The 115,343-nt window shown below is 69.4% G+C and carries 100 protein-coding genes, 2 tRNA genes, 3 rRNA genes and 3 pseudogenes (2 of these 108 cut by a window edge); 75 read left to right on the top strand and 33 right to left on the bottom strand.

Features of this window, described 5'->3' with window-relative positions:
• The 4 genes from L2Z93_RS10150 to L2Z93_RS10135 form a co-directional block, all read left to right on the top strand.
• Nucleotides 1-1,185, top strand: the 3' portion of a protein-coding gene (locus L2Z93_RS10150) for a DUF2339 domain-containing protein (protein ID WP_090585856.1). 720 nt of this gene lie to the left of the window's left edge; the window shows 1,185 of its 1,905 coding nt (coding positions 721-1,905); its start codon lies off the left edge, out of view; it ends in the stop codon at nt 1,183-1,185.
• A gap of 14 nt (nt 1,186-1,199) precedes the next feature.
• On the top strand, nt 1,200-1,718 hold the full coding sequence (locus L2Z93_RS10145; RefSeq protein ID WP_090585852.1) for a hypothetical protein: 519 nt from the start codon (nt 1,200-1,202) through the stop codon (nt 1,716-1,718).
• Nucleotides 1,719-1,811: 93 nt separating this feature from the next.
• Nucleotides 1,812-2,975: an ATP-binding protein gene (locus tag L2Z93_RS10140; protein WP_090585849.1), complete on the top strand. Its 1,164-nt coding sequence runs from the start codon at nt 1,812-1,814 to the stop codon at nt 2,973-2,975.
• An 89-nt stretch (nt 2,976-3,064) separates the two neighbouring features.
• Nucleotides 3,065-3,439: a hypothetical protein gene (locus tag L2Z93_RS10135; protein WP_090585845.1), complete on the top strand. Its 375-nt coding sequence runs from the start codon at nt 3,065-3,067 to the stop codon at nt 3,437-3,439.
• 9 nt (nt 3,440-3,448) lie between these two features.
• Here L2Z93_RS10135 and L2Z93_RS10130 read toward each other — a convergent pair whose 3' ends face one another.
• Nucleotides 3,449-4,942: a glutamate-cysteine ligase family protein gene (locus tag L2Z93_RS10130; RefSeq protein WP_090585843.1), complete on the bottom strand. Its 1,494-nt coding sequence runs from the start codon at nt 4,940-4,942 to the stop codon at nt 3,449-3,451.
• 208 nt (nt 4,943-5,150) lie between these two features.
• Between L2Z93_RS10130 and L2Z93_RS10125 the strand changes: the two genes are divergently transcribed.
• Nucleotides 5,151-5,573 carry a hypothetical protein gene (locus L2Z93_RS10125; protein WP_090585840.1) on the top strand — a complete coding sequence of 141 codons (423 nt, stop codon included), beginning with the start codon at nt 5,151-5,153 and terminating at the stop codon, nt 5,571-5,573.
• Between the two features lie 24 nt (nt 5,574-5,597).
• On the opposite strand, the gene L2Z93_RS10120 is transcribed toward L2Z93_RS10125, so the two are convergent.
• Nucleotides 5,598-5,674: transfer RNA gene (locus tag L2Z93_RS10120), tRNA-Leu, on the bottom strand.
• 186 nt (nt 5,675-5,860) lie between these two features.
• Here L2Z93_RS10120 and L2Z93_RS10115 point away from each other — a divergent pair.
• The 3 genes from L2Z93_RS10115 to L2Z93_RS10105 all read left to right on the top strand — a co-directional run bounded on the left by L2Z93_RS10115 (nt 5,861) and on the right by L2Z93_RS10105 (nt 9,242).
• Entirely contained in the window at nt 5,861-6,496 is a 636-nt protein-coding gene (locus L2Z93_RS10115; protein WP_090585937.1) for a two-component system response regulator PdtaR, read from the top strand.
• A gap of 9 nt (nt 6,497-6,505) precedes the next feature.
• Nucleotides 6,506-7,798 (top strand): sensor histidine kinase, encoded by a 1,293-nt coding sequence (locus L2Z93_RS10110; protein ID WP_090585838.1) that lies wholly within the window; start codon nt 6,506-6,508, stop codon nt 7,796-7,798.
• Between the two features lie 115 nt (nt 7,799-7,913).
• Nucleotides 7,914-9,242, top strand: a complete 1,329-nt coding sequence (locus L2Z93_RS10105) for an ABC transporter substrate-binding protein (RefSeq protein WP_090585835.1) — start codon at nt 7,914-7,916, stop codon at nt 9,240-9,242.
• A gap of 37 nt (nt 9,243-9,279) precedes the next feature.
• Here the strand turns inward: L2Z93_RS10105 and L2Z93_RS10100 are convergent, their stop codons facing one another.
• From L2Z93_RS10100 to L2Z93_RS10085, 4 genes are read right to left on the bottom strand one after another with little or no spacing between them, the layout of a single operon-like run.
• Complete coding sequence (locus L2Z93_RS10100; RefSeq protein ID WP_090585831.1) at nt 9,280-10,035, bottom strand: ABC transporter ATP-binding protein; 756 nt, start codon at nt 10,033-10,035, stop codon at nt 9,280-9,282.
• The gene (locus L2Z93_RS10095) at nt 10,032-11,087 is read right to left on the bottom strand and encodes an ABC transporter ATP-binding protein (protein ID WP_090585829.1); all 1,056 of its coding nucleotides are present in this window, start codon (nt 11,085-11,087) and stop codon (nt 10,032-10,034) included. Before L2Z93_RS10095 ends, L2Z93_RS10100 begins: the two co-directional genes overlap by 4 nt.
• Nucleotides 11,080-12,069, bottom strand: a complete 990-nt coding sequence (locus L2Z93_RS10090) for a branched-chain amino acid ABC transporter permease (RefSeq protein ID WP_090585826.1) — start codon at nt 12,067-12,069, stop codon at nt 11,080-11,082. Before L2Z93_RS10090 ends, L2Z93_RS10095 begins: the two co-directional genes overlap by 8 nt.
• A gap of 4 nt (nt 12,070-12,073) precedes the next feature.
• Nucleotides 12,074-13,354, bottom strand: coding sequence for a branched-chain amino acid ABC transporter permease (locus tag L2Z93_RS10085; protein ID WP_090585823.1), 1,281 nt, complete (start codon nt 13,352-13,354; stop codon nt 12,074-12,076).
• Nucleotides 13,355-13,543: 189 nt separating this feature from the next.
• Between L2Z93_RS10085 and polA the strand changes: the two genes are divergently transcribed.
• The 5 genes from polA (at nt 13,544) to L2Z93_RS10060 (ending at nt 20,338) form a co-directional block, all read left to right on the top strand.
• Entirely contained in the window at nt 13,544-16,207 is a 2,664-nt protein-coding gene (gene polA / locus L2Z93_RS10080) for a DNA polymerase I (protein ID WP_090585821.1), read from the top strand.
• Between the two features lie 25 nt (nt 16,208-16,232).
• The gene (locus L2Z93_RS10075; RefSeq protein ID WP_090585818.1) at nt 16,233-17,495 is read left to right on the top strand and encodes a threonine/serine exporter family protein; all 1,263 of its coding nucleotides are present in this window, start codon (nt 16,233-16,235) and stop codon (nt 17,493-17,495) included.
• Nucleotides 17,492-18,295, top strand: a complete 804-nt coding sequence (locus L2Z93_RS10070; RefSeq protein WP_090585814.1) for an acyl-CoA thioesterase — start codon at nt 17,492-17,494, stop codon at nt 18,293-18,295. Before L2Z93_RS10075 ends, L2Z93_RS10070 begins: the two co-directional genes overlap by 4 nt.
• A gap of 21 nt (nt 18,296-18,316) precedes the next feature.
• Nucleotides 18,317-19,288: a lysophospholipid acyltransferase family protein gene (locus L2Z93_RS10065; RefSeq protein WP_090585811.1), complete on the top strand. Its 972-nt coding sequence runs from the start codon at nt 18,317-18,319 to the stop codon at nt 19,286-19,288.
• Nucleotides 19,289-19,435: 147 nt separating this feature from the next.
• Nucleotides 19,436-20,338 carry an endonuclease domain-containing protein gene (locus L2Z93_RS10060; RefSeq protein WP_193438936.1) on the top strand — a complete coding sequence of 301 codons (903 nt, stop codon included), beginning with the start codon at nt 19,436-19,438 and terminating at the stop codon, nt 20,336-20,338.
• A 277-nt stretch (nt 20,339-20,615) separates the two neighbouring features.
• Here L2Z93_RS10060 and L2Z93_RS10055 read toward each other — a convergent pair whose 3' ends face one another.
• Nucleotides 20,616-21,506: an esterase/lipase family protein gene (locus tag L2Z93_RS10055; protein ID WP_090585808.1), complete on the bottom strand. Its 891-nt coding sequence runs from the start codon at nt 21,504-21,506 to the stop codon at nt 20,616-20,618.
• 280 nt (nt 21,507-21,786) lie between these two features.
• On the opposite strand from L2Z93_RS10055, the gene rpsA reads away from it, so the two are divergent.
• The 5 genes and pseudogenes from rpsA (at nt 21,787) to L2Z93_RS10030 (ending at nt 26,288) form a co-directional block, all read left to right on the top strand.
• Nucleotides 21,787-23,223 carry a 30S ribosomal protein S1 gene (gene rpsA / locus L2Z93_RS10050; protein WP_090585803.1) on the top strand — a complete coding sequence of 479 codons (1,437 nt, stop codon included), beginning with the start codon at nt 21,787-21,789 and terminating at the stop codon, nt 23,221-23,223.
• Between the two features lie 125 nt (nt 23,224-23,348).
• Nucleotides 23,349-24,572, top strand: coding sequence for a zinc metallochaperone AztD (gene aztD, locus L2Z93_RS10045; RefSeq protein WP_090585933.1), 1,224 nt, complete (start codon nt 23,349-23,351; stop codon nt 24,570-24,572).
• A 30-nt stretch (nt 24,573-24,602) separates the two neighbouring features.
• Nucleotides 24,603-25,514, top strand: a pseudogene (gene coaE, locus L2Z93_RS10040) (dephospho-CoA kinase); the annotation flags it as partial.
• Between the two features lie 21 nt (nt 25,515-25,535).
• On the top strand, nt 25,536-25,790 hold the full coding sequence (locus tag L2Z93_RS10035; protein WP_090585799.1) for a DUF7161 family protein: 255 nt from the start codon (nt 25,536-25,538) through the stop codon (nt 25,788-25,790).
• A 9-nt stretch (nt 25,791-25,799) separates the two neighbouring features.
• On the top strand, nt 25,800-26,288 hold the full coding sequence (locus L2Z93_RS10030; RefSeq protein ID WP_090585796.1) for a PPOX class F420-dependent oxidoreductase: 489 nt from the start codon (nt 25,800-25,802) through the stop codon (nt 26,286-26,288).
• 25 nt (nt 26,289-26,313) lie between these two features.
• Here the strand turns inward: L2Z93_RS10030 and L2Z93_RS10025 are convergent, their stop codons facing one another.
• Nucleotides 26,314-26,940, bottom strand: a complete 627-nt coding sequence (locus tag L2Z93_RS10025) for a hypothetical protein (protein WP_164886107.1) — start codon at nt 26,938-26,940, stop codon at nt 26,314-26,316.
• Between the two features lie 61 nt (nt 26,941-27,001).
• Nucleotides 27,002-27,514 (bottom strand): ribonuclease FAU-1 family protein, encoded by a 513-nt coding sequence (locus L2Z93_RS10020; protein WP_090585793.1) that lies wholly within the window; start codon nt 27,512-27,514, stop codon nt 27,002-27,004.
• A 111-nt stretch (nt 27,515-27,625) separates the two neighbouring features.
• Here L2Z93_RS10020 and L2Z93_RS10015 point away from each other — a divergent pair, with 111 nt between their 5' ends.
• Nucleotides 27,626-27,925, top strand: coding sequence for a DUF732 domain-containing protein (locus L2Z93_RS10015; protein WP_234786003.1), 300 nt, complete (start codon nt 27,626-27,628; stop codon nt 27,923-27,925).
• 217 nt (nt 27,926-28,142) lie between these two features.
• On the opposite strand, the gene L2Z93_RS10010 is transcribed toward L2Z93_RS10015, so the two are convergent.
• The gene (locus L2Z93_RS10010; RefSeq protein WP_090585789.1) at nt 28,143-28,613 is read right to left on the bottom strand and encodes a DIP1984 family protein; all 471 of its coding nucleotides are present in this window, start codon (nt 28,611-28,613) and stop codon (nt 28,143-28,145) included.
• A gap of 179 nt (nt 28,614-28,792) precedes the next feature.
• Between L2Z93_RS10010 and uvrB the strand changes: the two genes are divergently transcribed.
• The 3 genes from uvrB to L2Z93_RS09995 all read left to right on the top strand — a co-directional run bounded on the left by uvrB (nt 28,793) and on the right by L2Z93_RS09995 (nt 32,577).
• Nucleotides 28,793-30,949 (top strand): excinuclease ABC subunit UvrB, encoded by a 2,157-nt coding sequence (uvrB, locus tag L2Z93_RS10005; RefSeq protein ID WP_090585786.1) that lies wholly within the window; start codon nt 28,793-28,795, stop codon nt 30,947-30,949.
• Between the two features lie 48 nt (nt 30,950-30,997).
• Nucleotides 30,998-32,392 carry an MFS transporter gene (locus L2Z93_RS10000; RefSeq protein ID WP_090585783.1) on the top strand — a complete coding sequence of 465 codons (1,395 nt, stop codon included), beginning with the start codon at nt 30,998-31,000 and terminating at the stop codon, nt 32,390-32,392.
• 111 nt (nt 32,393-32,503) lie between these two features.
• Nucleotides 32,504-32,577, top strand: a tRNA-Cys gene (locus L2Z93_RS09995).
• A 66-nt stretch (nt 32,578-32,643) separates the two neighbouring features.
• Here the strand turns inward: L2Z93_RS09995 and L2Z93_RS09990 are convergent.
• From L2Z93_RS09990 to L2Z93_RS09945, 10 genes are all read right to left on the bottom strand, one after another.
• The gene (locus L2Z93_RS09990; protein ID WP_090585780.1) at nt 32,644-33,636 is read right to left on the bottom strand and encodes a LacI family DNA-binding transcriptional regulator; all 993 of its coding nucleotides are present in this window, start codon (nt 33,634-33,636) and stop codon (nt 32,644-32,646) included.
• Between the two features lie 22 nt (nt 33,637-33,658).
• Entirely contained in the window at nt 33,659-35,590 is a 1,932-nt protein-coding gene (locus L2Z93_RS09985; protein ID WP_234786002.1) for an alpha-amylase family protein, read from the bottom strand.
• Between the two features lie 4 nt (nt 35,591-35,594).
• On the bottom strand, nt 35,595-36,113 hold the full coding sequence (locus tag L2Z93_RS09980; protein ID WP_164886108.1) for a universal stress protein: 519 nt from the start codon (nt 36,111-36,113) through the stop codon (nt 35,595-35,597).
• A gap of 16 nt (nt 36,114-36,129) precedes the next feature.
• Nucleotides 36,130-37,515, bottom strand: a complete 1,386-nt coding sequence (locus L2Z93_RS09975) for an MFS transporter (RefSeq protein WP_090585774.1) — start codon at nt 37,513-37,515, stop codon at nt 36,130-36,132.
• The gene (locus tag L2Z93_RS09970) at nt 37,515-37,991 is read right to left on the bottom strand and encodes an SRPBCC family protein (protein WP_202971910.1); all 477 of its coding nucleotides are present in this window, start codon (nt 37,989-37,991) and stop codon (nt 37,515-37,517) included. The genes L2Z93_RS09975 and L2Z93_RS09970 overlap by 1 nt, the downstream gene beginning before the upstream one ends.
• A 122-nt stretch (nt 37,992-38,113) precedes the next feature.
• The gene (locus L2Z93_RS09965) at nt 38,114-39,667 is read right to left on the bottom strand and encodes a tripartite tricarboxylate transporter permease (RefSeq protein WP_090585755.1); all 1,554 of its coding nucleotides are present in this window, start codon (nt 39,665-39,667) and stop codon (nt 38,114-38,116) included.
• Nucleotides 39,667-40,182 carry a tripartite tricarboxylate transporter TctB family protein gene (locus tag L2Z93_RS09960; RefSeq protein ID WP_090585753.1) on the bottom strand — a complete coding sequence of 172 codons (516 nt, stop codon included), beginning with the start codon at nt 40,180-40,182 and terminating at the stop codon, nt 39,667-39,669. The genes L2Z93_RS09965 and L2Z93_RS09960 overlap by 1 nt, the downstream gene beginning before the upstream one ends.
• A gap of 114 nt (nt 40,183-40,296) precedes the next feature.
• Entirely contained in the window at nt 40,297-41,301 is a 1,005-nt protein-coding gene (locus L2Z93_RS09955; protein WP_090585751.1) for a Bug family tripartite tricarboxylate transporter substrate binding protein, read from the bottom strand.
• A gap of 83 nt (nt 41,302-41,384) precedes the next feature.
• A complete protein-coding gene (locus L2Z93_RS09950; RefSeq protein ID WP_090585749.1) occupies nt 41,385-42,758 on the bottom strand; it encodes an APC family permease in 1,374 nt (457 codons plus the stop codon).
• A 24-nt stretch (nt 42,759-42,782) separates the two neighbouring features.
• A complete protein-coding gene (locus L2Z93_RS09945; protein WP_090585746.1) occupies nt 42,783-44,396 on the bottom strand; it encodes an amidohydrolase in 1,614 nt (537 codons plus the stop codon).
• Nucleotides 44,397-44,548: 152 nt separating this feature from the next.
• Between L2Z93_RS09945 and L2Z93_RS09940 the strand changes: the two genes are divergently transcribed.
• Nucleotides 44,549-44,968, top strand: a complete 420-nt coding sequence (locus L2Z93_RS09940) for an organic hydroperoxide resistance protein (RefSeq protein WP_090585744.1) — start codon at nt 44,549-44,551, stop codon at nt 44,966-44,968.
• 6 nt (nt 44,969-44,974) lie between these two features.
• Here L2Z93_RS09940 and L2Z93_RS09935 read toward each other — a convergent pair whose 3' ends face one another.
• Nucleotides 44,975-45,244 carry a YdeI/OmpD-associated family protein gene (locus L2Z93_RS09935; RefSeq protein ID WP_090585741.1) on the bottom strand — a complete coding sequence of 90 codons (270 nt, stop codon included), beginning with the start codon at nt 45,242-45,244 and terminating at the stop codon, nt 44,975-44,977.
• 47 nt (nt 45,245-45,291) lie between these two features.
• Between L2Z93_RS09935 and L2Z93_RS09930 the strand changes: the two genes are divergently transcribed.
• Nucleotides 45,292-46,002 carry a dienelactone hydrolase family protein gene (locus L2Z93_RS09930; RefSeq protein ID WP_162561858.1) on the top strand — a complete coding sequence of 237 codons (711 nt, stop codon included), beginning with the start codon at nt 45,292-45,294 and terminating at the stop codon, nt 46,000-46,002.
• A gap of 33 nt (nt 46,003-46,035) precedes the next feature.
• Here the strand turns inward: L2Z93_RS09930 and L2Z93_RS09925 are convergent, their stop codons facing one another.
• Nucleotides 46,036-46,416 (bottom strand): phage holin family protein, encoded by a 381-nt coding sequence (locus L2Z93_RS09925; RefSeq protein WP_090585736.1) that lies wholly within the window; start codon nt 46,414-46,416, stop codon nt 46,036-46,038.
• 142 nt (nt 46,417-46,558) lie between these two features.
• Between L2Z93_RS09925 and L2Z93_RS09920 the strand changes: the two genes are divergently transcribed.
• Nucleotides 46,559-47,005 carry a universal stress protein gene (locus L2Z93_RS09920; RefSeq protein ID WP_090585734.1) on the top strand — a complete coding sequence of 149 codons (447 nt, stop codon included), beginning with the start codon at nt 46,559-46,561 and terminating at the stop codon, nt 47,003-47,005.
• A gap of 84 nt (nt 47,006-47,089) precedes the next feature.
• Here the strand turns inward: L2Z93_RS09920 and L2Z93_RS09915 are convergent, their stop codons facing one another.
• Nucleotides 47,090-47,767 carry an MBL fold metallo-hydrolase gene (locus L2Z93_RS09915; protein ID WP_090585731.1) on the bottom strand — a complete coding sequence of 226 codons (678 nt, stop codon included), beginning with the start codon at nt 47,765-47,767 and terminating at the stop codon, nt 47,090-47,092.
• 138 nt (nt 47,768-47,905) lie between these two features.
• Here L2Z93_RS09915 and uvrA point away from each other — a divergent pair, with 138 nt between their 5' ends.
• The gene (gene uvrA, locus L2Z93_RS09910) at nt 47,906-50,899 is read left to right on the top strand and encodes an excinuclease ABC subunit UvrA (RefSeq protein WP_090585729.1); all 2,994 of its coding nucleotides are present in this window, start codon (nt 47,906-47,908) and stop codon (nt 50,897-50,899) included.
• A 420-nt stretch (nt 50,900-51,319) separates the two neighbouring features.
• Here uvrA and L2Z93_RS09905 read toward each other — a convergent pair whose 3' ends face one another.
• The 3 genes from L2Z93_RS09905 to L2Z93_RS09895 all read right to left on the bottom strand — a co-directional run bounded on the left by L2Z93_RS09905 (nt 51,320) and on the right by L2Z93_RS09895 (nt 56,516).
• The gene (locus tag L2Z93_RS09905; protein ID WP_090585771.1) at nt 51,320-52,717 is read right to left on the bottom strand and encodes an alpha/beta hydrolase; all 1,398 of its coding nucleotides are present in this window, start codon (nt 52,715-52,717) and stop codon (nt 51,320-51,322) included.
• 133 nt (nt 52,718-52,850) lie between these two features.
• Nucleotides 52,851-56,108, bottom strand: coding sequence for a bifunctional lysylphosphatidylglycerol synthetase/lysine--tRNA ligase LysX (gene lysX / locus L2Z93_RS09900; RefSeq protein WP_090585726.1), 3,258 nt, complete (start codon nt 56,106-56,108; stop codon nt 52,851-52,853).
• Nucleotides 56,109-56,165: 57 nt separating this feature from the next.
• Nucleotides 56,166-56,516, bottom strand: coding sequence for a hypothetical protein (locus L2Z93_RS09895; protein WP_090585723.1), 351 nt, complete (start codon nt 56,514-56,516; stop codon nt 56,166-56,168).
• A 113-nt stretch (nt 56,517-56,629) separates the two neighbouring features.
• On the opposite strand from L2Z93_RS09895, the gene L2Z93_RS09890 reads away from it, so the two are divergent.
• Genes L2Z93_RS09890 through L2Z93_RS09870 form a run of 5 tightly spaced genes read left to right on the top strand, consistent with a single transcriptional unit; the run spans nt 56,630 to nt 62,374 of the window.
• Entirely contained in the window at nt 56,630-57,112 is a 483-nt protein-coding gene (locus tag L2Z93_RS09890) for a lipoprotein LpqH (protein WP_090585721.1), read from the top strand.
• Between the two features lie 57 nt (nt 57,113-57,169).
• A complete protein-coding gene (locus tag L2Z93_RS09885) occupies nt 57,170-58,786 on the top strand; it encodes a hypothetical protein (RefSeq protein WP_090585718.1) in 1,617 nt (538 codons plus the stop codon).
• Nucleotides 58,768-59,973 (top strand): CHAT domain-containing protein, encoded by a 1,206-nt coding sequence (locus tag L2Z93_RS09880; protein ID WP_162561857.1) that lies wholly within the window; start codon nt 58,768-58,770, stop codon nt 59,971-59,973. Before L2Z93_RS09885 ends, L2Z93_RS09880 begins: the two co-directional genes overlap by 19 nt.
• Before the next feature lie 26 nt (nt 59,974-59,999).
• On the top strand, nt 60,000-61,292 hold the full coding sequence (locus L2Z93_RS09875) for a hypothetical protein (protein ID WP_090585766.1): 1,293 nt from the start codon (nt 60,000-60,002) through the stop codon (nt 61,290-61,292).
• Nucleotides 61,289-62,374 (top strand): hypothetical protein, encoded by a 1,086-nt coding sequence (locus tag L2Z93_RS09870; RefSeq protein ID WP_090585716.1) that lies wholly within the window; start codon nt 61,289-61,291, stop codon nt 62,372-62,374. The genes L2Z93_RS09875 and L2Z93_RS09870 overlap by 4 nt, the downstream gene beginning before the upstream one ends.
• 18 nt (nt 62,375-62,392) lie before the next feature.
• Here the strand turns inward: L2Z93_RS09870 and L2Z93_RS09865 are convergent, their stop codons facing one another.
• Nucleotides 62,393-62,731, bottom strand: coding sequence for a DUF1844 domain-containing protein (locus L2Z93_RS09865; RefSeq protein ID WP_090585713.1), 339 nt, complete (start codon nt 62,729-62,731; stop codon nt 62,393-62,395).
• 308 nt (nt 62,732-63,039) lie between these two features.
• On the opposite strand from L2Z93_RS09865, the gene infC reads away from it, so the two are divergent.
• From infC to argH, 16 genes are all read left to right on the top strand, one after another.
• Nucleotides 63,040-63,627 carry a translation initiation factor IF-3 gene (infC, locus tag L2Z93_RS09860; RefSeq protein ID WP_090585711.1) on the top strand — a complete coding sequence of 196 codons (588 nt, stop codon included), beginning with the start codon at nt 63,040-63,042 and terminating at the stop codon, nt 63,625-63,627.
• A gap of 43 nt (nt 63,628-63,670) precedes the next feature.
• On the top strand, nt 63,671-63,865 hold the full coding sequence (gene rpmI, locus L2Z93_RS09855; RefSeq protein WP_090585708.1) for a 50S ribosomal protein L35: 195 nt from the start codon (nt 63,671-63,673) through the stop codon (nt 63,863-63,865).
• Nucleotides 63,866-63,924: 59 nt separating this feature from the next.
• Complete coding sequence (gene rplT, locus L2Z93_RS09850) at nt 63,925-64,314, top strand: 50S ribosomal protein L20 (protein WP_090585706.1); 390 nt, start codon at nt 63,925-63,927, stop codon at nt 64,312-64,314.
• 2 nt (nt 64,315-64,316) lie between these two features.
• Nucleotides 64,317-65,099, top strand: coding sequence for a TrmH family RNA methyltransferase (locus L2Z93_RS09845; protein ID WP_234786001.1), 783 nt, complete (start codon nt 64,317-64,319; stop codon nt 65,097-65,099).
• A 148-nt stretch (nt 65,100-65,247) separates the two neighbouring features.
• Nucleotides 65,248-66,135, top strand: coding sequence for an adenylate/guanylate cyclase domain-containing protein (locus tag L2Z93_RS09840; protein WP_370745794.1), 888 nt, complete (start codon nt 65,248-65,250; stop codon nt 66,133-66,135).
• Nucleotides 66,136-66,230: 95 nt separating this feature from the next.
• Complete coding sequence (locus tag L2Z93_RS09835; RefSeq protein ID WP_234785999.1) at nt 66,231-68,720, top strand: arylsulfatase; 2,490 nt, start codon at nt 66,231-66,233, stop codon at nt 68,718-68,720.
• 116 nt (nt 68,721-68,836) lie between these two features.
• Nucleotides 68,837-69,895 carry a phenylalanine--tRNA ligase subunit alpha gene (pheS, locus tag L2Z93_RS09830; protein WP_090585698.1) on the top strand — a complete coding sequence of 353 codons (1,059 nt, stop codon included), beginning with the start codon at nt 68,837-68,839 and terminating at the stop codon, nt 69,893-69,895.
• Nucleotides 69,895-72,393, top strand: a complete 2,499-nt coding sequence (gene pheT / locus L2Z93_RS09825; RefSeq protein WP_090585696.1) for a phenylalanine--tRNA ligase subunit beta — start codon at nt 69,895-69,897, stop codon at nt 72,391-72,393. The genes pheS and pheT overlap by 1 nt, the downstream gene beginning before the upstream one ends.
• Nucleotides 72,394-72,438: 45 nt before the next feature.
• Complete coding sequence (gene argC / locus L2Z93_RS09820; RefSeq protein ID WP_090585694.1) at nt 72,439-73,473, top strand: N-acetyl-gamma-glutamyl-phosphate reductase; 1,035 nt, start codon at nt 72,439-72,441, stop codon at nt 73,471-73,473.
• A complete protein-coding gene (argJ, locus tag L2Z93_RS09815) occupies nt 73,470-74,705 on the top strand; it encodes a bifunctional glutamate N-acetyltransferase/amino-acid acetyltransferase ArgJ (protein ID WP_090585692.1) in 1,236 nt (411 codons plus the stop codon). Before argC ends, argJ begins: the two co-directional genes overlap by 4 nt.
• Nucleotides 74,706-74,754: 49 nt before the next feature.
• The gene (gene argB / locus L2Z93_RS09810) at nt 74,755-75,645 is read left to right on the top strand and encodes an acetylglutamate kinase (protein ID WP_090585689.1); all 891 of its coding nucleotides are present in this window, start codon (nt 74,755-74,757) and stop codon (nt 75,643-75,645) included.
• On the top strand, nt 75,642-76,835 hold the full coding sequence (locus L2Z93_RS09805; protein ID WP_090585686.1) for an acetylornithine transaminase: 1,194 nt from the start codon (nt 75,642-75,644) through the stop codon (nt 76,833-76,835). The genes argB and L2Z93_RS09805 overlap by 4 nt, the downstream gene beginning before the upstream one ends.
• Entirely contained in the window at nt 76,832-77,758 is a 927-nt protein-coding gene (gene argF, locus L2Z93_RS09800; protein WP_090585683.1) for an ornithine carbamoyltransferase, read from the top strand. Before L2Z93_RS09805 ends, argF begins: the two co-directional genes overlap by 4 nt.
• Nucleotides 77,755-78,261 (top strand): arginine repressor, encoded by a 507-nt coding sequence (locus L2Z93_RS09795; RefSeq protein WP_090585680.1) that lies wholly within the window; start codon nt 77,755-77,757, stop codon nt 78,259-78,261. Before argF ends, L2Z93_RS09795 begins: the two co-directional genes overlap by 4 nt.
• Before the next feature lie 63 nt (nt 78,262-78,324).
• Nucleotides 78,325-79,527, top strand: a complete 1,203-nt coding sequence (locus L2Z93_RS09790) for an argininosuccinate synthase (RefSeq protein ID WP_090585678.1) — start codon at nt 78,325-78,327, stop codon at nt 79,525-79,527.
• Nucleotides 79,524-80,942 (top strand): argininosuccinate lyase, encoded by a 1,419-nt coding sequence (gene argH, locus L2Z93_RS09785; protein WP_090585675.1) that lies wholly within the window; start codon nt 79,524-79,526, stop codon nt 80,940-80,942. Before L2Z93_RS09790 ends, argH begins: the two co-directional genes overlap by 4 nt.
• A gap of 247 nt (nt 80,943-81,189) precedes the next feature.
• On the opposite strand, the gene L2Z93_RS09780 is transcribed toward argH, so the two are convergent.
• Nucleotides 81,190-81,576, bottom strand: coding sequence for a DUF2237 family protein (locus tag L2Z93_RS09780; RefSeq protein ID WP_090585673.1), 387 nt, complete (start codon nt 81,574-81,576; stop codon nt 81,190-81,192).
• A gap of 9 nt (nt 81,577-81,585) precedes the next feature.
• Here L2Z93_RS09780 and L2Z93_RS09775 point away from each other — a divergent pair, with 9 nt between their 5' ends.
• Together L2Z93_RS09775 and L2Z93_RS09770 are read left to right on the top strand one after the other, a co-directional pair.
• Nucleotides 81,586-81,930 (top strand): type II toxin-antitoxin system VapB family antitoxin, encoded by a 345-nt coding sequence (locus tag L2Z93_RS09775; RefSeq protein ID WP_234785998.1) that lies wholly within the window; start codon nt 81,586-81,588, stop codon nt 81,928-81,930.
• On the top strand, nt 81,927-82,340 hold the full coding sequence (locus L2Z93_RS09770) for a PIN domain-containing protein (RefSeq protein ID WP_090585671.1): 414 nt from the start codon (nt 81,927-81,929) through the stop codon (nt 82,338-82,340). Before L2Z93_RS09775 ends, L2Z93_RS09770 begins: the two co-directional genes overlap by 4 nt.
• Before the next feature lie 223 nt (nt 82,341-82,563).
• On the opposite strand, the gene L2Z93_RS09765 is transcribed toward L2Z93_RS09770, so the two are convergent.
• A complete protein-coding gene (locus L2Z93_RS09765) occupies nt 82,564-84,366 on the bottom strand; it encodes an ABC-F family ATP-binding cassette domain-containing protein (RefSeq protein WP_090585669.1) in 1,803 nt (600 codons plus the stop codon).
• 78 nt (nt 84,367-84,444) lie between these two features.
• On the opposite strand from L2Z93_RS09765, the gene L2Z93_RS09760 reads away from it, so the two are divergent.
• The 3 genes from L2Z93_RS09760 to L2Z93_RS09750 all read left to right on the top strand — a co-directional run bounded on the left by L2Z93_RS09760 (nt 84,445) and on the right by L2Z93_RS09750 (nt 88,186).
• A complete protein-coding gene (locus tag L2Z93_RS09760) occupies nt 84,445-87,435 on the top strand; it encodes an acyl-CoA synthetase (protein WP_090585667.1) in 2,991 nt (996 codons plus the stop codon).
• A gap of 79 nt (nt 87,436-87,514) precedes the next feature.
• On the top strand, nt 87,515-87,985 hold the full coding sequence (locus L2Z93_RS09755; RefSeq protein ID WP_090585664.1) for a hypothetical protein: 471 nt from the start codon (nt 87,515-87,517) through the stop codon (nt 87,983-87,985).
• A complete protein-coding gene (locus L2Z93_RS09750; RefSeq protein WP_090585662.1) occupies nt 87,986-88,186 on the top strand; it encodes a Trm112 family protein in 201 nt (66 codons plus the stop codon). It abuts the gene before it with no gap.
• Here the strand turns inward: L2Z93_RS09750 and L2Z93_RS09745 are convergent.
• The 3 genes and pseudogenes from L2Z93_RS09745 to L2Z93_RS09735 form a co-directional block, all read right to left on the bottom strand.
• Nucleotides 88,173-88,778, bottom strand: coding sequence for a TetR/AcrR family transcriptional regulator (locus L2Z93_RS09745; RefSeq protein WP_234785997.1), 606 nt, complete (start codon nt 88,776-88,778; stop codon nt 88,173-88,175). The two genes, L2Z93_RS09750 and L2Z93_RS09745, sit on opposite strands and share 14 nt — an antisense overlap.
• A gap of 26 nt (nt 88,779-88,804) precedes the next feature.
• Nucleotides 88,805-89,218: pseudogene (locus L2Z93_RS09740) on the bottom strand (ABC-2 transporter permease); the annotation flags it as partial.
• Nucleotides 89,152-89,856 (bottom strand): ABC transporter ATP-binding protein, encoded by a 705-nt coding sequence (locus L2Z93_RS09735; RefSeq protein WP_370745796.1) that lies wholly within the window; start codon nt 89,854-89,856, stop codon nt 89,152-89,154. The gene L2Z93_RS09735 and the pseudogene L2Z93_RS09740, both read right to left, overlap by 67 nt.
• On the opposite strand from L2Z93_RS09735, the gene L2Z93_RS09730 reads away from it, so the two are divergent.
• The 17 genes and pseudogenes from L2Z93_RS09730 (at nt 89,786) to xerD (ending at nt 109,488) form a co-directional block, all read left to right on the top strand.
• Nucleotides 89,786-90,400: a DNA-3-methyladenine glycosylase gene (locus tag L2Z93_RS09730; protein ID WP_090585757.1), complete on the top strand. Its 615-nt coding sequence runs from the start codon at nt 89,786-89,788 to the stop codon at nt 90,398-90,400. The two genes, L2Z93_RS09735 and L2Z93_RS09730, sit on opposite strands and share 71 nt — an antisense overlap.
• A 17-nt stretch (nt 90,401-90,417) precedes the next feature.
• A complete protein-coding gene (tyrS, locus tag L2Z93_RS09725; RefSeq protein WP_090585658.1) occupies nt 90,418-91,695 on the top strand; it encodes a tyrosine--tRNA ligase in 1,278 nt (425 codons plus the stop codon).
• A gap of 393 nt (nt 91,696-92,088) precedes the next feature.
• Nucleotides 92,089-93,607 (top strand): 16S ribosomal RNA (locus L2Z93_RS09720).
• A 448-nt stretch (nt 93,608-94,055) separates the two neighbouring features.
• A 23S ribosomal RNA gene (locus L2Z93_RS09715) occupies nt 94,056-97,174 on the top strand.
• A gap of 233 nt (nt 97,175-97,407) precedes the next feature.
• Nucleotides 97,408-97,520, top strand: a 5S ribosomal RNA gene (rrf, locus tag L2Z93_RS09710).
• The 16S, 23S and 5S rRNA genes sit together here, the layout of an rRNA operon.
• Before the next feature lie 220 nt (nt 97,521-97,740).
• The gene (locus L2Z93_RS09705) at nt 97,741-98,565 is read left to right on the top strand and encodes a tetratricopeptide repeat protein (RefSeq protein WP_090592102.1); all 825 of its coding nucleotides are present in this window, start codon (nt 97,741-97,743) and stop codon (nt 98,563-98,565) included.
• Between the two features lie 8 nt (nt 98,566-98,573).
• Complete coding sequence (locus L2Z93_RS09700; RefSeq protein ID WP_090592098.1) at nt 98,574-99,575, top strand: HAD-IIA family hydrolase; 1,002 nt, start codon at nt 98,574-98,576, stop codon at nt 99,573-99,575.
• 15 nt (nt 99,576-99,590) lie between these two features.
• Nucleotides 99,591-100,088 carry a hypothetical protein gene (locus tag L2Z93_RS09695; RefSeq protein WP_090592095.1) on the top strand — a complete coding sequence of 166 codons (498 nt, stop codon included), beginning with the start codon at nt 99,591-99,593 and terminating at the stop codon, nt 100,086-100,088.
• A gap of 75 nt (nt 100,089-100,163) precedes the next feature.
• Nucleotides 100,164-100,334, top strand: coding sequence for a hypothetical protein (locus tag L2Z93_RS09690; RefSeq protein ID WP_090592091.1), 171 nt, complete (start codon nt 100,164-100,166; stop codon nt 100,332-100,334).
• Nucleotides 100,335-100,339: 5 nt separating this feature from the next.
• The gene (locus tag L2Z93_RS09685) at nt 100,340-101,164 is read left to right on the top strand and encodes a TlyA family RNA methyltransferase (protein WP_090592087.1); all 825 of its coding nucleotides are present in this window, start codon (nt 100,340-100,342) and stop codon (nt 101,162-101,164) included.
• A 17-nt stretch (nt 101,165-101,181) separates the two neighbouring features.
• Complete coding sequence (locus L2Z93_RS09680) at nt 101,182-102,105, top strand: NAD kinase (RefSeq protein WP_090592083.1); 924 nt, start codon at nt 101,182-101,184, stop codon at nt 102,103-102,105.
• A 3-nt stretch (nt 102,106-102,108) separates the two neighbouring features.
• Nucleotides 102,109-103,851, top strand: coding sequence for a DNA repair protein RecN (gene recN, locus L2Z93_RS09675; RefSeq protein WP_090592078.1), 1,743 nt, complete (start codon nt 102,109-102,111; stop codon nt 103,849-103,851).
• A gap of 105 nt (nt 103,852-103,956) precedes the next feature.
• Nucleotides 103,957-105,141, top strand: a complete 1,185-nt coding sequence (gene steA, locus L2Z93_RS09670) for a putative cytokinetic ring protein SteA (RefSeq protein WP_090592075.1) — start codon at nt 103,957-103,959, stop codon at nt 105,139-105,141.
• A 9-nt stretch (nt 105,142-105,150) separates the two neighbouring features.
• A complete protein-coding gene (locus L2Z93_RS09665) occupies nt 105,151-106,092 on the top strand; it encodes a copper transporter (RefSeq protein WP_090592071.1) in 942 nt (313 codons plus the stop codon).
• A gap of 117 nt (nt 106,093-106,209) precedes the next feature.
• A pseudogene (locus L2Z93_RS09660) lies at nt 106,210-107,883 on the top strand (CTP synthase); the annotation flags it as partial.
• A gap of 31 nt (nt 107,884-107,914) precedes the next feature.
• Nucleotides 107,915-108,544 carry an NUDIX domain-containing protein gene (locus L2Z93_RS09655; RefSeq protein ID WP_090592068.1) on the top strand — a complete coding sequence of 210 codons (630 nt, stop codon included), beginning with the start codon at nt 107,915-107,917 and terminating at the stop codon, nt 108,542-108,544.
• The gene (gene xerD / locus L2Z93_RS09650) at nt 108,541-109,488 is read left to right on the top strand and encodes a site-specific tyrosine recombinase XerD (RefSeq protein ID WP_090592064.1); all 948 of its coding nucleotides are present in this window, start codon (nt 108,541-108,543) and stop codon (nt 109,486-109,488) included. The genes L2Z93_RS09655 and xerD overlap by 4 nt, the downstream gene beginning before the upstream one ends.
• Nucleotides 109,489-109,741: 253 nt before the next feature.
• Here the strand turns inward: xerD and L2Z93_RS09645 are convergent, their stop codons facing one another.
• The gene (locus L2Z93_RS09645) at nt 109,742-110,494 is read right to left on the bottom strand and encodes an O-methyltransferase (RefSeq protein ID WP_090592060.1); all 753 of its coding nucleotides are present in this window, start codon (nt 110,492-110,494) and stop codon (nt 109,742-109,744) included.
• A gap of 116 nt (nt 110,495-110,610) precedes the next feature.
• Here L2Z93_RS09645 and L2Z93_RS09640 point away from each other — a divergent pair, with 116 nt between their 5' ends.
• The 6 genes in view from L2Z93_RS09640 to der are tightly spaced (each overlapping or abutting the next) and all read left to right on the top strand, a layout consistent with a single transcriptional unit that may run on beyond the window.
• Nucleotides 110,611-111,465, top strand: a complete 855-nt coding sequence (locus L2Z93_RS09640) for a ParA family protein (RefSeq protein ID WP_193438967.1) — start codon at nt 110,611-110,613, stop codon at nt 111,463-111,465.
• Nucleotides 111,462-112,277, top strand: a complete 816-nt coding sequence (locus tag L2Z93_RS09635) for a segregation/condensation protein A (protein WP_090592053.1) — start codon at nt 111,462-111,464, stop codon at nt 112,275-112,277. Before L2Z93_RS09640 ends, L2Z93_RS09635 begins: the two co-directional genes overlap by 4 nt.
• Nucleotides 112,274-112,978 (top strand): SMC-Scp complex subunit ScpB, encoded by a 705-nt coding sequence (gene scpB, locus L2Z93_RS09630; RefSeq protein ID WP_090592050.1) that lies wholly within the window; start codon nt 112,274-112,276, stop codon nt 112,976-112,978. Before L2Z93_RS09635 ends, scpB begins: the two co-directional genes overlap by 4 nt.
• The gene (locus L2Z93_RS09625; RefSeq protein WP_090592041.1) at nt 112,975-113,721 is read left to right on the top strand and encodes a pseudouridine synthase; all 747 of its coding nucleotides are present in this window, start codon (nt 112,975-112,977) and stop codon (nt 113,719-113,721) included. Before scpB ends, L2Z93_RS09625 begins: the two co-directional genes overlap by 4 nt.
• Nucleotides 113,721-114,395: a (d)CMP kinase gene (gene cmk, locus L2Z93_RS09620; protein WP_090592037.1), complete on the top strand. Its 675-nt coding sequence runs from the start codon at nt 113,721-113,723 to the stop codon at nt 114,393-114,395. Before L2Z93_RS09625 ends, cmk begins: the two co-directional genes overlap by 1 nt.
• Nucleotides 114,392-115,343, top strand: partial view of a ribosome biogenesis GTPase Der gene (gene der / locus L2Z93_RS09615; RefSeq protein ID WP_090592034.1) — the 5' portion only. The gene runs 482 nt beyond the window's last position; the window shows 952 of its 1,434 coding nt (coding positions 1-952); it begins with the start codon at nt 114,392-114,394; its stop codon lies beyond the right edge, outside the window. Before cmk ends, der begins: the two co-directional genes overlap by 4 nt.

Raw genomic sequence — 115,343 nt, 5'->3', positions numbered from 1 at the left:
CCGCTGACCGTGCTGGCCCCGATCGTCACCGATGGTCTGGACCTGCGTCTGATCGGATTCATGCTGATCGCCTCGGCCGCCAGCCTGCCGTTCCAACTCGCCAAGAACTGGGGCTGGATCTTCGCGGCCCGCACCGTCGCGGTGACGCTGCCGCTGCTCGCCGGGCTGGCCGGCGTCCACCGCACCGCCGAGCATGCCTGGCTGATCGGCGGGGCCTGCGCGCTGGCCGCCGCGCTGGCGCTCGCCGGCGCCCTGCTGGTGCTGCCGACGGTCACCAACCGGGTGGCCATCGCGCTGTGGACCGTCGTCGGGACGCTGCCGGTGCTGGTCGCGCCGGCCGGAGTCGGCAGGACCGCCGCGGTGCTGATGCTGTTCGTCCTGGCCGTGACGCTGCTGACCATCGTGGCGCTGGCGCACCGGCTGCCCGGCGTGCCGGGCCCGGTCGCGACCATCTGGTCGGCGCTGGCCGCGGCCGCCATGATGATCGCCGCCGTCGTGCTGTTCGACGGACCGGTCCGCGTCGCGGTCATCCTCGCCCTGGCGCTGCTGGTCGCGCTGGCCGCCGAACGCGTGAGCTCCGCCCGCTGGATCTCGGTTGCCGTCGGCGCGTTCGGGTTCCTCGGCTACCTGGCCTACGTCCCGCCGGAGCACCTGGTCCGCGCCCACGAGCTCGACGGGGGACCGGCCACCGCCGTTCTGGTGTCCAGCGTGCTGCTGATCGGCTGCGTGGCCGTGCAACTGCTGGCCTACGCCCGCTCCGCCGCCGCAGCGACCGCGCCGGACGGCACGCGCGCCGACCTGCGCCCGTGGTTCGTCATGGGCGGCGCGGTGGTGCTGTACGCGGTGACGGCGTTCATGGTGGTGGCCGGGGTGCTGATCGGCGGGACCGAGGGCGGATTCCTGGCCGGACACGTGCTGGCCACCATCTGCTGGGTGATTGCGGCGGCGGTGCTGCTGGTGCTGGCCCTGCGGATCCGCGACGCCGGAACCCGCAATGCGCTGGTCACCGGTGGTATGACCCTCACCGCGGCGGCCATGGCCAAGCTGTTCCTGTTCGACCTGGGCACGCTCGACGGGATCTTCCGGGTGATCGTCTTCATCGTCGTCGGGCTGATTCTGCTGGCCATGGGCGCCGGTTACGCGCGGACGCTGGCCCAACAGGACTCCGAACGGGTGGACCGCTGAATTACTATGGTGGCGTGTCGCGACCTCCGGATCTCCTGCATCATCCCGTCGTCACCGCCGCGGTGGGGACCGGCGCCTACGCGTGGGACGGCGCGAACGCCGCGTACCGACTCGCGACCAAGGTCCCGATCTTCGGCTCCCAGCTGGACCGCAGCTCCAACGCGCTCTCGCAGCGCGGCGAGGAAGCCATGGCCGCCGGCATCAGCTCGATCCGGCCGATCGTCTCCAACATCCTGATCCAGGTGCTGCAGCAGACGATCGCCGAGATGGACCTGACCAAGGTCGTCCGCGACCAGATCGACGTCAACGCCATCGTCAGCAACGTCAATATCGACGCGATCATCGACCGGATCGACCTGGTCGGATTGGCCAACTCGGTGATCGACGGCGTCGACCTGCCCCGGATCATCCGGGATTCGACCATGTCGGTGACCACCGGCGCGCTCGACGGTGTGCGTTCCACCGGCCAGCGCGCGACCGGGGTGGTCAACCGGGTGCTCGGCCGCAACGCCGAGATTCCCGCCGACGCCTGAGCGCTTCCCAGCGCCGGTCGGCTGTCGGACCCTCGATTTATCGTTCTTTATACAAATAGGGGTTATCCCCGTGATGTGTAAAGAAGTGTAAACATGGTTCAGCAGCGCAGTCCCTACACGCCGGGCTCCCTGGCCCATCACCTCCCCGGCCGCGACGCCCAGCTCGAACGCGTCAACGTCCACCTGACCAACCTCAGCCTCTACCGGCAGCTCGACGGCCGCGTCCACGTGTTCGTCGGGCCCCGCGGCGTCGGCAAGACCAGTCTGCTGCGCGCGGTGCAGAGCGACGCGGACCGTCGCACCTTCACCACCGCGTGGGTGACCGGCGGCGACACCGCGTCGTTGGCCGTCGAACTGGCCAATGAGTTCGAGCGGATCTCCAAGAAGTGGACCAAGACCACCCGGCAGGCGTTGATCGCGACGCTCAAGACCGTCCGAATCACCTTCGGTGGCGCCTCGGTGCAGTTGGCCGGCTCCGCGGAGCGCGCCGCGAATCCGGGCGCGGCCCGACTGCTGCAGCAGGCGATGGTCACCGCCGGTCGCGGCGCCGTGGAAGCCGGCGCCGCCGGGCTGGTCGTGTTCGTCGACGAACTGCAATCCGCCGACCCGGTGGGCATCCGGGCGCTGGCCTACGCCTGGCAGCACATGCAGGCCGAGGCCGACGATCTGCCGGCGGCCGTCTTCGCCGCCGGGCTGGGACACACCCAGGACGTCGTCGCCAAGGCGGTGAGTTTCGGCGAGCGGTTCGAGTACGGGCAGCTGACCAACCTCGACGAACGCGCGGCGCGCGCCGCGCTGGCCGACCCGGCGCTGGCCGTCGGCGTCGCCTGGGAACCCGCCGCACTGGACCTGGTGCTGGCCGAGACCAAGGGCTATCCGCAGTTCATCCAGGAATTCGGCGACAAGATGTGGGAGGCGGCCGGATACCCCGGCCCCGGCGGTGTTTTAGCGACGGCGCATATCCCGGCCGCGATGACGCAATTCACCGTCGCGCGCAACGCCATGTTCCGATCCCGGTGGACTGCCGCCACCCCCGCCGAGCAGAAGCTGCTGATCGCGATGGCCGCCCTCGGCGAGGGCGACATCCGGCGCAAGGAGGTGGCCGACGCGATGGGCGTCGGCACCGCAGCGATCGGCATGGCCCGGCAGTCCCTGATGGACAAAGGGTTGATCGAGGCCGCGGCGCGCGGCCGGATGCGTTTCACCGCACCGGGATTCGGCGGTTTCATCCGGGAGTTCGTCGACACGGCGGACTGAGCCCGCGGGGCGGCGAGCCGAAAAATGCCACGCGCGCCGCCACGTCCCCAGTACCGTCGAAAATGAGACGGACCAGACAGGGGACCGCGGTGGCGAATTCGGACTGGCGAACCACACAGCTGATGGCGGCGACCCGCTGCGGACACGTCGAGGTCTTCGAACGCTTCGGCGACCTGCCCGGCCAGTACCACTCCACCCCGCTGCTGCGGCTGTTCGGCACCATGCTGCAGGAGAACGCGAAGACCGGCGAGACCCGGATCGTGCTCGCGGTGGCCGACGACCACGGCCGCGTCCGGGAACTGGTCCCCGGGGTGACCAAGAAGCGGTTTGTCGCCGTCATGTGGGACGGCGGCCCGATGGACCCCGATTCCGCGCTGCACCGACGGTTGGAGGCCTGGTCGGAGTGGGGAGTGGTGCCCGACGAGGACGACTGGGCGTCGTTGCGGCCGACCGGGCCCCGCTGAGGCTCGCCGCTAGGAGGCCGGGCCGGTCCACAGGTGCACCGGCAGATTGGCGTGCATCCGCTCGCAATACAGCCGCAGCATCTCGGCCAGCGCCTGCGGCCGGGACAATCCGCCGTCCTCCAGCGCCCGCACCGTCGACACCTGCCAGGACGCGCCGTTCTGGCCGGACTTCGCCCGGCCCTCGATGGCGCCGAGGAACTCGTCGCGCACCTCGGCGGCCACACCCCAGCGGATCAGCCCCTCATCGGCCATCGGCAACAGCACCCGCAAGGTCAACTCGTCGGCCGTCACCTCGCCGAGGCCGGGCCAGTACAGCCGGGCGTCGATGCCGTAGCGCGCCGCGGACAGGAAGTTCGCCTCGGCGGCGGCGAAGCTCATCTTGGTCCACAACGGCCGGTCCTCCTCGCTTAAGGTGCGCAGCAGGCCGTAGTAGAAGGCGGCGTTGGCCATGCTGTCGGTGACCGTCGGGCCCGCCGGCAGCACCCGGTTCTCCACCCGCAGGTGCGGCCGGGACACCCCGTCGGTCTCCACCACGTCGTACACCGGCCGGTTCCAGCGGTACACCGTGCCGTTGTGCAGCCGCAGTTCCGGCAGCCGGGGGATGCGCCCGGCGGCCAGCTCGACTTCCGGGTCCTCCTCGGACAGCTCGGGCAGCAGCGACGGGAAGTAGCGGACGTTCTCCTCGAACAGGTCGAAGATTGAGGTGATCCAGCGTTCGCCGAACCACACCCGGGGCCGAACCCCCTGCGACTTGAGCTCGTCGGGCCGGGTGTCGGTGGCCTGGGCGAACAACTCGACACGGGTCTCGGCCCACAACTGCCGGCCGAAGAAGAACGGGGAATTGGCGCCGAGCGCCAACTGGGGGCCGGCCAGCACCTGCGCGGCGTTCCAATTGTTCGCGAAATCACCGGGGGAGACCTGCAGGTGCAGCTGCATGCTGGTGCAGGCCGATTCCGGGGCGATGGTCGCGGCGTCGCAGCGCAGCCGCTCCGGCCCCTCGATGTCGATGACGATGTCCTCGCCGCGGGCGGTGAAGATCGAGTCGTTGAGCGCCTGATACCGCACCGAATCGCTCATCCAGTTGGTTTCCAGATGCTCGGGCATCAAGGTCGGCAGGATGCCGATCATCACGATGTGCGCGCCCGCCTTGTTCGCCTTGGTCTCGGCGGCGTTCAGGCTCGCCCGCACATCGTTGGCCAGGTCGAACGCGGCGTGGCCGGGCAGCGGCCGCGGCGGCACATTGAACTCGATGTTGTAGGCGCCCAGCTCGGTTTGATAGGCCGGATCGGCGATGGACGCCAGCACGTCGTCATTGCGCATCGCCGGCTGGTAGGTGTCGTCGACCAGATTGCATTCGATCTCCATGCCGGTCAGCGGCCGGCCGAACTCGAAGCTCGACGTCGACAGCATGGTCTCGAACACGTCCAGGCACTGCTGCACCTTGCGTCGGTACTCCTGCCGGTGCGCCCGGGTGAACTCGGTACGAGTTAGCTCTTCGCCCACACCTGTCGATGCAACCGGCTGGGCACGCGTCGCGCAACGTCTTCGGTGGAATTGCCCGCTTCGGCGCGTCATCGCCCGCGTCGGACGACTTCAACGGCCGTTCTCTCATACTGCAGTGCCGAATGTTTGATGATTCAACGCGCCGAGATGTGTCGAAATTGTTATCTTCGGCACCCGGGAGATTCCCGGCGCGAAATGTGGGGGAACCATGAACAAATTCATTGCGGCTGTTTCGGCCGCTGCGGCGGGAGCGGCCTTGGCGTTCGCCGGCGCCTCGGGGGTGGCCGTGGCCGACGACGGGCTGAGTGGCGCATACACGTTGACCTGGGACCTCAGCCAGGCTGCCCAGGTCAAGAACAAGGAAGTCCGGACCGACCAATGGACGGTCACGCCGTGCGGCGCCGGTTGTGCGGATGTGGCGATGGGCGGCGGGCAGACCGGTCAGATGCATTTGGTCAACGGGCGTTGGGAAATGTCGCGTGACATGACCTTGATGAACTGCAATGCCGGTGGCCCAGATGTCACGGTCTTCACTTCGCTAGACGCCGCCACACTCCAGGGATTTCAACGCAACACCAACCACTGCGCGAATGTGACATTCGAAGGCCCGGCGTCGCTGGCTCGGTCGTAGCGTCCAGGAAGTCCGACAGCTGCGTGGTGCCCCCGGTGAGACTCGAACTCACACTGGACGGGTTTTGAATCCGTTTCCTCTGCCAATTGGGATACGGGGGCCAGCGGGTTCACACCTTAGACGATGGTGCGTGGGCGGCTGAGCGGACCTCGCCGTCTCAGACGGGATCGGCGGTGATCTCGGTGAGACTCGAACTCACAGTGGACGGGTTGTCCGTTTGTTGTTCACGGGTGGGTAACTTGGGGTCTGCCTCGCTCATCACCGCGCGGCACGACAGAATGGACCCCATGACCGGCACCAGCACTGCCTCCGGCCCGACGGCCCACCGCGTCCTGATCGCCGAGGACGAGGCCCTGATCCGCCTGGACCTGGCCGAGATGCTGCGCGAAGAGGGTTACGACGTGGTCGGCGAGGCCGGCGACGGACAGGAAGCCGTCGAACTCGCCGAGCAGCTGCGCCCCGACCTGGTGATCATGGACGTGAAGATGCCCCGGCGCGACGGCCTGGACGCCGCCGCCGAGATCGCCGGGAAACGCATCGCCCCGATCGTCATGCTCACCGCGTTCAGCCAGCGTGACCTGGTGGAGCGCGCCCGGGAGGCCGGCGCGATGGCGTACCTGGTCAAGCCGTTCTCGATCAACGATCTGATCCCGGCCATCGAGGTCGCGGTCAGCCGGTTCCGGGAGATCACCGCGCTGGAGAGCGAGGTCGAGTCCCTCACCGACCGGCTGGAGACCCGCAAGCTCGTCGAGCGGGCCAAGGGGCTGCTGCAGTCCAAGCAGAAGATGACCGAACCCGAGGCCTTCAAGTGGATTCAGCGGGCCGCGATGGACCGACGCACCACCATGAAGCGGGTCGCCGAGGTCATCGTGGAGTCGCTCGACGACGGCGGGAAAACCACCTCCGCCGAAACGCCCGAGTAGCCGGGGTTCGTGGCGAGCCCGCGGTTCGGGTTCGGCGCCCTGCCCCGGTGGCGCGCGCCGGCGATCCTGCTGTTCACCGCGGTGCGGTCGTCGTCGGTGCTCGGGCATCACCTCATTCACCGGTTCCAGGCCGAGCGGTTTCAGGTGTTCCTGGCCGGCCACTTCGCCATGTGGTTCGGCGCGGGTGTGCTGCTGCCGCTGTGGGAGTACTTCGTGCTGGCCCCGTCGCGCTGGTTCCTGGTGCTGGCCGGGGTTTCGGCGGCGCACTCCGTTTTGCTGGTGCTGGCGATGGACCTGGTGCGCCGCGAACGCTACGAGCAATCCATCTCGCTGGTCTGCGTCGGCAACTGGGTCGGCGTGCTGGTAGTGGTGTACGTGTCACCGGCGCTGCTGCCGGTGATGGCGGTCATGGCGCTGCTGCCGGTCGCCTTCGCCGAAGCCTACGTCCGATGGCAACGCGGATTGCTGTTCGTCGGAATCACCGGGCTCTGTCTGCTGACGGCCGCCGTGCTGGCGCGTTTCGTGCGCCGCGAAGACGCCGCCCAGATCGGGAACCTGTGGGTGGAGACGGCGTTTGTGATCGCCGGACTGACCGTCGTTGGACTCAACCTGATGGTGGTCGTGTGGAATAACGCTGCGGCGCTGCGCACCTCGGAGACCTACCTCGCCGAACACGCCGTCGACCTGGCGGCTTCCCGGGCCCGGCTGGCCGCCGCGGCCGACGACGAACGCCGCCGCATCGAACGAGATCTGCACGACGGCGCCCAGCAGCACCTGGTCGCGCTGTCGATGCTGATTCAGCTGGCCCGCGACGCCGAGCCGGAGCGCGCCGACGCGTTGCTCGACGACGCCGCCGAACTGGTCGGCACCGCGGTGGTGGAGATCCGTCGGCTGGCCCAGGGCATCTACCCGCCGCAGCTGGTCAGCGGCGGGTTGGCCGGGGCGCTGCCGATCCTGGCCGCGCGGTCGGCGATCCCGGTCCGCCTGGACCTCGGCGACCTGGGGCGCCACCCGGCCCCGATGGAGGCGGCGCTGTACTTCTGCTGCAGTGAGGCGCTGCAGAACGCGGCCAAACACGGCCGCCCCGACACCGTCGCCACCGTGACGGCGAGCGTCGACGGCGACCGGCTGCGCTTGACGATCGCCGACGACGGGCCGGGGTTCGACCCCGAGACGCAGGGCCGCGGGCTGGCCAATATGCGGGACCGGATCTCGGCGCTCGGCGGGGACCTGCTCATCGACACCGCGCCGGGTGCGGGCGCCCGGGTTGTCGCCACGGTCAAACTGGGCGATCCGGATTAGGTCACAGAATGGTCACGACGGCCTTCTGCGCCGTCGGCTTGCGGCGCCAGCCGTTAGGTTCGACACTCGTACCTGCAGAAACTGCGATTTCTCCCATCCTCTGAGGAGCGTTTCTATGACGTATCGGACCCTTACCCGCGCGTTTGCCGTCAGCGGCATCGCCGCGCTCGCGTTCACGGCGTGTTCCTCCGGAGGTGAGAAGGACACCAGCGCCGCCGACACCGACACCAGCACCGAGGCCGCCGAGGTCGTCGTCACCGACTGCGAGCCCGATCAGGCCACCGCGGGCGCCACCCCGGACACCAGCCCGCTCAAGATCGGCACCCTGCTCCCCGAGACCGGGACGCTGTCCTTCCTCGGACCCCCGGAGATCGCCGGCGTGCAGATCGCCATCAACGAGATCAACGACGCCGGCGGCGTGCTGGCCCAACCGGTCGAACTGGCCACCGGCGACTCCGGTGACACCACCACCGACACCGCCAACACCACCGTCGACCGGCACCTGGCCGGCGGCGCGGACACCATCGTCGGCGCCGCCTCCTCCGCGGTGTCGCTGAAGGTCATCGACAAGATCGCCAGCGCGGGTGTGGTGATGTTCTCCCCGGCGAACACCTCCGACCAGTTCGTCTGCTACCCGGACAAGGGCATGTACTTCCGCACCGCCCCGACCGACGTGCTGCAGGCCCAGGCGCTGGCCCAGCTGATCACCGAGGACGGCGCCCAGCGGGTGGCGATCCTCGCCCTCAACGACCCGTACGGAACCGGCCTGGCCGCCAACGCCGTCGAGGACCTGCAGGCCGCGGGCATCGCCGAGGACCAGATCACCAAGATCATCTACGACCCGAACGCGCAGTCGTTCAACGCCGAGGTCGACCAGATCAAGGAGTTCAACCCCGACGCCGTCGCGGTGATCGGCTTCGAAGAGACCGCCAAGATCGTCACCCGCATGCACGAGGTGGGCATCGGCCCGTCGGACGGCATGCTGGTCTACGGCACCGACGGCAACATGGGCAACGCGCTCGGCAAGGGCGTGGCCAAGGGCCTGCTGGCGGGTATGAAGGGCACCACCCCGCTGACCGACGTCGGCCCGGAGTTCGAAGGCCGACTGCTGGCCCAGGACCCGAAGCTGGTGGACTTCAACTACGCCGGTGAGGCCTTCGACGCCGTCGTCATCACCGCGCTGGCCGCCGAGCAGGCCAAGTCCACCGCCGGTGTCGACATCGCCGCCAACATCAACTCGGTCACGCGCGACGGGGTGGAGTGCACCAGCTTCGCGCAGTGCCGGGACCTGATCGGCGAGGGCAAGGACATCGACTACAACGGTGTCACCGGCGCGTTGACCTTCGGGCCGGCCGGGGAGCCGTCCGTCGGCTCCTACGGCAGCCTCGAGTTCGACGCGGACAACAACCTGAACACCGTGGACTACATCGTCGTCGAAAGCTAGACCGCAGAGACACGCGCCGGGCAGCCGGGGGAGAGGGCTACTTCTTCTCCCGGCTGCCCGCCAGCGTTCCCAGGTACAGCTCGATCACCTTCGGGTCCTTCATCAGGTTGGCCCCGGTGTCGGTGTAGGCGTTGGCGCCCTGGTCCAGCACGTAGCCGCGGTCGCAGATCTGCAGGCAGCGCCGCGCGTTCTGCTCGACCATGATCACCGAGACACCGGTGGCGTTGATCTGCTTGCAGCGGATGAACACCTCGTCCTGGAACATCGGCGACAACCCCGCCGACGGTTCGTCGAGCAGCAGCACCGACGGCTCCATCATCAGCGCCCGGCCCATGGCCACCATCTGCCGCTCACCGCCGGATAGCGCGCCGGCCTTGACCTTTCGGCGTTCGGCCAGCAGCGGGAACAGTCCGGCGACGAAGTCGAAGCGGTCCCGGAACGCCGTCGGGCGCAGGTAGGCGCCCATTTCCAGGTTCTCCTCGATGGTCAGCGACGGGAACACATTGTTGGTCTGCGGCACGTACCCCACGCCCTTGGTGACCAGCACGTGCGCGGGGGCGGAGGTGATGTCCTCGCCGCGCAGCCGGACCGAGCCGCTGCGCACCGGGATCAGCCCGAACAGCGTCTTGAGCAGGGTGGACTTGCCCGCCCCGTTGGGGCCGATGATCCCGACGATCTCGCCGTCGCGCAGGAAGAAGTCGCAGCCGCGCAGGATGTCGACCTCGGGGATGTAGCCGGCGATCAGCTGGTCGGCGCGCAGCAGGGCGTCGGCGGGTTCGGGCTGTGCGGTCATCGCGCTTCTCCGTCGGACAGGTCGCCGCCGGACTCGATGGTCTCCACCACCGCGGCCTCGATCTCCTCGGCCAGTTCGGCGGTGGCGCCGACGGGATTGCCGTGCTCGTCGAACTCCAGCGCCAGATCGTGGTGGCTGCCCAGGTAGGCGTCGACGACGGCCTCGTTGTCACCCAGTCGCTCCGGCGGTGATTCGGCGATCACCGAGCCCTGGGCCATCACCACCACCCAGTCGCTGACGTCGCGGATGACGTCCATGTCGTGTTCGACGAACACCACCGTCATGCCTTGGTCGCGAAGGGATTTCACGTGCCCCAGCAGGCTTTCGGTGAGCGCCGGGTTCACCCCCGCCATCGGCTCGTCGAGCATCACCACGGTGGGGTCGGTCATCAGCGCCCGCGCCATCTCCAGCAGTTTGCGCTGCCCGCCGGACAGCGACCCGGCCATGTCGTCGGCCTTGGCGTCAAGTTTGAACCGGGCCAGCATCTCTCGGGCCCGCTCGGTGATCTCCGCCTCCTGCGTGCGCCAGCGGAACGTCAGCAGCGCGGCGCCGATGTGCTCGCCGACCTGGTGCGGCGCGCCGAGTTTGAGGTTGTCCAGCACCGTCATCTTCGCCAGCGCCTTGGTCAGCTGGAAGGTGCGCACCACACCCTTTCGGGCCACCTGGTGCGGGCGCAGCCTGCTCATGTCCTGGCCGTTGTAGGTCCAGGAGCCGGTGTCGCACCGGTCGAATCCGGTCAGCAGGTTGAAGAAGGTGGTTTTGCCGGCGCCGTTCGGCCCGATCAGACCGGTGATGGAGCCGCGCTGGATCTCCAGATGCGCGACGTCGACGGCCTTCAGGCCGCCGAACGAGCGGGAGATGTTGTCCACCACGATGATCGGGTCCGGTTTGGGACTGCCCGGTTCGGCGAGTGCGCGAGGAACGAGCGCAGGAGCGACGAGGCCGGGCTCATCGGGACTGCCCGGTTCGGCGAGTGCGCGAGGAACGAGCGCAGGAGCGACGAGGCCGGGCTCATCGGGACTGCCCGGTTCGGCGAGTGGGCGCTCAGCCATCGAGGGACACCTCCCTTCTTCGGCCCATGATGCCCTGTGGTCGGAACACCATCAGCGCCATGATCAGGATGCCGAGCAGCACGTAACGCGTCGCGCCGACCTGCGCGTCGGTCAGCGGCAGCAGCGGGTCCGGGCCGGCGATCGCCTGCCGCATCAACGCGTCGGGGATGGCCAGCAGGAACCAGAACAGCATCGCTCCGACCACCGGGCCGAGCACGGTGGCGGCGCCACCGAGCAGCAGTGCGCCGAACGCGTAGAAGGTCTGCGAGGTGGAGTAGAAGTCCGGGTGGATGGACTTGGTCTGCAGCGCGTTGAAGATACCGCCCATGCCGCCGATCACCCCGCCCAGCACCAGCGCCTGCAGCTTGTAGACGAACACGTTCTTGCCGAGCGAGCGCGCGGCGTCCTCGTCCTCCCGGACCGCTTTGAGCACCCGGCCCCACGGGCTGCGGGTCAGCAGGAAGACGAACACGCACAGCACCGCGACCAGGGTCCAGCCGACCAGCATCGCCCACACGTCGTCGCCGACGAACTTCATGCCGAGGAAGGAGTACTGCTTGCTGGAGTCGAACGGGCTGTAGGTGGTGAACGGCCCGGCGAAGCCGTACAGGCCGTTGGTGGAGCCGGTGACCGAGTCGGCGGCGGTGGACCGGAAGATCAGTCGCAGCACCTCGGCGGCGGCGATGGTGGCGATGGCCAGGTAGTCCGCGCGTAATCGCAGGGTGGGGATGCCAAGCACCACCGCAAGCAGTCCGGCAGCGGCCAGCCCGACCAGGATGCCGACCCACAGCGGCTGCCGGTAGGTGACGGTCATGATGCCGACGCCGTAGCCGCCGAGCAGGGCGAACCCGATCTGGCCGAAGTTCAGCAGCCCGGTGTAGCCGAAGTGCAGGTTCAGCCCGATGGCCAGCAACGCGTAGAAGATGGCCGACGGGCCGATCAGCTGGGCGAAGGCGATTTGCAGCGCGCTCACGATGTCCACGGACTCACCCGACCCTTTCCCGGGAGCCGAGGATGCCCTGCGGCCGGACGATCAGGATGAAGATCAGGATCAGCAGGCCGCCGACGTACTTGAGGTCGGGATTGATGAACAGGGTGGACAGCTGCACCAGCAGGCCGACGATGACGCAGCCGATCAGCGCGCCGTAGGCGGTGCCCAGCCCGCCGAGGGTGATCCCGGCGAACATCAGCAGCAGCAGTTTGAAGCCCATTTCCCACTGCACCCGGCCGCCGAGTTCGGAGACCGCGAGCAGGATGCCGCCGAGCGCGGCCAGCCCGCCGCCCAGACACCAGACGTAGGTGATGACCCGTTCGACGTTGATGCCGGAACTGGAGGCGAGGTCCTTGTTGTCGGCGACGGCGCGCATCGCCTTGCCGATCCGGGTCTTCTGCAGCATCACCGCCAGCGCGATCAGCACCACCAGGCTGATCGCGATGACGATCAAGTTGATGTCGGTGATGGCGAGCGGGCCCCACGTGCGCTGCGCGCTCGGCGAGTACCCGGGCAGCGCTTCGGTGCGGTCGCCGAACAGCATCAGGATCAGGTAGCGCAGCGCGATGGCCAACCCGATCGACACCACCAGCGCCGGGATCAGCCCGACCCGGCGTTTTCGCAGTGGACGCCACAGCCCCGCGTTGTTCAGCCACCCGACCCCGACCCCCGCCACGATGGCCAGCAGCGCGGCGGCCGCCAGCGGCAGCCCGAATGTCGCGTTCAGGATCCAGGTGAACACCGCGCCGAGCGTGACCAGCTCGCCGTGGGCGAAGTTGGTCAGCCCGGTGACGCCGAAGATCATGCTCAGTCCCACCCCGGCGACCGCGATGACCAGGCCGAACCGCAGGCCGTCGATGGCCAGCCGGATCACCCGCTCATAGAGCGGGACGCTGGTGGTGGTGCGGACCTCGCCGAAGGTGAAGACGACGGTGTTGGTGCGCCCGGCGGTGACCGTGCGGGTCACCGAGGACTGCACGCTGACCCCGTCGGGCAGGGTGTCCGGGTCCACCTCGAAGACGTGGGGGCCGACCGGCACCTCGAACCGCCAGCGTCCGGAGTCATCGGAGGTGGTGGAGCCGACCTCGGCGCCGTCGGGGTCACTGGCCCGCACGGTGGCGCCGGCGACCGGTGTGCCGGCGTTGACCAGCCGCCCGGAAACCGTCGCGGTGTCGCCGTCGTCGGCCGACGCGGGCCCGGCGACGAGCAGCGTCAGGAACAGCGCCGCGAACAGCAGGAGCGCCGCATGGAGCCTGCGGCGTGTTCCTGAATCCACGACAAACCCCCTGCTTTGTTTCCCGGGGACTGTAAACGCTGCGGCGGCCCCCCGCAGCCCGGACACCCCGATACGGCGCGGAAACCGTCCGGCCCGACCCGCCTCGCGCGGCGCCCCGGTCGGTGACAGAGCCGCTGAGTAGGGTGGACCCCCGTGAGCCCCGCACCCGCCGCAGAAAAGCCCACCCTGATGCTGCTGGACGGCAACTCGCTGGCGTTTCGGGCGTTTTTCGCGCTGCCGGCGGAGAACTTCAAGACCCGCAGCGGCCTGACCACCAACGCGGTCTACGGCTTCACCGCCATGCTGATCAACCTGCTGCGCGACGAGAAGCCCAGCCACGTGGCCGCCGCGTTCGACGTGTCCCGGCAGACCTTCCGCAAGGAGCGGTACCCGGAATACAAAGAAGGCCGCTCGGCCACCCCGGACGAGTTCCGCGGTCAGATCGACATCACCAAGGAGGTGCTCGGCGCGCTCGGCATCACGGTGCTGGCCGAGCCGGGGTACGAGGCCGACGACATCATCGCGACGCTGGCCACCCAGGCGCAGAACGAGGGCTACCGGGTGCTGGTGGTCACCGGCGACCGGGACTCGTTGCAGCTGGTCACCGACGATGTCACCGTGCTGTACCCGGTCAAGGGCGTCAGCGAGCTGACCCGCTACACCCCCGAGGCGGTGGCCGCCAAGTACGGGCTGACCCCGGCGCAGTACCCGGACTTCGCCGCGCTGCGTGGCGACCCCAGCGACAACCTGCCCGGCATCCCGGGGGTGGGGGAGAAGACCGCCACCAAGTGGATCACCGAGTACGGGTCGCTGCAGGGCCTGGTCGACCGGGTCGACACCGTCAAGGGCAAGGTCGGGGACTCGCTGCGCGCCAACTTGAGTTCCGTTGTGCTCAACCGGGAACTCACCGAGCTGGTCCGCGATGTGCCGCTGGCGCAGACCCCGGACACCCTGGCGATGGTCCCGTGGGACCGCGACCAGATCCACCGGCTGTTCGACGACCTGGAGTTCCGGGTGCTGCGCGACCGGCTGTTCGACACCCTGTCGGCCCCGGAGCCGGAGGCCGAGGAGGGCTTCGAGGTGCGCGGCGGCGCGCTGGAGCCGGGGACCGTCGCCGACTGGCTGGCCGCGCACGCGCATCCCGGCGCCCGGGCGGGGGTCGCGGTGACCGGCGCGCACCGCAGCTTCGACAGTGACGCGACCGCGCTGGCCATCGTCGCGGCCGACGGCGAGGGCGGCTACCTGGACACCGCGACGCTGACCGCCGACGACGAGGCCGCGCTGGCGGCCTGGCTGGCCTCGCCCGCGCACCCCAAGGCGCTGCACGAGGCGAAGCTGGCCCGCCACGACCTGGCCGGGCGCGGCTGGACCCTGAACGGGGTCACCTCCGACACCGCGCTGGCCGCCTACCTGGTGCGGCCCGGCCAGCGCACCTTCGCCCTCGACGACCTGGCGGTGCGCTACCTGGGCCGCGAGCTGCGGGCGGACACCCCGCAGCAGCAACAACTGTCGCTGCTCGACGACGCCGACGGGGTCGACGAGCAGGCCGTGCAGACCCTGCTGCTGCGCGCCCGCGCGGTCGTCGACCTGGCCGACGCGCTGGACGCCGAGCTCGCCAAGATCGACGAGGCGAACCTGCTGGCGGAGATGGAACTGCCGGTGCAGACCGTGCTGGGCGAGATGGAGTCGGTCGGGATCGCCGTCGACCTGGACCGCCTCGGCGGGCTGCAGTCGCAGTTCGCCGACCAGATCCGTGACGCCGCCGAGGCCGCCTACGAGGTGATCGGCAAGCAGATCAACCTCGGCTCGCCCAAGCAACTGCAGGTGGTGCTGTTCGACGAGCTCGGCATGCCGAAGACCAAGAAGACCAAGACCGGCTACACCACCGACGCCGACGCGCTGGCCACCCTGTTCGACAAGACCGGGCACCCGTTCCTGCAGCATCTGCTGACCCACCGCGACGTCACCCGGCTCAAGGTCACCGTCGACGGGCTGCTCAACGCGGTCGCCGCCGACGACCGGATCCACACCACCTTCAACCAGACGGTCGCGGCCACCGGCCGGCTGTCCTCCACCGACCCGAACCTGCAGAACATCCCGATCCGCACCGACGCGGGCCGCGAGATCCGCGACGCGTTCGTGGTCGGCGCCGGCTACGCCGAGTTGATGACGGCCGACTACAGCCAGATCGAGATGCGGATCATGGCGCACCTGTCCGGCGACGAGGGCCTGATCGAGGCGTTCAACACCGGCGAGGACCTGCACTCGTTCGTCGGGTCCCGGGCGTTCGGGGTGCCGATCGAGGAGGTGACCGCCGAACTGCGCCGCCGGGTGAAGGCGATGTCCTACGGACTGGCCTACGGGTTGAGCGCCTACGGTCTGGCCTCCCAGCTCAAGATCTCCACCGAGGAGGCCAAGGAGCAGATGGACGCCTACTTCGCCCGGTTCGGCGGCGTGCGCGACTACCTGCAGGCCGTCGTCGAGCAGGCCCGCAAGGACGGTTACACCTCCACGGTGCTGGGCCGCCGTCGGTACCTGCCCGAACTCACCAGCAGCAACCGTCAGGTCCGGGAGGCCGCCGAGCGGGCGGCGCTGAACGCCCCGATCCAGGGCAGCGCCGCCGACATCATCAAGGTCGCGATGATCGACGTGGATCGAAGCCTGCGCGCGGCGGGGCTGCGGTCGCGGATGCTGCTGCAGGTGCACGACGAGCTGGTGCTGGAGGTCGCCGACGGCGAGCGGGATCAGGTGGAGGCGCTGGTCCGGGACAAGATGGGCGGGGCGTACCCGCTGTCGGTGCCGCTGGAGGTGTCGGTCGGCTACGGCCGCAGCTGGGACGCGGCGGCGCATTAGTGCCGGACACGACGGGGTCGGCGCGATGACCGACGAGGCGGAACGGCAGCACACGCGGTTCCTGGCGCATCTGGGCGCCACCATGGCGGCCGCGAACTACCCCTCACCGCTGATCAGCGAGCTGCTGGACCGGGCGTCGAAGGCTTACGGCTACAACAACAGCAGCATCGTGCTGCCGAGTTTCGTCCAGGTGACCGGGGAGCCGTCGGCGCGGGGCACCGTCGTCGAGTCCGTCTCACCGCGCGCCGACTTCCGCTTCGAGCAGACCTTTCCGCTGGCGAAGCTGATCCGCGATGTGCTGCGCGAGCGGGTCACCGCGGCCGACGGGGAAGCGCGGCTGACCCGGCTGCTGGACGCCGCCCCGCGGTACCCGTGGTGGGTCACCCCGCTCGGGTACGGGGTGTGGAGCGCCGGGCTGTCGCTGGTGGTCGAGCCGTCCCGGCTGAACCTGCTGATCGCCAGCGTGCTCGGCGTGTTCGTCGGCCTGCTCGTGAAAATCGGGGACCGGACACCGGCGTTGGCCAACCTGGTGCCGGTGCTGTCGGCGTTCCTCGTCACCTCGGTGTGCATCGAAGGCGCCCAATGGATCGGTCTGGATCACGTCGGATTGCGCGCGATCATCCCGCCGTTGGCGATCTTCCTGCCCGGCGCGGCCATCACCCTGGCCGTCATCGAATTGACCTCGCGCGACGTGGTTTCCGGATCCGCCCGGTTGATCGCCGGCATGATGCAGCTCGCGCAGCTGGCGTTCGGAATCCTGGTCGCCACCCAGATCTTCGGCGTCGATGAGGTCCCGCTGACCGCCGACAAGGCCAACCTCCTGGGCCCGTGGGCGCCGTGGCTCGGCGTGCTGGTCTACTCGGTCGGGGTGCTGTTCTACCTGGCGCCACCGCTGTCGTTCCTGCCGTGGCTGCTGGTGGTGGCCTATCTGGCGTTCGCCGGGCAGTACTTCGGCGACAAGCTGCTGGACAGCTATGCCGCCGGGTTCCTCGGCGGAACGGTGTTGATGGTGGCGGCGTTGGCCGTGAGCCGGATGCCGAAGTCACCGCCGGCGATGACGATGGTGATGCCCGGTTTCTGGTTGCTGGTCCCCGGCGGGATGGGCCTGATCGGCTTCGCGGAGATCTTCGGCGCCGACGGCGACGACGCGCTGCCGTCGACGCTGATCTCGATGATCGCGGTGTCACTCGGCATCCAGGCGGGCCTGGCGCTGTGGCAGGTGAGCCAGCGAGTCAAGAGACCTGACTCCCGGCCGCCTACGCTCCCTGAGCCAGACTTGACGCCATGACGCATGTTTTCGATGAGGCCCTGTCGCTGGAGTCCGCGGGGTCGCCGGGACTGGTGACCGGGGCGACGCATCCCGCGTGGGCGAATATGGTCGGGCCGTTCGGCGGGGTCACCGCCGCGGTGCTGACCCGGGCCATCGAGACGCACCCGGACGTGCTCGGCGACCCGCTGGCGCTCACCGTCAACTACGCGGCCCCGATCGTCGACGGCCCGTTCGAGCTCGCGCTGAACCCGGTGCGGACCAACCGCACCAACCAGCACTGGATCGTCGAACTGCGCCAGGACGGCGAGACCAAGACCACCGCCACCGCGGTGTTCGGCGTGCACCGTGACTCCTGGGCCGACACCGAGGCGGTGATGCCCTCGGTTCCCGCCCCGGAGCAGTTGCCGCGCGGCGCCCAGGAGTTCCCGATCTGGTTGTCCCGCTTCGACCTGCGGTTCGCCGCGGGACCGTTCCCGCAGACCGTCGGGCAGGCGTCGCCGTCGTCGCAGTCCCTGCTGTGGGTCCGCGACGCCGAGGGCCGGGCGTTGGACTACGCCGCCTTGAGCGCTGCCGCCGACATGTTCTTCCCACGGATCTACCTGCGCACCGGCCAGCTGATCCCGGCCGGCACCATCAGCTTGACCACCTACTTCCACGCGTCCCGGGCGGAGCTGGAGGAGGTGGGCGCGGATTTCGTGCTCGGCGCTGCGTCTGCGAACCGCTTCTCGCGGGGTTTCTTCGACCAGTCGGCGACCGTGTGGAGCCGCGGTGGGACCTTGCTGGCCAGCACCCATCAGCTGGTGTACTTCAAGGGCTGAACCCGGCCCTAGGCTGGGCTGATGACCGAGCCCGAGCGTCCGGCCCGCATCCCCGCGCCGCTGCGGCACGGGGTGCTGTTCGTCTCCGGTCTGCTCGCGGCGCTGCCGGCCCGGCTCTCCGACCTGCTGACGGTGGTGATGGCGCGGCTGGTCTATTGGAGGGGTCACGCGCTGCACTCCGCGGTGCTGCAGGATTTCCGGGACAACGTCGACCCGACGGCCCAGCGGTCGCTGCGCAAGTGGCGGCCGGTGCGCTCGATGTACCGCGCGCTGGTCCGCAACGCCAACGACGCGCTGTGGTTCCTGACCGCGTCGCCGGAGCGGGCCCGGCGGCGGTTCCGGATCGTCGACCCGTCCCCGCTGGCCGTGGCGTTGGCGCCCGGGCACGGCGCCATCGTGGTTTTCCCGCACCTGGGTTCCTACGCGTCGCTGCCGGTGGTGCTCGCGCTGAACGGGTTCCCGACGACCATCGTCGCGAACCGGCAGGCGGCGCCCATGCAGTGGGTGATGGAGCGCGGTGCCGCCAAGGCCGGAATCGAGCTGGTGGTCGTCGCGCGGGAGCGGGGGAGCAGCATCACCGCCGCGATGGCCGACGCGCTTGGGCGCGGGAGGGTGGTGGCGGTGGCCGGCGACTACTTCCGGGCCCGCGAGGGCGGCGGCGCCGGGGTGCCGGTCGAGCTGGGCGGCGCGGTCCGGTCGGTCGGGGCGGGCCCGGCGCTGTTGGCGTTGCGCACCGGGGCGCCGCTGGTGCCGGCGGCGGTGTTTCAAGCCGCCCATCGCCGGGAGCCGGTTCTCGGGCGGGTTATCCCGGTTGCCTCGTCACCCGCGGGCGCCGATCCTGATTTCGGGGCTGATTCACCCGCCGCCGTGCAGGAGCTGTCGCAGCAGATTGCCGACGCGATGACGGAGTTCATCGCGCGCGAACCGGAGCAGTGGGTGATGCCGGGCGGCCTGGTGTCGGACTCGTTGGGCCGCCGGGCGGCAAGACGCTGAACCGGTTCTGCGTCAAAACGTGCGCCAAATGGCGGGCGCCTCCGGCAAATAGCCATTTGCCTAGGCAATTTCGCGCACAATTTGACGATCACGGTTCGCCCGGCATGCCATGGAACCGGATGACCATCGGTATGGGTCTACATCCGCATGACCCGAGATCCAGGTATCTACTCCCATGCGCAGCTTCGCGAGCGCGGCTACGACATCCCCGGCTTGCGGCGCGGTGTCGCCTCCGGTGATTTGATCCGGTTGCGACACGGTTGGTTCGCGATCCGCACCCACGATCCGGAAGCCGCCGCCGCGGTGAAGGCGGGAGGCGCGCTCGCCTGCGTCTCGGCGATGCGCTGGCACGGGCTGTGGGTGCCGCCGGGATACGCCGAGACTCATATCCGTCGCACACGTCGGAGCCGCGGGCGGGGGCTGTCCTGCTCTGCGATCGGCGGCCCTTATCCGGTGACCGGGCCGGTCGATCCGGTCACGCTCGCACTGGCGTGCGCGGCTCGGTGCATGACCGCTGAAGACTGGGTGGCCAGCTGCGACAGTCACCTCAGTTCGGTCGGCATCGACGCAGCGGAGTTCTTGAAGACGCTGGGACACCCGGGGGATTCCCGATTGAAGAAACTGCTCGCGATGACCGACCCGTCGTCTCAGTCCGGTACCGAGAGCATTGCGCGGGTGCGGCTCAAGGCATTGGGATACCACGTGATTTCGCAGCCGAGCGTCCCGGGCGTCGGTCACGTGGACCTGCGGGTCGGCGCCTTGCTGATCGAGTGCGACAGCGTGCAGCACCACACCGACTTGGCTGCCTACCAGCGGGATCGCGCTCGCGATCGCAAGGCGGTGGTCGCCGGGTGGATCACTTTCCGCCTGACGTATGACGATGTCCTGTACGGCTGGGACGAGACACTGCGCGACATCAGGGCGGTCACCGGCAGGGGACGGCATCGGGCGCGCGGCGCGCAGATGCGGGGCGTGCTCGCGGAGAGCCTTCAGGCCGACGCGGCGGAGTCCGCCGCGAGGCGTGCCGCGGCCGTCGAGGCAGCGGACTAGCCCTGAACCGGTCCCACTCAGCCAACTCCAGGACCCGACGACGACGCCCCAGCGCACGTAGGAGCCGGGGCGTCGGGAAGAGGGATCAGTTGTTCTCGGACCCGCCGGGGCCGTCGGAATCATTGGATCCATTCTGGGCGCCGGCGGGGTCCAGCCCTTCTTGCCGAGGAATCCGGCGACGTAGTCGTTGATGTAGCCAAGGGAATGCAGGTCGTCGTGAAGCACCTCATCCTTCGCGCCCCGGTTCGTGTCGTCGGAGCCCTGCAGGCTGTGCACCTCAATGTTGTGGACGCGGGCGCCCAGCACGGCGTTGAGGAACGTCTTCCGGTACGGCGTGACGTACTCGTCGTCCTTGGCGCCGATCACCAGATAGTCCACGCCCTTGACCGTGTCCGGGGTCTTGTTCAAGGGCGTTGATGAAATCGCCGCCCTCCAGCTGCTGGCGCGGCGCGACGCCGAGCACGACGTCGACAACCCGGTCGAACGCCCAGCGGGCGGCGGGGCGCAACGGATTCGGGAGCAGGTCGATTGCGTCGAGGAACATGGTGCCGGAGGTGACGTAGGCGACGTTCTTTTTGCCGAACACCGATTCCAGGCCCGTGACGACGCGTCCGTCGTTCTGAGTCTCGTTCAGGTAGTTCTTGATGATCAGGCCGCCCTGTGAGTGGCCGACCAGGTCGACCCGGGAGGGATCGCGGCCTGCCGCCTGCTCAAGCCGCCTCACCTCCGCGATCTTGTCGGCAAGAGTTTGCGTCGATTCCTCGATGTCGGCCATGCCGCCCATTTCCGGTCCGAGCAGGCCGACCAGGCTGAAGTCTCTGCCGTAGTTGTAGCTGTAGACCGTGAAACCCCTGGCCCTGAGGCTCTCTTCGAGCTTCGCCACCTCGCCGACATTGCTCCAGGTGCCATGCACGATGATCACCGGGACCTTCTCGCGATCCGGGTCGAGTTCACTGCCGTCAGGACTGAGCTGGGGGTTCTCCACTTCGCCGGAGGTCAGCACCACCTCGCCCCACTCGACCGTGACGTTCCGCAGCCCGCCGAAGTCCACGCCCGGCAGCGCGGACTGGGCTTGCGCCAGTGCCGTCGGCCCGACGGTCGTCGGTGCCAACGCGGCGCCGAGGACGACCGCCATCAGGGCGGCGAAGACCGCGAACAGTTTTCTCACGGGAACCTCCGGGCTGGGGAGTGCGCGCCACCACAGTGATGGCGATCACGCGAAGATTACGAACCGGGATTTAACGCGTGTCAACTTACGGATTCGTAGGTCATCGAGTTACGGATCCGTAGGTTGCCGTCCCTGAATGGGACCCCCGCCGGCGGGTGAGTTTGTTCAGCGTGTGGCATGTCGAGTAGGCTCACAGGGTGCTCACGCGTGGTTTCCGCGTGCGCGCACACCAATAACGATCCTGTCCCTACGATTAAACCTGTCCGGAGCAACCCACCACATGCCAAGCCCCTCCGTCACCTCGCCGCAAGTAGCCGTCAACGACATCGGCTCGGCCGAGGATTTTCTCGCCGCCATCGACAAGACCATCAAGTACTTCAACGATGGCGACATCGTCGAAGGCACCATCGTCAAGGTTGACCGCGACGAGGTCCTGCTCGACATCGGCTACAAGACCGAAGGCGTAATCCCTTCCCGCGAACTGTCCATCAAGCACGACGTCGACCCCCACGAGGTGGTGTCCGTCGGTGACGAGGTGGAAGCGCTGGTCCTCACCAAGGAGGACAAGGAAGGCCGCCTGATCCTGTCCAAGAAGCGCGCTCAGTACGAGCGGGCCTGGGGCACCATCGAAGAGCTCAAGGAAAAGGACGAGGCCGTCAAGGGCACCGTCATCGAGGTCGTCAAGGGCGGCCTGATCCTCGACATCGGCCTGCGCGGCTTCCTGCCCGCGTCCCTGGTCGAGATGCGTCGCGTCCGCGATCTGCAGCCGTACATCGGCAAGGAGATCGAGGCCAAGATCATCGAGCTCGACAAGAACCGCAACAATGTGGTGCTGAGCCGCCGCGCCTGGCTGGAGCAGACCCAGTCCGAGGTGCGCAGCGAGTTCCTCAACCAGCTCACCAAGGGCGCCATCCGCAAGGGTGTCGTGTCCTCGATCGTCAACTTCGGCGCGTTCGTCGATCTCGGCGGCGTCGACGGCCTGGTGCACGTCTCCGAGCTGTCCTGGAAGCACATCGATCACCCGTCCGAGGTCGTCGCCGTCGGCGACGAGGTCACCGTCGAGGTGCTCGACGTGGACATGGACCGCGAGCGGGTTTCGCTGTCGCTCAAGGCGACTCAGGAAGATCCGTGGCGGCACTTCGCCCGCACCCACGCCATCGGCCAGATCGTGCCGGGCAAGGTCACCAAGCTGGTGCCGTTCGGCGCGTTCGTCCGCGTCGAGGAAGGCATCGAGGGCCTGGTGCACATCTCCGAGCTGGCCGAGCGTCACGTGGAGGTCCCGGACCAGGTTGTCGCCGTCGGCGACGACGCGATGGTCAAGGTCATCGACATCGACCTGGATCGCCGCCGGATCTCGCTGAGCCTCAAGCAGGCCAACGAGGACTACACCGAGGAGTTCGACCCGTCGAAGTACGGCATGGCCGACAGCTACGACGACGCCGGGAACTACATCTTCCCGGAGGGCTTCGACGCCGAGACCAACGAATGGCTCGAAGGCTTCGACAAGCAGCGCACCGAATGGGAGGCCCGGTACGCCGAGGCCGAGCGTCGGCACAAGATGCACACCGCGCAGATGGAGAAGTTCGCCGCGGCCGAGGCCGAGGAGGCCGCGCGGCCGACCTCGAGCAGCAGCCAGAGCGACGAGCCCGCTGGCGGGTCGCTGGCCAGCGACGCCCAGCTGGCCGCGCTGCGCGAGAAGCTCGCCGGCAACGCGTAGCGGCTTCCGCGCCGAGCAACAGAACTCCCCGGCCCGCATGGGCCGGGGAGTTTTGTCTTGTCAGGGAGTCACATGCATCCATCGCTAATTGACAATGATTGTCGTTGCCGATTGAAATGGCGGGCATGGTCCCCGTGAAACCTCTGTTGGCAGCGCTGTCCGTCACCGCCCTCCTCGCCGGCTGCGGCGGCGAGAGCACCCGAACCGAGCAGGAGACCACCGCGGCCTCCGCCACCCCGGCGGCGCCGCAGGAACAGGGCAGCCGCACCCCGCGGCTGGCGCTGAGCTATGACGGCGGCGTGCTGGTGCTCGACGCCAAGAAGCTCGAGCAGGTCGCCGACATCCCCGTCGACGGGTACCTGCGGCTGAACTCCGCGCAGGACGGCAGGCACGTGCTGGTGTCCCAATCCGACGGATTCACCGTGCTGGACATGGGCACCTGGGCCGAAGCCCACGGCGATCACCGGCACTACTACACCGCGGAGCCGCAGCTGACCGACATCCGGTTCGGTGGCGAGAAGCCCGGGCACGTCGTCGCGCACGACGGCCTGCTCACCTTCTTCAGCGACGGGACCGGGCAGGTCGACGTGGTCGATCCGCGCGACCTGTCCACCGGCGCCGTGCAGCGCCGGGTGAACACCACCGCGCACCACGGCGTCGCGGTCGCCCGCGCCGACGGCACCGTGGTGGTCAGCGTCGGAGACGACGAATCCCGTTCCGGCGTCGAAATTTTGGACAACGCCGGCAATGCGGTCGCATCCAACGACCAGTGCCCCGGACTGCACGGCGAGGCCGCGGCGGCCGACGGCGTGCTCACCTTCGGCTGCGAGAACGGCATTCTCATCGTGCGCGGCAACAACATTGAGAAGGTCGCCAGCCCGGACCCGTACGGCCGGATCGGCAACCAGGCGGGCAGCGACGAATCACCGGTGGTGCTCGGCGACTACAAAGTCGATCCCGACGCGGAGCTCGAACGCCCCGAGCGCTTCACCCTGACCGACACCGCCACCGGCGAAATCTCCATCGTGCCAATCCATTCCACCTACAGCTTCCGCTCGCTGGGCCGCGGTCCGGCCGGTGAGGCGGTGCTGTTGGGCGCCGACGGCGCGCTGCACGTCTTCGATCCGGCCACCGGTGCGGAGACCGCGCACTACCCGGTGATCGAGGCGTGGACCGAACCCGAGGACTGGCAGGACCCGATGCCCACCCTGCACATTCTGGGCTCGACCGCCTACATCAGCTCGCCCGCCGAGCGGCGGCTGCTGGCCGTCGACCTCGCCAACGGCGCGGTGACCGCCGAGACCACCCTGGACAAGGAGACCAGCGAGCTCACCGGTGTCACCGGCTGACCGATCGGAGCGGCCTGACAGACTGTCGGAATGCTGCGAATCGGTTTGACCGGAGGCATCGGCGCCGGCAAGTCCACGGTGTCGTCGATGTTCGCGTCCTACGGAGCGCTGGTCATCGACAGTGACCTCCTCGCCCGCGAGGTCGTCGAGCCGGGCACCCCGGGCCTGCTCGCCCTGGTGGAGGCGTTCGGCGACGGCATCCTGGCCGCCGACGGTTCGCTGAACCGGCCGGCGTTGGCCGCGGTGGCCTTCGCCGACGAGACCAAACGCCGCACCCTCAATGGGATCGTGCACCCGCTGATCGCGCAACGCCGCGCCGAACTGATCGCCACCGCGAACCCGGCCGGCGTCGTCGTCGAGGACATTCCGCTGCTGGTCGAGAACGGGCTGGCGCCCCTGTTCCCGATGGTCGTCGTGGTGCACGCGGACGTCGAGGACCGGGTCGCCCGGCTGATGACCCACCGCGGGTTCACCGAGCAGGACGCGCGCGCCCGGATCGCCGCGCAGGCCACCGACGAGCAGCGCCGCGCCGTCGCCGACGTCTGGTTGGACAACTCCAGCAGCCCGGACGAGCTCACCGAGAAGGCCAGCCTGCTGTGGTTCGACCGGGTCGCGCCATTCGCCGTCAACCTCGCCGAACGCCGTGCGGCGACCGTCGACCCCGTCGTCGTCCCGCCGAACCCGGAATGGCCGGCCCAGGCGGACCGCATCATCGCCCGGCTGCGGGCGGCCTGCGGGCAGCACGCCCGCAAGGTCGAGCACGTCGGCCCGACGACCATCCCGGGGCGCGCCGCCGAGGACCTCATCCACATCGATCTGCACGTGGGCTCCCCGGCCGCCATCGACACCGTCGCCGAACCCCTGCTGGCCGTCGGCTACCCGCGGGTGGTGCCAGGCCTGCACGCTTCGGCCGACCCCGGCCGGCCCACCCACGTCCGGCTGCTCGCCTCCTGATCACGCCCCATGGCAGACGTTCCCGCGGGGTTCCGGCCGGTGCGCTGGGACGACAGCGGGCTGCGCGGCAGACGCGCCCGGATCATCGCGGACCCCGGTGTGTACTACGACCTGCCGCCGGATGAAGCCGACGTCGTCATCGTCGACGACGAACCCAATATCTACGCGGAACTGACCGTCGCCCTCCCCGAAGCCGCCGATCGGCGATTGGCCATCCACCACAGCTGCCTCGCGGTCACCACGGGCGATGAGGCCGACACCTAGGCTGGATTCATGCCTCGAATGATCGCCACGGCCAACCGCGCCAGCCTCGATGAACTCCTCGCCTTCGTCCGATCCCGGCACCGGACGATCCTGTCGACCCGGCGCGCCGACGGGTCGCCGCAGCTGTCGCCGGTCAGCGGCGGGGTCGACGAGCAGGGCCGGATCGTCATCTCGACCTATCCGGGACGCGCGAAAGCCGTGAACGCCAAGCGCGATCCGGATGTCAGCGTCTGCGTGCTGTCCGACGAATGGAATGACGGATACGTGCAGGTCGACGGCGCCGCCGAGGTGCTCGACATGCCCGAGGCCGAGGACGCCCTGGTCGACTACTTCCGCAGCATCTCCGGCGAGCACCCCGACTGGGACGACTACCGGGCGGCGATGCGCCTGCAGAACAAGTCGCTGATCCGGGTCACGCCGACCCGCTGGGGCCCGATCGCGACCGGAGGATTTCCCGCGGACGTCGCGCGTCGCCTCGATGAGGCCGACGGGAGCTGAGCTGCGTCCGGCTCAGGCAGCAGGCTCAGGCAGCCGGCGCGGGCTCCGCGTCCGGCGCGGCCTGGGTGTCCGGTTCGGCGATCGGGGCGGGGCCGGGCAGATTGACGGGGGAGTCCGTCGGGGACGCGCCGCAGGTCAGGGTGCCGTAGTCCGGATCGTCCTTGGGGCGGGTCAGCCGCGGGGCGGCCCAATGGTCGGCCTGCGCGACGATTTGATCGTCGATCAGGATCTCGCAATGCAGGTTCGCCGAATACGGCAGATCGACCGACACGGTCATGCCGGCCAGGTCGCGGTCGCTGAGCGCCGCCATCGCCTCGAAGGTGCGTCCCGGCAGCATGGTGGGGTCGGCGGATTCCAGCTGGCTGTCGGCGGAGCGGAACAGCACCCGCGCGCCGCGCGCCAGACCGTCGACGCGGGCCCGATAGGTCACGTTGACCGGCCCGTCGTCCACGGCCTCACCGGGGGCGGCGTCTTCGCCCGACGGAGCGGGTTCGCCGGGCGCCACATCGCCGGCGGGCGTGGCCACCTGAGAGGTGTCCGGCAGCGCCGGATCCGGCTCGGGATCGGCGGACGCGATCGCGGGCTGGGCGCCCAACACGGTGACAGCGCACAACGCGGCCAGCGCGGCACGCGCAGTGGGGTCGAACTTCACGTTGGGTCTCGCCTTTCACGGCCGAGGGCCGGAACATTTCGCTAGCTGGTCTCAGTATCCACTATCGCCAGCTGATCGGCATCCCGTTACCGCTCAGCCAGGAACCCAGATCGTGGCCGTGCGCCGCCAGGCCGGCGACGGCGGTCAGGGTCGTCGCCATCGCCCGCTCGGCGACTTCCGGTGTCAGCAGCCCGGCGCGGTGCGCCTCCAGGAACTCGTCGACGTCGATGACGTCGGTCCGATCTCCCCGATAGACCACCAGGTCCAGGTAGTGGTCCTCGGTGTGCCACACCTCGCCGGCCGCGCCGTCATCGATCCAGATGTCCACCACGTCGAGGTAGTGGTCTTGGGGCTTCTCATGACCGGGATTCCAGTCGTAGACGGTGGCCCGCAGGCCCAGGCTCGGCAGCAGCCAGGACTGCAGGTGGTTGAACTGCGCGCGCCCCGGGGTGGGCCGGGACAGGTACAGGCCCCACGGCGTGCGTCGGTACGCGTCGACCTCCCGGACGAACCCCTTGTTGTCGGTGTTCGTCCGGGCGGCGACGTCGAAGGTCTCGCGTTTGGGTGGGTGAATGGGCTCAGCGTAGTGCCGGGCGGCGGGTCGACCCGAGAAATTGGCGTCGGGCGGTCCTTCGGGGCGGCCTTAGATTCAGTGCGTCGAGATCGTCACGAAGGAGAGAACCAGATGCGCACTTCCAGGATCCGCGTCGTCATCGCAGGCGCCGTCATGTGCGGGGCCGCGGCGCTGGGCACGGCGGGGACTGCCGGCGCCTGGCCGACGACCGTCACCGGTGAGATGCAGACCTTCATCAACAACGCCCGAAGCGCCGGGGCCCCCGGCGACGACGACGCGCTGCTCACCCAGGGCTACCTGGCCTGCCGGATCCTCTACACCGGGCAGGGCCGGCAGGCGGCGGTCGACGCCACCAGCGACGCCGTCGTCAACGCGGCGCGGGGAACGCTCTGCACCCAGGCGCCCTCCTGATCGGGGGTGATGCCCCGTGCCCGCCCTCGTCGTCGCCGATCTGCACGCGGTGATGCGCCATGCGCGATGCGCCTTAACCTGTGCGCCGTGCGGAGCTGCAATGTGATCGAAGGAATCGAACCTTCTGCGCTGCCCTCCGCGCACCGACAGTGACCGGGCTTGGCCCGCCGGTCTGGGCTTGTGCACGCCTCGGCGACGACTACCTGCTCACACCCGATCAGTCGAGTAGATCCACCTCCCAGTTCGCGCGCTGGATCCGCACGTCCAGCTCCCGCAGCTCACGAGACACCCCGTCGGCGGCGGCCCGCACCTGGGACACCGGCAGCGCGGACAGCATCTTCAGCTCCGAGCGCAGCTGCCGCACATACCCGGAGTTGTCCGCGCCGGCCGCCGCGTCCGCCGCGGTGGTCAGCAGGTGATGCCGCCAGCGCAGCGCGTCCCGACGGGCCAGCGCGTCGGTCAGGGTGCCGTCGGCGCCCAGCTGCGCCGCGGCGTTGGTCCGGTTGATCCGACGGATCAGCGTCTCCCACTCCTCGATCAGCGCGTCCGCCTCGGCCATCAGCGCCGCGGCGTCCTCGGACGGGGTCTCACCCTCCTGATACCGCGCGTTCGCCTTCACCCGGGTGCGCAGCGCTTCGATCCGCCGCAGGGTGGTGGCCCGCAGCGACAGCGCTTCTGCCAGCTTCATGGTGCTCGTCTCCTTTTCCGGGTCTCATCTTGACGCGTGTTCGGGGGAGCGGACAACGCATTTTTGTTCGCAAGCTCACGGCTCGACCCGCTGTCGGCGCCCATGCGACAGCGGGCTCTTCGCCGTTCGCAAGCTCACGGCTCGACCCGCTGTCGGACCAAGGGCATACCCTGAAAACCATGGCATTCGCAGCGGAACACCCGGTCCTCGCGCACTCGGAGTACCGGGCCATCGAGGACGCCGTCCGATCCGACGCCCGGTTCGAAGTGGTCAGCGAATACCAGCCCGCTGGCGACCAGCCGGCCGCCATTGAGGAGCTGGAACGACGGGTCAAGGCCGGCGAGCGCGACATCGTCCTGTTGGGCGCCACCGGAACCGGCAAATCGGCGACGACGGCCTGGCTGATCGAACGGCTGCAGCGGCCCACCCTGGTGATGGCCCCCAACAAGACCCTCGCGGCGCAGCTGGCCAACGAGTTGCGGGAGATGCTGCCCAACAACGCGGTCGAGTACTTCGTCTCCTACTACGACTACTACCAACCCGAGGCGTACATCGCCCAGACCGACACCTACATCGAGAAGGACAGCTCGATCAACGACGACGTCGAGCGGCTGCGGCACTCGGCGACCTCCAGCCTGCTGTCCCGGCGCGACGTCGTCGTGGTGGCCTCGGTGTCCTGCATCTACGGCCTGGGCACCCCGCAGTCCTATCTGGACCGGTCGGTGGAATTGGCCGTCGGCGACGAGGTGCCGCGGGATCAGCTGCTGCGGCTGCTGGTCGACATCCAGTACGACCGCAACGACATGTCCTTCACCCGCGGCGCGTTCCGGGTGCGCGGCGACACCGTCGAGATCATCCCGTCGTATGAGGAACTGGCCGTGCGGATCGAGTTCTTCGGCGACGAGGTGGAGGCGCTGTACTACCTGCACCCGCTGACCGGTGACGTGGTCCGCCAGGTCGACACGCTGCGGATCTTCCCCGCAACCCATTACGTCGCAGGACCGGAGCGGATGGCCAAGGCGATCTCCGGCATCGAATCCGAACTCGAGGAGCGGCTCGCCGAGTTGGAGAACAAGGGCAAGCTGCTGGAGGCCCAGCGGCTGCGGATGCGCACCAACTACGACATCGAGATGATGCGCCAGGTCGGATTCTGCTCGGGCATCGAGAACTACTCCCGCCACATCGACGGTCGCCCGGCCGGCTCCGCGCCGGCCACCCTGCTGGACTACTTCCCCGAAGACTTCCTGATGGTGATCGACGAGTCGCACGTCACCGTCCCGCAGATCGGCGGTATGTACGAGGGCGACATGTCCCGCAAACGCAACCTGGTGGAGTTCGGTTTCCGGCTGCCGTCGGCCACCGACAACCGGCCGCTGACCTGGGAGGAGTTCGCCGAGCGGGTCGGGCAGACGGTGTACCTGTCGGCTACCCCCGGCCCGTACGAGCTGGCCCAATCCCAAGGCGAGTTCGTCGAACAGGTCATCCGCCCGACCGGGCTGGTCGACCCGAAGGTCACCGTGAAGCCCACCAAGGGCCAGATCGACGACCTGATCGGCGAGATCCGCACCCGGACCGAGCGCGATGAGCGTGTGTTGGTCACCACGCTGACCAAGAAGATGGCCGAGGACCTCACCGACTACCTGCTGGAGATGGGCATCCGGGTGCGCTACCTGCACTCCGAGGTCGACACCCTGCGCCGGGTGGAGCTGCTGCGGCAGCTGCGGCTCGGCGAGTACGACGTGCTGATCGGCATCAACCTGCTGCGCGAGGGGCTGGACCTGCCGGAGGTGTCGCTGGTGGCGATCCTGGACGCCGACAAGGAAGGTTTCCTGCGGTCACCGCGCAGCCTGATCCAGACCATCGGCCGCGCCGCCCGCAACGTCTCCGGCGAGGTGCACATGTACGCCGACAAGATCACCGATTCGATGAAGGAGGCGATCGACGAGACCGAACGCCGCCGCGCCAAGCAGATCGCCTACAACGCCGAGCACGGCATCGACCCGCAGCCGCTGCGGAAGAAGATCGCCGACATCCTCGACCAGGTCTACCGGGAAGCCGACGACACCGAAGTCGGGGTCGCCGGGTCCGGGCGCAACGCCTCCCGCGGCAGGCGCGCCCAGGGGGAGCCGGGCCGGGCGGTCAGCGCCGGGATCATCGAGGGGCGTGACATCGCGAACATGCCGCGTGCCGAGCTGGCCGACCTGATCACGGACCTGACCGAGCAGATGATGGCCGCAGCGCGGGACCTGCAGTTCGAGCTGGCCGGCCGGCTGCGCGACGAGATCGCCGACCTGAAGAAGGAACTGCGCGGGATGGACGCCGCCGGTCTGAAGTAGGGCAGCCGGTCGGCCAAGCGCGGCGCCGCGTCACCGTACGGTGTAGCCGTGACCGCATCCGAGAACCCCGCCGCCGGAAGCTGGCGGGAGCTGTTCGGCCCGCGTTACGGCCGCGCGGTGGCGGTCCTCGCCGGTGGCGTCGCGCTGTACGCCACCAACGAGTTTCTGGTGGTCAGCCTGCTGCCGTCGACCGTCGCCGACATCGGCGGCGCACGTCTCTACGCCTGGGTGACCTCGGTGTATCTGGTCGCTTCGGTGGCCGCGGCGACGACGGTCGGCGGCCTGCTGCGCCGGTTCGGGCCGCGGAACGCCTACCTGGGCGCCCTGACGGTGTTCGCCGCCGGCAGCGCGGCGTGCGCCCTGGCGCCGACGATGGAGTTGCTGCTGGCCGGCCGCGCGGTGCAGGGCGTCGGCGGCGGCGTGCTGGCGGGGCTGGGCTACGCGGTGATCAACGCCGCGCTGCCGCCGCACCTGTGGACCCGAGCCTCGGCGCTGGTCTCCACGATGTGGGGCGTCGGCAGTCTCACCGGCCCGGCCACCGGTGGGCTGTTCGCCCAGCTGGAGTTGTGGCGCTGGGCGTTCTGGACGCTGGTGGCGTTCACCGCGGTGATGGCTGTCTCGGTGCCGTTGGCGCTGCCGGTGCGGACCGCCGACCCCGAGGACAGCGAGCCGATGCGGGTCCCGGTGTGGTCGTTGCTGTTGCTCGGTGTGGCCGCGCTGGTGGTGAGCACCGCCGGCCTGCCCCGGCAGTGGTGGGGGACTGCCGCGTTGTTGGCGGCCGGCGTGGGCCTGCTGGCGGTGTTCGTGGTGGTGGACCGCCGGGCGACGGTGGCGGTGCTGCCGCCCACCGCCTACCGACCCGGGCCGCTGAAATGGATGTACGCCACCCTGGGCCTGCTGATGGCCGTGACCATGGTCGACATGTACGTGCCGCTGTTCGGGCAGCGGCTGGCCGGGTTGGCGCCGCTGGCCGCCGGCTTCCTGGCGATCACCCTGTCGGCCGGCTGGACCGGCGGCGAACTGGTCAGCGCCTCGGCCGGCCGGCCGGCGCTGGTCCGCCGCATCGTGGCGACCGCACCGGCGGTGATGGCCGTGGGGTTGGGCCTGGCGGCGCTGACGCAGCGCGCAGACGCGGGCCTGGGCCTGGTCGTGGTCTGGGCCGTCGCCTTCACCGTCACCGGTGTCGGCATCGGAATTGCCTGGCCGCACCTGTCGGCCTGGGTCATGGGTGGCGTCGACGATCCCGAGGAGGGCGGCACTGCCGCCGCGGCGATCAACACCGTGCAACTGATCTGCGGGGCGTTCGGCGCGGGCCTGGCCGGGGTGGTGGTCAACCTCACCGACGACGGTGGCGCCGCGCCGGCGCGGGCGATGTTCGGGGTGTTCGCGGTGCTGGCGTTGGCCGGCTTGTTCGCCTCGGTGCGGTCGGTGGCCCGGCGCTGACGGTCGATCGGGAATCGGCGCGGAGGTCGCCGCCGCTGCTCTCAGGATCGAATCAGCGCGCGTGCAAACCTGGGCAACGGTCCGTCATACCGGCAAGCTTGTGACTGTCACGCGGGTGTGGCTGAAGGGTTAGGCGGCGGCCTGCAAAGCCGTTTATACGGGTTCGAGTCCCGTCACTCGCTCCACGCGGAACCGCTGGCTCCGGGCACGGCGGGTCCGGATTGGCTCAGCACCTGCGACGGCCTGCGGGCTCACAGCCGGGCGCTTTCCCCGACGACCAGGTCGGCGGTGATCAACTTGCTCGGCAACTCCGTGGCGCCGTCGACCGTGTCCAACGCGCGATCGATCAGCCAGTCGCCGATGTCGGGCAGCGGTATGGCAAGCGTGGTCAGGGTCGGACGGAGCAGCCGCGCGGCCATCCCCCCGTCGAACCCGGTCACCGACAGGTCGTCGCCGATCCGGATGCCCCGCCGCGCCGCCTCGGCATAGATGTGGCCGGCCAGCACGTCGCTGCCGGACACAATCGCCGTCGGCCGCGAGTCGCGGTCCAACAGCTCCTCGACGGCCGCGTGCACCGCGGTCGGCGCGGACGCCGTGGTGCGCACCTGTCCCGCCAGCCCGGCTGCCGCGGTGGCATCCCGAAACCCGTTCTCCCGGTCCACATCCCACCGGCTGCCGGTCTGGTATCCGATGAACGCCAGGTCCCGGTGGCCGGCCGCGATCAACCGGCTGGTCAGGTCACAGACGCTGGCCCGACTGTCGATGTCGATCCAGTTCGTGGAGATCTCCGGGTCGATCCGGCCGAAGCAGGCGAACGGCACACCGCGCTCCAGCAGCGTCGGCACCCGGGGGTCGCCCGCGGCGACGTCGGCGAGGACCACGGCGTCGACGGTGCCCGAGCGGATGAGCTCATCGACGTCATCGGCGCCGTCGACCAGCACCAGGCTGTGCCGGCGGCGCCCCGCGGCCGCGGTGAGCGCCCGGATGAATTCCAGCATGATGGTGTTGGACGGATCCAGTTCCCCCGGGAAGATCGGGTGCGCGACACGTTCGGCGCGGCGGGTCCGCAGGCTGCTGGCGCCGGCGTGCGGGCGATAACCCATCCGGTCGATGACCTCCAGCACCCGGGTCCGGGTCGACGCCGCCACCCGGCCGCGGTTGCGCAGCACATTGGAGACCGTCTGGACCGACACGTTCGCCGCGTCGGCGACGTCGCGCATCGTCACTCGGCGCAGGTCGGCCACGCTGGCCTCCGTTCCCCGCCCGTCAGCACGGCGCCACCAGCCACAACGCCTGATACGGTTCCAGCCAGAGGCAGCCGTCGTCGCCGATCTGGACCGGGTTTCCGCCGAGCGCGTCGATCGCCGGAACGGCGCCCGGGTAGTGCGAGCGCACCGGCCACGGCTGCCACTGCTCGGTGACATTGAACAGCTCGACCAGTTCGCCCTGCGGGTGATCACGCAGCACCATCAGGATCCCGGGGTTGGGCCCCGGGGCCACCGCGGCGGGTGTCGCGGCGTGCAGCTGCGGCAGCGCCGACCGGGCCCGCGCCATCTGCGCCAGCCCGTGGAACAGCCGGTGTGCGACGGCGCCGTCGACAAACCGCTGCGCCTGAAGTTCGCTGCTCATCGGCCCCCGGTGCGCCCAGCGGTTGTCGGCGGCGTGCGCCGGATCCGCCTGCCAATTGGGGTCGTTGGGCATGCCGAGCTCGTCGCCCATCCAGATCACCGGGATGCCGCCCCACCCCATGATGATCGCGTGGGCGAGCAGAATCCGGCGGAGGGCAATGTCGATCGCGGCCGGATCACCGGCCGCTTCGGCGGCTTCCAGGCCGGCGAGGGCGGCCGTCGTCCCGCTGACCCGCCGGTCGCCGGTGGCCGGGTTGGGCTGGAACACCAGCCCGCGGGCCGTCGACCCGGGGAACTCGCCGAGGTAGTAGTCCGACAGAAACGAACGGTGGGCGAATCCGCCGAGTCCGACCGCGCCTGCGTCGGCGTCGTCGATCGCCCAGCCGATGTCGTCGTGGCAGCGCAGATAGCAGATCCAGGACGTGGTGGTCGGAGCTGTCGGCAGGGCGCCAAGGGCACGCACGGCCAACGCGGTGTCCCGGGTGGCCAGCATCGACCAGACCTGCGCCATCAAGGTGTTGTGGTAGGCGAGGTCGCTGGCCTTGCCGTGTGACCGCCCGCGACCGAAGTACTGGACGAGTTCCCGGGGCGCCACGATGGCCTCGGCCTTGAGCAGGGTGGCCGGCGCCGCGATTCGCAGCACGGCGCGCAGCGCCTGGGCGATCGCGTGGACTTCCGGTTGGTTCTGGCAGTTGGTGCCCTTGCGCTTCCACAGGAAGGCGATCGCGTCCAGGCGGATGACTTCCACACCGACGTTCGCCAGCCACAAGACGATGTCCGCGTACTCGAAGAACACGTCGGGGTTGGCCCAGTTGACGTCCCACTGGAAGCTGTTGAACGTGGTCCACACCCAGCCGGACAGCTCGGGATCCCAGCTGAAGCTTCCCGGAGCGAAGTCCGGGAAGACTTCCGGCAGCGTCTTCTCATACTCGTCGGGTTCGGCCCGGTCGGGATGGATGTGGAAGTAGCCCCGATAGGTTTGGTCCCCGTCCCTGGCCGCGCGAGCCCAATGATGTTCCCGGGCAACGTGATTGAGAACCAAATCGAGGACCAGGCTGATCCCGGCGGCGCGCATCGCAGCGGTGAGGTCGCGCAGATCCTGCACCGTGCCCAACGCGGGTTCCACGTCGCGGTAGTCGGCGACGGCATACCCGCCGTCGCTGTCGCCGTCGCGTGCCCGCAGCACCGGCATGAGATGCAGATAGGTCACCCCGAGTTCGGACAGGTAGGGCAGCTGCGCGCGCACCCCGCGCAGGTCGCCGCCGAGCCGGTCGCAGTAGGCGGCGTAGCCCAGCATCGCCGGCTCCTGGAACCAGTCCGGGGCGAGGGTGCGGGCCTGGTCCAGGCGATGCAGGTCGGCGGGCCGGTCCCGGTAGGCGCGAGCAGCCGCCTCGATCAGACGACGCTGCAGCGCCGCCGCCGACTCGGCCGGATAGAGCAGCGCCAACGCCGCGCGCAGATCGGGCAGCCAGCGCCGCACGCGCAGCTCGAAGAGGTCACGCCGGTCCGGGGAAAGCCCGGCGAGGATGTCGTCGACCGCCGAACGGTCGGGGGCCACCCGGTTGTCCAAGCTGCTAATCGGCGCCCGCCGATGTCGCGGGGTGATCCTCTGGCACTTCGAGTTCGCCGGTCTCCTCGGCCGGCCGCACCACCAGCACATCGCACGGGGCGCGCTTGGTCACCTCGGTGGCCACCGTCCCCAACAATCGCTCGGCGAGGGACCGGTGATGACGGGCGCCCACCACGATCAGCTGCGCCTCGCGCTCGGTGGCGACGTTCACCAGCACCGCCGCCGGGTCACCGTCGACGAGCAACGCCGCGCCGATGGTGGCTCCGTACTCCTGGGCGATCGCCACGGCTTCGGCGATCGCCGTGCTGGCCGCCGCTCGGCCAGGCACCTGGCCCATCCGGGCGTCCCCGCCCAGGGTCGCGACGTTCTTGGCGTCGAGTCGGCGCGTCATCTCGGCGAACGCGCAGACGATCACCAGGTCGGCGTCTTCGCGCCTGGCGGCCAGCGCTGCCCGGGCCACCGTCGGACCGGCCAGCGCCGAACCGTCGGTGCCCACCACGATGGTGCGGTAATTGTTCAGCATCCCGAGACCTCTCTCCTCAGTGGCCCGCGGGCATCGCGGTGACGGCGTCGACGTCGCGCACCATCGGCGGTTCTTTGATCCAGCTCATCGCCAGCGCGGCCAGCGCCAGCAGCACGCCGGCGAACATGATGGCGTTGCCCGGGTCGTTGTCCAGCAGCGTCTGGTAGATGGCGCCGAAGGTGAGCGTCTGGATCAGCATCGGGATGACGATCATCATGTTGATGATCCCCATGTACACCCCGTAGCGGTTGGACGGAATCATCCGGACCGCCATGATGTACGGCACGCCCATGATCGACGCCCACGCGATGCCGAGCCCGATGATCGGAATGAACATCGCGTATTTGTTGGTCAGGTGCGGGAACACGAGCAGTCCGACGGTGGCGCACAGCAGGCAGGCGATGTGCACGAATTTCGCGCCGCGCCGGCGGGCGAACGCGACCAGGGAGAAGGCCACGGTGAACGTGACTATGTTGTACCAGCCGTTGATCAGGCCGGTCCAGCCCACCGCTTCGGCGTACTCATCGGAATGCGTGTCCTGGGTGCCGAACGCCGACTGCGCGATCGACAGCGCGACGAACTGCCAGTAGCAGAACATCGCGTACCACTGAAACAGGTAGACCAGCGCCAGCTTTCGCAGTTCCCGCGGCATGTCGACGATGGCGTCCCAGATCTCGCGGACGGCGGAGATCAGCCCGCCCTTCTTGGCGCGCAGCGCCGCGAGTTCGGCCTCGGTGGGCGGAATCTCCGGCGTTTTCAGCACCGAGATCAGCACCGTGGTGATGGAGCAGACCGAGCCGAGCATGAACGAGCCGACCACCCAGTAGGGGATGCCCGCATCGGTCGCGCCGGTGATGAACTTCTGGAAGACGAACAGCGAAACGTTGGCCAGGGTGATCCCGAAACCGGTGAAGAAGCTCTGCGCGAGAAAGCCTTTCGCCAGCTGCGAGGGCGGCAGCTTGTCGGCGATCAGCGCGCGGTAGGGCTCCATCGCGGTGTTGTTGCTCGCGTCGAGCAGCCACAGCAGCAGGACGGCCATCCAAAGCGCGGCGGCGAACGGGAACAGGAACAGACACACCGAGCAGCCGATCGCGCCGATGATGAAGTACGGCTTGCGTCGGCCGAAACGCGGGCTCCAGGTCCGGTCGCTGAGGGCGCCGATCAACGGCTGGATGAGCAGCCCGGTGATCGGTCCGGCGAGGTTGAGGATCGGCAGACTGTGCGGATCGGCGTCTAGGAACGTGAAGATCGGGTTGACCGCGGTCTGCTGCATGCCGAAGCTGTACTGGATCCCGAAGAATCCCAGGTTCATCAGCAGAATCTGCTGCATCGTCATCAGCGGCTTGCGCCGGACGACGGTGGCCTGGCCGCCGTCCGCGCTCACAGCTCCGGTGTCGGCCATCAGGCGCTCTCCTTGCTCTTGGCGTCGAGGTAGTCCTGCAATCGGGTGAGTTCGCGTTCCCAGCCGAGGCTGTGCTCTTCGGCGACGGCTTCGTCGTAGGGGCCCTGGATGATCCGGATCAGCGTGCCGTCGCGACCGGTTTTGAGGAACTCGACCCGAAGCTCCAGTGGTATGTCCGGATCGATCCCGGGGTCTCCGGTGATCCGCTGCCGGGCGACGAACACATCGGGTGCGAAGAATTCGGTGAAGACCGCGTCGGTGGTCACCCGGACCGCCGGCTGGTCGTCGCGGACTTTGACGTGATGGTGGTGGCCGCCGAGGCGCAGCTCGGAGGTCACGGTGTCGGCCTCGACGTGCCAGCCGGGGCTGCCGCGCCAGGCCGCCATCTCGTCCGGATCGGTCCACGCGCGAAACAGCACCGCGCTGGATGGGCGGAAAACTCGCTCGACGACGAGCATGACGTTCGCAGTGATCACTCGCTCCAATCCCGTGGCGCGCCAGTTCTGCACGGCGCGAGAGGTGGATAGGTGTGATGTGGTTTATCGTTCCATCACAGTGTGATCAATATCGCATTCAGTGCCGAATGGTGTCAAGAGTCTCAGTCGAGGTCGCGCACTTTGCCGCTGTCGACGGCGGCTTCGATCTCCGGATCCTCGGCGTCCTTGCGCAGCCGGACCTTGCTGTACACGCTGAACACGATGACGCCGATCAGCAGTGTGTACAGGGTGATGGTGATCGGGGAGCTGATCAGGGTCATCGGGTTGTTCTCGGAGTTGTTCATCGCCTCCCTCAGCGACGACTCAGCCAGCGGGCCGAGGATCACCGCGATCAGCACCGGGGCCAGCGGAACGTCGAAGCGGCGCATGGCGAAGCCGATGAGGCCCAGGATGATCATGAAGACGACGTCGATCATCGCCGCGCTGGCCGCGTACACACCGAAGCAGGCGAACATGCCGATGCCCGCGTACAGGTAGGCCTTCTCGATCCTGAGCAGCCGGGCCCACAGCGGGGCGAAGGGCATGTTCAGGATGAGCAGCACGACCATGCCGATGAACAGGCTGGCCAGCAGCGCCCACACCAGGTCGGCGTTGCGGACGAACAGCAGCGGACCCGGCTGCATGCCGTACTGCATGAACGCCGCCAGCAGCATCGCCGCAGTCGCCGAGGTGGGCAGGCCCAACGCCAGCAGGGCGCCCATCGCGGTGCCGGCGGTCGCGTTGCCGGCCGCCTCGGGCGCGGCGACGCCCCGGATTGCGCCCTTGCCGAACTGCGGGTCGTCGCTGCGGGCGTCCAGTCGCTTCTCCACACCGTAGGCCAGGAACGTCGGAACCTCCGCACCGCCGGCCGGGATGACGCCGAACGGGACGCCGAAGGCGGTGCCGCGCAGCCAGGCCGGCAGTGCCTTCTTGTATTCGGCGAGCGACAGGAACGCCCGCCCGGTCGACGGGGTGAAACTGCGGTCGTCGGGGCGGCCGAGCCGGGACGCGATGTAGATGACCTCGCCGACGGCCAGCATGGCCACCGTGATGACGACGATGCTGACCCCGTCGAACAGCGCGATGTTGCCGAAGGTGAACCGCTGGGTGCCGCTGACCTGATCGGTGCCGATCATCGCCAGTGTCAACCCGATCAGCAGCCCCGCCAGGCCCTTGACCACCGAATCCGACACCACCGCGGAAGTGGCCAGGAACGCGAAGATGGCCAGCGCGAAGTATTCGCCGGGGCCGAACGTGGTGGCCAGGTTCGCCAACGTCGGGGCGAAGAACACCACCAGCACGGTGGCGATCATGCCGCCGATGAACGCGCCTAGCGCCGAAGTGGCCAGCGCCTGCGCGCCGCGACCGCGTCTGGCCATCAGGTGCCCCTCGAAGGAGCCGGCGATGGCTGTCGAGTTGCCGGGGGTGTTCATCAGGATGCCGGCGATGGAGTCGCCGAACAGTCCGCCGAAGTAGATGCCGGCGAACATGACCAGCGCGGCCAGCGGGTCCAAGGTGAAGGTGATCGGCAGCAGCAGCGCCACCGCCATCGCCGACCCGAGACCCGGCAGCACGCCGACCGCGGTGCCGATGACCGCGCCGATGAAGACGTAGAGCAGGTTGACCGGGGTGAGAACGTCGGCGAAACCGCCGAGCAGACCGACAATCGAATCCATCAGAACATTCCCATCACGCCGGCCGGCAGGTTCAGCCCCAGCATCCCGGCGAAGATCAGCTGCATGATCGAGGATGCGGCGAGGCCGATCAGCAGGTTGAACACGTAGCGGGTATTGCCCAGGCCGACGGTCAACCCCCAGAACACCAGCGCCGCGGAGATGATCCAGCCGGCCGGCTGCAGCAGCACCGCGAACCCGACGAACGAGCCGACGGTGATCGCGACGGCCCGCCAGTTACTGCTGGGGTCGGCCGATGTGCCCTCCTCGTCGACCTCCGGGATCTCGGGGTTACGCAGGATGCTGATCGCCAGAAACGCGGCGACGATGAAGCAGCCGACGGCGGTGATCCACGGAAACGCTTTGGGCCCGAACAGCGAATCCTTGCCCGAGATGTCCATGTCCTGGATGCCGATGATGAGGAACACCCCGAGCACCACCAGCAGCGCCGGCATGATCAGCGCGCTGCGGCCGGCCCAGAACCGGCGGCCGGACTCGGTCTTAGTGGCGGTGCTCATACGCTCGCTCCTCCTCGGGCCTCGTACCTCGCCCCGCATCGTCGACTCGCGGTGCTCATACGCTCGCTCCTCCTCGGGCCTCGTACCTCGCCCCGCATCGTCGACTCGCGGTGCTCACTGGTCCAGCCCCAGTTCGGTCACCAGGGTGCTGATCCGCTGCTGCTCCTCGACGAGGAACTTGCCGAACTCGTCACCGGTCAGGAAGGACTCCTTCCAGCGATTGCGTTTGACGACGGCCTCCCAATGCTCGGTCCCGGTCATTTCGGTGACGATGCCGATGAGTTCGGTCTGCTGCTCGGGCGTCAGGCCCGGGGGAGCGACCATCCCGCGCCAGTTCACCAGGTCCACCGCCGGATACCCGGCCTCGGCGGCCGTCGGCGCTTCCAGGCCCTCCAGGCGGTCGGGCGCCACCACCATCAGCGGGCGGAGCTTCCCGTCGGCGAGCATGTCGCGGAAGTCGTTGAATCCGCTGACCCCGACGTTCGGGGTGCCGTGCGCGGTGGACAGCAGGTTGATGGTGAGCTCGCCGCCGCCGGCATAGGCGCTGTAGCGGATCCTGTTCATGTCGATGCCAGCGGCGCGGGCCAATTGGCCGACGATCAGGTGATCCACCCCGCCAGCCGAACCGCCGCCGATCGGCATCCCCTCCGGGTGCTCCTTCCACGCGGCCAGGAAGTCCTCGAAGGTCTGGAACGGTGAATCCGCCGACACCACGAACACGTCGAAGTCCTCGGCGAGCCGGGCGATCGGGGTGGTGTCAGCCAGCGTGATCTCCGAATGGTTGCGGGCGATGCCGCCGAGCATCACCGTGCCGGTCACCATCATGGTGGTGCCGTCGCCGTCGAGCCGGCTGAGCTGGCTCAAGCCGATGGTGCCGCCGGCGCCGGGCACGTTGACCACCTGGACGTTGTTGACGATGCCGTCGGTGCGCAACGCCTGCTGCGCCTCCCGGGCCACCAGATCCCAGCCGCCGCCGGCGGCGGCCGGCGCGATGAGGATCATCTTGGACCGGGCGTCGGCGCCCGCCCCGCTCTGGTTGGCGTTGATTCCCGCGGCGACGACGAGCGCCAGGACGCACAACACTCCCACGGCCCATTTGGCGGCTGACGGGATGCGCATCAGACTCCTTCCGCGACGTCAGCGCTGACGTCCGGCTAGCAGTATGAGGCCGATCACACGGTCGGCGAGGGGTAAACCGCGACTCAGTGTCCTTCGATCTCCAGGGTGGGGGTCGGGCGGCGGAAGCCGCGGGTGACCGCCAGCAACCAGCAGAACCCGATGGCCAGCCAGCTCAGGCCGATCACCAGCGACATTCCAGACAGGCTGGTCCACAACCAGGCGGTCAGGATGAAACCGGTCAGCGGCAGCACCAGGAACCAGACGACGTCCATCCCGGAGCGGCGCTGCTCGTCGAAGAAGTAGTGCTTGATCACCGACAGGTTGACCACCGAGAACGCCGCCAGCGCCCCGAAGCTGATCAGCGAGGCCAGCACCGACAGGTCGATCAACAGCGCCAGCATCGACACCGCGCTGACCACCAGGATGGCCCAGGTGGGCGTGCTGAACTTCACCGACACATGGCCGAAGACCTTCTTCGGCAGGATGCCGTCGCGGCCCATCGCGTACAGGATGCGCGACACCGCCGCCTGCGACGTCAGCGCCGAACCGATGCAGCCGGCCACGTAGGCGGCCGTGAAGAAGGTGTCCAGGAACTGTCCGCCGGCGCTGCGCATCACGTCCAGCGCGCCGGAGTCGACGTCGGTGAATTCGTTGGACGGGAACACCAGCTGGGAGATGTAGGACAGCAGGATGAAGATAAGGCCGGACAGGATGGTCGCGGTCAGAATCGCGCGCGGCACATTGCGCTCTGGCGCGCGGGCCTCTTCGGAAAGCGTTGACACGGCGTCGAATCCGAGGAACGACAGGCACAGCACCGCGGAGCCGGCGAAGATCACGCCCAGCCCGGTGGCGGATCCGTCACCGGTGACGGGGGCCATCAGGCTGACATTGTCGTTGCCGGAGATCTTCACCACCGAGAGCACCAGGAACGTGCCGATGAAGACGGTCTGCACGGCGATGATGACGAAGTTCGCCCGCGCCACCGAACTGATGCCGATCAGGTTCAGCGCCGTCACTCCGAGGATGGCGAGCAGCACGAACACCCAGGCCGGGATGTTCGGGAATGCCGCGTCCAGGTAGATCCCGATGACCAGGTAGTTGATCATCGGCAGGAACAGGTAGTCCAGCAGCAGCGACCAGCCGGACAGGAAACCCACCGGAGCGCCGAAACTCTTCTGCGCGTAGGTGTATGCCGATCCGGCGACCGGGTAGGCCTGGGACATTTTGGCGTAGGACCAGGCCGTGAACACCATCGCGATGAGCGTCACCGCGTACGCCAGCGGCACCCGGCCGCCGGTTTCCTCGGTGACGATGCCGTAGGTGGTGAACACCGTCAGCGGCACCATGTACACCAGGCCGAACAGCACCAGCGACGGCAGCCCGAGGGCCCGGCGCAGGTGGCCCTCGCTCTCGTCGAATAGCGGGTTCGGCGCCGCGGCGTTGGTTGGGATCGTCATCGCTGATGCCCTTTCCTGGTGTCCTCAGAGGCTGGAGTGGGCCGGTAGTCCGCGCAAATACGTTGCGCGCACCGGGATCTGGGGCAACTCCAGCGGGGGCGTGCGGCGCGGGTCCTGCCCCAGCCAGAGCAGATCGGCACTGGCGCCGGGCACGATCCGGCCCCAAGTATTCTCCGCAAACCCCTGGTACGCGACCGCAGCCGAATACGCCGCCAGCGCGGCTTCGATGTCGAGGGTCTCGTGCGGGGTCCAGCCACCGGCCGGCTCGCCCTCGGCGGTCTGCCGGGAGACTCCGACCGCGATGCCTTCCAGCGGCGCGCCGGAGGACACCGGCCAGTCCGAGCCGAGCGACAGCGCCGCCCCGGTCTGCGCGATCGTGCGCAGTTGGTACTGCCGGTCGGAGCGCTCCGGACCCAGCCGCGGAACGGTCAGCACGTTCATCAGCGCGTCCTGCTGCGCCCACAGCGGCTGCATGTTCGGGATCACTCCCAGCGCGGTGAACCGGTTGATGTCATCGGGGTGGACCAGCTGTGCGTGCGCGATCACCGGCCGCCGGTCGCGAGCTCCGTTGCTGTCCACCACGTGCTCGATCGCGTCCAGCGACTGACGGACCGCGGCGTCGCCGATGGCGTGGATGTGGATCTGCAGCCCCAGCTCGTCGACCCGGCGGGCCGCCTCGGCCAGTGAGTCGCCCTCCCAGGTCTGCATGCCGTGGCTGTGCAGCCCCGAGCAGTAGGGCTCCAGCAGCGCGCCGGTCTCGTTCTCGACGACCCCGTCGGCGAAGAACTTCACCGTGTTCGCGGTCAGCAGCGGGTTGTCGGCGTCGATCACCGACTGCCGGGCCGCGGCGTAGTCGCCGACCTGCTGGTCGAAGTGCCTGGGATCGGCGTAGAGCGCCAGGTTGAACCGCATCCGCAGCGCGTCGCGGCGGGCGGCCGCGACGTAGGTGAGCACATCGGCCGGAGTCACCCAGGCGTCTTGGGCCCAGGTCACCCCGTGCGACAGCAGATAGTCGGCGGCGGCGCCCAGCGCGCCGATCCGGGTCTGCTCGTCGTGCGCCGGCATCACGTTCATCACCAGGTCGACCGCGCCCCACTCCCGCAAGGTGCCGAGCACGGAGCCGTCGGCGCGGTGTGGGATCTCGCCGAGCGGCGGGTCCGGGGTGTCGGCGGTGATGCCGGCCCGCCGTAGCGCTTCGGAGTTGCACCACACCGTGTGGTAATCCCAGGCCCGCAGCACCACCGGACGGTCGCCGACGGCGGCGTCGAGCCAGCGGGCGTCGAACAGGCCGCCGGGCGCCAGGCTGCCGTCGTAGGAGGCTCCGGTGATCCACTCCTGGTCGGGGTGCGCGTCGGCGAACGCCTTCACCGCGGCGACGATCTCGTCGACGGATCGGCACGGCCGAACCCGCGGTCCGACCGATTCCAGGCCGCCGGGCAGCGGATGGGAGTGCCCGTCGCCGAAGGACGGCATCAGGAATCCGCCGTCGAGGTCGACGCGCTCGGCCCCGGCGTCGACCCGCTCCCGGGCCTGCTCGCCGGTGGCCAGGACCGTCCCTTCGGCGATCAGCAAGGCGTCGGTGTCCCGGTCGCCGGTCCAGATCGCCCCGCCGGTGAACAACGTCTGCTGTGCTGCCATCACGCTCCTCCGCCGGAAGTCAAGGCATCAGTTTCGCGCCCGGGCGCCGATTCCGCTGGACATCCTGCGAACTGTGTTGGCGCGGATAGGGTTAACGGAGGTTTCCTTCACGCGACATCGGGAACCCTGGTCAATAGACGAGAGGATCGAAGATGGGCATCGTGTACACCGCCGAGGCGCTTTCCACCGGGGACGGCCGCAACGGGCGCGGGCGCAGTTCGGACGGCAAGCTCGACGTCGCCCTGGCGATGCCGCCGGAGATGGGTGGCAGCGGCGACGGCACCAACCCCGAGCAATTGTTCGCCGTCGGCTATGCGGCGTGTTTCCATTCCGCGCTGCGGATGATCGGCCGGGAGGCGAAGGCCGATATGAGTGACTCCGCCGTCGGCTCCCGGGTGTCGCTGGTGTCCGATGACCCCAGTTTCAAGCTCGCCGTGGAACTGGAGATCACGTTGCCGCACGTCGACGGCGACACCGCCCGTGAGTTGACCGAGAAGGCGCACCAGGTGTGCCCGTACTCGAAGGCCACCCGCGGCAATATCGACGTGAAGCTGACCGTCACCGACGACTGACCGGGGCTAAGCGTGGCCGGTGCGCTCCCGGTGTTTGCAACCGGGCCAGCAACACGGCCGGCGTTTGCCTTCCTCCAACTCCTCCCGGGTGCGCCGGATCCGCCGCGCCCGGGTCGGGGCCTGCTTGGCGTCCTCGACCCAGCAGATGAATTCGTTGCGGGCCAGGGGAGTGATGTCGTTCCAGGCGTCCAGCACCGCCGGGTCGGCGATCAGCTCGGCGCGCAGATCGTCGGGCAGCTCGTGGACGACGCCGCCGGGGACTTCTGCGGAACTCACCCGTCCCAGGGTAGCCGCGCATCGCCTTCGCCCCTAAGCTCGCGAGCGTGCCAACCATTGCGGTGCGGGCCCCCGCGGGAACGTTGACCGTAGAGATCTTCGAGCCGGCCGCAGCCGGCGCGCGGCCGCTTCCGGGTGTGGTGCTGCTGCACGACCTGCTCGGTCTCGGCGACGAGATCCGCCGGGTGGCGAGGCTCATCGCAGACCGCGGCTACCTGGTCGCGGCGCCCGATCTGTACAGCAGACGTTCCCGGGTCCGCTGCGTGGTGCGCCAGGTCGGCGAGGTGATGCGCGCCCGCGGGGAGACCTTCGACGACATCGACGCGACCCGTCGGGCGCTGGCCGACCTGCCCGGGTGCGGCGGCTCGATCGGCGTCGTCGGATTCTGCCAGGGTGGGCGATTCGCGCTGCTGGTGGCCGGGACCGGGGACTACGACGCGGCCGCCCCGTTCTACGGCACGCCGTTGCCACCGAAGATCGAGCAGCGGTTGACCGGCGTGTGCCCGGTGGTGGCGAGCTTCGGCGGGAAGGACCCGTGGAATCCCCGCGGGACGGCCGGGCCCCAAGTGCGCGACATCCTGGAGCGGCTGGACGTCGAGCATGATGTGGCGGTCTACCCGGAGGCCGGGCACGCGTTTGCCAACCGGTACCCCGCGCAGCCCGTGCTGCGGGTCGCGCGGTTCGGCTACGACGACGCCGCGGCCGCCGACGCCTGGGATCGGGTGTTCGCGTTCTTCGCCGCCCATCTGCGGCGGTGAGGTTCGCCACTCGTCCCACCCGCCGGGCCCCTGCTAGCCCTTGATCAGCGAGTCCAGCGCCCAGCTGACCAGCGACAACACGATCGCGCCCCAGATCGCCTGCCACCAGAACGGGTGCACCGACAGGCCCCAGTGGGTGGTGTGCTCGGTGATCCACGAGGTGATCATGAGCATCAGCGCGTTGATGACGATGTGCACCAGGCCGAGGGTCAGGATGTACAGCGGAATCGCCAGGACCTGCACAATCGGCTTGATCACCGCGTTGACCAGCCCGAAAATCACCGCCACCACGAAGATGACGCCGATCCGCGCCATGGCGGTGTCGCCGCCGACGAACTGCACGCCGGGAACGATCAGCGTGACCACCCAGAGTGCTAAACCGACCAGTCCGGTTCTCCATAGGAATGCGCCCATGACGACGATCCTGACATGGACTCCTGTTTGCGGGCGTGTCCGACGCGACACCGAAAAAGCGAACGTCGGGGGTATGTTTCGGGCTAATGTTCACAAGTTGGCTGTGCAACCGAACTGCAACCGAACCCCTGGGAGGTCATGGATGAGCGGCTACAAGACTGTGCTGGTCGGCACGGACGGGTCCGACTCGTCGCTGAAGGCCGTGGAGCGGGCCGGCGCGCTGGCCGGCGATGAGGGCTCCAAGGTCGTCATCGCCACGGCGTACTTCCCGGCCCACGCGGATTCCCGCGCCGCCGACGTCTTGAAGGATGAGGGCTACAAGGTGTCGGGCAACGCCCCGATCTACGCCATCCTGCAGGAGGCCAAGGACCGCGCGACCGCCGCCGGCGCCTACCAGGTCGTCGAGCGCGCCATCGAGGGCGCCCCGGTGGACGCGCTGGTCGAGCTGGCCAACGAGATCGACGCGGACCTGCTGGTCGTCGGCAACGTCGGCCTGAGCACCATCGCCGGACGGTTGCTGGGCTCGGTCCCGGCGAACGTCGCCCGCAAGGCCAAGTGCGACGTCCTGATCGTCCACACCTCTAACTAGGCGCCGCCCGCACGGCCCCGCCGGTCCGCGTGACCGGCGGGGCCGAGGCGTGCGTGGGCGCGGCGTGCGTTGGGCGCCGCGGCCTCACCAGCCGCGTTCGCGCCACTGGTCAAGATGCGGACGCTCGGCGCCCAGCGTGGTGTCGTCGCCGTGGCCCGGATAGACGACGGTGTCGTCGCCGTAGACGTCGAAGACCTTGGCGCTGACGTCGTCGAGCAACCGCTCGAAGTCACCGTCGCGCCAGGTCTTGCCGACGCCGCCCGGGAACAGGCAATCGCCTGAAAAAAGTTGCGTGACCCCGCCGGTGGCGTCCCCGTCGAGCGCCAGCGCGATCGAGCCCTCGGTGTGCCCCTGCAGGTGGATGGCGGTGAGCCGCAGGTCGCCGATCTCGATGACGTCGCCGCCGGCGATCAGCCGGTCCGGGGTGACCGGCAGCGGATCGGCGTCCAGGGCGTGCGCGGCGGTCGGGGCGCCGGTGGCCGCCGCGACCTGCTCCAGGGCCACCCAGTGGTCCATGTGCTGGTGGCTGGTGAGGATCAGCGCGAGATCCGGCGCCTGGTCGCGGATCACCTCCAGCAGCGCGTCGGCGTCGTTCGCGGCGTCGATCAGCAGCGTCTTTCCGGTGTTGGCGCAGGTGATCAGGTAGGCGTTGTTGTCCATCGGGCCGACGGAGACCTTGATGATCGCCGCGCCGGGCAATCGGCGGCGCGCGCCGGTCCCGGGATCGACGTGGCCGGTGTAATCCTCGGAGACGACGGTCATAGGCCCGAGATTACTTGTCGGTGTGTCCAGCCTCCAGGCTCTTCGCAGCTCGTCCCTCGCCGCTCGACCTGTCGGTGCTGATGCCTACCATGGACGACGGGCCATTTCCGGGCCCGCGTCGAAATTGGAGTGTGACCGGTGGCAGACCGCCTGATCGTCAAGGGTGCGCGTGAGCACAATCTGCGCGGCATCGACCTTGACCTGCCCCGCGACGCCCTGATCGTGTTCACCGGCCTGTCCGGATCGGGCAAGTCCTCGCTTGCGTTCGACACCATCTTCGCCGAGGGGCAGCGCCGCTACGTGGAGTCGCTGTCGGCCTACGCCCGGCAGTTCCTCGGGCAGATGGACAAGCCCGACGTCGACTTCATCGAGGGCCTGTCCCCGGCGGTGTCGATCGATCAGAAGTCCACCAACCGCAACCCGCGCTCCACCGTCGGCACCATCACCGAGGTGTACGACTACCTGCGCCTGCTCTACGCCCGGGCCGGTTCGCCGCACTGCCCGGTGTGCGGGGAGAAGATCGCCCGGCAGACCCCGCAACAGATCGTCGACCAGGTCCTCGCCATGGACGAGGGGCTGCGGTTCCAGGTCCTCGCGCCGGTGGTGCGCACCCGCAAGGGGGAGTTCGTCGACCTGTTCGACAAGCTCAACACCCAGGGCTACAGCCGGGTCCGGGTGGACGGCACCGTGTATCCGCTCACCGACCCGCCGAAGCTGAAGAAGCAGGAGAAGCACGACATCGAGGTCGTGGTGGACCGCCTCACCGTCAAAGCCGGCTCCAAGCAGCGGCTCACCGATTCGGTGGAGACCGCGCTGGGCCTGGCCGACGGCATCGTGGTGCTGGAGTTCGTCGACCGCGACGACGACGATCCACACCGCGAGCAGCGCTTCTCCGAGAAGCTGGCCTGCCCGAACGGGCACCCGCTGGCGGTCGACGACCTGGAACCCCGGTCGTTCTCCTTCAACTCGCCCTACGGCGCCTGCCCGGAGTGCACGGGTTTGGGCATCCGCAAGGAGGTCGACATCGACCTGGTGGTGCCGGACCCGGACCTGACCCTGGCCGAAGGCGCGGTGGCGCCGTGGTCGATGGGGCACACCGCCGAGTACTTCACCCGGATGATGGCCGGCTTGGGCGAGTCGATGGGCTTCGACGTCAACACCCCGTGGCGCAAACTGCCCGCCAAGGCCCGCAAGGCCATCCTGGACGGCTGCGACGAGCAGGTGCACGTCCGCTACAAGAACCGATACGGCCGCACCCGGTCCTACTATGCCGACTTCGAGGGCGTGCTGGCCTACCTGCAGCGCCGGATGGACCAGACCGAGTCCGAGCAGATGAAGGAACGCCTCGAAGGCTTCATGCGCGACGTGCCGTGCCCGGAGTGCGACGGCACCCGGCTCAAGCCGGAGATTCTGGCGGTCACGCTGGCCGCCGGGGACCTCGGCGCCAAGTCGATCGCTGACGTCTGCGCGCTGTCCATCGCGGACTGCTCCGATTTCCTGAACGCGCTGACCCTGGGCTCTCGTGAGCAGGCCATCGCCGGCCAGGTGCTCAAGGAGGTGCAGTCCCGGCTCGGTTTCCTGCTCGACGTCGGCCTGGAATACCTGTCGCTGGAACGTGCCGCGGGCACCCTGTCCGGCGGCGAGGCACAACGCATCCGGCTGGCCACCCAGATCGGCTCCGGGCTGGTCGGGGTGCTCTACGTGCTCGACGAGCCGTCGATCGGGCTGCACCAGCGGGACAACCGCCGGCTGATCGAGACGCTGACCCGGCTGCGCGACCTCGGCAACACGCTGATCGTCGTCGAGCACGACGAGGACACCATCGCCTCCTCGGACTGGGTGGTCGACATCGGGCCGGCCGCCGGCGAGCACGGCGGGACCGTCGTGCACAGCGGCCCGTACGCCGAACTGCTGACGAATCCGAAGTCCATCACCGGCGCCTACCTCGCCGGGCGGGAGGCCATCGAGACCCCGGCGATCCGCCGGCCGGTGGACCGCTCCCGCGCGTTGACCGTGGTCGGGGCGCGCGAGCACAACCTGCGCGACATCGACGTGGCGTTCCCGCTGGGGGTGTTGACCGCGGTCACCGGGGTGTCCGGCTCCGGTAAATCCACTCTGGTCAACGACATTCTGGCGACCGTGCTGGCCAACAAGCTCAACGGCGCGCGGCTGGTGCCGGGCCGACACACCCGGATCAACGGGCTCGATCAGGTGGACAAGCTGGTCCGGGTGGACCAGTCGCCGATCGGGCGGACCCCGCGGTCCAACCCGGCCACCTACACCGGGGTGTTCGACAAGATCCGCACCCTGTTCGCGGCCACCACCGAGGCCAAGGTCCGCGGCTACCAGCCGGGACGGTTCTCCTTCAACGTCAAGGGCGGCCGCTGCGAGGCCTGCTCAGGCGACGGCACCCTGAAGATCGAGATGAACTTCCTGCCGGATGTGTACGTGCCGTGCGAGGTGTGCCACGGCGCCCGCTACAACCGGGAGACCCTGGAGGTGCACTACAAGGGCAAGACCATCTCCGAGGTGCTGGACATGTCCATCGAGGAGGCCACCGATTTCTTCGAGCCGATCAGCTCCATCCACCGGTACCTGAAGACCCTGGTCGACGTGGGTCTGGGGTATGTCCGGCTGGGCCAGCCGGCGCCGACGCTGTCCGGTGGCGAGGCCCAGCGGGTGAAGCTGGCCGCCGAACTGCAGAAACGCTCCACCGGGCGGACGGTGTACATCCTCGACGAGCCGACCACCGGCCTGCACTTCGAGGACATCCGCAAGCTGCTCCAGGTGATCAACGGGCTGGTGGACAAGGGCAACTCGGTCATCGTGATCGAGCACAACCTCGACGTCATCAAGACCGCCGACTGGATCATCGACATGGGCCCGGAGGGCGGCTCCGGCGGCGGCACTGTCGTCGCGCAGGGCACTCCCGAAGACGTCGCCGCGGTCCCGGAGAGCTACACCGGCAAGTTCCTCACCGAGATGCTGGCCGGCCGGGGCGCCGCGGCCATCGCCCCCAAGCGGGTTACGCGCACCGCGGCGAAGGCTCCCGCGGCGAAAGCACCCGCCAAGAGGGCCGTCGCTGCCAAGAAACCCGCCCGCAAGGCTCCGGCGAAGGCCGCCAGGAGCTAGCCGCTCGCACCACCCCTCGGTGTAGTTCTCGGTCGAAAGTGGACGGAGATCAGGTTTGGCGCTGAGGGTGCGCGGAGATCAGGTTTCGACCGCGAGCGTGCGTCGACGTCTGCGAACTCGCAGGACGGTGCGACCCCACGCGCACGCTCGCCAGCAGAATGTGACCTGCGCGCACGCTCGCCGGCAGCGCACCGCTCCCGGATCGCCCAGGTGATCCATGTGGACCACCTGGGCGAAAATTCGGCGATATTTCGCCCTAGCGATCCGCACGGAGCGGGCCGCACAGGTGGCAGGGCCTCGCCAGCCACACCGGTCTCGCCAGCCACACGCCCACCAGGGTCACGCCCACCGGCCACACCGCCACCAGAACCACGCCCATCAGCACCACGCCCCGCCGACACCCACCAGCGCCGCACGGACCTAGGGGCCCTTGGCCTGCAGAGGCTGACCGGACGGCGCCGCGGGCGCAATGTCGGTGTGGCTCACCGGGATCCGGTCGACGCCCGGGGTTCCGACCGCGCCGGCCAGCCACGGCAGCGCCAACCGGAACGCCTGCGCCGCGAACGGCCAGTTATGCCCGCCGGGCTGCTCGATGACCGCGCAGTCCATGCCCGCCGACCGGCCCAGCCCGCAGAGCGTCTGCGCGGCGAGCATCTGATCCGAGGCGTCCGGCAGGGTGTGCGCCGCCTCCTCGATCACCGCCGGCCCGTGCGCGGTGCGAAGCGTGCCGTTGACGTCGAAACGGCCCGCCACGTTCTGGTACCGGCCGTGGGTGGTGATCACCGTCGACGGGTCGAAGGACGCCTGCAACGCCTTGTCCCCGTCGTACAGCCGGCGCAGCGTCTGCTCCGGGTTGCCCGCGCTGGGCGCGAGGTCGCCGGCGATGTCCTCGAACGCGCTGAACTTGTCGGGATGCATGCTGACCAGGTCGACGGCGCAGGTGCCGCCCATCGACCAGCCCGCCACCCCCCAGTTCGCCGCCGCCGGGCTGACGTGGAACTGCGAGATCAGGTACGGGCGCACATCGTTGACCAGGTGGTCGGCGACCCGGCCGCGGGGACCGTTGACGCACTCGGTGTCATTGTTGAACTGACCGCCGGAGTCGACGAACACCAGCACCGGGGCGTTGCCGTGGTGCGCCGTGGCGAACGCGTCGGCCGTTTCGATCGCCGATCCGGCCCGCAGCCAGTCACCCGGGGTGTTGAACTCGCCGCCGATCATCATCACCGTCGGCAATGTCGGTGGCGGCACCGTGGCGAACCACGCCGGTGGCAGGTACACCAACTCGTCGCGATGGGCGAAACCCGATGCCGAGGAACCGGTGTCGACCTTCAGCACGCTGCCCTTCGCCGGCAGCGTCTTGGTCTGCGCGACGGTGTGCGCCAGCGCCGTGACCGCGCCCGCGTCGGTCTCATCTGGCAGCGGACCGGCGGTCAGCTGATTCCAGGCGATCTGCACGGTGGGGAAGTACCCGACCCACAGGTTCAGCGCCAGGGCGGCGCTCAACACGCACAGCGGGAGCGCGGCCACCGCGGCCGTCCGGCGCCACCACCGCGCCCCCGGCCAGCCCAGCACCAGGACGACGGCCGCCAGCCCGGTCAGCGCGATCCAGATCCACAGACCCTTCGGGGCCGGCTCCCCGGCGTACCCGCCACAGGTGATGTAGGAATGCGCCAGCAGGGCCGCGCCGGATCCGACCAGCACCGCCACCGGCGTGGCCAGCAGCCACCAGCGCCGGCTGCGTGCTCGTGGCCCGAGGGCCAACAGCAGCACCGCGGCGGTCAGGATCTGGACGGTCAGCGGCAGCCAGCCGTGCATCAGCGACAGGTGCTGCCCGAAGATTTGCGGCGCGCCGAGCAGCGTCACGCCCGATGCGGAGGTCACGACGCAATGGTGACCGGCCAAGCTTGGCGCTCACTGCGAGGCCGCTGTGCCTCACCGGAGCCCCCGGTCAGTGCGGCTTGGCCAGCGGGAACGGCAGCGTCTCCCGGATGCTGCGCCCGGTGATCAGCATCACCACCCGGTCCACGCCCATCCCCAGCCCGCCGGTCGGCGGCATCGCGTACTCCAGCGCCGTCAGGAAGTCCTCGTCGAGTTCCATCGCCTCCGGGTCGCCGCCGGCGGCGAGTAGCGATTGGGCGCGCAGCCGTCGTCGTTGCAGCACCGGATCGGTCAGCTCGCTGTAGGCGGTGCCCAGCTCGACGCCCCACGCCACCAGGTCCCAGCGTTCGGCCAGCCCGGGCCGGCTGCGATGAGGCCGGGTCAACGGCGACACCGACGCCGGGAAGTCGATGTAGAAGGTCGGCTCCTCGGTGCGGTCCTCCACCAGGTGCTCGTAGAGTTCCAGCACCACCGCCCCGGCGTCCCAGCCGGGCCGGTAGCCGATGCCGGCGGTGTCGCTGAGTTTGCGCAGCGTCGCCAGCGGCGTGTCCGCGTCGATCTGCTCGCCGAGTGCCGCCGAAACCGCGTCGTGCACGGTGATGACCGGCCACTGCCCGGAGATGTCGACGGCTGCCAAAGTCCCGTCGGGGCCGGTACGCCACACCGTCGCGCTGCCGTTGGCGGCGATCGCCGCGTTCTGAATCAGCTCCCGCGCCCCGTCGATCCAACTCAGGTAGTCCGCGTGCGCCTGATAGGCCTCCAACAGGGTGAACTCCGGGTTGTGGCTGAAATCGACGCCCTCGTTGCGGAACGCCCGGCCCAGTTCGAAGACCCGCTCCACCCCGCCCACGCACAGCCGCTTCAGGTACAGCTCCGGGGCGATGCGCAGGTAGAGATCGAGGTCGTAGGCGTTGATGTGGGTGCGGAACGGCCGAGCATTGGCGCCGCCGTGGATCTGCTGCAGGATCGGCGTCTCCACCTCGAGGAACCCGTGCCCGACCAGGGTGGAGCGGATCGCGTGCAGGATCTGGCTGCGGGCCCGCACCAGATCGCGGGCCTCCGGATTGACCGCCAGGTCCAGGTAGCGGGCCCGCACCCGGGCCTCCGGATCGGCCAGGCCCTTCCACTTGTCGGGCAGCGGGCGCAGGCATTTGCCGATCAACCGCCACTGGGTGACCAGCACCGACCGGGTGCCGGTCCGGCTGCGGCCGACGGTTCCGGTGACTTCGACCAGGTCGCCGAGGTCGATGGCCGCGGTGAACGCCTCGGCGCCGGCGGGTTCTTCCAGGAGCAGCTGAACCTCACCGGACCAGTCCCGCAGGTCGGCGAACAGCACCCCGCCGTAGTCGCGGACCCGCAGGATCCGCCCGGCCACCCGCACCACGGCGCCCTCGTCGGCCGCCGCGGCGTCGGCGACGGTGTGGGTGGGCGCCCGCCCGACCGGGTAGGCGTCCACCCCGGCGTTCTGTAGCGCCGTCAGCTTCGCCATCCGGACCCGGACCTGTTCGGGCAGCCGTTCGGGGGTGGGCTCCGCGTCCGCCGGCGCCGACGCGAGTTCCCGCGGCTCGTCCGGGGCCGACGGATGCTGGCCGGTGTGCGGCTGACCGCGGCGGCTCAGCGGCAACACCAGGAACCCCTCGGCGATCACCGAGGCCACCCCGACCCGCGGGATCAGCCGGGCGTCGGCGTAGCAGGCATAGCGCGGCACCCATTCCGGGAGGTACTTCATATTGGATCGGTACAGCGTCTCCAGCTGCCACCAGCGGGAGAAGAACACCAGCAGTTTGCGCCACAGCCGCGCGACCGGACCGGCGCCGAACTGGGCGCCCTGCTCGAACGCCGACCGGAACATCGCGAAGTTCAGTGAGATCCGGGCGATCCCGAGTTCCCCGCCGCGCAGCGCCAGTTCGCTGACCATCAGCTCGATGGTGCCGTTGGGGGATTGCCGGGAGCGGCGCATCAGGTCCAGCGACACCCCGTTGGGGCCCCACGGCACCAGCGACAGCATCGCCACCACCTCCGCGTCGGCGCGGACCGCCTCCACCAGCAGGCAGTCCCCGTCTCCCGGGTCGCCGAGCCGGCCCAACGCCATCGAGAAACCGCGCTCGGTTTCGGTGTCCCGCCAGGCGTCCGCGTGCGCGATGACCGCGGCCATCTCGGCCGAACTCAGGTCCCGGTGCCGACGGATCCGCACGCTCAGCCCGGCGCGGCGGGCCCGCGTGACGGCCTGGCGCACCGGTTTCATGTCCGGTCCGGACAGTCCGAACCGATCCGGATGGATGACCGCCTCGTCGCCCAGCACCATCGCGTTGAGCCCGCCCCCGGCGTAGGCCCGGGCGCCGGCGGCGCTGGCGCCCATCACCCCGGGCGCCCAGCCGTAGGTCTCGCACAGTTGCGTCCACGCGCCGACCGCGGCCGGCCACGCCCGCGGGTCGCCGATCGGATCCCCGCTGGCCAGGCAGACGCCGACCTCGACCCGGTAGGTGATGGCGGCGCGGCCGTTCGGCGCGAAGATCACCGACTTGTCCCGCCGGGTGGCGAAGTAGCCCAGCGAATCGTTGCGTCCGTACTCGTCGAGCAGGCCGCGGATGGCGGCCTCGTCGGAGCCGGTCAGCGCGTTGTCGGCGCGCTGGGACTGGAACAGCACGATCGCCGCGGCCATCAGCGCCAGCGCGCCGAACAGGCCGAGCAGCGCGTTCACCCAGACGTGGGTGTGGCCGGTGAACGTCTCGGCGCCGAAGCCGGCGAACGCCACCACCCGGTTGACCACGTATGGCAACCGGTCCGAGGGCGCCAGGCTGCCGGGGAACAACTCCACCAGCGCCCACCCGACACCGATGCCCACCAGCATCCCGGCGCCCAAGGTGGCGGCCGCCTTGAACAGCGCGCCGCGGCGCACCCGGGCCCAGAACTGCCGGTAGGACAGGCCGACGAGAACCAGCGCGACGATATGGGTGACCAGGCCGATCAGCTCGCCGACCTCGCCGGCGGCGGTGACCCGCGGATCCCGCAGCCCGGCGATGTTCAGCGCGATCGACGCGGCCAGGTACAGCATCGCGATCCACCAGGCGATCCGCTTCCGGGCGCCCAGCGCGGCGGCCAGCAAGGCCAGCACGAACGCCCAGGCGAAGCTGGTGTCGGGGAAGTTGAACAGGTAGTCGTTGACGAACTCCCGCGGCGTGTGGATCAGCGACCGGAACGTCGGGGACACACTCGCGATCAGCGACAGCGTCGCGATGACGCCGATGAACGTGCCCACGGCGGTCGGCACCCAGGTGAACCTGCCCCCGGTGCGGACGGCCGGCAGCGGGGGGCTGGTGGACTTCATGAGCAGCGAGGATATGCCGCCCCGCTGAGAGCCGCGTCGCAGGCGCGCCCCGGACCGTCAGTCCTGGCCGTCGGCCTTCATCGACTCCCGGATCTGCGCCAGCTTGTCGGCGGCGGCCTGCCGGCGGGCCTCGAACTGTTCCTCGACGCGGCGGCCCTCGGGCGTCTCCGAGGCCAGCTCGGTGGACCCGATGGACGTGCCGAACCGGGTCTCGATCTTCTCCCGCACCATCTCGAAGGTCGGCACACCCGCGGCGGTGTAGCCCGATTCCGTTGTCGGCGCCCCGGTTTCGACAGGCGCCAACACGACCGTCGCCTCGATCACCGGCTCAACCGGCTCGGCCGCCGCGTCGTCCGGGTCGATGAATGTCTCCGGGGCGTCGGCGGGCGATCCGTCATCGATGGGCATGACCCCACGGTACGTGCGGCGACGGAGATTTATTGGGATCGGTAGCGGATCGAACCGGATTGACTCTGCGCATGACGACGCCAACCCGGCGACGCACAACGGAAGGAAGATCGATGAACCGAGTTATCGCAGGCGCGACCGGACTGCTCGCCACCGCCCTCGTCGTGGTCGGCTGCTCGAGCGAGAAGGACTCCGCGCCGACCCCGGCGCCGGCCGCGCAGCAGAGCGTCAGCACTGGCTCCGGCACCGCGGTGAAGGTCGACGGCAAGGACCTGCCCGGCCTGGATCTGAACTCGGTGAGCTGCGTCAAGCAGGGCGGCAAGATCACCGTCGGCAGCGCGGCCATCGGCGGCCAGCAGGGCCTCGGCATCGTGATGACCGACGAGGCCACCCCCAAGGTGGAATCCCTGGGCATGTTCGTCGACGGCAACGCGCTGTCGGTCAGCGACACGATGGGTGTGAAGGTCGGCTCGGCGGAGGTGTCCGTCGACGGCGACACCTACACCATCACCGGTGACGCGGTCGGGGCGAATCTCAGCAACCCGATGGACGGACAGATCAACAAGCCGTTCACCGTCACGGTGAGCTGCAGCTGATCCGGCCCGAAGCGGCGGACGCGCCACGCGCGTCCGCCGCTTCCTATGATCACTTAGGTGGCGATCGTGGCGGATTTGGAGCGCGCGCGACGGCTGGCCCGGGCCGCCGACGAAGGCGCCGCCAAGGACTTGCTGTTGTCGCTGCTGCCCGCGATCGAGACGGCCGACCGCGACGACTGGGCGCTGGAGGTGTTCGCCCAGCTCGGTGAGCTCTATCTGGTCCGCACCGCCTACGACGGCGTCACCGAATGCCTGCGCCGCATCGACGACTGCCTGGCGGCCTACGTCGCGCCGAGCCGGCCGGTGACCATGGCGCCGGCCGAGGTGGACCGGATGCGCCGCCGGTACGCACGGCGCGCGCGATTCCTGCGGATCGGCCTGGCCGCCGCGCACGGCGAACACGAAACCGCCGACGCCGCGCTATGCGCCCTGGCCGACGACGACGTCGAGCCCGATCCGGAGCTCGCCGAGGAGCGCGGCCGTCTGCTCACCCACGCCCGGATCCTGTGCGCGACCGCGCTATGCGACGACGACCTGCACGTCCGCTCGGTTCCGTTGTGGGACAGCGTGTTCGACGCGATCGGGCGCGCCGGGGACGGCGGCGAAGCCGACGACCAACTGCTGGTGCTGGCGGGCCTCGGCTACGGCCGGTTTTGCGTCGAGACCGGCCGGCTCACCGAAGCGGAACCGTGGCTGCGGCGCGCCGAGGCCCGGGCCCGCCAGCGCGGCTGGCGCCTGGCGGCGTCGCGGGCCCAGTTGGAGCGCGCGACGGCGGCATGGTCGGCGGGGGACCGCGGGCTGGCCCAGACCCTCACGCACAGCGCGTACCCGGACATCGCCGAACACCTGCGCGCCCACGACGTGTCCCGATGCTGGTTGTATTTCGGCCTGATCAGCCTCTCGATCGGGGAACTCGACGACGCCGAGGAACGCTTCGGGCACGCCGAGCGGCACTGGCGGGAGATCGAGAAGCCATTGCACATTCACCGGATTCTGGTGCAGCGCAGCTGGGTTGACATCATGCGCGGCGACTTCGGCGCGGCGCGGGAGCGGGTCGGGGAGGCCCGGGCGCTGCTCGACGGCTGGTCCCGGCACAGCTGGCTGCAGTACGCCCGGCTCGACGACCACCTCGGCAGCATCTGGCGCGCGGACGCGCTGGCCGACCCCGCGGGTCTGGACGCGAAGATGGAGCGGGCCGTGGACCTCAAAGCCCCCGCCGCGCTGGCCGTCGACTCGGTGCGGCACGCCATCGCTGACGCGGACGCCCGGATGCGCTGGGCCAGCCACGTGTCCGCGCCCATCCTGGCCGGCGCGTTCGCGGCGGCCTGGGAGTGGGGCAACACCGCGCTGGTCGCGGAGTTGATCGAATACCACGGCGCGCGTGGCAGTTTCAGCACCGAATACCCGGCCGACGGAACCGTCGGCTGGAGCAGCGCGGCCACCGCCGCGGTCCCCATCGAAGACGTCGACACCGCAGGCGTCGCGGACTACGCCCTGGTGGCCGGCGGAACGGGGGAGGTGGGCGGACCCGGGCTGACCCGACTCGGTCCGCTGCCGCCGCTGGTGATGGACCCCACCGGCGGACCCATCATCAGCCGGTACCGCGCCCAGGCCGCCGAGCGCTACGACCGCGGTGGCCCGGCGAGTGACGCCCCGTGGGCGACATGGCCGTGAACCACACCCTGGTGCTGCGCTTCGCCGACGTCGGCGCGGCGACCTACGCCAGCCTGCGGGTGGTCGGCGACCCGGCGCGGACCGTCGTCTGGGTGGTGGCGCCGCAGGCGGTCAACTCCGCGCGTGCGGAGCTCACCGACGCGCTGCCCGAACCGGTCGGCGCCGAAGACCAGCGCCACGCCCTGGACCGCGCGTTCACCCGGGGCGGATTCGCCCGTCCCGCAACCGAATCCGCGATCGCCGAGCGGCTCGGCGCGCAGCTGATCGACCCCGAGGCCTGGCGGTTGCTGCTCGACACGGTGTCCTCCCCGCGCGCGGCGCTGTTCGTCTCCCCGAGCACGCGGCTGGCCCAGGTCCCGTGGGGGCTGCTGGCCGCCCCCGACGACAGCGGCGCCCGGCTGATGGAACTCTGCGACATCTACCTCGCCACGCCGGCCAATATCGCGCACGCCGCGCGTCCCGGCGCCGGCTGGTCACGCCGCCGGGACGCCGCGGCGCTGCTGCTGCTCGACCCGAAGGTGCCCGGGCAGCGGCCGGACTCCCCGCTCGGCTCGGTGCTCGGCCGCCCCGACCCGGACGGGCCGCTGACCCGGCACTTCGCCGGCCGGGCCACAGCGACGCTGCCCGAGGTCGGCGACCCGGTGGAGTTGTTCCGGCGCGCCGACGTCGACCGCGGCTGGCTGTTCGCGCAGTTGGCCCGCGACCCGAGCCGGCTGCTGTACGTCGGGCACGCCACCGCCGCCGACGGCGACGACGGGCGCGCGGACCGGGCCGCGCTGCACCTGGCCGAACCGCAACCGTTCGCGGCGATGGATCTGATGGCGTCGCGGGCGCCGACGCCACCGCGAGTGGCGCTGCTGGCCTGTTCCTCCGGCGGCGACTACCGGTTTGACGAGGCCAGCGGGTTGGTGGCGGCGATGATCCTCGGCGGCGCGGAACTGGTGACCGCCACGCTGTGGTCGCTGCCGACGACGGCCGGGCACCGGCAATACGGGCCCGCACCGGACGCCGACCCGATGGCGGATCTCATCATCGGCGTCGACGACGCGCACGACGCCGATCACGCCGGGCGCGCGGTGAACCGATGGCAGCGCGCCGCGATGCGCCGGTGGCGCGACGGCGACCTCACCGCCAGCCCGCTGTACTGGGCGTCGCTGGCCACCTTCGCGGTCGGCGGCGCGCGATGAACCACGTCGCCTCCTATCCTGTGCTGATGAGCACCGACGCGGCGGCCACGCAGCCGCGCCGGGCGGTGATCGACCGGGCGTGGCGCGATCTCGGGCCCGGTGTCGAGGTGCTCAGCGGCGCCGACGGCGGCCCGCTGCGCCGCACCGTCAAACGCGTCATCGACCCGCTGGTGCTGAGACTGCGGTCGAACCCGCAGTTCTCGGGGCCGTTCGTGGACGCCGAGGTCGCGTCGGCGATGCGAGCGGAGATCGTCGGCCAGGCCGACCGGATCCGCGCCGCGGCACTGTGGTTCGAGGTTCTCAAGCGGGAACGCCGCAGGTTGCGGATCACCCACGGCAATGCCCAGGAGCTGTATTTTCCGGTCTGCTTCGAGCTGGCCGTGACCCGCGGCGCCCCCACCGCGGACAGCTCGGCGGAGGAGACGTTGCGGGAGATCCACAGCGGGCGGGACCGCGCCACCGGCGCGGCCCTCACCCGCCACGTCGAGAACCCGCGGGTACTGGCCGAACTCGGCGACCAACTGCGGGCCAGTTGGGACGACGTCCGGCCGGACGCCGCGCCCAGCGCGGCGTTCCTGACCGGATTGACGACCGTCCTCGACGCCGCCGAGGGGCGGCGCGCCGCGGCCACGCGGCAGCGCCAATGGAACGCGCTGATCGGAGACCCCGCGCCGTACAACCTGGGCGCCCGGGCACGGCTGCCGGGCGGGCAGCTGCCCTGGTCGATCGTCGCGCTGGGGCTCAGCTCGGCCGAACCGCAGCGCCCGCCGACCATCGCCGGCGCCGGCGGCGACCGGCCGCTGGACCGCCCGGTCATCGACCGGGTGCGGGCCACCCTGCGTCGCGCGATGGACCGCGATGAACTGCCCGACGTGCCGCTGCTGTGCGCCGAGGAGGTGGACCGCGCATGCGCGCCGTGGGGTCTGCTCGGCGAGGACCGCCAGGCGACGCTGGTCGCCGGAATCGAAGTCTCGGTAGGCCTGTCGCCGCTGTCCGAGGGCCCCGAACCGCGATACGGGTTGGCCGGGCAGATCCAGGCCCGGCTGCGCCGCGAGGCCTACGTGCTGCACGCGCGCCGCTACCTGGCCGGCGGCGGGCCGATCCATCCCCGCCAACAGCAGGTGGTCGAGGAGCTGGCCGCCTTCACCCGGCCGTACCTGAGCCGGCTGTGGGCCCGGCTGCATGGCCGCGACGTCTGGCAGGAGCCGTGCGGCGACGTCGAGGACGTCCGCGCCGTGCTGCAGGGGGTGGCCCGTTCGGTCAGCCTGGATCACCGGCAGCGCATCAAGTCGATGCTGGAGATGAGGGCGGCCGGATGAGGTTGATCGCGCGGCACGGGGTGTGGTGCGCCGGTGAGCCGGCCGCGCCGGCGCCGCTGGTGGCGGTGCTGGAGGTCAGCGGCGCGGTGCTGTCCTGGACGGTCGACGCCGACACCGGCCCGCACATCGCGTTCACCGACCCGGCGCGGGCGGACTGGCTGTGGCGGGTGGTCGGCGTCGACGGGCACCGGGCGTTGGCCGACGCGCTGGCCGAGCCGGTCTCCGACGACGGCGCCGCGGTCGAGGCGCCCGCGGCGCAGCTGCTGCCCGGCGCGCTGGATCACCTACGGCGGTTGGCGTTCGGGCATTGGCTGCGCCGCTGGTGGCCGGCCAGCCACCGCGACGGGATCGCGGAACTGGACCAGGCGCTGGTGGCCGCCGAGATCGCGGCGCTGACCGACGACGCGCAGGACTTCTTCGACGACGACGCGCTGGACGACGCGGTCGACGAGCTGCTCGAACCGCACCTCGCCGCGCTGGACGCCCACGCCCTGCGCGGCGACCCGCGGGTGCAGGCCGTTGTTGCTCGCGCCCGGGAGCTGGCGGAACTGCAGGGCGTCGAAGTCCGGGGCGGCGGCCCGGCCGCCGTCCGGTCCGACTACGCCCTGGCCGCCGGCCTCGGCGGCGGGCGCGCGGCTGCCGGCGAGGTCGCCGGCGGGGTGGCGTCGATCGCCTGGTCGGCCGTGCCGCCCGGGATCTTCGACGCCGCCGAGGACACCGTGGCCTGGCGGGTCGAGGCCGACGGGGACGGCACGCGGGCCGTGGTCCGGGTGGAGCTGGTCGGCCCGGACACCCCGGAGGGCATCGGCGTGCGGTTGCGCGCGGCGGGTGTCGCGGGCGCCGGCGCGCTGGAGGCCGATGGTCGGTCGGTGTTCGCGCTGGCCGACGCCGATCGGCGTCCGCTCACCGAGACCGACGCCTGGGGCCGGGATTGGCGGGGCGCCGCGGTGGCCGTCGGCGCCGCGGTCGACGAGCCGGCTGGCCACCGGGAAAGGGTCCGGGAGCTGGCCCGCTCCCGGCTGCGCCGCCCACCGGCCGACGCGCTGCTGGCCGAGGTGCTGGCCGCCGAGTCAGACTACTGAGGCGCCGGAGCTACTGGGTCACCAGACCGGGCCGGTGAGCTTCTCGCCCGGGCCGTGGCCCGGTTCCTCGGGGGCGACGCTGGCCTCCCGGAACGCCAGTTGCAGGCTCTTGAGGCCGTCGCGGACCGGGCCGGCGTGCGGGCCGAGGTATTCCGCCGACGCGGTGACCAGCCCGGCCAGCGCGGTGATCAGCCGTCGGGCCTCGTCGAGGTCGCGGTGCGGGCTGTTGTCCGGATCCGGGTCGGAGAGTCCCAGTTTCTCGGCGGCCGCGCTCATCAGCATCACCGCGGCACGGGTGATGACCTCGACGGCGGGGATGTCACTGAGCTCGCGGACGATTCTCGGATCTTCGCTCATGCCTGCTAGACTCCCATGTGCGACCGTCCCGGCTCACGCCAGGACAGCAAGTGGAGTCCCAACTCCCACCGCGCGCCCCACGGGTGGCGCGGTCCGGTCACCGAGGGGCACGTCCTTTCGGTTCTGCGCTCCGGTGTTCCGGTGTCGGCGCAGGCGGTGTCAGGCCGCGACTGGTCGGCTTTGGGCCCTGCCGTCTGCGGGGCCCGATCTGTTCTCGGTGAGAGCAGTTCGCCGGTGGAGCGCGTTCCCGCAGCTGTCCGGCCCCTGAGTCCCGGTCCGAACCGAACCGCACTGACCAGGGAGGCCACATCAGCACTGAGACCCGTGTCAACGAGCGCATTCGTGTGCCTGAAGTCCGTTTGATCGGCCCCGGTGGGGAACAGGTAGGCATCGTGCGCATCGAAGACGCACTCCGCGTCGCCGCGGACGCCGATCTCGACCTCGTCGAGGTTGCTCCGAACGCCAGGCCGCCGGTCTGCAAGATCATGGACTACGGCAAGTTCAAGTACGAGACGGCACAGAAGGCGCGCGAGTCTCGCAAGAACCAGCAGCAGACCGTCGTCAAGGAACAGAAGCTGCGTCCCAAGATCGACGACCACGACTACGAGACCAAAAAGGGCCACGTGGTGCGCTTCCTGGAAGCCGGGTCGAAGGTCAAGGTGACCATCATGTTCCGCGGCCGCGAGCAGTCCCGACCCGAACTGGGTTTCCGGCTGCTGCAGCGACTGGGGTCCGACGTCGCCGACTACGGCTACATCGAGACCTCGGCCAAGCAGGACGGCCGCAATATGACGATGGTCCTCGCACCGCACCGCGGCGCGAAGACCCGAGCCAAGGCCGCCGAGCAGGCCGGTGGACACCCCGCCGACGCCGGTTCCGACGCCGACCCGAGCTGACCCGCTCGCCCGAACCGAACACCAACAACCTGTAAGGACAGCCATGCCCAAGGCCAAGACCCACAGCGGCGCCTCCAAGCGTTTCCGCCGCACCGGCACCGGCAAGATCGTGCGCCAGAAGGCCAACCGCCGGCACCTGCTCGAGCACAAGGCCACCAAGCGCACCCGTCGTCTCGATGGCCGCACCACCGTCGCCGCCAACGACACCACCCGGGTCAACAAGATGCTCAACGGCTAACCGCCGTCGTCATCTGAAAACCCCACGACCCTAAGACCCGAAGAAGACAAGGAAAGACAATGGCACGCGTGAAACGGGCGGTGAACGCCCAGAAGAAGCGCCGCAGCGTCCTCAAGGCCTCCAAGGGCTACCGCGGACAGCGGTCGCGCCTCTACCGCAAGGCCAAGGAACAGCAGCTGCACTCGCTGACCTACGCCTACCGGGACCGCCGGGCCCGCAAGGGTGAGTTCCGCAAGCTGTGGATCTCCCGCATCAACGCCGCGGCCCGCGCCAACGACATCACCTACAACCGGTTGATCCAGGGCCTCAAGGCCGCCGGTGTCGAGGTGGACCGCAAGAACCTGGCCGAGATCGCCGTCAGCGACGCCGCCGCGTTCACCGCTCTGGTCGAGGTCGCTCGCGCCGCCCTGCCGGCCGACGTCAACGCCCCCTCCGGAGAGGCTGCCTGAGGCTGACTGCCCACCAGGAGCTCACCGAGCGTTCGGCCCGGGTGGCCGCGGCAGCCAAGCTGCTGCGCCACCCGGGCCGAAAACGTGCCGGGCGCTTCCTCGCCGAGGGCCCGAACCTGGTGCAGGGCGCGCTGGCCCGCGGTCTGGCCATCGAGGTGTTCGCCACCGCGGAGGCCGCAGAGCGGCACGCCGACCTGCTGACCGGCGGCGTGCCGACCCACCTGGTCACCGCGCGCGCGGCCAAGGCGCTGTCGGAGACCGTCACCCCGGCCGGCGTGTTCGCGGTGTGCGCGCTGCCCGAGCTCAGCATCGCCGACCTGCGGGCGCCGCGGCTGGTGCTGGTGGCCGTCGGGCTGTCCGAGCCCGGTAACGCCGGCACCATGATCCGCACCGCGCACGCCATGGGCGCCGACGCGGTGGTGCTGACCGGCAACAGCGTCGACCCGTACAACGGCAAATGCCTGCGCGCCTCCGCCGGCAGCATCTTCGCGGTGCCGGTGATCACCGAACCCGACCCCGCCGCCGTGCTGGGCGCGCTGCGCGCCGCCGGCGCCACGGTGCTGGCCGCCACCCTCGACGGCGAGCAGGACCTCGACGACGCCGACCTGTCCACGCCGACGGCCTGGGTGTTCGGCCCCGAAGCGCATGGTTTGTCCACCGAGTTGGCCGCGCTGGCCGACCACCGGGTCCGCATCACCATGCCCGGTGACAGCGAAAGCCTGAACGTCGCCGCGGCCGCCGCGATCTGCCTGTATCAGAGCGCCCGGGCCGCGCGCCGCCGGTGATCCAGGCCGTCGATGCGGCGTGGATCACTATTGCGCCACCGGACCGATTCGCGAGGACCCGGCCCACCAGCGGTTATCTGATCGGGGCCGGACGCGCCGGATCCCGGGGTCGTTGCTGGTGTCTTCCGGCGGCGCATAACCTGAGTCGGTGAATCCCGAGCGCTCCGACACCGATGACGCGAGCGACGCTGTGGAACTGCACGAGCACCGGGCCGCGCACGCCGCGCGCACCGCCGCCTCCTGGGTCCGTGAGACCAACACCAACCCGTCGCTGGTGTCCATGCTGCGCCGGGCCCGCCGGATTCTGCCCGGCGACCCCGAGTTCGGTGATCCGCTGTCGACGGCGGGCGACGACGCGCCGAGCGCCGCGGCCCGCGCCAACGACCGGCTGATCCGGGACCGTGACTCGGCCTACCGCGAGGTCAGCCTGGCCGGGCTGCAGTTGTGGCACGCGGTCAACGAGCGGGTGTCCCGCAAGCCGTCGAACCCCGAGGTCACCATCGTGTTCACCGACCTGGTCGGGTTCTCCAGCTGGTCCCTTGGCGCTGGCGACGACGCGACCCTGCGGCTGCTGCGGAAGGTCGCGGCCGCCATCGAGCCGCCGCTGCTGGACCGCGGCGGGCACATCGTCAAACGCATGGGCGACGGGTTGATGGCGGTGTTCCATCGTCCCGAGGTCGCGCTGGCCGGGGCGCTGGACGCGATGGACGCGCTCGCCGGCGTCGAGATCGACGGCTACACCCCGCGGATGCGGGCCGGACTGCACACCGGCCGTCCGCAGCGGATCGGCGGCGACTGGCTGGGCGTCGACGTCAACATCGCCGCCCGGGTGATGGAACGCGCGGCCAAGGGCGGCCTGATGGTGTCCGCCGAGACGCTGGACCGCATCGAACCCGAGGACCTGGAGTCCCTCGGCGTGCAGGCCCGGCGGGTCCGCAAACCGTTCTTCGGCCCCAAGCTGAGCGGGGTGCCCGAGGGGCTGGAGATGTACCGCCTGGTGTCCGCCGACGACGACGGACCCAGCATTCGCGTGTGACACCGGCGGCGGATCCCGGAGCCCGCGCGCGCCGCACGGGTCGCGTCCTTCGCCGAAGGCCTGCGCGATGGGTGTGCCGAGCAGATAGTCGGCGGATGAGCGATCAGGCGATGGGAACTCCGCACGGCCGTCCTGCGAATGTCAGTCGGCGCGCCATGCTCGGCGGGATGGCGGCCGCCGGCCTCGGCGCCGCGGCTCTGCCGCTGCTCGCCGGCTGCGACAAGGCCCCGGATCCCGGGTTGGTCGACGATGGCGACGCCGGCGCCAATGACCGGTTCGACGGCACGATCGAACTCGACGTGCGTGACTCCACCCCAGACTGGGGTCCGTTCGAGTTGAAGCACGCCCCCGACGGCGCTCCGAACGTGCTGGTGGTGCTCTATGACGACACCGGGCTGGCGGCCTGGTCGCCCTACGGCGGCCGGATCGAGATGCCGACCATGCAACGGCTGGCCGACAACGGACTGACCTACACCCAATGGCACACCGCGGCGCTGTGTTCGCCCACCCGGTCCTGCATGCTGACCGGCCGCAACCACCACGTGAATCGGTTCGCCTCCATCACCGAGGGCTCGACCGGGTTCCCGGGCTCCGCCGCGCGGCTGCCCGCGGAATGCGCCACCATCGGTCAGGTGCTGCAGGACAACGGCTACAGCACGTTCTGGATCGGCAAGAACCACAATGTGCCCGAGGAGGACATCGCCGCCGGCGCCAGCCGCTCGGAATGGCCGCTGCAGAAGGGATTCGACCGCTTCTACGGCTTCCTGGGCGGGGAAACCAACCAGTGGTACCCGGATCTGGTCGAGGACAACCGGATCATCGAACCTCCGGCCACCCCCGAACAGGGTTACCACCTGTCCAAGGACCTGGCCGACCAGGCCTTGCGGATGCTGCGCGACCAGCGGGCCACCAATCCGTCGAAGCCCTGGTACATGTGGTTCTGTCCGGGCGCCAACCACGCCCCGCACCACACTCCGACCGAGTACGCCGAGAAGTACCGCGGCAAGTTCGACGACGGCTACGAGGCCTACCGGGAGTGGGTGTTGGCCAGGATGATCGAGAAGGGCGTGATGCCCGAGGGCACCCAGCTCACCCCGATCAACCCGATGCCGGCCGACGTCGCGCTGAGCACCGACGAGGTCCGTCCGTGGCAGACCCTCGACGCCGACGAAAAGAGGCTGTTCTCCCGAATGGCCGAGGTGTACGCCGGCTTCTCCGAGTTCACCGACGTTCAGGTTGGCCGGGTGGTGGACTACCTCGAGCAGACCGGGCAGCTGGACAACACCCTGATCTTGTACTGCGCCGACAACGGCGCCTCCGGCGAGGGCACGCCGAACGGGTCGGTGAACGAGAACAAGTTTTTCAACGGCTATCCCGACGCGCTTGCCGATAACATGGCCCTGCTGGACCAGTTGGGCACCCCACAGACCTACAACCACTATCCGACCGGCTGGGCGACCGCCTTCTCCACGCCTTTCCAGATGTTCAAGCGCTACGCGCAGTTCTCCGGCGGCACCTGCGACCCGCTGGTGATCCACTGGCCCAAGGGCATCCAAGCCAAGGGCCAGATCCGACACCAATACCACCATGTCACCGATGTCGTGCCGACCGTGCTCGACGCGATCGGGCTTCAGATGCCCGAAGTGTACCGGGGCGTCGAGCAGTACCCGGTGAACGGGGTGTCGATGCGCTACACCTTCGACGACGCCGAGGCCCCCACCACCAAGAAGCGGCAGTACTACACGATGCTGGGCACCCGCGGGATTTGGGCCGACGGTTGGAAGGCCGCGGCCCTGCATGCCCCGCTCGGGGGAAAGGGGCGTTTCGACGAGGACCGCTGGGCGCTGTACCACGTCGACGAGGACCGTTCCGAGTCCAAAGACCTCGCCGAGGAGAACCCGGACAAGCTGAAGGAACTCATCGACATCTGGAACCAGGAAGCCAAGGACAACTTTGTGCTGCCGCTGGACGACCGTTCGGCCGTCGAGATGCTCTCCGTGGAGCGCCCGCAGTTCGAACCGAAACGCGACCGCTACTTGTACTACCCGGACGCCGCGGGGATCCCCGAGGCGGTGGCGGTCAGCATTCGCGGCCGGTCCTACCGGATCGTCGCCGACGTCGACGTCACCCGGGAGTCCCAGGGTGTGATCTTCTCGCACGGCACGCGATTCGGTGGGCACAGCCTGTTCATCCAGGACAACAAGTTGCACTACGTGTACAACTTCCTGGGCATCGCACCCGAGCAGGTGTTCGTCTCACCACCGCTGCGGCTGGGACGGCAGCGCCTCGGCATGGAGTTCCTTCGGGACGGGTCCGGTGAGCATGGCGAATCGATCGGTGTCACAACACTTTTTGTGGACGGCAAAGGGGTCGACTCCGGGCCGATGAGGTCCCAGATCGGCCGATTCGGACTCTCCGGTGGCGGATTGCGGGTCGGCCGTGACAGTGAGGACTCGGTCACCGAGCTTTATCCGGCTCCGGGCACGTTCACCGGCGGGACCATCCACGGGGTCGCCGTCGACGTCAGCGCCCAGAGGTACGTCGACGTCGAGCGTGACGCCGAAGCCGCTTTCGCCCGAAACTGAAACCACCGGCCACCCGGACCGCCGCGGCGGCGCGGCGCAAGTCATCGCCTAAGATCGGCACCTGCGTCACACCTGTCTCTCGGTGGCGCTGCGATCAGCGAAGGAGTGAGCCCCGCGTGGGTGAGGAATCCGATAAGGACCCCGGCCAGGCCCTGTCCGAAGCGGCGCTGACCGCCGCGGTCGATGACGCCGGCGCCGCGTTCGCCGCCGCCGCCGACCTGGACGCGCTGGCCGCGGCCAAGACCGCGCACCTCGGCGACCGCGCCCCGTTGTCGCTGGCCCGCCAGGCGCTGGCCACGCTGCCCAAGACCGACCGGGCCGACGCCGGCAAGCGGGTCAACACCGCCCGCACCGCGGCCACCGCGGCGTTCGACGCGCGGCTGGCCGAGCTGCGCGCCGAGCGGGACGCCGCGGTGCTGGTCGCCGAGCGGATCGACGTCACGGTGGCGTCCTCGCGGATCCCGCAGGGCGCGCGGCACCCGATCACCATCCTCGCCGAGCACATCGCCGACAGCTTCGTGGCGATGGGCTGGGAGCTGGCCGAGGGCCCCGAGGTGGAGACCGAGCAGTTCAACTTCGACGCGCTGAACTTCCCGCCCGATCACCCGGCGCGCAGCGAATCCGACACCTTCCACATCGCGCCGGAGGGGTCCCGGCAGCTGCTGCGCACCCACACCTCGCCGGTGCAGGTCCGCACTCTGCTGTCCCGGGAACTGCCGGTGTACATCGTTTCGATCGGACGGACCTTCCGCACCGACGAGTTGGACTCCACCCACACCCCGGTGTTCCACCAGGTGGAGGGCCTGGCGGTGGACCGCGGCCTGACCATGGCGCACCTCAAGGGCACCCTGGACGCGTTCGCGCGCTCGGAGTTCGGGCCCAGCGCCCGCACCCGCATCCGGCCGCACTTCTTCCCGTTCACCGAACCGTCGGCGGAGTTCGACGTGTGGTTCGAGGGCAAGAAGGGCGGGCCCGGCTGGGTGGAGTGGGGCGGCTGCGGCATGGTCAACCCGAACGTGCTGATCGCCGCGGGCATCGACCCGGCTGAATACTCCGGCTTCGCCTTCGGCATGGGATTGGAGCGAACCCTGCAGTTCCGCAATGGCATCCCCGACATGCGCGACATGGTCGAGGGCGACATCCGTTTCTCGCTGCCGTTCGGGGTGGGTGTCTGATGCGACTTCCTTACAGCTGGCTGCGCGAGGCCGTCAACGTCGCCGCGCCGGGCTGGGATCCCGGCCCCGCGGACCTGGAGGCCGCGCTGATCCGGGTCGGCCACGAGGTCGAGGACGTGATCACCCTCGGTCCGGTCACCGGTCCGCTGACCATCGGCCGGGTCGCCCAGATCGAGGAGCTCACCGAGTTCAAGAAGCCGATCCGGGCCTGCAAGGTCGACGTCGGCGAGCCCGAACCGCGCGACATCGTGTGCGGCGCGCGCAATTTCGCGGTCGGCGACCTGGTGGTGGTGGCGCTGCCCGGCACCGTGCTGCCCGGGCCGTTCGAGATCGCCACCCGCAAGACCTACGGCCGGATCTCCGACGGGATGATCTGCTCGGCCGCCGAACTGGGCCTGGGGACCGACCACTCCGGGATCATGGTGCTACCCGCCGGAACGGCTGTGCCAGGTGCGGATGCTCTGGATGTGCTGGGCCTCGACGACGTGGTGTTCGACCTGGCCATCACCCCGGACCGCGGCTACGGCCTGTCGGTGCGCGGCATCGCCCGCGAGATCGCCTGCGCCTACGACCTGGATTTCGCCGACCCCGCCGCCGTCCCGGAACTGCCGGCCGACGGCGAGGCCTGGCCGCTGACCGTTGATCCGGCCACCGGGGTGCGCCGCTTCGCGCTGCGCCCGGTCACCGGCATCGACCCGACCGCCGCCAGCCCGTGGTGGATGCAGCGCCGGCTGCTGCTGTCCGGGATCCGCCCGATCTCCCCGGCCGTCGACGTCACCAACTACGTGATGCTCGAACTTGGCCACCCGCTGCACGCCCACGACCGCGACAAGATCCGCGGCGGCTTCGCGGTGCGGTTCGCCGAGCCGGGGGAGCAGGTCAGAACCCTCGACGACGTGGAACGAACCCTGGACGCCGGGGACGTGCTGATCGTCGACGACGCCGGCGCGGCCGCGATCGGCGGCGTGATGGGCGCGGGCTCCACCGAGATCGACCCCGCCACCTCCGTCGATGTGCTGCTGGAGGCGGCGGTGTGGGATCCGGCGGCGACCTCGCGCACCCAGCGCCGGCTGCGGCTGGTCAGCGAGGCCAGCCGCCGCTACGAGCGCGCCGTCGACCCCGCCATCTCGGTCGCCGCGCTGAACCGCGCCGCGGCGCTGCTGGCCGATATCGCCGGTGGCGCCTGCGAGCCGACACTGACCGACTGGCACGGAGAGCCGGGCGACGACTGGTCCCCGGCGCTGGTGCGGATGCCCGCCGACCTGCCCGAGCGGACCGCGGGGATCCGCTATCCCGCCGGCGCCGCCGCGCGCCGGCTGACCCAGATCGGCGCCTCGGTGACCGACGACGGCGACGATCTGCTGGTCACCCCGCCGAGCTGGCGCCCGGATCTCGTGCAGCCCGCCGACCTGGTCGAGGAGGTGCTGCGGCTGGAGGGCCTGGACAAGATCGACTCTGTGCTGCCCACCGCGCCGGCCGGCCGGGGCCTGACGGCCGGGCAGCGTCGCCGCCGCGCGGTCGGCAAGACCCTCGCGCTGACCGGCTTCGTCGAGGTGCTGCCCACCCCGTTCCTGCCGGCCGGGGTGTTCGACACCTGGGGTCTGGCCGACGACGATCCGCTGCGGCGCACCACCCGGGTGCTCAACCCGCTGGAGGCCGACCGCCCGGAGCTGGCCAGCACGCTGCTGCCGGCGCTGCTGGAAGCCCTGGGCCGCAATGTGTCCCGCGGCGCGCCCGACGTCGCGCTGTTCGGCATCGCGCAGGTCGTCCGGCCCACCGACAGCACCGCCGCGGTGGAGCTCATCCCGACCGACCGGCGTCCCACCGACGCCGAGATCGCCCACCTGGACGCCTCGCTGCCGAACCAGCCCGTGCACGTCGGCGCGGTGCTGGCCGGGCTGCGCGAACCCCGCGGCCCGTGGGGTCCGGGCCGGCGCGCCGAGGCCGCCGACGCGTTCGAGGCGGTCCGGGCCATCGCCCGCGCCGCCGGTGTCGAGGTCGCCCTGCGCGCGGCCGACCGGCTGCCGTGGCATCCGGGGCGCTGCGCCGAGGTGCTGGTCGACTCCGATCAGGGCCCGGTGAGCGTCGGGTTCGCCGGCGAGCTGCACCCGGCTGTGGTGGAGCGGGCCGGGCTGCCGAAGCGGACCTGCGCGCTGGAGGTCGACCTGGACGCCATCCCGCTGACCACCGTGCTGCCCGCCCCGCGAGTGTCGCCGTTCCCGGCGGTGTTCCAGGACGTCAGCCTGATCGTCGACGACGCGGTGTCCGCCGCCGAGGTGATCGACGCGGTCCGCGGCGGCGCCGGTGAGCTGTTGGAGACCGTCGACCTGTTCGATGTCTACACCGGCCCGCAGATCGGGCAGGGCCGTAAGTCGCTGACCCTGGCGCTGCGGTTCCGGGCCCCCGACCGCACCCTGACCGAGGACGAGGCCAGCGCGGCCCGCGACGCCGCTGTCGCCGCGGCGGCAGCAGCCCTCGGGGCCGAACAGCGCCGCTGAGTTATTCATTTGCATAGGACTGCATAACAATGCAGAATCTCTGACATGGTGAACGTCGCGCTGGCCGGTGCCAGTGGATACGCGGGCGGGGAAATCCTGCGACTGCTGCTGGGCCACCCGGCCTACGCCGACGGCCGACTGCGGATCGGGGCGCTGACCGCCGCCTCCAGCGCCGGCAGCACCCTCGGTGAGCACCACCCGCACCTGTTGCCACTGGCCGAGCGGGCGTTGGAGGCCACCGACGCCGAAACCCTGGCCGGCCACGACGTGGTGTTCCTCGGCCTGCCGCACGGGCATTCCGGCGCCATCGCCGAGCAACTCGGACCTGACGTGCTGGTCATCGATTGCGGGGCCGATTTCCGGCTCACCGACGCAAACGTCTGGCAGCGGTTCTACGGCTCCGAGCACGCCGGGACCTGGCCCTACGGGCTGCCCGAACTGCCCGGTGGCCGGGACGTGCTGCGCGGGACCAAGCGGGTAGCGGTGCCCGGCTGCTACCCGACCTCGGCGCTGCTGGCGCTGTGGCCGGCCGTCGCCGCCGGTTTGGTCGACCCGGCGGTCACCGTCGTCGCGGTCAGCGGGACCTCCGGCGCCGGCCGGGCCGCCAAGGTCGACCTGCTGGCCGCCGAAGTCATCGGCTCGGCGCGCGCCTACAACATCGGCGGCGAGCATCGGCACACCCCGGAAATCTCCCAGGGCCTATCCGCGGTGGCCGACGGTCCGGTCAGTGTGTCGTTCACCCCGGTGCTGATCCCCACCGCGCGCGGCATCCTGGCCACCTGCACCGCACGGACCACCGCGACGTCGCTTGAGCTGCGGGCGGCGTACGAGAAGGCCTACGCCGACGAGCCGTTCGTTCACCTGCTGCCCGAAGGCCAGTTGCCGCGCACCGGTTCGGTGATCGGCTGCAACGCCGCCCAGCTCGCCGTCGCCGTCGACACCGACGCGCAGACCTTCGTCGCCGTCTGCGCCATCGACAATCTGGTCAAGGGCACCGCCGGCGCGGCCGTGCAATCGATGAACATCGCACTGGACTGGCCCGAAACCGAAGGCCTCTCGACCGTAGGAGTCGCGCCATGACCCGCACCGCCACCGCGCACCCCCAGCAGTGGCTGCTGCGCACCCAGGGCGTCACCGCCCCGGAGGGCTTCCGGGCCGCCGGCATCGCCGCGGGCATCAAGGCCTCCGGCAAACCGGATCTGGCCCTGGTGTTCAACGAGGGCCCGGATTACGGCGCGGCCGGGGTGTTCACCCGCAATCAGGTCAAGGCCGCGCCGGTGCTGTGGAGCCGGCAGGTGCTCAACAACCAACGGCTCAAAGCCGTCATCCTGAACTCCGGCGGCGCCAACGCCTGCACCGGGCCGGGCGGATTCCAGGACGCCCACGCCACCGCCGAGGCCGTTGCCGCGGCGCTGTCGCAGTGGGGCACCGAGACCGGCGCCATCGAGGTCGCGGTGTGCTCCACCGGCCTGATCGGCGACCGGCTCCCTCTTGCCAAGGTGCTGGCCGGGGTCACCGAGATCGTGCACGAGATGGCCGGCGGGCTGGTCGGCGGCGACGACGCCGCACGCGCCATCATGACCACAGACACCGTGCCGAAACAGGTCGCGCTGCACCACGAAGTTTCACCCGACGCCAACTGGATCGTCGGCGGGATGGCCAAGGGCGCCGGCATGATGGCGCCGTCGCTGGCCACCATGCTGGTGGTGCTGACCACCGACGCCGTCGCCGACGCAGGCATGCTGGAGTCCGCGCTGCGCCGGGCCGCCGCGCGCACCTTCGACCGGCTCGACGTCGACGGCGCCACCTCGACCAATGACACCGTGCTGCTGCTGTCCTCGGGCGCCAGCGGCATCCGGCCCAGCCAGGAGGACCTCGACATCGCCGTCGGCGCGGTCTGCGACGACCTGTGCGCGCAGATGCAGGCCGACGCCGAAGGCGTCACCAAGCGGGTGACGATCGTCGTCGCCGGCGCGCGCAGCGAGGACGACGCGCTGGCCGCCGCCCGCGCGATCGGCCGCGACAGCCTGGTCAAGACCGCGATGTTCGGCTCCGACCCGAACTGGGGCCGGGTGCTGGCCGCCGTCGGGATGTCCCCGTTCCCGCTGGACCCGAACCGGATCTCGGTGTCCTTCAACGGATCCCCGGTCTGCGTCGACGGCGCCGGCGCGCCCGGCGCCCGCGACGTGGACCTGTCCGGCCCGGATGTCGAGGTGCTGGTCGACCTGGGGCTGGGGGAGTCCTCGGCGTTCATCCGGACCACCGACCTGTCGCACGCCTACATCGAAGAGAACTCGGCCTACTCCTCATGATCCCGACTCCTCCTCGCTTCGCTGCGGCAGCGTCGTCGAGGGTCTCCTCATGACCCCGGAGCTCTCCACCCCGGCCAAGGCCAGGGTGCTGGCCACCGCGCTGCCCTGGCTCAAACAGCTGCACGACAAGATCGTCGTCATCAAGTACGGCGGCAACGCCATGACCGACGACACCCTGAAGGCCGCGTTCGCCGCCGACATGGTGTTCCTGCGCAACTGCGGCATCCACCCGGTGGTGGTGCACGGTGGCGGTCCGCAGATCAACGCCATGCTCAAACGTCTTGGCATCGAAGGCGATTTCAAGGGCGGCTTCCGGGTCACCACCCCCGAGGTGCTCGATGTCGCACGGATGGTGCTGTTCGGTCAGGTCGGCCGGGAACTGGTCAACCTGATCAACGCGCACGGCCCGTACGCGGTCGGCATCACCGGCGAGGACGCGCACCTGCTCACCGCGGTGCGCCGCAGCGTCAATGTCGACGGCGTCGCCACCGATATCGGCCTGGTCGGCGACATAGAGCACGTCGAGCCGGCGGCGGTGTTGGATCTCATTGCGGCGGGCCGCATTCCGGTGATCTCCACCATCGCCCCGGACGCCGACGGGGTGGTGCACAATATCAACGCCGACACCGCCGCAGCCGCGGTCGCCCAGGCCCTCGGCGCGGAGAAGCTGTTGATGCTCACCGACATCGAGGGTCTCTACACCGATTGGCCCAACCGCGACTCGCTGGTCACCGAAATCGACACCGCCGCACTGGCGCAACTGCTGCCTCGGCTGGAAGCCGGAATGGTTCCCAAGATCGAGGCCTGCCTGCGCGCCGTCGACGGCGGCGTGCTCAGCGCGCACGTCATCGACGGCCGAGTGGAGCACTGCGTTCTGGTCGAACTGTTCACCGACGAAGGCACCGGCACCAAAGTCGTTCTGCCGGAAGGATATTCATGAGCAGCAACACTGAGCTGCAGAGCCGCTGGTCCGCGGTGATGATGGACAACTACGGCACCCCGCCGCTGGCCCTGGTCGCCGGCGACGGCGCGGTGCTCACCGACGCCGACGGCAAGACCTACCTCGACCTGCTCGGCGGCATCGCGGTGAACCTGCTCGGGCACCGGCATCCCGCGGTCGCCGCCGCGGTCACCGCGCAACTGGGCGTCCTCGGGCACACCTCGAACCTGTACGTCACCGAACCCGGCGTGACGCTGGCCGAGCAGCTGGTGGCCCGACTCGGCGACGACGCCCCCGAGGCGCGGGTGTTCTTCTGCAACTCCGGCGCCGAGGCCAATGAGATCGCGTTCAAGATCGCTAGGCTCACCGGCCGCACCGGGGTCATCGCCGCCGAGGGATCGTTTCACGGCCGGACCATGGGCGCGCTGGCCCTGACCGGCCAGCCGGCCAAGAGCGCGCCGTTCGAACCGCTGCCCGGCGGCGTCACCCACGTCCCCTACGGCGACGTCGACGCGCTGGCCGCCGCGGTCACCGACGACACCGCGGCGGTGTTCCTGGAGCCGATCATGGGAGAGGGCGGAGTCCGCACGCCGCCACCCGGCTACCTGGCCGCCGCACGGAAGGTCACCTCCGAACGCGGCGCGCTGCTGATCCTCGACGAGGTGCAGACCGGCGTCGGACGCACCGGCGCGTTCTACGCCCACCAGCATGACGGGGTCACCCCGGACGTCATCACTCTGGCTAAGGGCCTCGGTGGCGGCCTGCCGATCGGCGCGTGTGTCGCGCTCGGACCGGCGGCCACCCTGCTCACCCCGGGCCTGCACGGCAGCACGTTCGGCGGCAACCCGGTCTGCGCGTCCGCCGGCCTCGCGGTGCTGGCGACCCTCGACGACGAGCGCCTGCTGGACGCGGCCACCGCGCGCGGCGCCCAGCTGCGCGACGGGATCACCGCGCTGTCTCACCCGCTGGTCGACCACGTCCGCGGTCGGGGCCTGCTGCTCGGCGTGGTGCTCACCGCGCCGGTCGCCAAGACGGTGGAGGCCGCCGCGCGCGACGCCGGCTACCTGGTCAACGCCGCCGCCCCCGACGTCATCCGGCTGGCCCCGCCACTGATCATCACCCCCGAGCAGGTGAAGCAGTTCCTGGCCGACCTGCCCGCCATCCTCGACGCCGCCCAGGAGACCGAATGATCCGCCATTTCCTGCGCGACGACGACCTGACCCCGGCCGAACAGGCCGAGGTGCTGGCCCTGGCCGCCGAACTGAAGGCCGCGCCGTTCTCCCGCCGGCCGCTGGAGGGCCCGCGCGGTGTCGCGGTGATCTTCGAGAAGAACTCCACCCGCACCCGATTCTCCTTCGAGATGGGCATCGCCCAGCTCGGCGGGCACGCCGTCGTCGTCGACGGCCGCAGCACCCAACTCGGCCGGGAGGAAACCCTGGAGGACACCGGCGTGGTGCTGTCGCGCTACGTCGACGCCATCGTGTGGCGAACCTTCGCCCAGGAACGGCTGACCGCGATGGCGACCGGCGCGACCGTGCCGATCGTCAACGCGCTGTCCGACGACTTCCACCCCTGCCAGGTGCTGGCGGACCTGCAGACCCTCGCCGAGCGCAAGGGCGAGCTCAAAGGCCTGACGCTGACCTACCTCGGCGACGGCGCCAACAACATGGCGCACTCGCTGATGCTCGGCGGCGTCACCGCCGGGCTGCACGTCCGGATCGCCGCGCCCGCCGGGTTCGAGCCGGACCGTCGGTTCGTCGCCGCCGCCCAGGCCCGCGCCGCCGAGACCGGCGCGAGCGTGACGCTGTTCAGCGATGCCCGGGCCGCGGCCACCGGCGTCGACGTGCTGGTCACCGACACCTGGACCTCGATGGGTCAGGAGAACGACGGCCTGGACCGGGTCCGCCCGTTCCGCCCGTTCCAGCTCAACGCCAAACTGCTCGGCCTCGCAGACCCGGAAGCCGTTGTGCTGCACTGCCTTCCGGCGCACCGCGGGCACGAGATCACCGATGAGGTGATCGACGGACCGCAGAGCGCGGTGTTCGACGAGGCCGAGAACCGGCTGCACGCGCAGAAGGCGCTGCTGGTCTGGTTGCTGGAGAAATCCGGATGAGCGCCCCGAAAACCAGCCACAAGCCGGAGGTGGCCGGCACCCGCGCCGGCCGCCAGGCCCGCATCGTCGCGTTGCTCTCGGCTCAACAGGTGCACAGCCAGAGTGAGCTGGCCGCGCTGCTGGCCGCCGAGGGCATCGAGGTCACTCAGGCCACCCTGAGCCGGGACCTGGAGGAACTCGGCGCGGTGAAGCTGCGCGGCGCCGACGGCGGCGTCGGCGCCTACGTGGTGCCCGAGGACGGCAGCCCGGTCCGCGGGGTGTCCGGTGGCACCGAACGGCTGGTGCGCCTCCTCGGCGAACTGCTGGTGTCCACCGACGCCAGCGGCAACCTCGCGGTGCTGCGCACCCCGCCCGGCGCCGCGCACTACCTGGCCAGTGCCATGGACCGCGCCGCGTTGCCCTACATTGTCGGCACCGTCGCCGGAGACGACACCGTGCTGGTGGTGGCCCGCGAACCCATGACCGGCGCCGAACTCGCCGCCACGCTCGAAGACCTCGAATAACCCCAAATACCTGGAACAACCCCCAAACCCGCAGTCCGGGTGCGGAAACGAGAAGGAGAAATCATGTCCGAGCGCGTCATCCTCGCGTACTCCGGCGGTCTGGACACCTCGGTGGCCATCAGCTGGATCGGCAAGGAGACCGGCCGCGAGGTAGTCGCCGTCGCGATCGACCTCGGTCAGGGCGGGGAGGACATGGAGGTGGTGCGTCAGCGCGCCATCGACTGCGGCGCCGTGGAAGCCGTCGTCGTCGACGCCCGCGATGAGTTCGCCGAGCAGTACTGCCTGCCGACCATCCAGTCCAACGGCCTCTACATGGATCGCTACCCGCTGGTTTCGGCGATCAGCCGGCCGCTGATCGTCAAGCATCTGGTCGCCGCCGCCCGCGAGCACGCCGGCGGGATCGTCGCGCACGGCTGCACCGGCAAGGGCAACGACCAGGTTCGCTTCGAGGTCGGTTTCGCCTCGCTGGCCCCGGACCTGGAGGTCCTCGCCCCGGTCCGCGACTACGCCTGGACCCGGGAGAAGGCCATCGCCTTCGCCGAGGAGAACGACATCCCGATCAACGTCACCAAGCGTTCGCCGTTCTCCATCGACCAGAACGTGTGGGGCCGCGCGGTGGAGACCGGGTTCCTGGAGCACCTGTGGAACGCCCCCACCAAGGACGTCTACGACTACACCCAGGACCCGACGCTGAACTGGAACACCCCCGACGAGGTGATCATCAGCTTCGAGCGGGGCGTCCCGGTGGCCATCGACGGCCGCAAGGTCAGCGTGCTGGAGGCCATCGTTGAGTTGAACAAGCGCGCCGGCGAGCAGGGCGTGGGCCGGCTCGACGTGGTCGAGGACCGCCTGGTCGGAATCAAGAGCCGGGAGATCTACGAGGCGCCCGGCGCCATGGTGCTGATCACCGCGCACTCGGAGTTGGAGCACGTCACCCTGGAACGCGAACTGGGCCGGTTCAAGCGGCACACCGACCAGAAGTGGGCCGAGCTGGTGTACGACGGCCTGTGGTACTCGCCGCTCAAGCGGGCGCTGGAGACCTTCGTCGGTCACACCCAGGAGCACGTGACCGGCGACATCCGCCTCGTCCTGCACGGCGGGCACATCGCTGTCAACGGCCGGCGCAGCCCCGAATCGCTGTACGACTTCAACCTGGCCACCTACGACGAGGGCGACAGCTTCGACCAGTCGTCGGCGAAGGGCTTCGTGCACGTGCACGGGCTGAGCTCCAAGATCTCCGCGCAGCGGGACCTGGGACAGCTGTGAGCGGCGGCACCAACGAGGGCGCGCTGTGGGGCGGACGGTTCAGCGACGGGCCGTCCGACGCGCTGGCGGCGCTCAGCAAATCCACCCATTTCGACTGGGTGCTGGCGCCCTATGACGTCGCCGCGTCCAAGGCGCACGCGAAGGTGCTGCACGACGCCGGGCTGCTGACCGACGATCAGCGCGACGGCCTGCTCGCCGGCCTGGACAGTCTCGGTGAGGACGTCGCCGACGGGAGCTTCGAGCCGTCGCCCGCCGACGAGGACGTGCACGGCGCGCTGGAGCGCGGGCTGATCGACCGGGTCGGCCCCGAACTCGGCGGCCGGCTGCGCGCCGGGCGATCTCGAAATGATCAGGTGGCCACGCTGTTTCGGATGTGGCTGCGGGACGCGGTGCGCCGGGTCGCCGACGGCGCGCTGGAGGTCGTCGGCGCGCTGGCCGCTCAAGCCGCCGCGCACCCGGAGGCGATCATGCCGGGCAAGACCCATCTGCAGTCCGCGCAGCCGGTGCTGCTGGCCCATCAGCTGCTGGCGCACGCGCACCCGCTGCTGCGCGACGTGGACCGCATCGCCGACTTCGACAAGCGAACCGCGGTGTCCCCGTACGGGTCCGGCGCGCTGGCCGGCTCCTCGCTGGGCCTGAACCCGGACGCCATCGCCGATGAGCTCGGATTCACCGCTGCGGCGGACAATTCCATCGACGCCACCGCGGCGCGGGATTTCGCCGCCGAGGCGGCCTATGTCTTCGCCCAGATCGGCGTCGACCTGTCCAGGCTGGCCGAAGACATCATCATCTGGAGCACAACGGAATTCGGCTACGTCAAGCTGCACGACGCCTGGTCCACCGGCAGCTCGATCATGCCGCAGAAGAAGAACCCGGACATCGCCGAGCTGGCCCGCGGCAAGGCCGGCCGGTTGATCGGCAACGCCACCGGCCTGCTGGCCACGCTCAAGGCGCAGCCGCTGGCCTACAACCGGGATCTGCAGGAGGACAAGGAGCCGGTCTTCGATTCGGTGGCGCAGTTGGAGATGCTGTTGCCGGCGATGGCGGGACTGGTGGCCACCCTGACCTTCGACGAGGATCGGATGGCCGCACTCGCCCCGGCCGGCTTCACACTGGCCACCGACATCGCCGAATGGATGGTCCGCCAAGGAGTTCCGTTCCGGGTGGCGCACGAGGCCGCCGGGGCGGCGGTGCGGGTGGCCGAGGCTCGCGGCGTCGGGCTCGAGGAACTCACCGACGAGGAGCTGGCGGGCATCGACGCGTCGCTCACGCCGGAAGTCCGCGAGGTGCTGACCGTCGAGGGTTCGGTGCGCTCGCGCGACGCCCGCGGCGGCACCGCTCCCGAGCGGGTCGCCGAGCAACTAGCCGTCGTCGAGAACACGGTCCGCGAACTCCGCATCCGCCTGGAGCGGTAACCGGCGGAGATGAGGGCCAGCGGTGTCGGCAATCTGGCGAGGGCCAACCGTGCGATCGGCCTGAACTGGATCGTCCTGCTCGGCTGGATCGCCTATGTGGGAATCGACCTGTCCGCCTACCGCTGAACGTCTGTCGTCAAAACGTGCGCGAAATCGGGGTGGCCACTGACGCATTGCCACTTACCCCCAGTTTTTCGCGCACATTTTGACGAACATCAGCGACACGCTTAACTGCGCGGCATTGCCTTCAGAGGTCGGCGATGTCGTCGGGTACGTCCACGGCGTACCGGCGCAGCACCTCCAATTCGACCACCTCGAGCGTGCGTTCGTGCGTGCACGCGAGGACCACCGGGGCCGCTGCGCCGTCTGAGTGGGCGCGCAACCAATTGCGGGCAGTGACGCACCAGCGGTCGCCGGGGACGAGGCCGGGGAATCGGTAAGCCGGCATCGGGGTGGACAGATCGTTGCCGATGCCACGTTGGTGTTCCAGGAACTCGGCTGTCACCATCGCGCAGATGGTGTGCAGGCCGATGTCTTCGGTGCCGCTGGAACAGCATCCGTCGCGGTAGAAGCCGGTCATCGGGTCGGTGCCGCAGGGCTGCAGCGGGCCGCCCAGCACGTTGCGCTCAGACATCGACTCAGTATGCCGCGCTGTGAGAGGCCGATCACAGTCGGCGCGCGTCGATACGGCGGCACCACCCGCATCGAAACGCGCTCGGGCATTGCCGTAAACATTGCCGCGGTGCGTCCCACCGTGGCGACCCTAGGGTTGCCGCTCACGAGTGTCGACCTGGATCCCGGTTTGATCGAACGGGCCAGGGAGCTCACTGGCGAGAAGTCCAACCGAGCGGTGCTCGACCTTGCCCTCCGCCGGCTCATCGCGTCGAAGCAAAAGACGGCGATGGTCGACGGTATCGCGGGTTTGACAGGGCTCGAAAGCGGACTCGGAGCGCCGGTGGTCGCGCCGGATGAGCCAGTCGACGCGTGACGGATTACCTCGTCGACAACTCGGTCTGGGCGAGGCTTGCCTCGGGTGACCCGGGTGTCACCGCCCGGTTGCGGCGGATCGAGAGAGCGCCCGCCGATCTGTTCGTCACGTGCCCACCGCAGATCTTGGAGTTCTGTCGCAGCGCTCGCACACCGGAGGAACACGCGAACTTTCGCGAGCAGATCTCACTGGGATTCCCGCTCGAGCGGGCGCCCGGCGAGTCGCTCGTCCTCGGGATTCAGAGTGCGTTGTGGAACGCGGGCTTGGTCCGCGCCGCCGGATCACTGGACATTCTCATCGCCGGGTACGCCATCGTGAACGACGCGACCGTGCTGTCAGCGGACCGCGACTTCGCTCACATCGCGTGTGTCACAGATCTGGAGTGCGAATACCTCGCGCCGTCGGCGTGACACCCACCCCGGTCACCCCACCGGGATCTTGGCGACGATCTGACGGGCCACCTGCGCGGCGACGTTGACGCTGCTTTCCTGCAGGCCGCCGACCCAGATGTCGACGACGGCGTTGTTCGCCACCGCCAGGGCCCGCTGGGTGACGACGGTGCCGTCGGTGAACTCCCGGGTACGCGCTGCTGGCGGGCCCGACCAGCGTGTAGGGGAACCCGGCGAACTACAGCTAGCCGAGCTGCTCGGACAGCTCCAGCCAGCGGGTCTCGGCGTCGGCGACCTCATCCTCGAGCGCGCGCAGCTCGGCGGTCAGCCGGCCCAGCCCGACGTGATCGGACTGGTCGTGCTCGGCCAACTCGACGTGCTTGGCGGCGATCCGGTCGGCCAGCTTGACCAGGGCGCGGTCGATGGCCGCGATCTCCTTCTCCACCGCCCGCAACGCCGCCCCCGACAGCCCCGCCGAGGCGGCGGGAGCGGCGGCGGCTGCCGGCGCGGTGACCGGGCCGGTCGACGGTCCGCGCGCCGCAGCCAGCGCCAGGTACTCCTCGACCCCGCCGGGCAGGTGCCGCAGATGCCCGTCGAGCACCGCGTACTGCTGGTCGGTGACCCGTTCCAGCAGGTAGCGGTCGTGCGAGACGACGATCAGGGTGCCCGGCCAGGAGTCCAGCAGGTCCTCGGTGGCGGTCAGCATGTCGGTGTCGACATCGTTGGTCGGCTCGTCGAGGATCAGCACGTTCGGCTCGGCGAGCAGCGTCAGCATGAGCTGCAGCCGGCGGCGCTGCCCGCCGGAGAGCTCGCGCACCCGGGTGGACAGCTTCGCCCGATCGAAGCCGAGGCGTTCCAGCAGTTGCGTGGGGGTGAGGTCCTTGCCACCGACGGAATAGTCCGCGCGCAGCCGGCCGAGGACCTCGCGGACCATGTCGTCCTCGACCTCGGCCAGAATCCCGGCCTGCTGGTCCAGGACGCCGAGCTGCACGGTCTTGCCGCGTTTCACCCGGCCCGACGACGGGCTGACCGTGCCGGCGATCAGCCCCAGCAGGGTGGACTTCCCGGCCCCGTTGGCGCCCAGGATGCCGGTCCGCTCGCCGGGGGCGATGCGCCATTCGATATCGCGCAGCACAACGCGGGGGCCTTCAGGCCCGGGATACTGGACCGACACGTCCAGCAGGTCGACGACGTCCTTGCCGAGCCGGGCGGTGGCCAGCTTGGCCAGCTCGACGCCGTTGCGGATCGGCGGCACGTCGGCGATCAGCGCGTTGGCCGCGTCGATCCGGAACTTCGGTTTGGAGGTGCGCGCCGGCGCACCGCGGCGCAGCCAAGCCAGTTCCTTGCGCATCAGGTTCTGCCGCTTGGCCTCGCTGGCGGCGGCCATCCGGTCGCGCTCCACCCGCTGCAGCACGTAGGCGGCGTAGCCGCCCTCGAACGGTTCGACGACGCCGTCGTGCACCTCCCAGGTGCTGGTGGCGATCTCGTCGAGGAACCAGCGGTCGTGGGTGACCAGCAGCAACCCGCCGGTGTTGCGCGCCCAGCGGTTCTTCAGGTGCGCGGCCAGCCAGGTGATGCCCTCGACGTCGAGGTGGTTGGTCGGCTCATCCAGCGCCAGCACGTCCCAGTCGTCGATGAGCAGCGCGGCCAGCTGCACCCGGCGGCGCTGCCCACCGGAGAGCGTGCCGATCCGGGCGTGCCAGCCGATGTCGGCGACCAGCCCGGCGACCACGTCGCGCACCCGGGCGTCGCCGGCCCACTCGTGTTCGGCGCGATCGCCGACCAGCGCCGCGGCGACGGTCGCGTCATCGTCGAGCACATCGGCCTGGGCCAGCGCGCCGACCCGCAGCCCGGAGCGTCGGGTGACCCGGCCGCTGTCCGGGGAGATCGCGCCGGTGAGCATCCCCAGCAGCGACGATTTGCCGTCGCCGTTGCGCCCCACCAGGCCGATCCGGTCCCCGTCGTCGACGCCGAGGGACACCGATTCGAAGACCACGTGGGTCGGGTATTCCAGGTGCAGGGCCTCGGCGCCGAGTAGGTGTGCCATCGCGGGAACCCTATCCCGGCGCTGTGCCACAATCGCTACACCTATCGGGTGCGAACGACGCAGGCAGGGGACTCAGTCGTGGATCTCAGTTTCTCCGCAGTGACCGGTCCGATCGAACGGCTGGTGGCCACCGCGCAGAACGGCCTGGAGGTGCTTCGCCTCGGCGGCCTGGAAACCGGGGCGGTGCCCTCGCCGTTCCAGATCGTCGAGAGCGTCCCGATGTACAAGCTGCGGCGCTACTTCCCGCCGGACAGCCGGCGCGGCGCGGATCCCTCGGGCCCGCCGGTGCTGATGGTGCACCCGATGATGATGTCGGCCAACATGTGGGACGTCACCAAGGCCGACGGCGCGGTCGGCATCCTGCACGCCGCCGGTCTGGACCCGTGGGTGATCGACTTCGGTGAGCCGGACAAGGTCGAAGGCGGCATGCGCCGCACCCTGACCGACCACATCGTGGCGCTTTCGGACGCCGTCGACACCATCAAGCGTGACACCGGCCAGGACGTGCACCTGGCCGGCTACTCCCAGGGCGGCATGTGGTCCTACCAGGTGGCGGCCTACCGCTCCGCCAAGGACCTGGCCAGCCTGATCACCTTCGGCTCACCGGTGGACACCCTGGCCGCGCTGCCGATGAACATCCCGCCGAACCTGGCCGCCTTCGGCGCAGATTTCATGGCCGAGCACGTGTTCAACCACCTCGACATCCAGGGCTGGATGGCGCGGATCGGGTTCCAGATGATGGACCCGGTCAAGACCGCCAAGTCGCGGCTGGACTTCCTGCGCCAGCTGCACGACCGGGAGGCGCTACTGCCGCGTGAGCAGCAACGCCGGTTCCTGGACTCCGAGGGCTGGATCGCCTGGTCCGGCCCGGCCATCGCCGAACTGCTCAAGCAGTTCATCGCGCACAACCGGATGATGACCGGCGGGTTCGCCATCAACGGCCAGCTGGTCACGCTCACCGACATCACCTGTCCGATCCTGTCCTTCGTCGGCGAGGTCGACGACATCGGCCAGCCCGCCGCGGTGCGCGGCATCCGGCGCGCCGCCCCCAACGCCGACGTGTACGAGGCCACCCTGCGGGCCGGCCACTTCGGGCTGGTGGTGGGTTCCAAGGCCGCTCAGATCACCTGGCCGACGGTCGCCGAATGGGTGCTGTGGCTCTCCGACCGCGGACCCAAGCCGGTGAACATCTCACCGATGCCCGAGCACACCGAGGGCAGCGGGGACAAGGGCGTGCCGCTGGCGGCCCGGGTGCTGGCCGGCATCGGCGGCGCGGGCGAGGTGGCGATGGCGGCCGCGCGCACCGCGACCGACGCGGTGCTGGCGGCCAACCGATCGATGCGCACCCTGGCCGTCGAAACCGTTCGCACGCTGCCGCGGTTGACGCGGTTGGGCCAGGTCAACGACCACACCCGGATCTCCCTCGGCCGGATCCTGGGGGAGCAGGCGCACGGCAACCCCGACGGTGAGTTCCTGCTGTTCGACGGCCGGGTGCACACCTACCAGGCCGTCGACCGTCGTATCGACAATGTGGTGCGCGGCCTGATCTCGGTCGGCGTGCGCCAGGGCGACCGGGTCGGGGTGCTGATGGAGACCCGGCCGTCGGCCCTGGTGGCGATCGCGGCGCTGTCCCGGTTGGGCGCCGTCGCGGTGCTGATGCCGCCGGACGGCGATCTGCCCCAGGCCGCCTCGCTCGGCGGCGTTTCCGAGATCCTCACCGACCCTGCCAACCTGGACCGCGCACGCGCGCTGCCGGCGCAGGTGCTGGTGCTCGGCGGTGGTGAGCATCGCGATCTGAACTTGCCGCCGGACGCCGATGTCATCGACATGGAGCAGATCGACCCGGATTCGGTGGAGCTGCCGGGCTGGTACCGGCCCAACCCGGGGTTGGCCAAGGACCGCGCGTTCGTGGCGTTCAGCCGGGTCGGCGGCCGACTGGTCGCCAAGGAGATCACCAACTTCCGGTGGGCGCTGTCGGCGTTCGGCACCGCGACCGCCGCCGCGCTGGACAGCCGGGACACCGTCTACTGCCTGACCCCGCTGCACCACCAGTCCGGCTTGCTGGTCGCCCTGGGCGGCGCGGTGGTCGGCGGCGCCCGGATCGCGCTGTCGCGCGGCCTGCAACCGGACCGCTTCGTGCACGAGGTCCGCCAGTACGGCGTCACCGTGGTCACCTACACCTGGGCCATGCTCGGCGAGGTCATCGACGACCCAGGCTTCTCCCTGCACGACGGAAACCACCCGGTGCGGCTGTTCATCGGGTCCGGCATGCCGACCGGGTTGTGGCGCCGCGTCACCGACGCTTTCGCCCCAGCGCAGGTGGTGGAGTTCTTCTCCACCACCGACGGCCAGGCCGTGCTGGCCAATGTCGCCGGGGTGAAGATCGGCTCGAAGGGCCGGCCGTTGCCGGGCGGCGGCGATATCGAACTGGCCGCCTACGACCCGGCCAAGGATCTGATCCTGGAGGGCGACGACGGCTTCGTACAGGTCGCCGAGCCCGACGAGGTCGGGGTGCTGCTGTCCCGTCCCCGCGGACCGGTCGATCCCGGCGCGGCGGTCAAGCGGGGGGTCTTCGCCCCGGCCGACACCTGGGTGTCCAGCGAGTCGTTGTTCCGCCGCGACGCCGACGGCGACTTCTGGATGGTCGGCAGCCGCACCGCGGTCATGCGGACCGCCCGCGGCCCGGTGTTCGCCGAGCCGATCACCGACGCCGTCAGCCTGATTCCGGCGGTCGACCTGGCGGTCACCTACGGGGTGACGACCCCGCACGGGGAGCTGGCGGTCACCGCGGTCACCACCCGCCCCGGCGCCAGCATCACCCCGGCGGACCTAGAGGACGCCTTCGCGAACCTGGTGGTCGGATTGCCACCCGACATCGTGCACGTCGTCGCCGAGCTGCCGCTTTCGTCGTCCTACCGGCCGGAGTCGGCGGCACTGCGCGAGGCCGGGGTTCCGATGACCAGCCGGCACGGCTGGCGGCTGGACCCCGAGACCGCCAAGTACGTCCGGCTGACTCCCGCCGCGCGGTCCAAACTGGTGGCCGACCCGGCCGGCCGGCCCGAACAGTAACGACATCGGGCCGGGAACCGACAGCGCTGTTAGAGTCGCGGGACAGCCACGTCACGCGAGCGGAAGAGGAGCCGACGGTATGTCTTCGCACAGCACACGTCGCAGGTCCTGGCGGCGGATCGCCGCGGCGACGGGAGCGTCCGTCGCGCTTGGCGCCGCGACGCTGTTCGCCGCCCCGTCCGCGAGCGCCGATGTGCTCGACGACCTGGCCGCGCAGTACTCGACGGGCGCCGGCGCCGGGCAGGTCGCCAACCTGCTGAACAAGGCGATCACCATGCGCGCCCAGGGCATCAATCCCTCCCCGGCGAGCCTGGCCGCGGTGAAATCCGCGATGGACCGGGGCCCGAGCCAGAAGTCGCTGATCGAGGCGCTGGAGGGTGTCGTCAGCTTCCAGATGAAGAAGGCCGACCAGTACGGCATCAGCAGCGGACCGCCGACGGTGGAGCCGGTCGGCCCGCCGGCCGGGCCGTTCAATGAGAATCAGCCCGGCAATCCGGGGAACCCGATGACCGACGTGGACGGTCCGTTCGGGATGCCGGGCCGCGCCTAGATGGACGCCGAGCTCCTGGAGATCCTGGTCTGCCCGGCCGATCGCGGCCCGCTGCTCGCGGCGGAGTCCGATTCCGGGCCGGTGCTCTACAACCCGCGGCTGCGCCGTGCCTATCCCGTCGAGGACGGCATCCCGGTGCTGCTGGTCGATGAGGCCCGCGACGTCGACGACGCCGAGCACGCCCGGCTCACCGCGTCGTGATCTCTCCGGTGAAATAGCGCTGCAGGTTCGGGGCGATGGTCTCGATGACCTGCTCCAACGGCAGGCCGGCGAACGGCTGCAATTCCAGGATGTGCCGCGCCATCAGCACACCCAGGACCTGGGTGACGGCGAACTCCGCGCGGATGATCCCGGTCCCGGCCGGATCATCGATGCGCGGCACGACGGCCTGGGTCACCACATCGCGCAGGAACGCGCCGATCATGCCCGGTGAACCACCGGCCAGCGCGTCACGCAGGATGGCCTTGAGCCGCGGGCCCAGCTCCGAATCCCACATGGTCAGCACCACGGTGGCGACCGTGTGGCCCAGCTGTTCGGTCGGGGCGGCCGACAGCGCGGTGATGATCCGCTGGGGGTCCACCGGGATGTCGACGGCGGCGGCGAACAACTGCGCCTTGGAGCCGAAGTAGTGGTGCACCAGCGCCGGGTCGACGTTCGCTTCCGCGGCGATGCCCCGGATGGTCGTTCCGTTGGCGCCGTTTCGGGCGAACATCTCCCGCGCGGTGGTCAGGATCCGGGCGCGGGTGTCGGAGCCGCCGGCCGGCCGGCCGGGCCGGCGGGCTTCGACGCTCACGGCGTCCGCCGGCGCAGGGTGGCCGCCGCCAGGGCGAGCGCCGCGACGGAGAAGGCCGTGCCGTAGCCGCCGAGCAGGTCGATCCGGCGCAGCGGGGTGACCAGCAGCCGCTCCAGGGTTCCCGATGCGCGTTCGCGTTGCATGGAGATCGCGGTGATGAGGAACATCAGCAGCATCGGCAGCAGCCCGAGCACGATCAGGCACGCGGTGTCGAATGGCGCCGGGCCGCGCGGTGGCGCCGGCACGTCGCTGAACATGAAGTAGAGCAGGGTGATCAGCAGCGACGGCACCACCACGATCATCGCCATGCTGCGGTGATCGGCGCGCAGCTGGCGCAGGATCCGGGCGGTGGTGGCCAGGTACGGCCGCGCGGTCAGCCGGCGGCGTGGGCGGTGGCGCGGGTGATGACGGTCAGGAACGCGTCCTCCAGCGACTCGCATTGGGTGTCCTTTCGTAGCCGGTCGGCGGTGGTGTGCGCCAGCACTTGGCCGTCGCGCAGCAGCAGCAGGTCCGAGCAGTGATCGGCCTCGTCCATCACGTGGCTGGAGACCAGCAGGGTGACCCCGCGGCGGGACAGCGCGGTGAACCGCTCCCACAGCTCCACCCGCAGCACCGGGTCCAGGCCGACGGTGGGTTCGTCGAGGACCAGCAGTTCTGGGTCGCCGACCAGTGCGCACGCCAGCGACACCCGGCTGCGCTGGCCGCCGGAGAGGTTGCCGCAGTAGCTGTCGCGTTGGCCGCCCAGGCCGACGGCATCGGCGGTCTCGGAGGCGTGGTCGGCAGGCACGCCGTACAGCGCGGCGAAGTAGCGAACGTTGTCGATGACCTTGAGGTCGTTGTAGACGGCGGGGTTCTGGGTGACGTAGCCGACCCGGTGCCGCAGCGCCGCGGAGCCCGCGGGTTCGCCGAGCACGGTGACGCTGCCGCCGGCGTTGATCTGGGTGCCGACGACCGCGCGCATCCGCCCTCGCGCCGCCGGCGTCAAGCACCGGGCACAATCGACTCCGATGACCGGACTCGAGGTGCTGCGTGGCGATCCGGTCGAGACTGCCCGGGCGCTGCTCGGCGCCCGCCTGATCGGCCGCGGTGTGACGGCGCAGGTGGTGGAGGTGGAGGCCTATGGCGGCCCGGCTGACGGCCCCTGGCCGGACCCCGCGGCGCATTCGTTCCCCGGCCCGACGGCGCGCAACGCGGTGATGTTCGGGTCGGCGGGGCGGCTCTACACCTACCGCAGCCACGGCATCCACGTCTGCGCCAACGTCGTCTGCGGTCCGGATGGCGTCGCCGCCGCGGCGCTGCTGCGGGCCGCCATCATCACCGCCGGAACCGAAGCCGCGCAGGCCCGGCGGGGCCCGGTCGCGACCCCCGCGCTGGCCCGCGGCCCGGGAAACCTCTGCGCGGCGCTCGGCGTCACCATGGACGACAACGGCCTGGACCTGTTCGACCCGGCCGCGCCCATCCGGCTGGAGCTGGCCGATCGCGCGGCCCCCGTCGCGGCCGGCCCGCGGGTGGGCGTCAGCAAGGCCGCCGACCGTCCATGGCGGTTCTGGACTCCCGATGTGACGGAAGTCTCGGCCTATCGGCGCAGCCCGAGAGCCCCGTCGCCGGGCCTCGGGGACTGATGCGGGAAGATCGGCGCATGACCATTCTCGACGAGTTGAGCTGGCGCGGACTGATCGCGCAGTCCACCGACATCGACGCGCTGGCCGCCGAGATCGCCCGCGGCCCGATCACCGTCTACGCGGGATTCGACCCGACCGCGCCCAGCCTGCACGCCGGACATCTGGTGCCGTTGCTGGCGCTGCGGCGGTTCCAGCGCGCCGGGCATCGGCCCATCGTGATGGCCGGCGGCGCCACCGGACTGATCGGCGACCCCCGGGATGTGGGGGAGCGCACCCTGCACGACGGGGACGTGGTCGCCGAGTGGTCCGAACGGATTCGCGGCCAGCTGGAGCGGTTCGTGGACTTTGACGACTCGCCGGCCTCGGCGGTCGTGGAGAACAACCTGAATTGGACCGCGCAACTGTCGGCGATCGAGTTCCTGCGCGACCTCGGCAAGCACTTCTCGGTGAACGTGATGCTCGACCGGGACACCATCCGCCGCCGCCTCGAGGGCGACGGCATCTCCTACACCGAATTCAGCTACATGCTGCTGCAGGCCAACGACTTCGTGCAGCTGCACCGACGGCACGACTGCCGACTGCAGGTCGGCGGCTCGGACCAGTGGGGGAACATCATCGCCGGCGTTCGGCTGGTCCGGCAGATGTGCGGGGAGTCGGTGCACGCCCTGACGGTGCCGCTGGTGACCGCCAGCGACGGGACCAAATTCGGCAAGTCCACCGGCGGCGGCAGCCTGTGGCTGAACCCGGAGATGACCAGCCCGTACGCCTGGTACCAGTACTTCATCAACACCGCCGACGCCGACGTCGTCCGCTACCTGCGCTGGTTCACCTTCCTCACCCGCGAGGAACTCGACGAGTTGGACGAGATCACCCGAGACCGCCCGCAGGAGCGGGCCGCGCAACGCCGACTGGCCCGCGAACTCACCACCCTGGTGCACGGCGAGCAGGCGACAGCACAGGTCGAGCTGGCCAGCCAGGCGCTGTTCGGCCGGGCCGAGCTCACCGACCTCGACGAGCCGACCCTGGCCGCCGCCCTGACCGAGGCCGGCGGCAACGAGGTGGCCGAACTGGCGTCCGGAGCGCCGGACACCATCGTCGATCTGCTGGTGTCCACCGGGCTGTGCCCCAGCCGCGGCGCGGCCAAGCGGACGGTCGCCGAAGGTGGGGCGTCGGTCAACAACGTGCGGGTCAGCGGCGACGATTGGACGCCCCAGCCCGGCGACTTCCTGCACGGCCGCTGGCTGGTGCTGCGCCGAGGCAAGCGCAATGTCGCCGGGGTCCGCCGGGTCGGCTGAGCCCGACGCTCACGAAAACCGTCCTCTACCAGGCGATTTGACTCCCTGTTTGCAAGGACGTAACTTATCTCAGGTCAGCGCGACCGGCCAGACCGGACAAGCCGACAATCCCCCGGGAATAGACCTGCTCCGCAGGGCGTTCCCAACAGTCCGGACGACGAGATTCGGCCCGCAAGGCCGAGGGGAACTCGTGCGGCCTGAAACAGGGTGACAGCCTGTTGTTTGAGAACTCAATAGTGTGTTTGGTGGTTTTTGTTTGTTGTTGTTTTTTGCCATGCTCTGATACCCCCGTGTTGGGGTGTGGTTTTGTTTTTTTGATGCCAGTTTTTGGTGTCTTTTTGCTTTGATCGAGTTTTTCTGATTGGAGACTGTCCCGGTTTGTCCGGGGGTTTTTGTTTGGAGAGTTTGATCCTGGCTCAGGACGAACGCTGGCGGCGTGCTTAACACATGCAAGTCGAACGATGAAGCCTTCGGGTGGATTAGTGGCGAACGGGTGAGTAACACGTGGGTGATCTGCCCTGCACTCTGGGATAAGCCTGGGAAACTGGGTCTAATACCGGATATTTCCTATCGATCGCATGGTTGGTGGGGGAAAGCTTTTGCGGTGTGGGATGGGCCCGCGGCCTATCAGCTTGTTGGTGGGGTGATGGCCTACCAAGGCGACGACGGGTAGCCGGCCTGAGAGGGTGTCCGGCCACACTGGGACTGAGATACGGCCCAGACTCCTACGGGAGGCAGCAGTGGGGAATATTGCACAATGGGCGCAAGCCTGATGCAGCGACGCCGCGTGGGGGATGACGGCCTTCGGGTTGTAAACCTCTTTCAGTACCGACGAAGCGCAAGTGACGGTAGGTACAGAAGAAGCACCGGCCAACTACGTGCCAGCAGCCGCGGTAATACGTAGGGTGCGAGCGTTGTCCGGAATTACTGGGCGTAAAGAGCTCGTAGGTGGTTTGTCGCGTTGTCCGTGAAAACTCACAGCTTAACTGTGGGCGTGCGGGCGATACGGGCAGACTGGAGTACTGCAGGGGAGACTGGAATTCCTGGTGTAGCGGTGGAATGCGCAGATATCAGGAGGAACACCGGTGGCGAAGGCGGGTCTCTGGGCAGTAACTGACGCTGAGGAGCGAAAGCGTGGGGAGCGAACAGGATTAGATACCCTGGTAGTCCACGCCGTAAACGGTGGGTACTAGGTGTGGGTTTCCTTCCTTGGGATCCGTGCCGTAGCTAACGCATTAAGTACCCCGCCTGGGGAGTACGGCCGCAAGGCTAAAACTCAAAGGAATTGACGGGGGCCCGCACAAGCGGCGGAGCATGTGGATTAATTCGATGCAACGCGAAGAACCTTACCTGGGTTTGACATGCACAGGACGACTGCAGAGATGTGGTTTCCCTTGTGGCCTGTGTGCAGGTGGTGCATGGCTGTCGTCAGCTCGTGTCGTGAGATGTTGGGTTAAGTCCCGCAACGAGCGCAACCCTTGTCTCATGTTGCCAGCACGTTATGGTGGGGACTCGTGAGAGACTGCCGGGGTCAACTCGGAGGAAGGTGGGGATGACGTCAAGTCATCATGCCCCTTATGTCCAGGGCTTCACACATGCTACAATGGCCGGTACAAAGGGCTGCGATGCCGTAAGGCGGAGCGAATCCTTCTAAAGCCGGTCTCAGTTCGGATCGGGGTCTGCAACTCGACCCCGTGAAGTCGGAGTCGCTAGTAATCGCAGATCAGCAACGCTGCGGTGAATACGTTCCCGGGCCTTGTACACACCGCCCGTCACGTCATGAAAGTCGGTAACACCCGAAGCCGGTGGCCTAACCCCTTGTGGGAGGGAGCTGTCGAAGGTGGGATCGGCGATTGGGACGAAGTCGTAACAAGGTAGCCGTACCGGAAGGTGCGGCTGGATCACCTCCTTTCTAAGGAGCACCGATACCGAAAAGGTTCCCCCACCCCGTCTATAGGGACGGATCCGGTGGTTGGGATACATGCCAGTTCTCTGTAGTGGAGTGCTGGTGGGTGCGCGACAAACAAACGTTGACCGGGGAACGGGGATCGTTCTTCCTGGTGCCGCCAGACACACTGTTGGGTCCTGAGACAACAGGCCCGCAGGCCCACCCCCTCGAATGTGAGGATTGAGGGTGGGTGCTGGCTCCCGACTGCAGGCGTGATCGTTGTGATCGGCGTGGGTGGTTGGGGGTCTTGGTTGTCGCCTCGCTTGGTGGTGGGGTGTGGTGTTTGATTTGTGGATAGTGGTTGCGAGCATCAAGCCGCACGTGTGCCGGCATGTTCTTGCCTTTGGGTGAGGAGTGTTGGTGGTGTGGTTTGTTGTAGTGTGATTTTTTTCTCATTTTTTGGTTTTTTGTGTTGTAAGTGTTTAAGGGCGCATGGTGGATGCCTTGGCACTGGGAGCCGATGAAGGACGTGGGAGGCTGCGATATGCCTCGGGGAGCTGTCAACCGTGCTGTGATCCGAGGATGTCCGAATGGGGAAACCCGGCGCGAGTGATGTCGTGTCACCCTGCACTGAATGTATAGGTGTTGGGGAGGTAACGCGGGGAAGTGAAACATCTCAGTACCCGTAGGAAGAGAAAACAATTGTGATTCCGTGAGTAGTGGCGAGCGAAAGCGGAGGATGGCTAAACCGTGTGCATGTGATACCCGGCGGGGGTTGTGTGCGTGGTGTTGTGGGACTTTTCTTCTTCAGCCCGCCGGCTGGAGCAGGAGTGAGAAATCGTTGTGTTAGTCGAAGTGGCTTGGGATGGCCTGCCGTAGACGGTGAGAGCCCGGTAGACGAAAACATGATGACTCCTGTGGATTGTTCCCGAGTAGCAGCGGGCCCGTGGAATCTGCTGTGAATCTGCCGGGACCACCCGGTAAGCCTGAATACTACCCAGTGACCGATAGCGGATTAGTACCGTGAGGGAATGGTGAAAAGTACCCCGGGAGGGGAGTGAAATAGTACCTGAAACCGTGCGCTTACAATCCGTCAGAGCCTTCGTTTTTAACGTGGGGTGATGGCGTGCCTTTTGAAGAATGAGCCTGCGAGTCAGGGACATGTCGCGAGGTTAACCCGGGTGGGGTAGCCGTAGCGAAAGCGAGTCTGAATAGGGCGTATCCACGTTTGTGGTGTAGTGGCGTGTTCTGGACCCGAAGCGGAGTGATCTACCCATGGCCAGGGTGAAGCGCGGGTAAGACCGCGTGGAGGCCCGAACCCACTTAGGTTGAAGACTGAGGGGATGAGTTGTGGGTAGGGGTGAAAGGCCAATCAAACTCCGTGATAGCTGGTTCTCCCCGAAATGCATTTAGGTGCAGCGTCACATGTTGCGTGCTGGAGGTAGAGCTACTGGATGGCCGATGGGCCCTACTAGGTTACTGACGTCAGCCAAACTCCGAATGCCGGTACGTGTAAGTGTGGCAGTGAGACGGCGGGGGATAAGCTCCGTGCGTCGAGAGGGAAACAGCCCAGATCGCCGGCTAAGGCCCCTAAGTGTGTGCTAAGTGGAAAAGGATGTGCAGTCGCGAAGACAACCAGGAGGTTGGCTTAGAAGCAGCCACCCTTGAAAGAGTGCGTAATAGCTCACTGGTCAAGTGATTGTGCGCCGACAATGTAGCGGGGCTCAAGCACACCGCCGAAGCCGCGGCAATACCGCAAGGTATTGGGTAGGGGAGCGTCCTGCATCCGGTGAAGCAGCCGTGTGAACGAGTTGTGGAGGGTGTGGGAGTGAGAATGCAGGCATGAGTAGCGAATAGGCAAGTGAGAACCTTGCCCGCCGAAAGACCAAGGGTTCCTGGGCCAGGCCAGTCCTCCCAGGGTGAGTCGGGACCTAAGGCGAGGCCGACAGGCGTAGTCGATGGACAACGGGTTGATATTCCCGTACCCGTGTGTGAGCGTCCCTGATGAATCCGTTCTGCTAACCGCCCAAAGAGTGGCCTAACTTTCCCTTCGGGGATAAGAGGGTCGCTGGCTGCGCGGGACCCGGGCGGGTAGTAGTCAAGCGATGGGGTGACGCAGGAAGGTAGCCGTACCAGTCAGTGGTAATACTGGGGCAAGCCTGTAGCACGAACGATAGGCAAATCCGTCGTTCATTTGTGTGAGAGGTGACGCATAGCCGATTGAGGCGAATTCGGTGATCCTATGCTGCCAAGAAAAGCCTCTAGCGAGTCCGCACACGGCCCGTACCCCAAACCAACACAGGTGGTCAGGTAGAGAATACTAAGGCGTACGAGTGAACTATGGTTAAGGAACTCGGCAAAATACCCCCGTAACTTCGGGAGAAGGGGGACCGGAATACCGTCAAGGCCTTCGCGGCCGGCAGCGGGATCCGGTGGCACAAACCAGTGAGAAGCGACTGTTTACTAAAAACACAGGTCCGTGCGAAGTCGCAAGACGATGTATACGGACTGACGCCTGCCCGGTGCTGGAAGGTTAAGAGGACCGGTTAGCAAACTTCGGTTTGCGAAGCTGAGAATTTAAGCCCCAGTAAACGGCGGTGGTAACTATAACCATCCTAAGGTAGCGAAATTCCTTGTCGGGTAAGTTCCGACCTGCACGAATGGCGTAACGACTTCTCAACTGTCTCAACCATAGACTCGGCGAAATTGCACTACGAGTAAAGATGCTCGTTACGCGCGGCAGGACGAAAAGACCCCGGGACCTTCACTACAACTTGGTATTGATGTTCGGTACGGTTTGTGTAGGATAGGTGGGAGACTGTGAAACCCGCACGCCAGTGTGGGTGGAGTCATTGTTGAAATACCACTCTGATCGTATTGGACCTCTAACTTCGGACCGTATATCCGGTCCAGGGACAGTGCCTGGTGGGTAGTTTAACTGGGGCGGTTGCCTCCTAAAATGTAACGGAGGCGCCCAAAGGTTCCCTCAACCTGGATGGCAATCAGGTGTTGAGTGTAAGTGCACAAGGGAGCTTGACTGCGAGACTTACAAGTCGAGCAGGGACGAAAGTCGGGACTAGTGATCCGGCACCTCTGAGTGGAAGGGGTGTCGCTCAACGGATAAAAGGTACCCCGGGGATAACAGGCTGATCTTCCCCAAGAGTCCATATCGACGGGATGGTTTGGCACCTCGATGTCGGCTCGTCGCATCCTGGGGCTGGAGCAGGTCCCAAGGGTTGGGCTGTTCGCCCATTAAAGCGGCACGCGAGCTGGGTTTAGAACGTCGTGAGACAGTTCGGTCTCTATCCGCCGCGCGCGTCAGAAGCTTGAGGAAATCTGTCCCTAGTACGAGAGGACCGGGACGGACGAACCTCTGGTATACCAGTTGTCCCACCAGGGGCACCGCTGGATGGCCACGTTCGGACAGGATAACCGCTGAAAGCATCTAAGCGGGAAACCTCTTCCAAGACCAGGCTTCTCACCCTCTAGGAGGGATAAGGCCCCCCGCAGACCACGGGATCGATAGGCCAGACCTGCACGCCTAGCAATAGGTTCAGGGAACTGGTACTAACCGGCCGAAAACTTACAACACCCCACACACTCGTATGGGAAACAGTAAGCCAACAATATGACGCACAAAAACACGCACGCGCAACCACACAATCCATAAACCCACCCCCTCACCAGGGAGTGGGCGCCACACCCCCCACCAAAAACACCACACACCGGCACACGGTGAGTGACACGGGAACACCTGGGCCGGCAGCAACAGCGCCACCCACCAGATATCCCGCACACCACCACACCGGACAAATGAATAGAGTTACGGCGGCCACAGCGGCAGGGAAACGCCCGGACCCATCCCGAACCCGGAAGCTAAGCCTACCAGCGCCGATGATACTGCCCACACGGGTGGAAAAGTAGGACACCGCCGAACACACACAAAACCCCCGAAGCAATTCGGGGGTTTTGTAATTCCACAACCATTTCGGGATCGCGTTTATCGCCAAGCTTTTGCGAATTGCATATAGAGGCTCATCCGAACTGGATGTGGCCGCCACACGGGGGTCATCAGTGGCGACATCCCAGGTGAGGCAAGATCGGGCCTGGCGGGGCCGTATCCTGATAGGCGCCAATTTTCATAGCGAAGGGTTCACGTGGTCGACAACAGTCAGGGCGGCGAACGCCGTCCGTTCCGCGGCGGCAAGCCGGGAGGTCCCCGCGGCCAGGAACGTCGCGGCGGTAGGCCCGACGCCAACCGAGGCTCCGGTCAATTCCGTGACCGTCGAGGCCCGTCCGACCGCGATGATCGTCCGGAACCTCAGGGCCCGGCCATCCCCGCCGACATCGAGGCCCGCGATTTGGCGCCCGAGGTCCGCCGCGAACTGAGCACCCTGAGCAAGAACACCGCCGACACCATCGCCCGGCACCTGGTGGCCGCCGGCGCTCTGCTGGACGAGGACCCTGAGGCCGCACTCGCGCACGCCCAGGCCGCGCGCACGCGCTCCGGGCGGATTCCAGCCATCCGCGAGGCCGTCGGCATTGCCGCCTACCGGTGCGGCGACTGGAGCCAGGCGCTCGCAGAGTTCCGGGCGGCACGCCGGATGGGCAGCAAGTCCACCCTGTTGCCGCTGATCGCCGACTGCGAGCGCGGGGTCGGCCGGCCCGAGAAGGCCATCGAGTTGTCCAAGTCCCCGGAGGCCGCCGAACTGACCGGCGCCGCCGCCGACGAGCTGCGCATCGTGGTCGCCGGCGCCCGCGCCGACCTCGGCCAGCTCGACCAGGCACTGGCGGTGCTGAGCTCACCGGCGCCCGACGCAGACGGCGTCGGTGAGATGGCGGCCCGGCTGGCCTACGCCTACGCCGACACACTCCTCGCGCTGGACCGTCGCGACGAGGCCCTGCAGTGGTTCCTGCGGGCCGCGGACGCCGACGTCGAAGGCGTCACCGACGCCGAAGACCGCATCAGCGAACTGGCCTGAGCAGCGTAATGCCCAACTTCGCCGAGACCTTCGACGCTCTGCTGCTCGATCTCGACGGCACCGTTTTCACCGGTCACGAGCCCACGCCGGACGCGGTGGACATACTGGACCGGGTTCGGGCCCGTACGCTGTGGGTGACCAACAACGCCTCGCGCAACGCCGAGCAGGTCGCCGATCACCTGGGGTCCATGGGCTTCGCTGCCCAGCCCGCCGACGTGGTCACCAGCGCGCAGGCCGCCGCCGCCCTGCTCGCGCAGCGTCTGTCCGCCGGCGCCCGGGTGCTGGTGATCGGCAGCGCGGCCCTGGCCGGTGAGATCAGCGCCGTCGGGCTGACCCCGGTGGGTTCGGCCGCCGAGGCCCCGGTGGCCGTCGTGCAGGGCTATTCCGCGGACATCGGCTGGACCGATCTGGCCGAGGCGTCGCTGGCGGTGCACGCCGGCGCGCTATGGGTGGCCACTAACACCGACCTGACCCTGCCATCGGACCGCGGCGGCATGCTGCCCGGCAACGGCACCCTGGTCGCCGCGGTCGCCACCGCCACCGGGGTGCGACCCGAGGTGGCCGGCAAACCCGAACCCACATTGATGCGCGCCGCCCTGTCCCGGGGCGAATTCCGTGCCCCGCTGGTGGTCGGGGACCGGCTCAACACCGACATCGCCGGCGCCAACGGCGTCGGCCTGCCCAGCCTGGCGGTGCTGACCGGAGTGTGCGACCCGGCCCAGCTGGCCGTCGCAATCCCGGCCGAACGCCCCACCTTCCTGACCCATGACCTGCGCGGCCTGTTCACCGACATCGAGTCCGCGCGGATCGGCCCGCAGCCGTCCTGGCGTGCCGAGCACAATGCCGACGAGATCACCCTGCGTTGCGCCGGCGAACCCGATGACGACGGCCTGGGCGCGGTCCGGGTGGCCGTCGCCGCGCTGTGGGAAGCAGCCGACGACGGCCGGGGCACGCGGCTCGTCGCCGGGGATGAAACCGCGGCGAACGCACTGCGACGCTGGTCGCTGTAACCCGGGAAGGACGCGGTGACCCGACAACTCCCGCTTCGCTGGATCGGCGCCGCGGTGGCGGCGTCGGTTGCCCTCGCCGGCTGCGGGACCGGAGATCCCCCCGCGCGCACCGGTGAGCGGACCCCCGCGCAAACTGACCGGATCCGGCACGACCTGGAGCCCCTGGCCAGCCGTTTCCCCGAGATCGGGGACCCGATCTCGGCCACCTGGATCGGCGGCGCGCTCGGCGTGGCGACCGACACCCGGGTGAGTGTGCCTGGGCCGTCGGCCTACATCGTCGAGGCGATCATCGACCTGCAGCCGAGCACCGCCGACGCGCTGCGGCGAAAGTACGCGCCCGCGGCCGTCGGCGAGACCCCAGACCTCGATGACCGGCTGGCCGCGTATGCGCCCAGCGGGCCTTTTCTCACCGGCGCCGCGCTGAATGAGGCGCTGAGCAACACCGACTGGCGCTCGGCGGCCTACCTGCAGGACGGCTCGGACACCTTGGTGCTGCGTTCGTTCGACGACTGATCGAACGCGGAGGGACTGCCGGGGCACACGGCGACGCCGGTCACCGCAAGGCCATCGACTACCGTTGGACCCGCTATGAGTACTGATCCGGACGAGATCCGCGCGCGGGTGGCCGAGCTGCTCGCCGACCTGCCCGACCTGGACGCCGAGCTGCTGGCCGACACCGACGTCGAAGAACTGGCCCGACGCCTGGAACAGGCCCACGAGATGTTGGTCGCTGCCCTGGAATCGGTCGAGAAAGGCTGATCGCCGTGACCCGGCGCGCCCGCGTCGACGCCGAGCTGGTGCGTCGGGGCCTGGCCCGATCCCGCCAGCAGGCCGCCGAGTTGATCGGCGCCGGGCGGGTCCGCATCGACGGGATGCCCGCCGCCAAACCCGCCACTGCCATCCCGGTCACCGCCGCGCTGACCGTCGACCCCGGCGAACGCAGCTGGGTGTCGCGCGGCGCCCACAAGCTGATCGGCGCGCTGGACACCTTCGGCATCGCCGTCGACGGCCGGCGCTGCCTGGACGCCGGAGCGTCCACCGGCGGATTCAGCGAGGTGCTGCTGGACCGCGGCGCCGCGCACATCGCGGCCGTCGACGTCGGCTACGGGCAGCTGGCCTGGCCGGTGCGCTCCGATGAACGCGTCGCCGTCTTCGAGCGCACCAACGTCCGCGAGATCACCCCGGAATCCATCGGCGGAGCCGTCGACCTTGTGGTCGCCGACCTGTCCTTCATCTCGCTGGCCACGGTGTTGCCGGCGTTGACCGGCTGCGCCGACGACAACGCCGACATCGTGCCGATGGTCAAACCGCAATTCGAGGTCGGCAAGGGCCAGGTGGGACCCGGCGGGGTGGTCTCCGACCCGCAGCTTCGGGCCTCCGCGGTGCTGTCGGTGGCTGCGAAATCCGCCGAGTTGGGCTGGCAGGCCGTCGGCGTCACCGCATCCCCGCTGCCCGGCCCGTCGGGCAATGTCGAATACTTCCTGTGGCTACGCCGCACCCACGCCGACGACGAGAAGTCCCCGGCGCCGCTGGCCGGTGCGGACCTGGAGTCCGCCATCGCCCGCGCCGTCGCCGAGGGACCCCAGTGAACTCCCGGAGAGAACAGATGAACGCCGAACGCTATGTCCTGCTCGTCGTGCACACCGGCCGCGAAGCGGCGACCGAGGTGGGCCGCAAGGTGGAGAAGACCCTCGGCGAGCACGGTATCGGACTGCGGGTGCTCTCGGCCGAGGCGGTCGACCGGGGCACGGTGCACCTGGCGCCCGACGACATGCGCGCCCTCGGGGTGGAGATCGACGTCGTCGACCCCGACGAGGCGGCCGCAGTCGGCGCGGAGCTGGTGCTGGTGCTCGGCGGCGACGGCACCTTCCTGCGCGGCGCCGAACTGGCCCGTAACGCGGGCATCCCGGTGCTCGGGGTCAACCTGGGCCGGATCGGATTCCTGGCCGAAGCCGAGGCCGACGCCATCGATGAGGTGCTGAACCGGATCGTCCGCCGCGACTACCACGTCGAGCCCCGGATGACGCTGGACATCGCCATCCGGCGCGACGGCGAGGTCATCGACCGCGGCTGGGCCCTCAACGAGGCCAGCCTGGAGAAGACCCCGCGACTCGGGGTGCTCGGCGTGGTGCTGGAGATCGACGGCCGCCCGGTGTCGACGTTCGGCTGCGACGGTGTGCTGGTGTCCACCCCGACCGGATCGACGGCGTACGCGTTCTCGGCCGGTGGCCCGGTGCTGTGGCCCGACCTGGAGGCGATCCTGGTGGTGCCCAACAACGCCCACGCGCTGTTCGGCCGGCCGATGGTGACCAGTCCCCGCGCCACCGTCGCCATCGAGATCGAGGCGAGCGGGCACGACGCGCTGGTGTTCTGCGACGGTCGCCGGGACATGGTGGTGCCGGCCGGCGGGCGCCTCGAGATCCGCCGCAGCGCCATCTCGATGCAGTGGGTGCGCCTGGACAGCGCTCCGTTCACCGACCGGCTGGTGCACAAGTTTCAGCTGCCGGTGTCCGGGTGGCGGGGCCAGTAACCCGTGCTGGTCGAGATTCGCATTTCTTCCCTGGGCGCCATCAAAGCCGCCGAGGCCGCTTTCGATCGCGGCCTGACCGTGCTGACCGGCGAGACCGGCGCCGGCAAGACCATGGTGGTGACCGGGTTGCATCTGCTCGGCGGCGCGCGCGCGGACGCCGACCGGATCCGCTCCGGCGCCAACCGCGCCGTCGTCGAGGGCCGGTTCAGCACCGACGACGCGGACCCCGCCTTGGCGGCCCGGGTCGAGGAGCTGCTGGAGGGCGCCGGCGCGGACCGCGACGACGACGGCAGCGTCATCGCCATGCGGTCGGTGAACCGAGACGGGCCGTCGCGGGCCACCCTCGGCGGGCGCAGCGTGCCGGCCCGGACGCTCGGCGCGTTCACCACCGAGTTGTTGACCCTGCACGGGCAGAACGATCAGTTGCGGTTGATGCGCGCCGACGAGCAGCGCGCCGCGCTGGACCGCTACGCCGACGTCGCTGCGCTGCTGGAGCGCTACCGCAGCGCGCGCGCCACCTGGCGGGCCGCGCGCAAGGACCTGCTGGAGCGCACCGAACGAGCCCGGGAACTGGCCCAGGAAGCCGACCGGTTGAAGTTCGCGCTGACCGAGATCGACGCCGCGGACCCCGAGCCGGCCGAGGACGACGCCCTGGTCGCCGACATCCGCCGGCTCTCCGAACTCGACGCGCTGCGGGACGCGGCGGCCGTCGCCCGCGCCGCGCTGTCCGGCGACCCGGATGACCCCAGCCCCGGCGGCGCCGCCTCGGCGATCGCCGCGGCCCGCGCCGCGCTGGCGGGCAGCGACGACCGGGTGCTCTCCGGGCTGGCCGGCCAGCTCGACGGGGCCCTCGCCGTGGTCGGCGAGGTGGCCCGCGAGGTCGGCGATTACCTGTCCGGGCTGCCCACCGACGCGTCGGCACTGGAGACGAAGCTGGCGCGCCAGGCCGAACTACGCGCGTTGACCCGCAAGTACGCCGCCGATATCGACGGGGTGCTGGCCTGGGCCGCCGACGCCCGGGCGCGGCTGAGCCACCTCGACGTTTCCGAGGAGGCGCTCTCCGCGCTGGCCCAGCAGGTCGCCGAGCTCGGCGCGAAGGTCGCCGCGGCGGCGGCGAAGCTGACCGCGGCCCGCACCAAGGCCGCCTCCGATCTGGCCAGGGCGGTCACCGCGGAACTGGCCGGGCTGGCGATGGCCGACGCCGAGTTCACCGTCACGGTCTCGGCGCTGCCGGCGCCGGTCGATGACCCGGCTCCGCTGACGCTGCCGGACGGATCCACGGTGAGCGCCGGGCCGGACGGCGCGGACCTGGTGGAGTTCGGGTTCACCGCGCACCGCGCCAACGGCGTGCTGCCGCTGGCCCGCAGCGCCTCCGGCGGTGAGCTGTCCCGGGTGATGCTGGCGCTGGAGGTGGTGCTGGCGGCCTCGGACACCGGCGCGACGATGGTTTTCGACGAGGTCGACGCGGGTGTCGGCGGCCGCGCGGCGGTGCAGATCGGCCGCCGGCTGGCCCGATTGGCCCGCACCCATCAGGTCATCGTCGTCACGCACCTGCCGCAGGTCGCCGCCTACGCCGACACCCATCTCGTGGTGACGCCGGCCGGTGGTGGCGCCAGTGAGGTGCGCACCCTCGACGCCGACGAACGGGTGGCCGAGTTGGCCCGGATGCTGGCCGGGCTGAGCGATTCCGACACCGGCCGGGCGCACGCCCGGGAGCTGCTGGAGGCAGCCCAGAGCGAACGCTGAGCCCCCAACAAACCGTGTTACTAATGTGACGGTTTGTGACTTATGTGGCTGAAGTTGCGGCGCGCCTCCCGGCGAATCGGTGTTCAGGCGACACAATCGGGCGTCATGAAGATGTCTGCGCTGATGTCCCGCAATGCAGGATCCCGCCCCGGCGTCACCGGCACCGCCCGCGTCGATCGTGACGTCGACCGGTTGCTGCGCAGGCTGGAGCCCGGCGACATCGTGGTGCTCGACATCCTCGACCTGGACCGAGTCACCGCCGACGCGCTGGTCGACGCCCGGGTCTCCGGCGTCGTCAACGCCTCGTCCTCGATCTCCGGCCGCTACCCGAACCTCGGACCCGAGGTGCTGGTCGCCAACGGCATCACCCTGATCGACGACACTGGCGCCGAGGTGTTCAAGAAGGTCAAGGACGGCAGCCGGGTGCGGCTGCACAACGGCGGGGTCTACCACGGCGACCGTCGGTTGATCCTCGGCCAGGAGCGCAACGACGAGGAGATCTCCGACCGCATGCACGAGGCCAAGAGCGGCCTCGTCGAGCATCTGGAGGCCTTCGCCGGCAACACCATCGAGTTCATCCGCAGCGAGAGCCCGCTGCTGATCGACGGCATCGGCATCCCCGACATCGACGTCGACCTGTACCGCCGGCACGTCGTGGTGGTGGCCGAGGAGTCCGGCGCCGCCGACGACCTGCGCGCCCTCAAACCGTTCATCAAGGAGTACCACCCGGTGCTGATCGGCGTCGGCGGTGGCGCCGACGTGCTGCGCAAGGCCGGCTACCGCCCGCAGCTGATCGTCGGCGACCCGGAGCGGATCAGCGCAGAGGTGCTCAAATGCGGCGCCCAGGTGGTGCTGCCCGCCGACGCCGACGGGCACGCCCCCGGCCTGGAGCGCATCCAGGACCTCGGGGTCGGCGCCATGACCTTCCCGGCCGCCGGATCCGCGGCGGACCTGGCGCTGCTGCTGGCCGACCACCACGGCGCCTCGCTGATCGTGACCGCCGGCCACACCGCCAGCATCGAGGAGTTCTTCGATCGCACTCGCCAGCGCAGCAACCCCTCGACCTTCCTGACCCGGCTCAAGGTCGGGGAGAAGCTGGTCGACGCCAAGGCCGTCGCCACCCTGTACCGCAGCCGGATCTCCGGCGGCGCGGTCGCCATGCTGGTGCTGGCGATGTTGGTGGCCGTCGTCGTCGCGCTGTGGGTCTCCCGCACCGACGTCGTCGTGCTGGACTGGATCGCCGACCACTGGAACCGCTTCACGCTGTGGGTCCAGCACCTCGTCAGCTAGCCAACCGCCGTGATTTCCCTTCGCTCACACGCCATTTCGCTGGCCGCGGTGTTCCTCGCGCTGGCCATCGGGGTCATGCTCGGCTCCGGACTGCTCTCGGAAAATCTGCTGTCGTCGATGCGCGCGGAGAAGCGTGACCTGCACGGCCAGATCAACTCGCTCAATGACCAGAAGAACCTGCTGAACCAGAAGCTCACCGCCGCCGACGATTTCAACACCCAGATGGCGCCGCGGATCGTGCGCGACGCGCTGCGCGACACGTCGGTGGTCTTGATCCGCACCCCGGACGCCTCCGACGACGACATGGAGGCCATCCGCCGGGTGATCGGCGTGGCCGGCGGTTCGGTGACTTCCACGGTCGCGCTGACCGAGGAGTTCGTCGCCGCCAACTCCGCGGAGAAACTGAACACCGTCGTCGACACCGTCGTGCTGCCGGCGGGCGCCCAGCTGCAGACCAACTTCGTCGACCAGGGATCCCGCGCCGGCGACCTGCTCGGCATCGCGCTGCTCACCGACCGCAATCCGGACGCCCCGACGGTGTCCGAGGAACAGCGCGAGGTGGTGCTGACCGCGCTGCGCGACACCGGCTTCCTGACCTACCCGGACAAGACCTTCGGAGCGGCCAACAGCGCGGTCATCGTCACCGGCGGCCCGCTGGGCGACGACGCCGGAAACCAGGGCTCCACGGTGGCCCGGTTCGCCGCGGCGATGGCCCCGCGCGGCTCGGGCACGGTGCTGGCCGGCCGCGACGGCTCCGGCAGCGGGACCGGCGCGGTGGCGGTGGTGCGCGCCGACGAGGCGCTGGCCCGCGCGGTCACCACCGTCGACGACATCGACACGGAGGCCGGCCGGCTCACCGCCGTGCTCGCGCTGCAGCAACTCAAGGGCGAAAGCCGCACCGGTCAGTACGGCGTCGGCCCCGGCGCGACGTCGCTGACCGTTCCGCAGTAACCCCGCCCGGCGCGTTGGCGCCCGGTTCGCCGGGTCGGTGTTAGGGTGAACTCCCGTGGGTCGGCAGGCCCAGCAAGTCGATGCGTCGACCTGCGTCCAGGACCACGGAGGTTGTTCTTGCCATCGTTTCGCAAGCACCAGCAAACCGTCACCAAGCACATCTTTGTCAGCGGTGGCGTGGTTTCCTCGCTGGGCAAAGGCCTCACCGCCAGCAGCCTCGGCCAGCTGCTGACCGCGCGCGGGCTCGCGGTGACGATGCAGAAGCTCGACCCGTACCTCAACGTCGATCCCGGCACCATGAACCCGTTCCAGCACGGTGAGGTGTTCGTCACCGAGGACGGCGCCGAAACCGACCTCGACATCGGGCACTACGAGCGCTTCCTGGACCGGGATCTGTCCGGTTCGGCGAACGTGACCACCGGCCAGGTGTACTCCACGGTCATCGCCAAGGAACGCCGCGGCGACTACAACGGCGACACCGTCCAGGTGATCCCGCACATCACCGACGAGATCACCCGCCGCATCATGCTGATGGGTGAGCCGGACACGGACGGGAACCGTCCCGACGTGGTCATCACCGAGATCGGCGGCACCGTCGGCGACATCGAATCGCTGCCGTTCCTGGAGGCCGCCCGCCAGGTGCGCCACCAGGTCGGCCGGGACAACTGCTTCTTCCTGCACGTGTCGCTGGTGCCGTTCCTCAAGCCGTCCGGCGAGCTCAAGACCAAGCCCACCCAGCACTCGGTGGCCGCGCTGCGCAGCATCGGCATCACCCCCGACGCTTTGATCCTGCGCTGCGATCGCGACGTGCCGGAGCCGCTGAAGAACAAGATCGCGTTGATGTGCGACGTGGACGTCGACGGTGTCATCTCCACCCCGGACGCGCCGTCGATCTACGACATCCCCAAGGTGCTGCACCGCGAGGAACTCGACGCCTATGTGGTGCGGCGGCTGAACCTGCCGTTCCGCGACGTGGACTGGACCGAGTGGGACGACCTGCTGCAGCGGGTGCACGAGCCGCAGGAGACCGTCCGAATTGCGTTGGTGGGCAAGTACATCGACCTGTCGGACGCCTATCTGTCGGTGGCCGAGGCGCTGCGCGCCGGCGGCTTCAAACACCGCACCCGGGTGGAACTGCGCTGGGTCGCCTCCGATGACTGCGAGACCCCGGCCGGCGCCGCCGCCGCGCTCGGCGACGTGCACGGCGTGCTGATCCCGGGCGGGTTCGGCATCCGCGGCATCGAAGGCAAGATCGGCGCGGTGCGCTACGCCCGCACCCACGGCGTGCCGCTGTTCGGCTTGTGCCTGGGGCTGCAGTGCATCGTGATCGAAGCCGCCCGCACCGCCGGGGTGGCGCAGGCCAGCTCCGAGGAATTCGATCCGGAGACCCCGGACCCGGTGATCTCCACCATGGCCGACCAGCGCGAGATCGTCGCCGGCGACGCCGATCTCGGCGGCACCATGCGGCTGGGCGCCTACCCCGCCGTGCTGGACGAGGGTTCCGTGGTGGCCCGCGCGTACGGGTCCACCGAGGTTTCCGAGCGGCACCGGCACCGCTACGAGGTGAACAACGCCTTCCGCGACAAGATCGCCGAGAGCGGTCTGGTGTTCTCCGGCACCTCCCCGGACGGGCACCTGGTGGAGTTCGTCGAGTACCCGTTCGACGTGCACCCGTTCCTGGTCGGCACCCAGGCGCACCCGGAGCTCAAGAGCCGACCGACGCGCCCGCACCCCCTGTTCGCCGCGTTCATCCAGGCGGCCATCGACTACAAGGCGGCCGAGCGGCTTCCGCTGGAGGAACTCGACATCGAGCCCGACCCCCGTGGCTGAGCATTCGTTCGAAACCCTTTCCAGCGAAACGCTTTACGTTGGCAAGATCTTCGCGCTGCGCGCCGACGAGGTGGCGATGCCCGGCGGCGTCAGCGCCCGCCGGGAGGTCATCGAGCATTTCGGCGCGGTCGCCGTGGTCGCCCTCGACGACGAGGATCGGGTGACGCTGGTCTACCAGTACCGACACCCGTTCGGCAGGCGGCTGTGGGAGTTGCCCGCCGGGTTGCTCGACATCGACGGCGAGGCCCCGGTTCGCACCGCCGCGCGCGAACTCGAGGAAGAAGCCGGCCTGACGGCCGAGTGCTGGCAGGTGCTCGTCGACGCCGACTCCACGCCCGGGTTCACCGACGAGAGCGTGCGGGTGTTCCTGGCCACCGGGCTGACCGAGATCGGCCGCCCGGAGGGCCATCACGAGGAAGCCGACATGCAGGTGGGCCGCTTCCCGCTGGCCGAGGCCGTGCAGATGGTGCTCGACGGCCGGATCGTCAATTCGTTGGCGATCTGCGGCATCCTGGCCGCGGCGGCGGTCAAGGCCGGATTGGCAACCCCGCGCGAGCCCGACGCCCCCTGGACCGACCGGCCGCACCGGCTGGCTGACCGACTGCGCGAGACGCCGCGATGACCACCGCGGTGTCCGCCCTGGAAACCCAGCTGCAGGGCTACTTGGACCACCTGGCGATCGAGCGGGGTGTGGCTGCCAACACCCTGAGCTCGTATCGACGGGATCTGCGCCGCTATCACGAGCATCTGCGGGGCCGCGCCGTTGACGATCTGAAGGACGTCTCCGAGGCCGATGTCAGCGAGTTCCTGGTGGCGCTGCGTCGCGGTGACGCCGAGGCCGGCGTCGCTCCGCTGTCTGCGGTGTCGGCGGCCCGCACCCTGGTCGCGGTGCGCGGCCTGCACAAGTTCGCCGCCGCCGAAGGCATCACCGACCTCGATGTGGCCCGCGAGGTCAAACCGCCGACACCGAGTCGGCGGTTGCCGAAAAGCCTGAGCGTCGACGAAGTGTTGGCGCTGCTCGACGGCGCCGGCGGCGACGGGCCCGCCGACGGACCGCTGCAGCTGCGCAACCGCGCCCTGCTGGAGTTGCTGTACTCCACCGGCGCCCGGATCTCTGAGGCCGTCGGCCTGGACGTCGACGACATCGACACCGAGGCCCGATCGGTGCTGCTGCGCGGCAAGGGCGGCAAGCACCGGCTGGTCCCGGTCGGCCGGCCGGCGATCACCGCGCTGAGCAACTACCTGGTGCGCGGTCGCCCGGAGCTGGCCTCCCGCGGCCGCGGCACCCCGGCCATCTTTCTGAACGCCCGCGGCGGCCGGCTATCGCGGCAGAGCGCGTGGCAGGTGCTGCAGGACGCCGCCGCCAACGCCGAGATGACCGCCGCGGTGTCCCCGCACACGCTGCGACACTCATTCGCCACGCATCTGCTCGAAGGCGGCGCCGACGTTCGGGTGGTGCAGGAACTCCTCGGCCACGCCTCGGTCACCACCACGCAGATCTACACCATGGTGACCGTGCACGCCCTGCGCGAGGTCTGGGCCGGAGCCCACCCCCGCGCGCACTGACCCCGCGCGCACAGACCCCGCGCGGGCGGGGACGACACCGAGCGGCCAGTTAGCGCACCAGCGGCCAGATTCTGCACGGGTTTGGCGCCGAGCGGCCACCTAGCGCACGAGTGGCCCACCAGGTTCGCAAATCCCCAGGTCACCTCGGCGCGAGGCGGACACTACGGGACGCTCGTGCACTAGTTGACCGCTCGCTGGGCTTTTCGTGCCATGGTTGGCCGCTCGTCCGCCGCGTGCGACGACGAATGGCCGGCTACCCCAGAAAGCGGGATTCCAGCACCAGGTCCGGCAGCAGCGTCTGGTACTCGGCGTGGGTCTTGTGCTCGACGGTGTCCCAGTGCTTGCCCTGCTCGGCGCGCATGAAGGAGCGGTACTTCGGCGCGCCGGGGAGCAGCACATTGTCGGCGACGACAATCGACCCCGGGTGCAGCCAGCCGCGATCGGTCAACTCCGCCAGATCGGACAGGTAGGCCGCCTTGTCATGGTCGAGGAACACGAAATCCAGCGCGCCCTCGGCGAACCCGTGGTCATCAGCAAGCGCACGCAGTGTCGCGCCGCCGTCGCCGACGGTGCCGACCACGCAGCTGACCCGGTCGCCGACCCCGGCGTGCGCCCAGATCTGTCGGGCATTGGCGGCGTTGGCCTCCGACAGCTCCACCGAGACGACGCGGGCGTTCGGCGCCTCCCGGGCGATCCGCAGCGCCGAATAGCCGCAGTAGGCGCCCAGCTCCAGGACGAGTTTGGGGTCGGCGCGGCGCACCGCCGCGTCGAGCAGCAGGCCCTTCTCGTCGCCGACATTGATCAGGAACGACTCCTGGTAGGCGAACCGGTCGATCGTCGCCAACACGTCATCGACATCTCCGGGCCCGGCATTGGCCAGCACGTACTCGACCGCGGCCGCTTCCCGCCCGTCGCCGATCTGCCCGGTCCTGGTGATGTTGAAGGCGCCCAGGGCCATCCGCAGGAACGAGGTGCGCAGGAACGGAATCCTTCGCTTGAGATCCATGACACCCAGCTTAGGTCGCCACAACGTTGCCAGCGGGTCGCCCGGCCCTGGCAGGAGCAGGCGTTAGACTTCCCTGCGATGTGCGATACACGACCGACGGATGGGGGAGCGCGGCCGTGACCGACGATGCGCCAGCCCTCGGACCCACCGGCCGTCCGCCCCGCCCGATCCCGGAACCCAAACCGCTGACCAGCCACGGTCCGGCCACCGTCATCGCCATGTGCAATCAGAAGGGCGGCGTCGGCAAGACGACCTCGACGATCAACCTCGGCGCCGCGTTGGCCGAGCACGGACGACGAGTGCTGCTGGTGGACCTCGATCCGCAGGGCGCGCTGTCGGCCGGCCTCGGCGTGCCGCATTACGACCTGGAGTTCACCGTCCACAACCTGCTGGTCGAGCCTCGGGTGTCGATCGACCAGGTGCTGATCAACACCCGCGTGCCGGGGCTGGACCTGGTGCCGTCGAACATCGACCTGTCGGCCGCCGAGATCCAGCTGGTCAACGAGGTCGGCCGCGAGCAGACCCTGGGCCGCGCGCTCTACCCGGTGCTGGACCGCTACGACTACGTGCTGATCGACTGCCAGCCGTCGCTGGGGCTGCTGACCGTGAACGGGCTGGCCTGCTCCGACGGCGTCATCATTCCCACCGAATGCGAGTACTTCTCGCTGCGCGGGCTGGCGCTGCTCACCGACACCGTCGACAAGGTGCACGACCGGCTCAATCCGAAGCTCACCATCAGCGGCATCCTGATCACCCGCTACGACGCCCGAACCGTCAACGCGCGGGAGGTGATGGCGCGGGTGGTCGAGCGGTTCGGCGACCTGGTGTTCGACACCGTCATCAGCCGCACCGTGCGGTTCCCGGAGACCAGCGTGGCCGGTGAGCCCATCACCACCTGGGCGCCCAAGTCCGCCGGCGCGGAGGCCTACCGGGCGCTTGCCCGCGAGGTCATCGACCGCTTCGAGTCGTGACCCAATCGGAGGCCACCGGCTTCCAGGTCCGGCTGGAGAACTTCGAAGGCCCGTTCGACCTGTTGCTGCAGCTCATCTTCGCGCACCGGATGGACGTCACCGAGGTGGCGTTGCACCAGGTCACCGACGAGTTCATCGCCTACACCAAGCAGATCGGCGTGAAGCTGGAGTTGGAGGAGACCACCGCGTTCCTGGTGGTCGCGGCCACCCTGCTGGATCTCAAGGCTGCCCGCCTGCTGCCGGCCGGTCAGACCGAGGACGACGACGACCTCGCCCTGCTGGAGGTGCGCGACCTGCTGTTCGCCCGGCTGCTGCAGTATCGGGCGTTCAAACACGTCGCGCAGATCTTCGCCGAGCTGGAGGCCGCGGCGCTGCGCAGCTACCCGCGTTCGGTGTCGCTGGAGGACCGCTACACCGAGTTGCTGCCCGAGGTGATGATCGGCGTCGACGCCGCCGCCTTCGCGCAGATCGCCGCGGCGGCGTTCACCCCGCGCCCGACGCCGACCGTCGGCACCAGCCACCTGCACCAGGTCATGGTATCGGTGCCCGAGCAGGCGCAGAAGCTGCTGCGGCTTCTGGAGCGCCGCGGCGTCGGCAACCCCGCGTCGTTCGCCGAACTGGTCGCCGACTGCGACGTCCAGCTGGAGGTGGTAGGACGGTTCCTGGCGCTGCTCGAGCTGTATCGAGCGCGGGCGGTAGCATTCGAGCAGCCAGAAGCGCTGGGACTGTTGCGGATTTCCTGGACCGGAGACAGCCCGACGGCCGAGCAATTGGTGCGGGCCGTCGCCGCTGACGAAGGGGGTGAACCATGACCGACCAAACCCCCGACACCGCGGACCCCGTGGACGACGACGCGCTGGACGCCGCCGAACCGGAGGCCCCCGAGCTCGAAGAGGGCGAGCTGACCCGGGTGCTGCAGGCGCTGCTGCTGGTGGTCGACACGCCGATCAGCGCGGCCGGTCTGGCATCGGTCACCGAGCAGCCCGAAGCGCGGATCGCCGCGAAGCTCACCGAGATGGCCGCCGAGTACACCGCAGCCGACAGTGGGATCGATCTGCGTGAGGCCGGTGGCGGCTGGCGGATGTACACCCGCGCCCGGTTCGCCCCATACGTGGAGAAGCTGCTGCTCGACGGCGCCCGCGCGAAACTGACTCGCGCCGCGCTGGAGACCCTTGCGGTGATCGCCTACCGGCAGCCGGTCACCCGGGCCCGGGTCAGCGCCGTCCGCGGCGTGAACGTCGACGCGGTGATGCGCACCCTGGCCGCCCGCGGACTGATCGTGGAGGCGGGCCCGGACCCGGACAGCGGCGCGGCCACCTTCACCACCACCGAATTGTTCCTGGAGCGCCTCGGGTTGACGTCGCTGGGCGAGCTACCCGACATCGCGCCGCTGCTGCCCGACGTCGACGTGATCGACGACCTGAGCGAATCCCTGGACTCCGAACCACGGTTCATGAAGTTGAACCCCGCACCGCCAACCCCCACAGCCATTGAGGTGGACGAGGAGTCATGACCGAACAGAACGAAGGCGTGCGCCTGCAGAAGGTGTTGTCGCAGGCCGGAATTGCGTCCCGCCGGGTCGCGGAGCGAATGATCGTCGACGGCCGCGTCGAGGTCGACGGCCGGATCGTGACGGAGCTGGGCACCCGGGTCGACCCGGAGTCCTCGGTGATCCGGGTCGACGGCACCCGAGTCCGCCTGGACGACGACCAGGTGTACCTGGCGCTGAACAAGCCGCTGGGCATGGTCTCCACCATGTCCGACGAGCACGGCCGGCCATGCATCGGCGACCTGATCGAGCACCGGGTTCGCGGCAACAAGAACCTGTTCCACGTCGGGCGCCTGGACGCCGACACCGAGGGCCTGATCCTGCTGACCAACGACGGCGAGCTCGCGCACCGGCTGATGCACCCGTCGTATGAGATCCCGAAAACGTATGTGGCGACCGTGGCGGGCAAGGTCCCGCGCGGGCTCGGCAAGCAGCTGCGCGAGGGGGTCGAGCTCGACGACGGCCCGGTGACCGTCGACGACTTCGCGCTGGTGGACTCGCTGCCCGGACGGTCCATGGTGCGGGTGACCCTGCACGAGGGACGCAAGCACATTGTCCGCCGGCTGCTGGACTCGGTCGGCTTCCCGGTCGAGGCGCTGGTCCGCACCGACATCGGCGCGGTCTCCCTCGACGATCAGCGCCCGGGCAGCATCCGCGCGTTGACCCGCAAGGAGATCGGCGAACTGTACACGGCGGTGGGGCTCTAATGGACGTCAGAGTTGCCATCGACGGGCCCGCCGGCACCGGAAAGTCCTCCGTGGCAAGGGGATTGGCCCGCATGCTAGGGGCGCGTTTCCTCGACACCGGCGCGATGTACCGCATCGACACCCTCGCCGTGCTGCGCGCCGGGATCGACCCGTCCGACGCGGCCGCGGTCGCCGATCTCGACCCGGACATCTCGGTCGGCTTCGACCCGGACGACATCCGCGCCTACCTCGGCGAGGAAGACGTGTCCACCGAGATCCGCGGGGACGCGGTGACCGCCGCGGTGTCGGCCGTCTCGGCGGTGCCCGAGGTGCGCGCCCGCCTGGTGCGCCGGCAGCGGGAACTGGCCGCCGGCGCCGGCAGCATCGTCGTCGAGGGCCGCGACATCGGCTCCGTGGTGCTGCCCGACGCCGAAGTGAAGATCTTCCTGACCGCCTCGGCCGAGGTCCGCGCGCAGCGGCGCAATGACCAGAACATCGCCGCCGGCCTCGGCGACGACTACCAGCGGGTGCTGGCCGACGTGGTGCGCCGCGACACCCTGGATTCCACCCGGGCGGTGTCCCCGCTGCGGCCGGCCGACGACGCGGTGATCGTCGACACCGGTGACATGACACAGGACGAAGTGATCGCCCACCTGGCTGGGCTGGTCCGCGAGCGCGCGGGAGCACGACAATGAGCGACGACGAGAAGTTCGACGGCGACGGCACCTGGTCCGATGAAAGTGACTGGGATGTCGACGATTTCGGCGCCGACGGCGACGACGACAACTACGCCGGCCCGCCCCCGGTGGTGGCCGTCGTCGGACGGCCCAACGTCGGCAAGTCGACCCTGGTCAACCGGATCCTGGGCCGGCGCGAAGCCGTCGTGCAGGACCTGCCCGGGGTAACCCGCGACCGGGTGTCCTATGACGCGTCCTGGACAGGGCGGCGGTTCATGGTGCAGGACACCGGTGGGTGGGAACCCGACGCCAAGGGTCTGCAGCAGCTGGTGACCGAGCAGGCGTCGGTGGCGATGCGCACCGCCGACGCGATCATCCTGGTGGTGGACGCCGTCGTCGGCGCCACCGCAGGCGACGAGGCCGCCGCCAAGATCCTGCGCCGCTCGGGCAAGCCGGTGTTCTTGGCGGCCAACAAGATCGACGGTGAGCGTCAGGAACCCGAGGCGGCCGCGCTGTGGTCGCTGGGCCTGGGCGAGCCGCACTCGATCAGCGCCATCCACGGCCGCGGGGTGGCCGATCTGCTCGACGCGGTGATCGCCGACCTGCCGGAAGTCTCCGAGGTGATCGGCGCGGGTTCCGGCGGCCCACGACGGGTGGCGCTGGTCGGCAAGCCGAATGTCGGCAAGAGCTCGCTGCTCAACCGGCTCGCCGACGAGGAGCGCTCGGTGGTGCACGACGTCGCCGGCACCACCGTCGACCCGGTGGACTCCCTCATCGAATTGGGCGGGCGGACCTGGCGTTTCGTGGACACCGCGGGGCTGCGCCGCAAGGTCGGGCAGGCCAGCGGACACGAGTTCTACGCCTCGGTGCGCACCCGCGGCGCCATTGACGCCGCCGAGGTGTGCCTGGTGCTGGTCGACGGCTCCCAGCCGATCACCGAGCAGGATCTGCGGGTCATCTCAATGG

Source organism: Mycolicibacterium brumae (assembly GCF_025215495.1).
Taxonomy (GTDB): Bacteria; Actinomycetota; Actinomycetes; order Mycobacteriales; family Mycobacteriaceae; genus Mycobacterium; species Mycobacterium brumae.
The sequence above is the reverse complement of the archived record's forward strand: the minus strand, read 5'-3'. Positions and strand labels throughout refer to the sequence as shown.

Bases quoted from the DNA above. Each gene is read 5' to 3' on its own strand.
- L2Z93_RS10140 (WP_090585849.1), top strand. From the start codon at position 1,812: ATGGTTCAGCAGCGCAGTCCCTACACGCCGGGCTCCCTGGCCCATCAC.
- L2Z93_RS10125 (WP_090585840.1), top strand. From the start codon at position 5,151: ATGAACAAATTCATTGCGGCTGTTTCGGCCGCTGCGGCGGGAGCGGCC.
- L2Z93_RS10115 (WP_090585937.1), top strand. From the start codon at position 5,861: ATGACCGGCACCAGCACTGCCTCCGGCCCGACGGCCCACCGCGTCCTG.
- L2Z93_RS10105 (WP_090585835.1), top strand. From the start codon at position 7,914: ATGACGTATCGGACCCTTACCCGCGCGTTTGCCGTCAGCGGCATCGCC.
- L2Z93_RS10100 (WP_090585831.1), bottom strand. From the start codon at position 10,035: ATGACCGCACAGCCCGAACCCGCCGACGCCCTGCTGCGCGCCGACCAG.
- L2Z93_RS10095 (WP_090585829.1), bottom strand. From the start codon at position 11,087: ATGGCTGAGCGCCCACTCGCCGAACCGGGCAGTCCCGATGAGCCCGGC.
- polA (WP_090585821.1), top strand. From the start codon at position 13,544: ATGCTGCTGGACGGCAACTCGCTGGCGTTTCGGGCGTTTTTCGCGCTG.
- L2Z93_RS10075 (WP_090585818.1), top strand. From the start codon at position 16,233: ATGACCGACGAGGCGGAACGGCAGCACACGCGGTTCCTGGCGCATCTG.
- L2Z93_RS10070 (WP_090585814.1), top strand. From the start codon at position 17,492: ATGACGCATGTTTTCGATGAGGCCCTGTCGCTGGAGTCCGCGGGGTCG.
- L2Z93_RS10065 (WP_090585811.1), top strand. From the start codon at position 18,317: ATGACCGAGCCCGAGCGTCCGGCCCGCATCCCCGCGCCGCTGCGGCAC.
- L2Z93_RS10060 (WP_193438936.1), top strand. From the start codon at position 19,436: ATGACCCGAGATCCAGGTATCTACTCCCATGCGCAGCTTCGCGAGCGC.
- rpsA (WP_090585803.1), top strand. From the start codon at position 21,787: ATGCCAAGCCCCTCCGTCACCTCGCCGCAAGTAGCCGTCAACGACATC.
- aztD (WP_090585933.1), top strand. From the start codon at position 23,349: ATGGTCCCCGTGAAACCTCTGTTGGCAGCGCTGTCCGTCACCGCCCTC.
- L2Z93_RS10035 (WP_090585799.1), top strand. From the start codon at position 25,536: ATGGCAGACGTTCCCGCGGGGTTCCGGCCGGTGCGCTGGGACGACAGC.
- L2Z93_RS10030 (WP_090585796.1), top strand. From the start codon at position 25,800: ATGCCTCGAATGATCGCCACGGCCAACCGCGCCAGCCTCGATGAACTC.
- L2Z93_RS10015 (WP_234786003.1), top strand. From the start codon at position 27,626: ATGCGCACTTCCAGGATCCGCGTCGTCATCGCAGGCGCCGTCATGTGC.
- L2Z93_RS10010 (WP_090585789.1), bottom strand. From the start codon at position 28,613: ATGAAGCTGGCAGAAGCGCTGTCGCTGCGGGCCACCACCCTGCGGCGG.
- uvrB (WP_090585786.1), top strand. From the start codon at position 28,793: ATGGCATTCGCAGCGGAACACCCGGTCCTCGCGCACTCGGAGTACCGG.
- L2Z93_RS09980 (WP_164886108.1), bottom strand. From the start codon at position 36,113: ATGCTGAACAATTACCGCACCATCGTGGTGGGCACCGACGGTTCGGCG.
- L2Z93_RS09975 (WP_090585774.1), bottom strand. From the start codon at position 37,515: ATGGCCGACACCGGAGCTGTGAGCGCGGACGGCGGCCAGGCCACCGTC.
- L2Z93_RS09965 (WP_090585755.1), bottom strand. From the start codon at position 39,667: ATGGATTCGATTGTCGGTCTGCTCGGCGGTTTCGCCGACGTTCTCACC.
- L2Z93_RS09960 (WP_090585753.1), bottom strand. From the start codon at position 40,182: ATGAGCACCGCCACTAAGACCGAGTCCGGCCGCCGGTTCTGGGCCGGC.
- L2Z93_RS09955 (WP_090585751.1), bottom strand. From the start codon at position 41,301: ATGCGCATCCCGTCAGCCGCCAAATGGGCCGTGGGAGTGTTGTGCGTC.
- L2Z93_RS09950 (WP_090585749.1), bottom strand. From the start codon at position 42,758: ATGACGATCCCAACCAACGCCGCGGCGCCGAACCCGCTATTCGACGAG.
- L2Z93_RS09945 (WP_090585746.1), bottom strand. From the start codon at position 44,396: ATGGCAGCACAGCAGACGTTGTTCACCGGCGGGGCGATCTGGACCGGC.
- L2Z93_RS09940 (WP_090585744.1), top strand. From the start codon at position 44,549: ATGGGCATCGTGTACACCGCCGAGGCGCTTTCCACCGGGGACGGCCGC.
- L2Z93_RS09925 (WP_090585736.1), bottom strand. From the start codon at position 46,416: ATGGGCGCATTCCTATGGAGAACCGGACTGGTCGGTTTAGCACTCTGG.
- L2Z93_RS09920 (WP_090585734.1), top strand. From the start codon at position 46,559: ATGAGCGGCTACAAGACTGTGCTGGTCGGCACGGACGGGTCCGACTCG.
- L2Z93_RS09915 (WP_090585731.1), bottom strand. From the start codon at position 47,767: ATGACCGTCGTCTCCGAGGATTACACCGGCCACGTCGATCCCGGGACC.
- L2Z93_RS09905 (WP_090585771.1), bottom strand. From the start codon at position 52,717: ATGCACGGCTGGCTGCCGCTGACCGTCCAGATCCTGACCGCCGCGGTG.
- lysX (WP_090585726.1), bottom strand. From the start codon at position 56,108: ATGAAGTCCACCAGCCCCCCGCTGCCGGCCGTCCGCACCGGGGGCAGG.
- L2Z93_RS09895 (WP_090585723.1), bottom strand. From the start codon at position 56,516: ATGCCCATCGATGACGGATCGCCCGCCGACGCCCCGGAGACATTCATC.
- L2Z93_RS09890 (WP_090585721.1), top strand. From the start codon at position 56,630: ATGAACCGAGTTATCGCAGGCGCGACCGGACTGCTCGCCACCGCCCTC.
- L2Z93_RS09875 (WP_090585766.1), top strand. From the start codon at position 60,000: ATGAGCACCGACGCGGCGGCCACGCAGCCGCGCCGGGCGGTGATCGAC.
- L2Z93_RS09870 (WP_090585716.1), top strand. From the start codon at position 61,289: ATGAGGTTGATCGCGCGGCACGGGGTGTGGTGCGCCGGTGAGCCGGCC.
- L2Z93_RS09865 (WP_090585713.1), bottom strand. From the start codon at position 62,731: ATGAGCGAAGATCCGAGAATCGTCCGCGAGCTCAGTGACATCCCCGCC.
- rpmI (WP_090585708.1), top strand. From the start codon at position 63,671: ATGCCCAAGGCCAAGACCCACAGCGGCGCCTCCAAGCGTTTCCGCCGC.
- rplT (WP_090585706.1), top strand. From the start codon at position 63,925: ATGGCACGCGTGAAACGGGCGGTGAACGCCCAGAAGAAGCGCCGCAGC.
- L2Z93_RS09835 (WP_234785999.1), top strand. From the start codon at position 66,231: ATGAGCGATCAGGCGATGGGAACTCCGCACGGCCGTCCTGCGAATGTC.
- pheT (WP_090585696.1), top strand. From the start codon at position 69,895: ATGCGACTTCCTTACAGCTGGCTGCGCGAGGCCGTCAACGTCGCCGCG.
- argC (WP_090585694.1), top strand. From the start codon at position 72,439: ATGGTGAACGTCGCGCTGGCCGGTGCCAGTGGATACGCGGGCGGGGAA.
- argJ (WP_090585692.1), top strand. From the start codon at position 73,470: ATGACCCGCACCGCCACCGCGCACCCCCAGCAGTGGCTGCTGCGCACC.
- argB (WP_090585689.1), top strand. From the start codon at position 74,755: ATGACCCCGGAGCTCTCCACCCCGGCCAAGGCCAGGGTGCTGGCCACC.
- L2Z93_RS09805 (WP_090585686.1), top strand. From the start codon at position 75,642: ATGAGCAGCAACACTGAGCTGCAGAGCCGCTGGTCCGCGGTGATGATG.
- argF (WP_090585683.1), top strand. From the start codon at position 76,832: ATGATCCGCCATTTCCTGCGCGACGACGACCTGACCCCGGCCGAACAG.
- L2Z93_RS09795 (WP_090585680.1), top strand. From the start codon at position 77,755: ATGAGCGCCCCGAAAACCAGCCACAAGCCGGAGGTGGCCGGCACCCGC.
- L2Z93_RS09790 (WP_090585678.1), top strand. From the start codon at position 78,325: ATGTCCGAGCGCGTCATCCTCGCGTACTCCGGCGGTCTGGACACCTCG.
- L2Z93_RS09780 (WP_090585673.1), bottom strand. From the start codon at position 81,576: ATGTCTGAGCGCAACGTGCTGGGCGGCCCGCTGCAGCCCTGCGGCACC.
- L2Z93_RS09775 (WP_234785998.1), top strand. From the start codon at position 81,586: ATGCCGCGCTGTGAGAGGCCGATCACAGTCGGCGCGCGTCGATACGGC.
- L2Z93_RS09765 (WP_090585669.1), bottom strand. From the start codon at position 84,366: ATGGCACACCTACTCGGCGCCGAGGCCCTGCACCTGGAATACCCGACC.
- L2Z93_RS09755 (WP_090585664.1), top strand. From the start codon at position 87,515: ATGTCTTCGCACAGCACACGTCGCAGGTCCTGGCGGCGGATCGCCGCG.
- L2Z93_RS09750 (WP_090585662.1), top strand. From the start codon at position 87,986: ATGGACGCCGAGCTCCTGGAGATCCTGGTCTGCCCGGCCGATCGCGGC.
- L2Z93_RS09730 (WP_090585757.1), top strand. From the start codon at position 89,786: ATGACCGGACTCGAGGTGCTGCGTGGCGATCCGGTCGAGACTGCCCGG.
- tyrS (WP_090585658.1), top strand. From the start codon at position 90,418: ATGACCATTCTCGACGAGTTGAGCTGGCGCGGACTGATCGCGCAGTCC.
- L2Z93_RS09700 (WP_090592098.1), top strand. From the start codon at position 98,574: ATGCCCAACTTCGCCGAGACCTTCGACGCTCTGCTGCTCGATCTCGAC.
- L2Z93_RS09690 (WP_090592091.1), top strand. From the start codon at position 100,164: ATGAGTACTGATCCGGACGAGATCCGCGCGCGGGTGGCCGAGCTGCTC.
- L2Z93_RS09680 (WP_090592083.1), top strand. From the start codon at position 101,182: ATGAACGCCGAACGCTATGTCCTGCTCGTCGTGCACACCGGCCGCGAA.
- steA (WP_090592075.1), top strand. From the start codon at position 103,957: ATGAAGATGTCTGCGCTGATGTCCCGCAATGCAGGATCCCGCCCCGGC.
- xerD (WP_090592064.1), top strand. From the start codon at position 108,541: ATGACCACCGCGGTGTCCGCCCTGGAAACCCAGCTGCAGGGCTACTTG.
- L2Z93_RS09645 (WP_090592060.1), bottom strand. From the start codon at position 110,494: ATGGATCTCAAGCGAAGGATTCCGTTCCTGCGCACCTCGTTCCTGCGG.
- scpB (WP_090592050.1), top strand. From the start codon at position 112,274: ATGACCGACCAAACCCCCGACACCGCGGACCCCGTGGACGACGACGCG.
- L2Z93_RS09625 (WP_090592041.1), top strand. From the start codon at position 112,975: ATGACCGAACAGAACGAAGGCGTGCGCCTGCAGAAGGTGTTGTCGCAG.
- cmk (WP_090592037.1), top strand. From the start codon at position 113,721: ATGGACGTCAGAGTTGCCATCGACGGGCCCGCCGGCACCGGAAAGTCC.